General features: G+C 37.4%; 72 protein-coding genes, 3 tRNA genes, 2 pseudogenes and 1 riboswitch. Of the genes and pseudogenes, 25 read left to right on the forward strand and 52 right to left on the reverse strand.

The genetic code is table 11. From position 1 onward, the window contains the following. Positions 1 to 152: 152 nt before the first annotated feature. Together hslO and dusB are read left to right on the forward strand one after the other, a co-directional pair. Positions 153 to 1025 carry an Hsp33 family molecular chaperone HslO gene (gene hslO / locus HT721_RS03455; RefSeq protein ID WP_173228932.1) on the forward strand — a complete coding sequence of 291 codons (873 nt, stop codon included), beginning with the start codon at positions 153 to 155 and terminating at the stop codon, positions 1023 to 1025. Beyond that, positions 1012 to 1992, forward strand: a complete 981-nt coding sequence (gene dusB, locus HT721_RS03460; RefSeq protein ID WP_173228934.1) for a tRNA dihydrouridine synthase DusB — start codon at positions 1012 to 1014, stop codon at positions 1990 to 1992. The genes hslO and dusB overlap by 14 nt, the downstream gene beginning before the upstream one ends. A gap of 73 nt (positions 1993 to 2065) precedes the next feature. Here dusB and HT721_RS03465 read toward each other — a convergent pair whose 3' ends face one another. From HT721_RS03465 to HT721_RS03600, 28 genes are all read right to left on the reverse strand, one after another. Beyond that, a complete protein-coding gene (locus HT721_RS03465) occupies positions 2066 to 4477 on the reverse strand; it encodes an RICH domain-containing protein (protein ID WP_173228970.1) in 2412 nt (803 codons plus the stop codon). A 76-nt stretch (positions 4478 to 4553) separates the two neighbouring features. After that, positions 4554 to 5081 (reverse strand): isoprenylcysteine carboxyl methyltransferase family protein, encoded by a 528-nt coding sequence (locus HT721_RS03470; RefSeq protein WP_173228936.1) that lies wholly within the window; start codon positions 5079 to 5081, stop codon positions 4554 to 4556. 167 nt (positions 5082 to 5248) lie between these two features. After that, positions 5249 to 6592, reverse strand: a complete 1344-nt coding sequence (locus HT721_RS03475) for a HAMP domain-containing sensor histidine kinase (RefSeq protein WP_173212911.1) — start codon at positions 6590 to 6592, stop codon at positions 5249 to 5251. Continuing rightward, a complete protein-coding gene (rr06, locus tag HT721_RS03480; protein ID WP_173212913.1) occupies positions 6589 to 7242 on the reverse strand; it encodes a two-component system response regulator RR06 in 654 nt (217 codons plus the stop codon). The genes HT721_RS03475 and rr06 overlap by 4 nt, the downstream gene beginning before the upstream one ends. Positions 7243 to 7771: 529 nt before the next feature. Beyond that, positions 7772 to 10204: an ATP-dependent Clp protease ATP-binding subunit gene (locus HT721_RS03485; RefSeq protein ID WP_173228938.1), complete on the reverse strand. Its 2433-nt coding sequence runs from the start codon at positions 10202 to 10204 to the stop codon at positions 7772 to 7774. A gap of 1 nt (position 10205) precedes the next feature. Continuing rightward, positions 10206 to 10664 (reverse strand): CtsR family transcriptional regulator, encoded by a 459-nt coding sequence (locus HT721_RS03490; RefSeq protein WP_173228940.1) that lies wholly within the window; start codon positions 10662 to 10664, stop codon positions 10206 to 10208. A gap of 122 nt (positions 10665 to 10786) precedes the next feature. Continuing rightward, positions 10787 to 11512, reverse strand: a complete 726-nt coding sequence (locus HT721_RS03495; protein WP_000136228.1) for an ABC transporter ATP-binding protein — start codon at positions 11510 to 11512, stop codon at positions 10787 to 10789. Continuing rightward, entirely contained in the window at positions 11512 to 12519 is a 1008-nt protein-coding gene (locus HT721_RS03500; RefSeq protein ID WP_173228942.1) for an ABC transporter substrate-binding protein, read from the reverse strand. The genes HT721_RS03495 and HT721_RS03500 overlap by 1 nt, the downstream gene beginning before the upstream one ends. Before the next feature lie 38 nt (positions 12520 to 12557). Next, the gene (locus HT721_RS03505) at positions 12558 to 13316 is read right to left on the reverse strand and encodes an ABC transporter permease (protein WP_001245124.1); all 759 of its coding nucleotides are present in this window, start codon (positions 13314 to 13316) and stop codon (positions 12558 to 12560) included. After that, positions 13279 to 13569, reverse strand: coding sequence for a thiamine-binding protein (locus tag HT721_RS03510; RefSeq protein WP_000647665.1), 291 nt, complete (start codon positions 13567 to 13569; stop codon positions 13279 to 13281). Before HT721_RS03510 ends, HT721_RS03505 begins: the two co-directional genes overlap by 38 nt. A 68-nt stretch (positions 13570 to 13637) precedes the next feature. Continuing rightward, a riboswitch (TPP riboswitch) is annotated at positions 13638 to 13740 on the reverse strand. Positions 13741 to 13822: 82 nt separating this feature from the next. Beyond that, the gene (cbpD, locus tag HT721_RS03515) at positions 13823 to 15184 is read right to left on the reverse strand and encodes a choline binding-anchored murein hydrolase CbpD (RefSeq protein WP_173228944.1); all 1362 of its coding nucleotides are present in this window, start codon (positions 15182 to 15184) and stop codon (positions 13823 to 13825) included. Between the two features lie 141 nt (positions 15185 to 15325). Next, complete coding sequence (locus HT721_RS03520; protein ID WP_000128619.1) at positions 15326 to 15592, reverse strand: Veg family protein; 267 nt, start codon at positions 15590 to 15592, stop codon at positions 15326 to 15328. Then, complete coding sequence (gene dnaB, locus HT721_RS03525; protein WP_173228946.1) at positions 15589 to 16947, reverse strand: replicative DNA helicase; 1359 nt, start codon at positions 16945 to 16947, stop codon at positions 15589 to 15591. Before dnaB ends, HT721_RS03520 begins: the two co-directional genes overlap by 4 nt. A gap of 43 nt (positions 16948 to 16990) precedes the next feature. Next, the gene (gene rplI / locus HT721_RS03530) at positions 16991 to 17443 is read right to left on the reverse strand and encodes a 50S ribosomal protein L9 (protein ID WP_000864214.1); all 453 of its coding nucleotides are present in this window, start codon (positions 17441 to 17443) and stop codon (positions 16991 to 16993) included. Beyond that, positions 17440 to 19413 (reverse strand): DHH family phosphoesterase, encoded by a 1974-nt coding sequence (locus HT721_RS03535; RefSeq protein ID WP_173228949.1) that lies wholly within the window; start codon positions 19411 to 19413, stop codon positions 17440 to 17442. Before HT721_RS03535 ends, rplI begins: the two co-directional genes overlap by 4 nt. Positions 19414 to 19616: 203 nt before the next feature. Next, a complete protein-coding gene (locus tag HT721_RS03540; protein WP_173228951.1) occupies positions 19617 to 20555 on the reverse strand; it encodes a DUF561 domain-containing protein in 939 nt (312 codons plus the stop codon). A 105-nt stretch (positions 20556 to 20660) separates the two neighbouring features. Beyond that, positions 20661 to 21578: an MBL fold metallo-hydrolase gene (locus HT721_RS03545; protein ID WP_173228953.1), complete on the reverse strand. Its 918-nt coding sequence runs from the start codon at positions 21576 to 21578 to the stop codon at positions 20661 to 20663. Positions 21579 to 21581: 3 nt separating this feature from the next. After that, entirely contained in the window at positions 21582 to 22694 is a 1113-nt protein-coding gene (locus HT721_RS03550) for an acyl-CoA dehydrogenase family protein (RefSeq protein ID WP_173228955.1), read from the reverse strand. A 15-nt stretch (positions 22695 to 22709) separates the two neighbouring features. After that, the gene (locus tag HT721_RS03555; RefSeq protein ID WP_173228957.1) at positions 22710 to 23618 is read right to left on the reverse strand and encodes a LysR family transcriptional regulator; all 909 of its coding nucleotides are present in this window, start codon (positions 23616 to 23618) and stop codon (positions 22710 to 22712) included. A gap of 297 nt (positions 23619 to 23915) precedes the next feature. Then, positions 23916 to 24569 (reverse strand): 3-oxoacid CoA-transferase subunit B, encoded by a 654-nt coding sequence (locus HT721_RS03560; protein WP_050242829.1) that lies wholly within the window; start codon positions 24567 to 24569, stop codon positions 23916 to 23918. 1 nt (position 24570) lies between these two features. After that, positions 24571 to 25293 carry a 3-oxoacid CoA-transferase subunit A gene (locus HT721_RS03565; RefSeq protein ID WP_050242830.1) on the reverse strand — a complete coding sequence of 241 codons (723 nt, stop codon included), beginning with the start codon at positions 25291 to 25293 and terminating at the stop codon, positions 24571 to 24573. Between the two features lie 16 nt (positions 25294 to 25309). Continuing rightward, on the reverse strand, positions 25310 to 26089 hold the full coding sequence (locus tag HT721_RS03570) for an enoyl-CoA hydratase-related protein (protein WP_050242831.1): 780 nt from the start codon (positions 26087 to 26089) through the stop codon (positions 25310 to 25312). Between the two features lie 605 nt (positions 26090 to 26694). Further along, the gene (locus HT721_RS03575; protein WP_050242832.1) at positions 26695 to 27873 is read right to left on the reverse strand and encodes an acetyl-CoA C-acetyltransferase; all 1179 of its coding nucleotides are present in this window, start codon (positions 27871 to 27873) and stop codon (positions 26695 to 26697) included. A gap of 17 nt (positions 27874 to 27890) precedes the next feature. Then, on the reverse strand, positions 27891 to 28736 hold the full coding sequence (locus HT721_RS03580; protein ID WP_050242833.1) for a 3-hydroxybutyryl-CoA dehydrogenase: 846 nt from the start codon (positions 28734 to 28736) through the stop codon (positions 27891 to 27893). An 81-nt stretch (positions 28737 to 28817) separates the two neighbouring features. After that, positions 28818 to 30026, reverse strand: a complete 1209-nt coding sequence (locus tag HT721_RS03585) for an acyl-CoA dehydrogenase family protein (RefSeq protein WP_173228959.1) — start codon at positions 30024 to 30026, stop codon at positions 28818 to 28820. A 523-nt stretch (positions 30027 to 30549) separates the two neighbouring features. Beyond that, the gene (raiA, locus tag HT721_RS03590; RefSeq protein ID WP_050073478.1) at positions 30550 to 31098 is read right to left on the reverse strand and encodes a ribosome-associated translation inhibitor RaiA; all 549 of its coding nucleotides are present in this window, start codon (positions 31096 to 31098) and stop codon (positions 30550 to 30552) included. 79 nt (positions 31099 to 31177) lie between these two features. Continuing rightward, on the reverse strand, positions 31178 to 31840 hold the full coding sequence (locus tag HT721_RS03595; RefSeq protein WP_173228961.1) for a ComF family protein: 663 nt from the start codon (positions 31838 to 31840) through the stop codon (positions 31178 to 31180). Continuing rightward, complete coding sequence (locus HT721_RS03600; protein ID WP_173228963.1) at positions 31837 to 33135, reverse strand: DEAD/DEAH box helicase; 1299 nt, start codon at positions 33133 to 33135, stop codon at positions 31837 to 31839. Before HT721_RS03600 ends, HT721_RS03595 begins: the two co-directional genes overlap by 4 nt. Before the next feature lie 56 nt (positions 33136 to 33191). On the opposite strand from HT721_RS03600, the gene HT721_RS03605 reads away from it, so the two are divergent. Both HT721_RS03605 and cysK read left to right on the forward strand, forming a co-directional pair. Beyond that, positions 33192 to 33827: a YigZ family protein gene (locus HT721_RS03605; RefSeq protein ID WP_173228965.1), complete on the forward strand. Its 636-nt coding sequence runs from the start codon at positions 33192 to 33194 to the stop codon at positions 33825 to 33827. Between the two features lie 284 nt (positions 33828 to 34111). Beyond that, complete coding sequence (cysK, locus tag HT721_RS03610) at positions 34112 to 35038, forward strand: cysteine synthase A (RefSeq protein ID WP_050223248.1); 927 nt, start codon at positions 34112 to 34114, stop codon at positions 35036 to 35038. A 121-nt stretch (positions 35039 to 35159) separates the two neighbouring features. Here the strand turns inward: cysK and tsf are convergent, their stop codons facing one another. From tsf to HT721_RS03670, 12 genes are all read right to left on the reverse strand, one after another. Beyond that, on the reverse strand, positions 35160 to 36200 hold the full coding sequence (tsf, locus tag HT721_RS03615) for a translation elongation factor Ts (RefSeq protein WP_173228968.1): 1041 nt from the start codon (positions 36198 to 36200) through the stop codon (positions 35160 to 35162). A 79-nt stretch (positions 36201 to 36279) separates the two neighbouring features. After that, positions 36280 to 37059, reverse strand: a complete 780-nt coding sequence (gene rpsB, locus HT721_RS03620; RefSeq protein WP_000268466.1) for a 30S ribosomal protein S2 — start codon at positions 37057 to 37059, stop codon at positions 36280 to 36282. A 224-nt stretch (positions 37060 to 37283) separates the two neighbouring features. Then, the gene (locus tag HT721_RS03625; RefSeq protein ID WP_173212950.1) at positions 37284 to 38462 is read right to left on the reverse strand and encodes a CHAP domain-containing protein; all 1179 of its coding nucleotides are present in this window, start codon (positions 38460 to 38462) and stop codon (positions 37284 to 37286) included. Between the two features lie 93 nt (positions 38463 to 38555). Beyond that, a complete protein-coding gene (mreD, locus tag HT721_RS03630; RefSeq protein WP_061654453.1) occupies positions 38556 to 39050 on the reverse strand; it encodes a rod shape-determining protein MreD in 495 nt (164 codons plus the stop codon). Further along, positions 39050 to 39868, reverse strand: a complete 819-nt coding sequence (gene mreC, locus HT721_RS03635; RefSeq protein ID WP_173212952.1) for a rod shape-determining protein MreC — start codon at positions 39866 to 39868, stop codon at positions 39050 to 39052. Before mreC ends, mreD begins: the two co-directional genes overlap by 1 nt. A 59-nt stretch (positions 39869 to 39927) precedes the next feature. Next, complete coding sequence (locus HT721_RS03640) at positions 39928 to 40722, reverse strand: energy-coupling factor transporter transmembrane protein EcfT (RefSeq protein ID WP_023940631.1); 795 nt, start codon at positions 40720 to 40722, stop codon at positions 39928 to 39930. Beyond that, complete coding sequence (locus HT721_RS03645; protein WP_173212954.1) at positions 40715 to 41554, reverse strand: energy-coupling factor transporter ATPase; 840 nt, start codon at positions 41552 to 41554, stop codon at positions 40715 to 40717. Before HT721_RS03645 ends, HT721_RS03640 begins: the two co-directional genes overlap by 8 nt. Next, entirely contained in the window at positions 41539 to 42366 is an 828-nt protein-coding gene (locus HT721_RS03650; RefSeq protein WP_173212956.1) for an energy-coupling factor ABC transporter ATP-binding protein, read from the reverse strand. Before HT721_RS03650 ends, HT721_RS03645 begins: the two co-directional genes overlap by 16 nt. After that, positions 42363 to 42908 (reverse strand): CDP-diacylglycerol--glycerol-3-phosphate 3-phosphatidyltransferase, encoded by a 546-nt coding sequence (gene pgsA / locus HT721_RS03655; protein WP_000712138.1) that lies wholly within the window; start codon positions 42906 to 42908, stop codon positions 42363 to 42365. Before pgsA ends, HT721_RS03650 begins: the two co-directional genes overlap by 4 nt. 10 nt (positions 42909 to 42918) lie before the next feature. Next, a complete protein-coding gene (gene rodZ / locus HT721_RS03660) occupies positions 42919 to 43761 on the reverse strand; it encodes a cytoskeleton protein RodZ (RefSeq protein WP_001227963.1) in 843 nt (280 codons plus the stop codon). Between the two features lie 41 nt (positions 43762 to 43802). Beyond that, complete coding sequence (locus HT721_RS03665) at positions 43803 to 45086, reverse strand: pitrilysin family protein (protein WP_173212960.1); 1284 nt, start codon at positions 45084 to 45086, stop codon at positions 43803 to 43805. After that, positions 45083 to 46333 carry a pitrilysin family protein gene (locus tag HT721_RS03670; protein WP_173212962.1) on the reverse strand — a complete coding sequence of 417 codons (1251 nt, stop codon included), beginning with the start codon at positions 46331 to 46333 and terminating at the stop codon, positions 45083 to 45085. The genes HT721_RS03665 and HT721_RS03670 overlap by 4 nt, the downstream gene beginning before the upstream one ends. Before the next feature lie 158 nt (positions 46334 to 46491). On the opposite strand from HT721_RS03670, the gene yaaA reads away from it, so the two are divergent. Further along, on the forward strand, positions 46492 to 46860 hold the full coding sequence (gene yaaA / locus HT721_RS03675) for a S4 domain-containing protein YaaA (RefSeq protein ID WP_000455897.1): 369 nt from the start codon (positions 46492 to 46494) through the stop codon (positions 46858 to 46860). Between the two features lie 2 nt (positions 46861 to 46862). Next, positions 46863 to 47960: a DNA replication/repair protein RecF gene (gene recF / locus HT721_RS03680; protein WP_173212964.1), complete on the forward strand. Its 1098-nt coding sequence runs from the start codon at positions 46863 to 46865 to the stop codon at positions 47958 to 47960. A gap of 49 nt (positions 47961 to 48009) precedes the next feature. Here the strand turns inward: recF and guaB are convergent, their stop codons facing one another. Together guaB and trpS are read right to left on the reverse strand one after the other, a co-directional pair. Continuing rightward, positions 48010 to 49488, reverse strand: a complete 1479-nt coding sequence (guaB, locus tag HT721_RS03685; RefSeq protein ID WP_000073402.1) for an IMP dehydrogenase — start codon at positions 49486 to 49488, stop codon at positions 48010 to 48012. 151 nt (positions 49489 to 49639) lie between these two features. Further along, entirely contained in the window at positions 49640 to 50665 is a 1026-nt protein-coding gene (gene trpS, locus HT721_RS03690) for a tryptophan--tRNA ligase (protein WP_000165450.1), read from the reverse strand. A 221-nt stretch (positions 50666 to 50886) separates the two neighbouring features. On the opposite strand from trpS, the gene HT721_RS03695 reads away from it, so the two are divergent. After that, entirely contained in the window at positions 50887 to 52509 is a 1623-nt protein-coding gene (locus HT721_RS03695; RefSeq protein ID WP_000958774.1) for an ATP-binding cassette domain-containing protein, read from the forward strand. A 61-nt stretch (positions 52510 to 52570) separates the two neighbouring features. Continuing rightward, on the forward strand, positions 52571 to 55114 hold the full coding sequence (locus tag HT721_RS03700; protein WP_173212967.1) for a YfhO family protein: 2544 nt from the start codon (positions 52571 to 52573) through the stop codon (positions 55112 to 55114). A gap of 26 nt (positions 55115 to 55140) precedes the next feature. Here HT721_RS03700 and HT721_RS03705 read toward each other — a convergent pair whose 3' ends face one another. Continuing rightward, on the reverse strand, positions 55141 to 57783 hold the full coding sequence (locus HT721_RS03705) for a YhgE/Pip domain-containing protein (protein WP_100910940.1): 2643 nt from the start codon (positions 57781 to 57783) through the stop codon (positions 55141 to 55143). 127 nt (positions 57784 to 57910) lie between these two features. On the opposite strand from HT721_RS03705, the gene HT721_RS03710 reads away from it, so the two are divergent. Next, positions 57911 to 58453, forward strand: coding sequence for a TetR-like C-terminal domain-containing protein (locus tag HT721_RS03710; RefSeq protein ID WP_049511269.1), 543 nt, complete (start codon positions 57911 to 57913; stop codon positions 58451 to 58453). 40 nt (positions 58454 to 58493) lie between these two features. Here HT721_RS03710 and HT721_RS03715 read toward each other — a convergent pair. The 7 genes from HT721_RS03715 to rlmH form a co-directional block, all read right to left on the reverse strand. Continuing rightward, positions 58494 to 58567: transfer RNA gene (locus tag HT721_RS03715), tRNA-Asn, on the reverse strand. Positions 58568 to 58572: 5 nt separating this feature from the next. Next, a tRNA-Glu gene (locus HT721_RS03720) sits at positions 58573 to 58644 on the reverse strand. 51 nt (positions 58645 to 58695) lie between these two features. Continuing rightward, positions 58696 to 59448 (reverse strand): competence system response regulator transcription factor ComE, encoded by a 753-nt coding sequence (gene comE / locus HT721_RS03725; RefSeq protein WP_000866069.1) that lies wholly within the window; start codon positions 59446 to 59448, stop codon positions 58696 to 58698. Next, positions 59445 to 60770 carry a competence system sensor histidine kinase ComD gene (gene comD / locus HT721_RS03730; protein WP_173212969.1) on the reverse strand — a complete coding sequence of 442 codons (1326 nt, stop codon included), beginning with the start codon at positions 60768 to 60770 and terminating at the stop codon, positions 59445 to 59447. The genes comE and comD overlap by 4 nt, the downstream gene beginning before the upstream one ends. A gap of 20 nt (positions 60771 to 60790) precedes the next feature. Beyond that, positions 60791 to 60916 carry a competence-stimulating peptide ComC gene (gene comC / locus HT721_RS03735; RefSeq protein WP_173212972.1) on the reverse strand — a complete coding sequence of 42 codons (126 nt, stop codon included), beginning with the start codon at positions 60914 to 60916 and terminating at the stop codon, positions 60791 to 60793. Between the two features lie 165 nt (positions 60917 to 61081). Next, positions 61082 to 61155: transfer RNA gene (locus HT721_RS03740), tRNA-Arg, on the reverse strand. A gap of 43 nt (positions 61156 to 61198) precedes the next feature. After that, positions 61199 to 61678: a 23S rRNA (pseudouridine(1915)-N(3))-methyltransferase RlmH gene (gene rlmH / locus HT721_RS03745; protein ID WP_173212975.1), complete on the reverse strand. Its 480-nt coding sequence runs from the start codon at positions 61676 to 61678 to the stop codon at positions 61199 to 61201. A gap of 183 nt (positions 61679 to 61861) precedes the next feature. Here rlmH and HT721_RS03750 point away from each other — a divergent pair, with 183 nt between their 5' ends. The 16 genes from HT721_RS03750 (at position 61862) to HT721_RS03820 (ending at position 78808) form a co-directional block, all read left to right on the forward strand. Then, positions 61862 to 63043 carry a S1C family serine protease gene (locus HT721_RS03750; protein ID WP_050242853.1) on the forward strand — a complete coding sequence of 394 codons (1182 nt, stop codon included), beginning with the start codon at positions 61862 to 61864 and terminating at the stop codon, positions 63041 to 63043. A 57-nt stretch (positions 63044 to 63100) separates the two neighbouring features. Then, positions 63101 to 63859 carry a ParB/RepB/Spo0J family partition protein gene (locus HT721_RS03755; protein ID WP_173212977.1) on the forward strand — a complete coding sequence of 253 codons (759 nt, stop codon included), beginning with the start codon at positions 63101 to 63103 and terminating at the stop codon, positions 63857 to 63859. Positions 63860 to 64071: 212 nt separating this feature from the next. Further along, positions 64072 to 65433 (forward strand): chromosomal replication initiator protein DnaA, encoded by a 1362-nt coding sequence (gene dnaA / locus HT721_RS03760; RefSeq protein ID WP_023944973.1) that lies wholly within the window; start codon positions 64072 to 64074, stop codon positions 65431 to 65433. Positions 65434 to 65591: 158 nt separating this feature from the next. Beyond that, a complete protein-coding gene (gene dnaN / locus HT721_RS03765; protein WP_050209154.1) occupies positions 65592 to 66728 on the forward strand; it encodes a DNA polymerase III subunit beta in 1137 nt (378 codons plus the stop codon). A 64-nt stretch (positions 66729 to 66792) separates the two neighbouring features. Then, complete coding sequence (locus HT721_RS03770) at positions 66793 to 66987, forward strand: DUF951 family protein (RefSeq protein ID WP_000285191.1); 195 nt, start codon at positions 66793 to 66795, stop codon at positions 66985 to 66987. A gap of 84 nt (positions 66988 to 67071) precedes the next feature. Beyond that, positions 67072 to 68187: a redox-regulated ATPase YchF gene (gene ychF / locus HT721_RS03775; protein ID WP_001218712.1), complete on the forward strand. Its 1116-nt coding sequence runs from the start codon at positions 67072 to 67074 to the stop codon at positions 68185 to 68187. Between the two features lie 72 nt (positions 68188 to 68259). Next, positions 68260 to 68829, forward strand: a complete 570-nt coding sequence (pth, locus tag HT721_RS03780; protein ID WP_000163938.1) for an aminoacyl-tRNA hydrolase — start codon at positions 68260 to 68262, stop codon at positions 68827 to 68829. Next, a complete protein-coding gene (gene mfd / locus HT721_RS03785; RefSeq protein WP_173212979.1) occupies positions 68830 to 72339 on the forward strand; it encodes a transcription-repair coupling factor in 3510 nt (1169 codons plus the stop codon). A 57-nt stretch (positions 72340 to 72396) separates the two neighbouring features. Continuing rightward, on the forward strand, positions 72397 to 72663 hold the full coding sequence (locus HT721_RS03790) for an RNA-binding S4 domain-containing protein (protein WP_001234978.1): 267 nt from the start codon (positions 72397 to 72399) through the stop codon (positions 72661 to 72663). Continuing rightward, a complete protein-coding gene (locus tag HT721_RS03795; protein ID WP_000041912.1) occupies positions 72656 to 73024 on the forward strand; it encodes a septum formation initiator family protein in 369 nt (122 codons plus the stop codon). Before HT721_RS03790 ends, HT721_RS03795 begins: the two co-directional genes overlap by 8 nt. Before the next feature lie 4 nt (positions 73025 to 73028). Further along, on the forward strand, positions 73029 to 73151 hold the full coding sequence (locus tag HT721_RS11255) for an SP_0009 family protein (protein ID WP_000429334.1): 123 nt from the start codon (positions 73029 to 73031) through the stop codon (positions 73149 to 73151). After that, a complete protein-coding gene (locus HT721_RS03800; protein WP_173212982.1) occupies positions 73144 to 74412 on the forward strand; it encodes a serine hydrolase in 1269 nt (422 codons plus the stop codon). The genes HT721_RS11255 and HT721_RS03800 overlap by 8 nt, the downstream gene beginning before the upstream one ends. Continuing rightward, the gene (gene tilS, locus HT721_RS03805; protein WP_173212984.1) at positions 74409 to 75686 is read left to right on the forward strand and encodes a tRNA lysidine(34) synthetase TilS; all 1278 of its coding nucleotides are present in this window, start codon (positions 74409 to 74411) and stop codon (positions 75684 to 75686) included. Before HT721_RS03800 ends, tilS begins: the two co-directional genes overlap by 4 nt. A 4-nt stretch (positions 75687 to 75690) precedes the next feature. Continuing rightward, positions 75691 to 76233, forward strand: a complete 543-nt coding sequence (hpt, locus tag HT721_RS03810; protein WP_000892175.1) for a hypoxanthine phosphoribosyltransferase — start codon at positions 75691 to 75693, stop codon at positions 76231 to 76233. A 15-nt stretch (positions 76234 to 76248) separates the two neighbouring features. Then, positions 76249 to 78207 carry an ATP-dependent zinc metalloprotease FtsH gene (gene ftsH, locus HT721_RS03815; protein ID WP_173212986.1) on the forward strand — a complete coding sequence of 653 codons (1959 nt, stop codon included), beginning with the start codon at positions 76249 to 76251 and terminating at the stop codon, positions 78205 to 78207. A 121-nt stretch (positions 78208 to 78328) separates the two neighbouring features. Then, on the forward strand, positions 78329 to 78808 hold the full coding sequence (locus HT721_RS03820) for a sigma-70 family RNA polymerase sigma factor (RefSeq protein ID WP_173212989.1): 480 nt from the start codon (positions 78329 to 78331) through the stop codon (positions 78806 to 78808). A gap of 97 nt (positions 78809 to 78905) precedes the next feature. On the opposite strand, the pseudogene HT721_RS03825 reads toward HT721_RS03820, so the two are convergent. Continuing rightward, a pseudogene (locus tag HT721_RS03825) lies at positions 78906 to 79984 on the reverse strand (helix-turn-helix domain-containing protein). 377 nt (positions 79985 to 80361) lie between these two features. Further along, positions 80362 to 81447 (reverse strand): annotated as a pseudogene (locus tag HT721_RS03830) (IS30 family transposase). Positions 81448 to 81666: the final 219 nt, after the last annotated feature.

An 81666-nucleotide genomic window follows, 5' to 3' on the forward strand; every position in this document is an offset into this window, starting at 1 on the left:
TCATTTTCTACCTTAAGCATAGCATAAATCTTACAAATGCTGAAATAATCTGTTTCTCTTTTTATTTTCATGCTGATTTCCTGGTCCATTATCCTAAAAATCAGCAAACACACGGCTCCCCCTTTGAGCATTTTTATGCTAAAATAGTAGCTATGGATAAAATTATTAAAACTATATCAGAAAGCGGAGCCTTTCGTGCTTTTGTTCTTGATAGCACAGAAACCGTCCGTACTGCTCAAGAAAAACACCAAACCCAAGCTAGCTCAACTGTAGCGCTTGGTCGAACTCTTATCGCTAGCCAGATTCTCGCAGCCAATGAAAAAGGAAATACCAAACTAACAGTGAAGGTACTGGGTTCTAGCTCTCTAGGTGCTATCATCACCGTTGCTGATACCAAGGGGAACGTTAAAGGCTATGTTCAAAATCCTGGTGTTGACATCAAAAAGACTGCAACTGGTGAAGTTCTAGTTGGACCTTTTGTTGGAAATGGTCAATTCCTCGTTATCACAGACTACGGTACTGGAAATCCTTACAACTCCATGACTCCTCTCATCTCTGGAGAAATCGGTGAAGACCTTGCCTTTTACCTGACTGAAAGCCAACAAACGCCTTCAGCAGTCGGCCTCAATGTCCTTTTGGACGAGGAAGACAAGGTCAAGGTTGCAGGTGGTTTCCTAGTCCAAATCTTGCCGGGAGCCAAGGAAGAAGAGATTGCTCGCTTTGAAAAACGCATCCAAGAAATGCCAGCTATCTCGACCCTTCTCGAAAGTGAAGACCATATCGAAGCCCTCCTCAAGGCTATCTACGGTGACGAGGCCTACAAGCGTCTTTCTGAAGAAGAAATTCGTTTCCAATGTGACTGTAGCCATGAACGCTTTATGAACGCTCTTGCTAGCCTTCCAAGCTCAGACTTACAGGAAATGAAAGAGGAAGACCACGGAGCAGAAATCACTTGTCAATTCTGCCAAACTACTTACAACTTTGATGAAAACGACCTGGAGGAACTCATTCGTGACAAATCTTAATACACCTTTTATGATTGGCAATGTTGAGATTCCCAATCGTACTGTTTTAGCACCCATGGCTGGCGTGACTAACTCAGCCTTTCGTACCATCGCAAAAGAGCTCGGAGCTGGACTCGTTGTAATGGAAATGGTCTCTGACAAGGGAATCCAATACAACAACGAAAAAACCCTGCACATGCTTCATATCGATGAAGGCGAAAACCCTGTCTCTATCCAACTTTTTGGTAGCGATGAAGACAGCCTAGCACGCGCAGCAGAATTCATCCAAGAAAACACCAAAACCGATATCGTGGATATCAACATGGGCTGCCCAGTTAATAAAATCGTGAAGAACGAAGCTGGCGCTATGTGGCTCAAGGATCCAGATAAGATTTACTCTATCATCAACAAGGTCCAATCTGTCCTTGATATTCCACTTACTGTCAAAATGCGTACAGGCTGGGCTGACCCGTCTCTTGCAGTAGAAAACGCCCTCGCTGCTGAAGCTGCAGGTGTTTCTGCCCTCGCCATGCATGGCCGTACCCGTGAGCAAATGTATACAGGTCACGCAGACCTTGAAACTCTCCATAAAGTTGCTCAAGCTTTGACCAAGATTCCCTTCATCGCCAACGGTGACATCCGTACGGTCCAAGAAGCCAAACAACGTATCGAAGAAGTCGGTGCTGACGCAGTCATGATTGGCCGCGCTGCCATGGGAAATCCTTACCTCTTCAATCAAATCAACCATTACTTTGAAACAGGAGAAATCCTACCTGATTTGACTTTTGAGGACAAGATGAAAATTGCCTATGAACACTTAACACGCTTGATTGCACTTAAAGGAGAAAACGTTGCAGTCCGTGAATTCCGTGGACTAGCCCCTCACTACCTCCGTGGAACATCTGGCGCTGCCAAACTCCGTGGAGCCATTTCACAAGCCAACACCCTAGCAGAGATTGAAGCCCTCTTGCAGTTGGATAAGGCTTAATAGTTTAAAACCCGTAACTCTCTTAAATGTTACGGGTTTTTGATTTATATAGGCAAGCAATATCTATATGAAATTAGTCATTCTCCGTCTCTTTTCCTTTTAATAGATAAACACCTACTAGAGATATCAGACCTAAGAATTCCATAAGCAACGTTGACATTGTTCCAGTTGATGGGAGTGCTTGCTTATCTTTTTTATCTGAATTTGAACGATTTTCACTCATTTGATTTGCTTTATCAGCAAGAAGAACCATTTCCTTATCATCAGATTGAGTTTTTCCTTCCCTATTTGCCTCTGGCTCGGCAACCATTTGTTTTTTAGGAAGTGTTTTAATCGCAAATAAGCTGAAATGACTCGTTTTGAAAACGACTTGTCCATTTTCAACTGTTGATGGGAGCAACTCCAACTCTCCGTTTTCTTTCACATGGTAAACTTGAATCTCAGAATCAATATTACCAATTGCAAGACGAACTACTCTCTCTCCCTTCACATGGGTTTCTTTCCCATCTTTTGAAAGGGAAATATCAAATACGCGCACTGTTCCTTGCCCTGTTTGACGGGTAATATTATCAATCATTTCTTTTGTTGTTACCTCTTTAAGATTGACAGAATCTGCTTCTGTAGCAGTTTCAAACATAACAGTAATCTTGGTATTTCCATTTTGAGTTGTAAATACCTTTTGAACAGTAGATGTCGGTTGAGATGAGAGAGTAGGAGAAATACTGTTAGATCTGGTAGGAGATGAAGAATTTGTCTCGTTTCCTGATGGTTTACTTGGAGTAGGTTCCTCTGGTTTTTCTGGAGATTTTGGTTTAGTGGAAGCACTAGAACTTCCTGAAGAGCTGGTGGAACCGGAGTGACTTCCTGCAGTGGATCCTGATGGGTTCTGCTCTTTTTCCGCAGGTTTGCTTGGAGCAGGTCGCTCTGGTTTTTCTGGAGATTTTGGTTTAGTGGAAGCACTAGAACTTCCTGAAGAGCTGGTGGAACCGGAGTGACTTCCTGTGGTTGAACCTGATGGGTTCTGCTCCTTTTCCGCAGGCTTGCTTGGAGCAGGTCGCTCTGGTTTTTCTGGAGATTTTGGTTTAGTGGAAGCACTAGAACTTCCTGAAGAGCTGGTGGAACCGGAGTGACTTCCTGCAGTGGATCCTGATGGGTTCTGCTCTTTTTCCGCAGGTTTGCTTGGAGTAGGTTGCTCTGGTTTTTCTGGAGTTTCTGGTTTAGTGGAAGATCCTGAATTTGACGAAGAAGATAAGCCCTTTTTAAAGTTAGACAAAGCTTCATCTAGTTTTGATTGACTTTCTGTAACCAGATTCTGTAGTTGGGCTTTTTGGGTTGATTCATCTAATTTATGCAAATACGTTTTTTCAATATCTTTTAGCTTTTTAATTAGCTCTACAGTATTGATATGTTGCTCTTTTTCTAAATTTTTCTTGATGTCATCCAATAAACCTGTTAGATGTTTAGTGACCTCTTCCTTTGCCTTATTTCGCTCTAAGCCGATTTCTCGTCCCTTATGTTTAACGACTAGAGCTTCTATCTCCTGTTCAGCTTCTTTCACCAAGGTCTCCACTCTTTCTTTACTCGAAGCCTCATCAAACATCTTTTTATACTTCTCTACAGATTCTTTGGATTCTTTTAAAAGTTCTCCAAACCAAAAAGCTCCTCCATTTTCCCGTTTTAAACGAGTAAGCATATAATTATCCAAAGTTGTTTTAGCTGTTTCTTTAGCTTCTTTAAGATTTGTCTCCGTAGTTTTTTCAGTAGAAACTATATTTCCTCCTTGATTTTCTACTTTTGGTGGAGTTGGATTATTATGTTCTTTTCCAGAAGGTGAATCAGAATCTAATCCTTGATTCGCAGGCTTAGTCGTATCACCTCTACCATTAGAAGAATTAGAATTTCCTGATGGTTTACTTTGTTGATTTGATAAACTATTCTTAAAGTCCCCTACCAATTTATCTAGCTTCGTTTGCCCCTCTTGTTGCAGTTGCTCTATTTCTTTTCTATTGTGATCTTCACCAAATTTACGTTGATACTCTTTTACAATTTCCATAGCTTGCTTGAGAACCCCTTCAAATCCAGAAGCAGAACTATCTAATTCATTTAGAAGGTTAGTCATATACATAGACAAACTAGTGCTAGCTTGGTCAACAGCTTGATCATGATCTATCCGACTTTCATTATGAAAATTATTCCCTAGTTCCGTCAACTTTGAAGCATCTGTCTCTGTTTCAATTTGTTTTTGGTAATAAGTTTTTCGACTACTAGATAAATCCGTCTCTTCCAACTCTTTTATCAACTGCTGTCTATATTCCTTCAACCTATCTTCCCCACTAGATGTAACCATGGGGTTATTTCCACCTCCAACCCCTTGTGCATGGACTACTCCTCCTAAGAACAGACTAGCAACCACTACACTAGCTACTCCAACACTAAATTTACGAATTGAATAACGTACTTTTCTCTCACTTTTTGATGCAAACATAATTATTTCCTCCAATATTTTTCTTAACACTACTATATCATTTCAATATGAACTGTATATGAATTGAATCTTGTATTTATCTCTTTATGCTTCCATTTGGAATTATAACTTCATGTAATAACTTTTCCTCTTCAGCTATTCGTCGATACAAAATAACTGCATAAACTGGAAAAACTAAAACAAAAGTCATATAGGCATGACTCAGCAAGGTCAAGCCAATCAACTCAGGAAGGATATTTAAAAAGTAATTGGGATGTTTTACTGTCCTAAATAAGACATGATCCACAAACTTATGATTCGGTGCTAACATCAACTTGACTGTCCAAATATCCCCAAGCAGATGAATAACAAGTAGCAACATCAACATAGAAAATATCAGGAGCACCAAACCCACAATACTCATCATATTGAAAGACGGTCGATAGACTAGGGCTTCCATAAAACAAGCCAGATAAAAAACAATATGAACCAAGGTAAGACGTTTGGTATTTTTAATGCCAAATTCTCGCCCACCATCCCTACGAAGCCGTTTTTCATTTTCAATTGATTTCTTTAGGAACAACAAGCGAATTAAAAATACACAGATAATGATTATTGCTATCATCACGATCCCCTTTCTTTACCACTACTGTAACATCTCTATGTTAACCCAATATGAATTGAAAAAGAAAAAGAACGAAAACTGATTCCGTTCTTTGATTTACTCTATCACTACCATTCAAACTATGCTTCCTTAAATTATCCTCAAGTAAGAAAAGAGTCTTACTAAAGCTAACTATCTGGTAACAAGCAGATTTTAAATTCCATCCCTTGTTCATAAGGCAAGAAACTATAGGACATACGATGACTCTCTAAGATATTCTTAACAATATAAAGACCCAATCCTGATCCTGTTTCTCTATCTGTTACAATTTGTGAATGGTAAAAAATATCAAATAAATGTTCTAACTCTTCCTGATTCAACGGAGCACATGTATTCCTAATAGAAAGATAACCATCTTGCTCAGAAATAGTCACAATGCCAGATTGATCTGAGTACTTGATAGCATTACTGATAAGATTTGTCAAGACTTTATCCAAAGCCTTCAAGCTCATCCTTACTTTTGTATCAGTAGTCAACTGATTATCAATCACAAGATTTTTAGAAAATGCCAATTCCTGATATCGAGACAAAACATCTGTCAAAACGGTATTTACCATTAAAATCTCACTGCACTCTGTCCATTCTTGAAATTTAGAAGATTCCAACACTTCCTCTAGCAAGAAACTCATCTGATCGATTTTATCAATACTCTTTTCAAGATACTTAGGATGATCTTTATAATCCCCCACATTGTATTGCATATTTTCTAAGATAATCCTGAGAGTAGCTAGAGGTGTCTTTAATTCATGTGATGCTCCACGGACAAAGGAAACCTTTTGATTTTGCAATTTTACAATTTGCTCATTACGATTTTCCAACTCATGAATAACCTTCAACAAGTGCTCATACACACCATTAATCTGTTTTCCAACTTCACCAACTTCATCTTTTCTGCTTTCATCAAAACGAATATTATCATCCAAATCTTGCATCTTACTAGTCACTTCTGAAATGTAAAAAAGAGGATTGAGCAAGCGTTTCGTATAAAAATAAGAAAACACAAAGGAAAAAGCAATTGTAACCAAAAATGTATAGGGGAGATACAAAAGCAAAATATTCTTTGCTTCTTTGTAGATATCCACTCCCTGCACAAACTGCACCGTTACCTGTTTACCATCTGCTGTACTAACAGGCATATCTAACATCACGATATAATTTGATAGCTCTCCATCTTTAATATCTAAGTCATGCACAAGAGGGAGCCGCTTATCCAAGATATCTCTTTTAAGGTGAGCAGATATAGTCAAGGACTTTGAATAAGACTGGAGTAAGCTTGGAATTTCATCAGCTGTCTTAGTCTTTAAATACTCCGTAAACACTCTTGCACTCTCATTAAACTTTTCCCCCTCCAATTGAATATAATAAAAAGGAAAGGTCAAATAAATAGCTATATGAATGACTAGACCAACACCACCTAGAATTGCAAAACTTCTTAAAAAAGACTTGGTTAATAATTTAGGATTTTTTATCATAAGCTAATCTTATACCCAACATTTTTCACAGTCACAATGCAATCTAAAGCCAATTTTTTGCGAAGAGTACGAATATAGACATCAACGACCCTATCACAAGGTAAATCAGCTACATCTTTTGAAATTTCTTCCAATATCTGCTCTCTACTTAAAACTTGATTTTTATGCTGAATCAAACACTTTAGTACCAATAATTCCTTTGGCTTGAGATCAATTTCTTCATTTTTATAATGTGCTTTGTAAGAGGTAAAATCCACTGTTGCATCCTGATATTGCCAAAGATCCTCTATGACGTAGTAACGTCTGATAAGAGCTTTAATACGCTTGGCAAGCAGTACCAAAGAAAAAGGCTTTGTCACATGATCATCAGCATAGAGATCAAATACCTGTGACTGAGTAGTTTCATCTCCCAGAGCACTCAAGACGATGACAGGAATATCGTGCTCTTGATTGATTTCTTTTAACACTTCAAAACCACTCTTCCTAGGCATCATTAAATCCAGTACCATGAGATGGATAGGGAGATCTTGAAATTTTTCCAAGGCCTCTTGTCCATCCTTAGCCATAATGACATGATAACCCTCTTCTGTCAAAAATGCTGCAATTCCTTCTCTAATCATTTCCTCGTCATCTACAACTAAAATGTTCATCTCTCTCCCTTTCTACTACCAGAACTCTACACATCTATTTCCTGTATGCTATTTGAAAATTTCCTACCAGCCTATCATCTATGATAATGGAATGGATTTCATTTATCCGCTACTTTTTTTGTCAACAACAACGTCAATACAAGAAAATCATTCATCTTGCAGCTTAGTTTGATTTTTCAAATACCAGCTAGAACGGATTTAATAGGCAAAAAAGAAACAGGTCTCTTTTGAAAAGATAAAAATTTCAGATAATACTGCTCTTTTTCTACTACACACGCTCTAAGACAAATGCGATGGAGGGTAATAAACATATGAATTTTGGGTTGAATAGTGAAAACCACGGATCCTTTAGAAGCTATAGGTTTTAGTTTCATACTCTTCGAAAATCTCTTCAAACCACGTCATCTCTATCTGCAACCTCAAAACAGTGTTTTGAGCAACCTGCGGCTAGCTTCCTAGTTTGCTCTTTGATTTTCATTGAGTATCACTCCACTGTGACTTATGGTCAGATGCTGATACTTTTATTCTTTTATACAATATCAAATTTTAACTGGCCTGCTTTGACACCAATCTTAAGTGTGCTGCCTGCCACCAAATCTCCCTTAAGAAGAAGTTCTGCCAACTTGTCTTCCACTTCTGTTTGTAGGGTTCTGCGAAGTGGACGAGCTCCCATCTCTGGGTCATATCCTTGATTGGCCAACAATTTCAGTGCGGAAGCTTGTAATTTCAAGTCAATGCCTTTTTCAGCCAAACTTGCCACTAAAGGTTTGACCATAATCTTCACCACTTCCTGCATATGTTCGCTAGACAGGCTATGGAAGACCACCTTTTCATCAATACGGTTGATAAACTCAGGTCTATAAGCCTTTTTCAGCTCTTCGAACATGCGTTTTTCCATATTTCCCTGATCAAAACGAATATCCTTAGACCCAAATCCGACAGTCTTGTCATCACGAAGGGCTGTCGCACCAAGATTTGACGTCATGATGATAATGGTATTTGAAAAATCAACCTTGCGTCCCTTGCTATCGGTCAAAACACCATCGTCCAAAACCTGCAAGAGAACATTAAAGATATCTGGGTGGGCCTTCTCTACCTCGTCAAAGAGGAGAACGGAATAGGGTTTGTTGCGAACCTTCTCGGTCAACTCTCCACCTTCTTCGTAGCCCACATAGCCCGGAGGAGCGCCATTGAGACGGCTGGCTGCGAATTTCTCCATATACTCACTCATATCAAAACGGATAAGAGCTGATTCGTCATCAAAGAGGACTTCTGCCAGAGCCTTGGCCAATTCGGTCTTACCGACACCTGTCGGTCCTAGGAACATAAAGGAACCAATCGGACGCTTGTGACTGCGAATCCCTGACTGGTTGCGGCGAATCGCACGGCTAATGCTTGAAACAGCTTGATCTTGACCGATAACACGTTTGTGCAGTTCAGCTTCCAGATTCAAGTATTTTTTAGCGTCCGTTTGGGTCAGTTTTTGGACTGGAATACCTGATAAACGACTCAAGGTGGTCAAAATATCAGACTCTGTCACCAAGTCTTTATAGACAGGTACTTCCTCTTCTTTTGCGATTAGCTGGGCTGCCTGTTTCCACTTGCCATCCATCAAGGCCTTGTCAGCTGGACTCAAGTCAGAATCGTCTGCTTTTACATGCTTTGATTTATTTTGCACTGTTGCTGCTGCCTCATCCAAGAGATCGATAGCAGAGTCTGGCAAATGGCGACTGGTTAAGTAACGATGAGCCATCTTAACCGCTATTTCAACCGCTTCATCTGTGATTTGCACACGGTGATGTTTCTCATAAGTCGCCTTCAAACCTTGCAAAATGGTCATGCTGTCTGCAACACTTGGTTCTTCAATCGTTACTTTAGCGAATCGACGAGAAAGGGCCGCATCTTTTTCGATGTGTTTTTGGTATTCTTCCTGAGTGGTCGCACCAACCGTTCTCAAAGTTCCACGCGCCAAGGCTGGTTTCAAGATATTGGCCGCATCCAAAGTTGAATCAATACCGCTACCAGAACCCATGATGGTGTGGAGTTCATCGATAAAGAGGATGACTTGGCCATCTTCTTCAATATCCTTGATGATATTGTTCATGCGTTCTTCAAAGTCACCACGGAAACGTGTCCCTGCAACGACATTCATCAAATCAAGCTCTAACACGCGCATCTTAGCCATTTCCGTAGGCACATCCCCACTAGCAATACGCTGGGCAAGACCAAGCGCCAGAGCAGTTTTCCCGACACCAGCATCCCCAACCAAGACAGGATTATTCTTAGTCTTACGGCTTAAGATTTGAATCATACGGGATATTTCTTTGTCTCGACCGATGACTGGTTCTAACTTGCCAGAACGCGCTTGCTCTGTCAAATCATGCGTATAATCCTCGAGACCACCACTCGGAGTCTGTGGCATGCCCATCATATTAGCCATAGAATTTTGCTTATCAGCTACTGTACGATGGCGTTGGCGTAAAGCCTTGAGGTCTTCACGAGTCCAACCTGCACGTTCTTCTAGATTTCGACGTAGGGCAGCAATCTTGACCTGATCTTTCTTGTCTTCATAAGAAAAACCAGCCCTCTCCAAGATACGAGTCGCCAAGGCATTTCCATCATGCAAAATCGCATAAAGGACGTGCTCCGTCCCTAGCACCTTAGCATGGACCACTGACGCTACATACTCTGCTTCATCAAAAAGAACCTGCAAACGATGGGAGAACGGCAACTCCGTAAAAGTTTCATCCTGGCTATAGTCCGTTTCAGTCAGTTCCAAAGCGACTTCTTCTAAACGGTCCATCTCATATGGATAATCATTTAAAGTCGCCCCTGCCACACTATAACTGTGATTGGACATGGCAATCAACAAGTGCCAAGACTCTAGGTAACGAGCTCCAAAATGGCCAGCAACCATGTAGGCACTGTCGATACATTCATTCAATGCTTTTGAATAGTTCATCTTACTTCCCTTTTCTATCTATCTCTTGTATGACCTGTCGTAGCATATTAGCTCGACGGACTGGAGCTTCTTCTCCTAGAACGCGATCCAAAGCTACTGCCATCAGCAAATTCATCTCCTGCTTGGTCATCAATTCCTGCTCAACCAAAAGCTGCAGAATATCCTCATAAATTTCTTGACTAACTCGCTCACCAATTGAGTAAAGCAGCTCCCTGAGCATTTCATGATGACTCGAAAACTCAATCCGTCCTATCCGAATATAGCCTCCACCACCACGCTTACTTTCAACCAAGTAGCCTCTACTTTCCGTAAAGCGTGTCTTGATCACATAATTAATCTGACTAGGAACAACCTGAAAAGTATCCGCCAACTGACTCCGTTGCAACTCCACAATTCCAGATTGATCTAAAATCGCCTTGATGTAGGCCTCAATATGATCCGATGTATTTTTAAATCTCATTACAAACCCACCTCTCTCTTTAAACCTTGACTATCTTTGACTATTATACCGAAATTTTCTCATTTTTAAAAGAAAAAGGGCGCTAGTAAAGGATAATCTTCACCAACTCCCTATTTTTCTACTTATTCTAAGCCTAATTCTGCTAAGATTTGACGTTTGTAGGTAATCTTTTGGACTTCCTTGTCCTCATCTTCAGACCAATCTAGTTTAATTTCTGAAACAATCTGCCCAGGGCGATTTTTCAAGATATAGATGCGGTCGCTGAGATTAAGGGCCTCCTCTATACTATGAGTAATAATCAATGTTGTCAGCTGCAACTGTTTGTGAATCTCAAGGTACCAAGCGTGGAGTTCCATCTTGGTCATCTCATCCAAGGCGCTAAAGGCCTCATCTAAGAGAAAGAGCTTGTGCCCGAAAAGGTAAGTTCGAAGCAAGGCCACACGCTGACGCATCCCTCCGCTAAGTTCATGGGGATACTTGTCTCGTACAGCTGTCAACTGGAAGGTCGCAAGAATGTCATCCGCTCGGGCAATAGATTCCGCCTTATCCACTTTTTGAATCAAGAGGGGCAAAATGATATTACCAAGCACCGTCTTGTGCTCCAAGAGCAAGTCCTTTTGCAACATATAACTCACGCGCCCCTTGGGATTTTCTTCACCATCAAGGACAATTCTCCCTGACTGAACTTCTAAAATCCCCGCAATTAAGTTGAAAAGCGTAGTCTTACCAACACCACTTGGGCCTAAGATAGAAACCACTTCTCCTGAAGTCACCTGCAGGTTAATGTCCTCTAAAATCCTCTCTTGACCATAGGCATAACTGACGTGTTCTAGTCTAATCTCTGTCATTATTTCACAAATTCGTTGGTGAAGCCTTTGTCTGTCAAGTCTTCTTTAAGGATACCATTTTCTTTATCCCATTTGTAGAAGGCATTCCAGCGAGCTGCATCAAATTGACCCCATTTTTCCTTGTCGCTTGCGTATTCTTTTGACAAGTATTTTTGAGATTCGATGACAAAGTCACGTTTTTCCTTGAGTTCAGGTGCATTTTTGATGAGGATATCAGCTGCTTCTTCTGGATGCTCCATAGCATATTGGTAACCTTTTTTGATAGCTTGGATGACTTTACGAGCTTCTTCTTTATTGTCTTTCAGATAGTCGTTGTTTGCGATGATAACTGGTGAATAGTAGTCAAATTCTTTAACGTAGTCTTTCAAGTACATGAAATTAGCATCTACACCTTGAGATTTAGCAAGAATTCCGTCCCATCCATAGTAGATCCAAGCAGCATCAAAGACGCCATTGGCAATCGGTGTGATTGAGTTTGAGTCGTTGTTTGGTACTTTTTCAACTTTTTCAAAGTCTCCACCTTGAGATTCTACTAAGGTTTTCAACATAGCAAGTTCAGTTGGGTCATTCCAAGTTCCGTATTTCTTCCCAACCAAGTCTTTTGGACTGGTAACATTGTCAGATTTACGTGAGATGATTCCTGATGTATTGTGTTCAACAATAGCTGCAACGGCAGTAATTCCTGCCCCTTTTTCTAACTTCTTAGCCATGTAGTCTTGGAAATACACTGCAAATGGTGCCTTACCATTGATAACCAAGTCAGAAGAACTTTCTTCTGGTGGCAATTTCAAATCAACATCCACTCCAGCTTCTTTGAAATAACCTTTTTCCTTGGCAACATAAAGCCCTGTGTGGTTGGTATTTGGTGTCCAGTCTAGGATAAAGTCGATTTTCTTGAGTTCTGCCTCTTTGTTGTCCTTAGAAGCAGTTCCTTGACCACAGGCCACAAGCACAACAGCTACAAGAACTGTCACAAGCGTTAAAAACACTTTCCATGTTTTCTTCATTCTAATTTCCTCTTTTCTTTTTTTGAAACATTCTAATTCTACGAACGTTTCCATTTAATAACATATTTTTCACTAATATCGACCAGCTTCATACCCAAAAGGCTGATAATCGATACCAGAATAATAATAGCGAACATGGTATCATACTGAAACAGTTTTTTGGACTGAATCATATAAACACCAAGACCCTCAAAGCCTCCTAACCACTCAGATACCACTGTTGTGATAAAGGCGTAGGAGACACTGACCCTCAGACCTGCATAAAAGTAAGGCAGACTGACTGGAATTTTAAAATGCCACAGGATTTGCCAAGGTTTGGCCCGCATCAGACTAAACAAGGTCAGCATATCCTTGTCGCAATGCCTAAAACCGTCCAAAATACTGACGATGATAGGAAAGGTTGTCGTCAAAATAATCAAGACAATCTTGGGCAGAATCCCATAACCTAGCCACAAGACCAAGATAGGAGCTATGGCAATGGTCGGAATGGTCTGAACAACCACCATCATAGGGTAAATCAGGTCATTGAGCCAAGTTAAACTATCCATAAGTACAGCCATGAGACAGGCAATCAAGACTCCCAAAATCAGTCCCAATAAAGCCACTCTCAAGGTCGCCCAGCTATGGTGCCAGAGAAATTCTCTGTCACGAACAAAGGACTGGAGAATTTCAAAAGGTGTCGGCAGGATAAACTTGGGGAGAAGTTTAAGAAAACCTGCTAACTGCCAGATTGACAAGACTCCCAGAAAGCCCAATAGACTAATGTGTCGTCTCAGTATACTTTTCAAGTTTCTCATCAATACTTAAAATCTCTCCTACATTTATTTTGACATTGGCAAAGACATTATCTGCCTCCTGCCCTGCCACTTCCAGCGCTTCTTTGAGAATACGCATGAGCTCATCAAACTCCCCTTCCAAGACCGTTTCAAATGGTGTCACCACCATCGTCACTTCTTGAACTTGCAGATAAGCAATGACCTGATCGATAACAGCTATCCGATCAATCCCCTGCGCTAGGGGTAAAACTTGCAAGGCAATGCTTGCTTTCATAAAAACCTCCTCTTCTCGTTTTCCTTTGACAAAAAGAAAAACCTTTGCCATATATGGAAAAGGTCAAGAATAGACTAAGTATCGTTCCCTACGCTGGCATTACCCAGATCAGGTGCGGTCGAAGTTTAACACTTCCTCTCAGACTGTACACAGACTCCCATATATTATATAGATATATGATAGCGCAAAATACAAAAAATGTCAAGGAAACTGCTTACAGAAAAGAGCAGGAAAAATTTCCTACTCCAATTTTCTATACTCGTTCTCCATCACTGTTTACTCTGTAGCCATCCACCGTCGTATTAACAGCTAAGACACCTGAAGAGTAAGAATAATACCACTTACCAGAAACTTGATACCAGCCTGTTTTCATTGCCCCTGAACTATCCAGATAATACCACGAGCCATTTTCCTTTAACCAGCCTGTCTGCATTTCACCAGATGATTTCAAATAATACCAACTAGAACCATCCTTCAACCAGCCTGTTGATTTAGAGCCATTTGATTTGAAATGATACCAACTACCATTTATTTTCTTCCAACCAACAGTTGAACTACTATTGGATCCATAGCTAGAGATGTTTCCTGATTGGTTCTGATAATTTTGTGAAGAAGTCACTCCCTCTAGCTGTATATAGCGACGACTTCCGTTATAAGCTGTATAACTCAACCACTTGTATCCATCTTTTTCGAGAATTTGATCATAATGAACCTTCTCCCCAGGATAATAGTAATCAATCGCAGTTGCGCTAGCTAGTGGCTGATTTTTGATAGCAGACTTAAACTTGAAATAATGTGTTCCTCCTGTTGAAGAAAGAACAGAATTACCTAGAGGATTTTTATTCACAGCCTCCAATTGAACATAACGATAGCTTCCGTTATAAGATATATAACTCAACCACTTGTACCCATCTTTTTCAAGTACCTGATCATAATGAACACTCTCACCTGAAGAATAATATGCAATTGAAGTTGCACTAACTAAAGGTTGATTTTTTATGGCTGCCTTATTCTTAAAATAATGAGTTCCTCCTGTAGAAGAAGGTTGACTATTGAATACTTTGCCACTACTTACTATATTACCCCCAGCCAAATCTTTAAAATGAATAAATCCTGTCATCGTATTTGCTTTTATACTTCGTTTATTATAGGCTTCTGTATAACCATAGTTATATTCCTCGATCTCAATCTGATCTCCCATTACATTTGACACCCAGGCAACATGCCCATAAGTTCCTGCAGTAGACCAAGCAATGGAGCCAATCGTCGGTGTATTATCTACACGATAGCCTTCACGACGAGCACGATAGCCCCATTCATTCGCATTTCCATAAGCCCTTGGAATCTCAAAACCATTGACATTACTCAAACGAAAGGCTGCAAAAGAAGTACACTGACGAGAATACATGCGCCACTGATCAATCTCCTGGCTCCCATTTTTATAATAAACAGGATAATCATCCCCACGCGCAATCGATCCATTTCCGCCAGAATAGGCATAGACACTATCACCCGCTGCTAGCATCAATCCTACTACTAAAAAAGGAACAACCTTTTTAACCGACTTTCTAAAAGAAAATCCTGTCTCTATTACTTTAAATGATGAACTTTTCATTCTTCCTCCTTGAAATAGTATAGTACTCAATGAAAATCAAAGAGCAAACTAGGAAGCTANNATTTTCGAAGAGTATAAATCGAAGATTGCCTTCACTTAAACTATTCGGAGAAAAAAGAAAAAGTGAGAAAATTTCTCACTTTAGTCGAGATAATGAATTAGATTTTTTTCTGTAAGGATATCTGAGTAAGTAAAGGATTCAACGTAAACATTAGCTTGTTTATCTCCTTCCACATTCCCAAATTCCACAATAAATAGGGATGGATAAACTTCAATTAACTTACCCAATCTATTTTTTTGGCGCTTACGCCCATTTTCCAAGGTCATTTCGATTACATGACCCTCATGCGCCTTGATTTCCTCTTTAATTTTTTTCATCTTAGCTACATCTGTAAATGCGTCTGTCATCTTATTTCCTCCCTTTTTGAGATACTTGAAAATTTATTGTATTCTTTTTGGAAAATCAATTCCACCGTTCCACGAGCTCCACTACGGTTTTTCTCGATAATAACTTCCACCTTATTATTTGGGATACCGTCCTCTTCTTCACCACCACGCTCATAGTAATCGTCACGATAGAGAAAGGCTACGATATCAGCGTCCTGCTCAATAGACCCAGATTCACGAATATCAGACAAGACTGGTCTTTTATCCTGACGTTGTTCTACCCCACGAGAAAGCTGACTAAGAGCGATTACTGGAACCTTCAATTCCTTGGCTAGGATTTTCAACTGACGTGAAATTTCTGAAACTTCCTGTTGACGGTTTTCTCGCCCAGTTCCCGTGATCAATTGAAGGTAGTCTATCAAAATCAAACCAAGATTGCCCGTTTCTTGAGCCAGTTTACGAGAACGAGAACGAATCTCTGTAATCCGAATCCCTGGCGTATCATCGATATAGATACTTGCATTCGCTAGATTCCCTTGAGCAATGGTATACTTTTGCCATTCCTCATCGGTCAATTGCCCCGTACGGATAGAATGCGATTCAACCAACCCTTCTGCCGCAAGCATACGGTCCACTAGACTTTCCGCACCCATTTCCAGTGAGAAAATAGCTACCGTCTTGTCCAACTTAGTCCCAATATTCTGAGCAATATTCAAAGCAAAAGCTGTCTTACCAACCGCCGGACGAGCTGCTAAGATAATCAACTCCTCCTCATGAAGACCAGTCGTCATATGATCTAAATCACGATAGCCTGTCGCAATACCTGTAATATCGGTCGTTTGTTGCGAGCGAGCTTCCAGATTTCCAAAGTTGACATTCAACACATCTCGAATGTTCTTAAATCCGCTTCGATTAGCATTTTCACTGACATCAATCAGGCCTTTTTCTGCCTGAGCAATAATTTCATCAGCTGGTTGTGACGCTTCGTAAGCTTGGTTGACAGACTCTGTCAACTTGGCGATTAAACGACGTAGCATTGCTTTTTCTGCAACGATTTTAGCATAATACTCCGCATTAGCAGAAGTGGGCACAGAATTGACAATCTCAACTAGGTAAGACAGGCCACCAATATTCTGCAAATCACCTTGATTATCAAGGATAGTACGAACCGTTGTTGCATCTATAGCATCACCACGATCGGATAAATCAACCATAGCTTGGAAAATCAAACGATGGGCATACTTAAAAAAGTCCCGAGACTCAATATATTCTCGCACAAAAACAAGCTTACTCTCATCAATAAAGATAGCCCCTAAAACGGATTGCTCAGCTAAGATATCTTGAGGTTGTACTCGTAACTCTTCTACTTCTGCCATCAGACTTCCCTTCCTTTTACAATCTTGTCAAGAAGGTGTAAACTTATCCTTCTTTCACACGAAGATTGATTACACTTGTGATATCTTGATAGATTTTCACTGGCACATCAATCAAACCAACCGCTCGAATCGGAGCTTGTACTTGAATATGACGTTTATCAATCTTAATTCCAAATTGCTTTTGCAATTCTTCTGCAATCTTCTTATTGGTAATAGAACCAAAGGTACGACCATCTGGACCAACTTTTTCAACAAATTCTACAACAGTTTCTTCTGCTTCAAGTTGGGCTTTAATTGCTTTTGCTTCTGCAATCATCTCAGCGTGAGCTTTTTCTTCAGATTTTTGTTTACCACGAAGTTCACCTACAGCTTGAGCAGTCGCTTCTTTTGCTAGGTTCTTTTTGATAAGAAAGTTTTGCGCATACCCTGTTGGTACTTCCTTAATTTCGCCTTTTTTACCTTTTCCTTTAACATCTGCTAAAAAGATTACTTTCATTCTTCTTTCTCCTTTTCCTTTATTTCATTTAATACAATTTCTGTCAGTTTTTCACCTGCTTCTGACAAGGTTAAATCTTTAATTTGAGCTGCAGCTAAATTAAAGTGGCCTCCACCGCCTAACTCTTCCATAATCCGTTGTACATTCAGCTTACTACGACTGCGAGCTGAGATAGAGATAAATCCTTGTGTATTCTTCGCAAGAACAAAACTCGCTTCAATACCTGACATAGCTAACATGGCATCTGCTGCCTTACTAATAACAACTGTATCATAGCATTTCGAGTCCTTAGCCTCTGCTATCAATACATCGGAACCTAATTTACGCCCCTGTAAAATCAGTTCATTGACCTCACGATATTCTTCAAAATCTGTCGCAGCGATTTCTTGGATAGCAATACTATCACTTCCGCGCGTTCTGAGATAGCTAGCAACATCAAATGTCCGACTCGTTACTCGCGAGGTGAAATTTTTAGTATCCAACATCATACCAGCCATCAAGACGCTTGCTTGCATACGACTCAAACGATTTTTCTTAGAATTCTGGAACTGAATCAATTCCGTTACCAACTCACTGGCACTGCTTGCACCACTTTCGATATAAGTGATAACTGCATTGTCTGGGAAATCCTGATCCCTTCTATGGTGGTCAATAACGATGGTCTGTGTAAACAAATCATAAAATTCTTTTGATAATGTTAAGGCTGTCTTTGAATGGTCTACAAGAATCAACAAAGAACGATTGGTCACCATCCCCATTGCATCCTTAACAGACAACAACTTCGTAACTCCTTCTTTTTCTAAGAATGAAACAGCTCGTTCAATATCTGGAGACATTTGTTCTTCATCATAAAGAGCATAGCTATTTTCAATCACATTGCTGGCAAACAACTGCATACCTACAGCAGAGCCCAAGGCATCCATATCTAAATTTCTATGTCCAACTACAAACACTTGATCCACACTACGAATCTTATCAGATATGGCTGTCATCATTGATCGAGTACGGGTACGAGTGCGCTTGATGGACGCAGCCGACCCACCGCCAAAGTAGACTGGATTTTTCGTTTCATCATTCTCCTTGACAACCACCTGGTCGCCACCACGTACTTCAGCCAAGTTCAAGTTGAGCAAAGCAACTTTCCCTATTTCATCATGATTTCCATCGCCATAAGAAAATCCCATACTTAAGGTCAAGGGCAACTGTCTCTGTTTCGACTCTTCTCTGAAAGCATCAATAACAGAAAATTTATCATTCATCAAGCCCTCAAGCACCGTATAGTCAGTAAATAGATAAAATCGATCCATACTTACCCGACGAGAAAACATCATGTATTTTTCTGAAAACTCTGATATAAAATTAGCTACAAAACTATTGATTTGACTAATATCTGACTCAGAAGTTGCATCCTCCAAATCATCATAATTATCCACAGACACAATTCCAATCACTGGTCGACTCGTTACCAATTCATCTGTTATGGCTTGTTCCCTGGATACGTCTACAAAATACAAAACACCGGAAGAAGCATCCATATGAACAGCATAACGCTTCTCACCCAGCTTGGCATAAGTAGACGGATTTCCTACTGAAGCCTTGATAATCGTTTGAACAGCTTCTAAATCAAAATCGCCATCTTCCTTGGTCAAAATCAATTCAGCATAAGGATTAAACCACTCAACCTCTCCAGAAGATAAATTCAATTTCATAACACCTACAGGCATCTGTTCCAATAGAGATGTCAAACTTTCTTCCGCTTGGTGATTTACATACTGTATCTGTTCTACATCACTCCTTGTATAATGCACTCTCAGTTTCTTAAATAAAAAAACATAGCCTCCTACAAAAAGAAACAAAATTAAAAGCGTCAACAGATTATTATTAACAAAAATAATGAAAGTGGATAAGACTCCAAACGCAATCAATCCTACTAGAATAGGAAAGAATGGACTTACATAAAATTTTTTCATTCCAAACCTCTTGGCACCCATTATACCATAATCCCCCTCAAAAAGCGACTTTTAAAGAAGTTTATGGCTATTAGCATTAACAGTTTAGCTGTGAGTTTATACATTCAATCTCTATTTCTTCTTGATTTGAACATAAAAAATAGAGGAAGAAGTAGTCATCCTCTATTTTCTTCATTAACGATAGTTTCTTTAACTAAAAGAGACTATTCTCCAACTTCTATCTGAAGACCTTTCAATCTTTCTTGTGCTTGGCTTACAATAGACTCTATAATAAACTTACAAGGTTTGATTTCTTTGACTAACCCCGCAATCTGACCACTCATCATTGAACCATTTTCTGTATCTCCTTCATAAACCGCTTTAGAAAGAGATCCGATAGTAATTTCCTCTAATTCCTCACGGTTAGTTCCTTTTTGCTCTAATTCAATATAATGATCAGTCATGGCATTTCTGATGCAACGAACTGGTGCCCCAGCAATCCGTCCAGTAACAGCAGTTGCCGTGTCATTTGCCTCCAAAACTGCTTCTTTGTACTCTGTAGCAATCGGACACTCATCTGAAGCTAGAAAAACAGTTCCCATCTGCACACCTGCTGCTCCTAAAGCAATGGCTGCAGCTAGTCCTCTACCATCCGCAATTCCTCCTGCTGCGATAACAGGAATCGTAACAGCATCTACAATTTGCGGGATAAGAGCCATAGTATTACTTTCTCCGATGTGACCACCTGCTTCTGAACCTTCTGCAATAACAGCATCAACTCCGAGTTCTTGCATTTTTTGAGCATGTTTCACACTAGCAATAACTGGAATAACCTTAATTCCAGCTTCCTTCAAATAAGGCATGACATGTTTTGGTGTTCCCGCTCCAGTTGTAACAACAGGCACTTTTTCTTCGATAATAACTGTAACAATATCTTTGATATTCTTCATCATCAACATAATATTGACACCAAAAGCCTTATCTGTCAACTTTCTTAACTCACGAATTTCTTCACGTAACTGTTCTCCAGTCATCCCACCAGAGGCAATAATTCCCAATCCCCCAGCTTCTGATACAGCTGCAGCTAATTGATAATGAGAAATTTGAGCCATAGCTCCTTGAAAAATTGGATATTTAATTTGTAAAAGTTTTGTAATAGACATGTGAATACTCCTTTATTTTCTGTTGCTTCTTGTTGGCGTATGGGTAGTCATCCCACCTGATCCAAGTCAACAAGAAAATGAAATCATTTGTCTCCTTATATACGACTATCCTAAAAAAATTGGTTTGCGATCTTGCCTATCTGTAAAAGGAATTATTGGAGGTCGAGAGCGTGGCACATAATCTACAAATTCTTTACCTTCTTTATCAAACTGGGCGACTGCTAAAAATTGATCATGATAAAAGAAAAATTTATAGTCATTTTCAAAAGCTTGACGGAGCCACTTCTCTTTTGCCAAGATTGATTTCATAGGGTAATCATCCACTGCAGGAACCCACAGAGAATTCCGATGAACATGTGTCAACATCAAATCTCCCATATGAATCATCGTATCCCTTCCTTGTTTCAATAGAATAATACTATGACCATTACTATGACCACTCGTACGAATCATTTGAATTTCTGGAATCACATTAATGTATTCTGAAAAAGTTGTTACTTGCTTTTCAATTGGTTCCCAGTTTTCTCTAAGATAAGTGCCTTTTGTCCGATTATTAGGATTTCGCATTTCATACCATTCGACATCGTTTACAATGATTTTTGCTTTGGGATACTTGGATACCAAGTCTCCAGAGACATCCCTATAGGTCAAACCACCTGAATGATCATGATGCATATGAGTCATGAGAACAACATCAATCTGACTAGTAGTCAATCCTAAGAGTTCCAAACTCTCCTCAACCCTGCTCTCTGATAAAATACCTAAATTTCGTCTTTGTTTTTCTGATAATTTAGCTGTATCAAAACTAGTATCAATAAGGTAATTTTTCTCCTTATATTGAATCAAAATTGGATCTGTTAGCTCAGCCATCATATTATCCTCATTGGTTGGATAATAGCGCGACCATACAACTTTAGGAACAGGGCCAAAAAGTGTTCCTGCATCAGTTAATTTATCTGCACCACGTAGCCAAGTCAACTTCATATCATGGAACTGGTATTCCTGTAGTGTGAGATTTGTCATTCTTTACTCCTTTAGCCACTGACAGGCAATTCGCTTGCGAATCGAATCTCCTGATTTACCATACATTTCAAGCGTTTTAGCATCTTTTAAATATCGGTCAATGGGAATATCTTCCACAGTATGCAGGGGGCTCATCAACCGAATAATATCCTCAGAAATCTCCAAGGCAACTTTTGTTGTATAAAGTTTAATCTGACATACAAACAAAAGTGCATCTCCCATGTTATCTTGATACGAATTAAAATACGCTTTTGCTGAACACAATTTTGTATACAAGTCTGCAAACTGATACTGATAAACAGTTGCATCTAGTAAACGCTTGCCAAACCCACGTTTAACTTTCACAAAAGACAATCCTTTTTCAAATGCACCTTCAGCAACTCCGAGGGAGACTGCACTAAGACCAAGCTGTAATTTTTGAAGAATATCATTCAACTGTTCATCACCTGATAAGCTCAAAACCAATAATCTGTCTTGCGTCAGAAGCACATTGTCAAAGGCAACAGAACTGATGGGTAACCCCTTTAGACCTGGTTTGCTAATGTCATCACCAATAACAACACCTGGGTCTCTTGTATCGACTATGAAAAAACCAAAAGAATCTTTTCCCCCATCTGCTTCTATCTTCGCAAGTATCAATAAAATATCAGCAAATCGACAATTAGACACAATTGATTTTTCACCTGATAAACGCCAACCAGTAGCTGTTTTCGCAGCAGTAGTTTCAATTACTGACAAACTTTCCATAGATTTTCCTTCAGAGAATCCCAAGCCTACTAATCTCTCACCTTTTACTAATGATTCAAGATAGTGAGACTGCTGGTCTATGGTTCCAAAACGCATAAAAGGGTAGATTCCATAGTAAGCTTGAGTCAATAAAATTGTAGAAAATGCTGGAAAATACTTTGCAATCAGACGAATAAGAGTTAGAAAAGGTACAATCGCCCCATCAAGCTGACTATCTACACAAGAGGAAAAAATATTATATTTATCAATAAATTTAGAGAGCAACTCTTTCGGAAATTGATTTTCATCCTCCCTGTTCCTCAAATAGGGTAAAAGTAAATTCCGTAACTCTGCATCCAGTTCATGCTCCAAGGCATTATTATCAATCATCATCTTCACCTCAATTTAATTATCAGCAACAGGTTGGTAATAATCCCTCAATAGCTCTTCGTAAACATATGATTCAACCTCACTATAGGAAGGTTTATATGGTCTACAAAACCAAATATTAAATGGAATCGAATCTTTAAAAGTCACTGCTTTAAAGCGACTACTATCTACTAGATGGCTAATCGGTTTAGGTAAAATCGCGATTAAGTCCGTTTGGTAAGTTGACTCAACCAAAAAGTCCCATGTAGAGGAAAGATAAGCAAATTTAGGAGAAATTCCCTGTGAAGCGAATTTTTCAGTAACCAAATCATAAGTAGTAAAGGACTTATTAAAGGTTGCTATCTCATAGTCAGATATATCTGACCATTCCAGCAATCCTTTATCTGAAAGTGGATGATTTTTATCCATATAAGCAACATACTCATCCAGTTGGATAACATGCTGATCAAACTTCTTTGTATCCAACAAGGTAGGCTCAATCAAAAATGCTAGGCTCAAATCTCCTTCCGTCATTTTTTGACGAATTTCTTTTCCCCCTCCTTCTGTCACTTGTATATGGATATGAGGGTTATTTTTGAAAAATTGTGGAAGCAAACTAGCAAAATACACACGTAAAATCAAGGATGGAATTCCAAGGTTTATTGTCCCTTTTTGTTTTTGCGCTTCACTATGAATCATGGAAAGCATTTCTTCATGACGATTCACAATCTCAGTAGCAAACCGATAAATCTTTCTTCCAGCTCCAGTGAGACTTTCTAATCTCCCATTTTTTCTATGAAATAACTGAACCCCTTCAGTCGCTTCAAAATTTGTTACAAACTGACTTAAGGCAGACTGACTGATGTGGATTTTTTTCGCAGCAATGGAAAGATTACATCCACATTCTATAATATTGATAAAATAATTCATTTGAATAATATCCACTGGCCAATCACCTCTCTTTCCTTCGCTACTATAGATACTATCTTTTTCACCAAACTTATACGCAAACAGGAAACTCTAAACTAACACAAGCTCAGTTCTATCTCCGTTATTTATACAAGCTACCCAATAATTAAATCTTATAGCAAATCATATAATTTAGAAATCTTTCAACCTCTTTTCATTAGGTATAGTCTGTTAGATAACTATTGCACTCTCATTTATAAATCGCTTACAAAAGTTATCAATATATATCATACCACACTATGAAAAAAATAGCTTCCTAACGATTGCTCATTATCAAATAGGCATGATTTTCAAATCATCTGAAACAATAACATCTCCGTCTGTCTTTTCAAGGACTTCCTCTAAAGTCACACCAGGAGCTAATTCCTTCAATAAGAATTTACCATCTTGGATTCCAAAAACAGCTAAATCAGTAATAATCAAATCCAATACTCCTTTAGCTGACAAAGGAAGGGTACACTCTTTCAACAATTTTGATTGACCATCCCCTGTCGTATGTTGAATCGCACCAATAACACGTTTTGCTCCAACAAGTAAGTCCATAGCACCACCCATACCTGGGGCAAACTTACCTGGAATAATCCAGTTTGCGATACTACCGTCTTGGCTCACTTCAAGTGCACCTAATACTGTAGCATCCACATGACCTCCACGAATAATCGCAAAAGATGTTTGCAAATCAAACAAGGCGGCTCCTGGCAACAAGGTGATTGGGGCACCTCCCGAATTTGCCAAGTTTGCATTGTATCCATCTTTGGTAGGGGTTTCCCCAAAACGAAGAGCTCCATTTTCTGCTTGAAGAATGACATTAACTCCCTCAGGGATATAATCGGCAGATGCGTTTGGAATACCAAAGCCCAGATTCACAACATCCCCATCTTTAAACTCAAGCGCCACACGTCTTGCAATAATTTCTTTTGCCTTCATTTTAGTTTACCCCCGCAAGTTTCTTAGTCTCTGTCCACAAATCACCCATCATTTTATGATGCTCTTCTGGAGACAATCCCTGAACAACATAATCGACAAGGATACCTGGGATGTAAATATCATTAGGATCAATTTCTCCCACTTCTAACAACTCATTAGTTTCTACAATGACTGTATTAGCTGCCAAAGCTAGCTGAAGTGAAATATTTTTTGTCGTACCGTCCAAGTATAAGTTTCCATACTTGTCTGCCTTCGTAGCCTTAATCAAAGCTACATCAATCTTCAATGGATCATAAATTAAATATTCTTTTCCATTGCGAGTAACCTTCTCCTGATCTTTTTCCAAAATAGTACCTACACCTGTTGGTGTCAATACTGCTCCTAGACCAGCTCCAGCTGCATGTAATCGTTCAACAACAGTTCCCATTGGAGTAAATTCAACTTCCATATTTCCACTGAAATACTCGTGTTGAGCTGCTGCAGACGTTCCTACGTGAGCTGCAATGTATTTTTTAACTTGGTGATTTTCACAAAGACGCCCCACACCGACTTCCTTACCAGGTTGAGATGTTACGACTGATACCAATGTCAAATCTTGCTGGTTTTGAGAAACCAATTCTTCAATTAATTCAAGTGGTTCCCCTACTCCAAGAAAACCTGAAATTCCTACTTTATCTCCTGAGTGAATCAAGGAAATTGCATCCGATAATGTTACAACTTGCATCTTCTATCTCCTCTTTCTATTTACGCTGAAACTCAGCTTTGCGTTTCTCAACAAAAGCGCGCATTCCTTCTACCTTATCTTCTGTTGAGAAGAGGAGAGCTTCAGCTTCTGTTTCTAATCGAATCGCATTTTTCAGTGGGAGTTCTGATCCAACTTGAATAATATGCTTGGCTTTTTCAACTGCCAAAGGAGCGTTTTTCATAATAGAGACTGCCAATTCCTCAGCTGCTGTCAACAATTCCTCGGCTGCCACCAATTTATTCAAGATGCCTAATTCATAGGCTTCTTGACCTTTAACCATTCTAGCAGTAAAAATTAGTTCTTTTGTCTTGCTGGTACCAATTAAGCGAGACATTCTTTGCGTTCCAGCAAATCCTGGAATAATACCTAGGCCTACCTCTGGAAATCCTACAGTGGTCTTTTCATAACCAATACGAATATCTGTTGATAGAGCTAATTCCAAACCACCTCCTAAGGCATAACCGTTTAGAACTGCAATAGTTGGTTGCGTTAGTTCAGATAGACGGGTAAACGTATCATTAGCATAGGTCATATAATCATGTGCTTGGATAGGAGACATTTGATCCATCTCTTTGATATCCGCTCCTGCAACAAATGCTTTTTCACCTTGTCCAGTCACAATCACAACACGAATATCATCACTTGCTTCAATTTCGTCTAAAACATGATTTAAGTCAGTCAAAACTTCTGAACTTAAAGCATTCAAAGCTGCTGGACGATTTATTGTAAGGTAACCAATCCCATTCTTCTGCTCTAATAAAACTGTTTTACTCATTATTCTGCTCCTACTTAATTTTTTTTGAGTACAGAGTACAGTGTCAACAAATACCGATACCAAATGTAAGAGCTTACATTTTTATGATAACTCATTTAAATCAATCCGTCTACTTAATCTTAGTTTATAATCCTATAAGTACAACTTATAGTTTAATTTTGCTTCAAATAATCCCCATCAAATGAACGATAACAATCACATAAATACATATATGACCATTAAAAAAATAGTTCATTTCAACAATATCAACTACCTTAAGTCTAGGAAAATATATAGCGAAGTGAATCTGGACTAGTGCAATATCGTTTCTAAACTAATTGATTTGAATTCAAAAATTAAATTGTTAAATTCTTGTTTCACTTTAATATAGAAGTTACTTCTTAAACGCCTTTTCCTAACAGCTCTACTACAATTCTTATCCAGCAGACTTAGATCTTAATTTAATCTATGTTCCATGGCTGCTACTAACTTACACTATCAAAAATACCTTATCACGCAGCATCATGAAGAGCATGCGTGATAAGGTATAAGAATTATCAGTTTCCAAATAAAACTCTATTTAATAATGGTATATTAAAAGAAAGACACACGACATAAATAGTTCATTAGCGTTCAACGATAAGAGCTGTGCCCATACCGCCTCCAATACATAGAGTCGCTAATCCAGTTTTGGCATCGCGCTTCATCATCTCATGTACAAGAGTCACTAGGATACGACAACCTGAAGCCCCGATTGGATGACCAAGAGCAATAGCACCACCGTTAACATTGACAATATCTGTATTGAAACCAAGCGTTTTACCAACCGCACAAGCCTGGGCGGCAAAAGCTTCATTTGACTCAATCAAGTCAAGATCATCAACTGTCAAATTGCCTTTTTCAAGAGCCTTGCGTGTCGCATAAATCGGTCCACATCCCATAATCTTAGGATCCAAACCTGCGCTTGCATAAGAACGAATGCGAGCAATCACTGGAAGTCCTAATTCTTCAGCTTTGTCAGCACTCATGACCAAGACAGCTGCTGCTCCATCATTGATACCAGAAGCATTCCCCGCCGTAACAGAACCGTCTTTTTTGAAAACAGGACGTAACTTAGACAAGCTTTCCAAGCTGGCATCTTTTCTAGGAAATTCGTCTGTATCAAAGACAACCGGATCTCCTTTACGTTGCGGAATGACCACTGGAACAATTTCTTCTTTAAAGCGTCCAGATTCTATAGCTGCCACTGCTCTTTTTTGTGATTCTAAAGCAAGAGCATCTTGATCATCTCTGCTAATACCATATTCTTCAGCCACATTCTCAGCTGTAATCCCCATATGATATTCGTTGAAGGCATCAGACAACCCATCTTTAATCATGGTATCAACAACGTTAGAGTCTCCCATGCGTCCTCCCCAGCGGAAGTTTGGCAATACGTATGGAGCTTGACTCATATTTTCTGCCCCACCAGCTACGATAATATCAGCATCCCCACACTGAATAGCTTGAGCAGCCAATTGTACTGCCTTCAAACCTGAACCACAAACCTTATTGATAGTAAAAGCTGGTGTAAATTCAGGGAGTCCTGCATGAATACTCATTTGGCGAGCCACGTTTTGACCTAAACCTGCGCCTAGGACATTCCCCATGATCACTTCATCTACCTGCTCTGATTTAATATTCGCTTTTTCCAAAACACTCTTAATTACCAAAGAGCCCAATTCGACAGCTGAAATATTCTTCAAGCTTCCTCCAAAGGAACCCAAAGGAGTACGTACCGCCGATACAATAACTACATCTTTCATGACTACCTCCATTTTTTCTAGTAAGTAAAGAACCCTTCTTTTGACTTACGTCCCAATTTTCCAGCCTCTACCATTTTCTTCAAAAGAGGAGCAGGACGGTATTTTTGATCACCAAATCCTTGGTTCAAAACACCCATAATTGCAAGGCAAACATCCAAGCCAATCAAATCGGCCAAAGCTAAGGGACCAATAGGATGATTCGCACCTAGTTTCATTGCCTCATCTATTTCTTCAGCACTAGCAACTCCTTCTCCTAAGATATAAATAGCTTCATTGATCATAGGAATCAATACACGGTTTACTACAAATCCATAAGAATCTTTAACATCAACAGGAGTTTTTCCAATTTTCTTTGTAAGTTCACGGATTTCTGCCACTACTTCATCCGAAGTCTGCAAAGCTTTAATCACTTCAACTAATTTCATCACTGGAGCAGGATTAAAAAAGTGCATTCCAATCACACGTTCTTGGTTCTTAGTTGCGGCTGCAATATCTGTGATAGATAGAGAGGAAGTATTTGATGCTAGAATTGTTTTAGAATCTGTGATTTCGTCCAATTGTTTAAATATACTGAGTTTAATATCACGATTTTCAGTCGCAGCTTCAATAACCAATTGTACATTTTTCGCGTCTTCGTATGAAGTAGAAGGAATTAAATTGGCAACCACTTTGTCTTTCTCATCTGCAGATAGACGTCCTTTTTCAACCGAACGTTCCAACTGTTTTGTTATGTTGTTCAATCCTCGTTGAACAAATTCTTCTTTGATATCATTCAAATAAACCGTAAATCCAGCTTGAGCAAATACTTGAGCAATACCACTTCCCATCTGACCAGAGCCAATTATCATTACATTTGAGATCATTTTTTCTCCTTTTTATTCTAAGTAAATCACATTATGAAGCAAGAACGATTGAAAACAAACCCTTCAATCGTCCTAGTTCTATTAAACAAATGCACCCAATCCAGTAATTTCACGACCTACAATCAAAGCATTGACTTCGTGCGAACCTTCATAAGTATAGATTGATTCCGCATCTGCAAAGAATCGTGCCACATCTGTTTCCAAAGTAATACCATTACCACCACATGTTTCACACGCAAGAGCTACTGTTTCACGCATTACTAAGGAGTTATGCATTTTCGCTAGAGCAGAATTGAGCATCAACTCATTACCCTCTTCCTGCATTTCAGCAATACGAGTTGAATATGCAAGAGCTGCTACAGCATTGGCTTGCATTCTAGCTAATTTTTCTTGAACAATTTGGAATTTGGCAATCGGACGTTTAAACTGTTGACGGTCTTTTGCATATTTAAGAGCTGCCACATATGAACCACATGTTACTCCCATAGCAATGTGCGCTACATCGGCACGAGTAAATGTTAGAATACGTGCTACATCTCCAAATCCATTGATGTTAACCAAACGATCTGAGTCTGGAACTTCTACATTCTTCATTGTAATATGACCATTGCGGATACAACGCAGTGCAATCTTATGTGGAATAGGCTCTGCATGGTAGCCAGGGGCACCTTTACGGACAATAAAGCATTTCACCTTACCGTCTGCCACATCACGAGCAAATACAGGAACAACATCTGCTGTATCTGAACCACCAACCCAACGCTTTTCTCCGTTCAAAATCCACTTATCTCCAACACGCTCAGCAGTTGTTGATAGACCACCAGCAATATCAGATCCAGAAAGCGGTTCTGTTAAGGCAAAACATCCTTGCCAGTCAAATGAAGCTAACTTAGGAAGAAATTCTTTCTGTTGTCTTTCATCCCCACCCAATAAAATAGTGTTATAGCAAAGTCCTCCATGAACTGTATAGAACGTTGCGATTGAAGCATCGAAGCGAGCTAGTTCCAAATATAAAAATGTGATGTACAATTCAGATGGTTTATAGCTTCCTTCACGACCTTCAAACAATTTTGGATTGTTCATGATTTGAGCACCCTTAGCGACAGCATAAAATTCCTCAAATGGGAAATCAGGTTTTTCCCAGTATTCGTTGATAACTGGACGTAGATGTTTTTCAATCAAACGACGAGTTTCTTGTAGTACTTCAGCTTCCCCTAATGTTAAACCATCAGCGTAATGAAAGAGATCCTCAGGATATAGTTCACGTAAAATTTCTTGTTTTGTTGCCATAGTTATGACTCCTTCTTTTATTTTAAGAACGCTTACATTTTATTGCTCGCTATTTGTTGACAAGTCCATTCTATCGCTTCAACCAGTATTTTGTCTACTTAATAAAAATGAATAGAGCTATAAGTTGAATTTATAGATAGTTCTTCCACTTACTTTTTGAAAATTTATCCATAGAGACAAGCCATCTCTCTTATATGAGCAATAACTTTTTCTTCCAAACTTCCATTCTACAATCTACACACCCTCTAAAGTCTCAGTAATTATTTAGATATCTATTACTCCTCATAGCTACTTGTATTACAAAAGACAAAATAGATAAAAAATACTTAAACTAAACACAGTCGCTTTATATAGTGAAATAAAATCTAAACAAATTGACTAGGAAATTCAATCCAATTACTAGCAATATTTTAGCACCTAAGACGTTCAACTCTAATTTCAATTAGCTACACAAACTCCCTCTTCCTTGAAATATAAAAAGTGATTTACCCGAAAGTAAACCACTTTTTATATTTCATTTTTCTTAAGATTCTTTAACTTCTAACAAGCCAATCTCGCCATCCTCACGACGATAAATCACATTGGTTGTCTGATCTTCAACATCCACATAGATAAAGAAATCATGTCCCAACAAATCCATCTGTAGAATAGCTTCTTCCAAATCCATTGGTTTTAAATCAATTTGTTTTGAACGAACAACTTTAGACTGGACAACATTTGAATCTTCCACCAAAGCATCTGTAAATAATTGACTAGTTGCTACCTTATTTTTATTTTTACGCTCGATTTTTGTTTTGTTTTTACGAATCTGACGTTCAATTTTATCAGTTACAAGGTCAATTGAACCATACATATCTTGAGACACATCTTCTGCGCGGAGAGTAATAGATCCAAGCGGAATCGTTACTTCCACTTTAGCTGTTTTTTCACGATAAACTTTTAAGTTAATTCGGGCATCCAACTCTTGTTCTGGCTGGAAGTACTTTTCGATCTTTTCGAGTTTAGAAACTACATAATCACGAATTGCTTCTGTTACTTCTAGGTTTTCACCACGGATACTATATTTAATCATATGAGTACCTTCTTTCTAAACATTTTTGTTTTTATGATTTTATTATAACGCTTTCATTCTATTTTTGCAAATTTTTTCCTCATCTTACAAGGGAAAATGTTTTTACATCCTCAGCACCAGCTTCTTCCAGCAGTTTCTTCACACGATTTATAGTTGTTCCTGTAGTATAAATATCATCTATAAGTAGGATTTTCTTAGGAATGCGGACTCCATTTTTAATAAAGAAAGGAAGTTCTGTCCCCAAGCGCTCTGAACGATTTTTAGAAGAACTGGCTCTCTCTTCTCTTTTCCCTAGTAAATCCAGATACGAAAAACCTGCTGCCTCTACCAAGCCCTCAACCTGATTAAATCCTCTGTCAAGCAATCTTTCAGGACTTAGGGGAATTACGACAAATCTATACTCTTTGTACTTTTTTAACTCCGCACTTAAAAATGAAGCGAAAACTTTTCTTAACAGGAAATCCCCATCAAACTTATACCGACTGAAAAAATCCTTCATAGCTTGATTGTAAGTGAAAATCGCTCTATGACTGACCTCAACTCCTTCTTTACACCAAAATTGACAATCTTGACACTTTGTTGACAATCCTATTTTCATACAGTTTGGACAGTTCTCTTCTCCAATTCTCTCAAAAGTAGAATCACAGTCTGAACAAAGACAAGAATCATCATTCCTCAGAAGTAATAGACTACTAAAAGTTAAAACAGTCTTCATAATCTGCCCACATAACAAGCACTTCATAGACCAGCCTCCTTGTTCATCTGCTTAATTTCCTTAATCGCCTTCTTGATTGAATCATTTAACCCATCATGGAAGAAAAGCAAATCTCCTGTCGGTCTATCCATGCTTCGTCCAACTCGTCCACCAATCTGAATCAAACTAGACTTGGTAAACAGACGATGATTAGCCTCTACTACGAAAACGTCCACACAAGGGAAGGTAACCCCACGCTCCAAGATTGTCGTACTGATAAGTATTGTCAGTTCTCCATCTCGAAAAGCTTGTACCTGCTCTAATCGATCTTCTGTGATAGAAGAGACAAATCCAATTTTCTCATTTGGAAATTGCTCCTGTAAGATTTCTTTTAACTGCTCCCCTTTCTTAATTTCTGAAGCAAAAATGAGTAACGGATAAGCTGTCTTTCTCTGTTTCTCAATATAAGTCTTTAACTTTGGTGACAAACGATTCCTATCTAAACAGTGATTAAAATCCGATAACCAGACAGGTTTAGGAATAATCAACGGATTTCCATGAAACCGTCTTGGCAAACTCAATCGTTTTAGTTCTCCTATGCGAACCTTCCTATCTAACTCATCGGTCGAAGTCGCTGTTAAAAAGATTCTCAATCCATTCTCCTTTACACTATTCTTGACAGCGTGGTAAAGCGTGGGATTGTCAACATAAGGAAAAGCATCTACTTCATCCACTATCAGCAAATCAAAAGCTTGATAAAATTTCAATAACTGATGGGTCGTCGCAACAACTAATGGTGTTCGAAAATACGGCTCTGATTCTCCATGTAGGAGGGCTATCTCGCAAGAAAAATCCTTTTGCAGGCGCTTATACAGCTCCAAACAAACATCTATGCGAGGACTAGCCAAACATACTGCACCACCCGCATTGATCACTTTAGCTACTACTTGATAAATCATTTCGGTCTTTCCAGCCCCTGTCACCGCATGAACTAAGGTTGGCTCCTGCTTGTCTACTGCTTGAATCAGTCCCTCTGACACCTTCTCTTGAAAAGGAGTTAATTGACCACGCCATTTAAGAACATCTTGCTTCGGAAAATCCTCCTGTGGAAAATAGTATAAAGCTTGATCACTCCTGACTCGCTTCATCAGTAAACACTCCCTACAATAGTAAGCACCGATGGGCAAATACCATTCATCTAAAATAGCACTATCACAACGTTGACAGAAAAGTTTCCCTTTCTCCTTTCTCATTGCTGGAAGTTTCTCCGCCAACTGACGTTCCTCTTTAGTTAATTCATTCTCAGTAAACAAACGACCGAGATAATTAGGATTTACTTTCATACTTCTTTATTCGTAAAAACCTAGCGCTTTAGATGATTTTTTAGTACAATTAAATCATGGAATTTAGAACAATTAAAGAGGACGGACAAGTCCAAGAAGAAATCAAAAAATCCCGCTTTATCTGTCATGCCAAGCGTGTTTATAGCGAAGAAGAGGCTCGTGACTTCATTACTGCCATCAAAAAAGAACACTACAAAGCGACGCATAACTGCTCTGCATTTATTATTGGGGAACGTAGTGAAATTAAACGGACAAGTGATGATGGTGAGCCTAGTGGCACTGCTGGTGTTCCCATGCTTGGGGTACTAGAAAATCACAATCTCACCAATGTCTGTGTGGTCGTGACACGCTACTTTGGTGGTATTAAACTAGGCGCTGGAGGACTCATTCGTGCTTACGCCGGCAGTGTTGCCTTATCTGTCAAAGAAATTGGTATTATTGAAATAAAAGAACAGGCTGGCATTGCTATTCAAATGTCTTATGCTCAGTACCAAGAGTACAGTAACTTTCTTAAAGAACATAATCTCATGGAGCTGGATACAAACTTTACAGATCAAGTCGATACGATGATTTATGTTGATAAAGAAGAAAAAGAAACTATTAAATCTGCACTTGTGGAGTTTTTTAATGGAAAAGTCACTTTAACTGATCAAGGTTTACGAGAAGTTGAAGTTCCTGTAAACTTAGTGTAAACAATGGATAATACAGTGTTTCACTGATGTTTCCACCGCTACTTTAATTAGCAAAATAAAAAGATGCGTACCAAAATATACTAGAAAATGAAGCAATTCAAAAAGAAAATGGATAGCGTTCTCCTTTACACCTATTTACTAGAATTAGCCTAACACAATCTCTTAAAATTAACGGCTTAGACCTATGATATAAAAAAATCCTATCGCTCCGATAGGATTTCTATATTTTACAAATGGTATAGTTAGCGTTATACTAGAAATATCTTATACAAAGAGGTATTCATATGTCTATTTATAACAACATTACTGAACTAATCGGTCAAACTCCGATTGTTAAACTCAACAACATTGTGCCAGAAGGTGCTGCAGATGTCTATGTAAAACTTGAAGCATTTAACCCTGGTTCTTCTGTAAAAGACCGTATTGCTCTTAGCATGATTGAAAAAGCTGAACAAGACGGTATTCTAAAACCTGGTTCTACTATTGTTGAAGCAACAAGTGGAAACACTGGTATTGGACTTTCATGGGTAGGTGCTGCTAAAGGGTATAAAGTCGTCATCGTTATGCCTGAAACTATGAGTGTAGAACGACGTAAGATCATCCAAGCCTATGGTGCTGAACTCGTCCTTACGCCTGGTAGCGAAGGAATGAAGGGTGCTATTGCCAAAGCTCAAGAAATCGCTGCTGAACGTGATGGTTTCCTTCCTCTTCAATTTGACAACCCAGCAAATCCAGAGGTACACGAAAGAACAACAGGAGCTGAAATACTAGCTGCTTTCGGTAAAGATGGACTAGATGCCTTTGTTGCTGGAGTGGGTACCGGTGGAACAATTTCTGGTGTTTCTCATGCACTCAAATCAGCAAATTCAAGTATTCAAGTTTTTGCAGTAGAAGCAGATGAATCTGCTATTCTATCTGGTGAAAAACCTGGTCCTCACAAAATTCAAGGTATCTCAGCTGGATTTATTCCTGATACACTTGATACAAACGCCTATGATGGTATTGTTCGTGTAACATCAGATGATGCTCTTGCACTCGGACGTGAAATTGGTGGAAAAGAAGGCTTCCTTGTAGGGATTTCTTCAGCTGCAGCTATCTACGGAGCCATCGAGGTTGCCAAAAAATTAGGTACAGGTAAAAAGGTCCTTGCTCTAGCACCAGATAACGGTGAACGTTATCTCTCTACAGCACTCTATGAATTTGAAGTTTAGTCTCCTAAATACAATTGGCCCTTATTATAGGGCTTTTTATTTTTACCTTGAAAATAGGAAGTTCTCCCTATAAGGATCGACTGCATAGAAAAAAGGAAGCAAATTTACTTCCTTTCTATAATTAGTTATTCAAGGCTGCTGCCATTGTAGCTGCAACTTCAGCTTCAAAGTCGTTTGCAGCTTTCTCAATACCTTCACCAACTTCAAAGCGAGCGAACTCAACTACTGAAGCGTTAACTGATTCAAGATATGCTTCAACTGTCTTGCTGTCATCCATGATGTAAACTTGTGCAAGAAGTGTGTAAGCTTGGTCAACTTTAGTATTGTCAAGCATGAAGCGATCCATTTTACCTGGGATGATTTTGTCCCAGATTTTTTCTGGTTTGCCTTCTGCAGCCAATTCAGCTTTGATGTCAGCTTCAGCTTGAGCAATAACATCATCAGTCAATTGTGCTTTTGATCCATATTTCAAGTGTGGAAGAGCTGGTTTGTTAACCATTGCACGGCTTTCGTTATCTTGGTCGATAACGTGGTTCAATTGTGCCAACTCATCTTTAACGAATTGTTCATCTAATTCTTTGTAAGAAAGAACTGTTGGTTTCATCGCTGCGATGTGCATTGACAATTGTTTAGCAAGTGCTTCGTCTCCACCTTCGATTACAGAGATAACACCGATACGTCCACCGTTGTGTTGGTAGGCTCCGAAGTGTTGTGCATCTGTTTTTTCAATCAAAGCAAAGCGACGGAATGAGATTTTTTCTCCGATAGTCGCTGTTGCAGATACGTATGCAGCTTCAAGAGTTTCACCTGAAGGCATTGTCAAAGCAAGAGCTTCTTCGTTATTAGCTGGTTTTCCTTCAACGATTACTTTAGCTGTTGCGTTTACCAACTCAACAAATTGAGCGTTTTTCGCAACGAAGTCAGTTTCAGCATTTACTTCAACAACTGCTGCAATGTTACCGTCAACATAAACACCAGTCAAACCTTCTGCAGCAACACGGTCAGCTTTCTTAGCTGCTTTTGCCATACCTTTTTCGCGAAGCAATTCAATCGCTTTTTCGATATCGCCTTCCACTTCAACCAATGCTTTTTTAGCGTCCATAACACCAGCACCAGATTTTTCACGCAACTCTTTAACAAGTTTAGCTGTAATTTCTGCCATTTTGATTCTCCTATATTTTTTAAAAATAGGAGAGCCGGGCTAAGCCCCGCCCTCCTAGGTAATTACTATTTATTATGAATTAAGCGTTGTCGCCTTCTACAACTTCAACGATTTCTTCAATTGAATCTGCTTGAGTTTCTGAAGCTGCAAATTCTGCTTCAACTGCTACTGCATCCTCACCTTGACGTCCTTCGATGATAGCGTCAGCCAATTTAGCTGTGATCAATTTAACAGCTCGGATAGCATCATCGTTAGCTGGGATGATTACATCGATATCATCTGGATCAGTGTTTGTGTCAACCATCGCTACAACTGGGATTCCCAATTTTTTAGCTTCTTTAACAGCGATTTGCTCTTTATGTGGGTCAACTACGTACATCACATCTGGGATACGAGGCATATCTTCGATACCACCCAAGAATTTTTCAAGACGTGCACGTTGTTTGTTAAGAAGTGCAACTTCTTTCTTAGGAAGAACTTCGAAAGTTCCATCTTCTTCCATACGTTTGATTTCTTTCAAACGAGCGATACGTTTTTGGATTGTTCCCCAGTTTGTAAGAGTTCCACCCAACCAACGGTGGTTGATGAAGTATTGACCTGAACGTACTGCTTCTTCAGCAACTGCATCAGCTGCTTGTTTCTTAGTACCAACGAACAATACAACTGCATCGTTAGCTGCCGCATCACGCATGAAGTCGTATGCTTGGTCAGCGTATTTTACAGTTTGTTGCAAGTCGATAACGTGGATTCCGTTACGCTCTGTAAAGATGTATTTAGCCATCTTAGGGTTCCAGCGACGAGTTTGGTGACCAAAGTGTACACCAGCCTCAAGAAGTTGTTTCATTGAAATTACTGCCATGAGTATTTCTCCTTTTTGTTTTTTTCCTCTTCTTGACTTCAACTCGCAAAACGACCCAAGAGCAACTGCTTCACAATTCATCAAGAATGAGTATTATCGTTCACACGACAATTTTCATTTTACCATACTTTTCCAATATTTTCAAGCTATTTTGATATAATTTTTAATAGTTATTGTCTCTGGTAAAAACTGAAAAAGAGGGCTCTATTCGAGTCCCTCTGTAATTAGTCTGCATAAATATATGTCACAAAACCTTCAGAAGTCGTTGTTGGATTAAACCATCCACGGTGGTTTCCAAGTGTGCGATTACCTGCATAGTTTGATTCTGATACTTGAATACGTGTTGTTGATTCAACAGCTGTAACAACCGCTACGTGTCCATATCCACCATCGTTCCAACATGCAATTGCTCCAACTTGAGGGGTTGAACCTGTACGGAAACCTGCTGCTGCTGCACTTGTGGCCCACTGTGCTCCATTACCCCAATAGTCTCCAGCCCAAGGTGCTAATGTTTTAACTCCCCAGGTACATTCTCCAATTGGATAAGTTGAGGCATCCGTGTTATATGTTGGACGTACTTTAGCCTGAACAGGTGCTACTGCAGATTCAGATACTGCTTGTACCTGTGCTGTTAGGTTTGTATTACCTGAAGCAAGTACTGATTGTTGTTGGCTAGCTTGTTTTTCTTTATAAGCTGCTTCTGCTGCCGCAGCTGCACGTGCCTCTGCCTCAGCTGCTGCTTTTTGTTCCAATAGACTTGCTTTTTCCCCTTCAGCTGTCGCTTTCTCAGCAGCAAGACTCAATTCAGCAGCTTTTAGTTCTGCCTGTTTAGTAGTCAATGCTTGAGCATCATCTGCCAATTTTTGTTGATTAGCAATTACAGTATTGATTGCTTCATTGTTTGCTACTTGTTTTTCAGAAATAGCTTTTTTATCTGCCTTTTGTTGTTCTAACATTTTGTTATTCGCAGATACGATTTCACTCATTGCAGCAACACGTGAAATAGCTTCTGTAATTGATTTTGAGTTTACGATTGTATTGATGTAGCTAGTTGCGGCTCCATTTGTTTGAGCACTACGAGCTTGTTTTTCCAAAGATTGGTTACGAGAAACAATGTTTTTAGAAAGTTCTGTAATCTCACCCTCGAGTTTCTTAGATTCTGCTTGTAATCTATCATTTTCAGATTGCAAGTTAGATTGCTCTGCTTGAATAGCAGATACTTGCTCCTGAATTTGATCAACTTGTTTTTGTGCTTCTTCTTGTTGTGCTGTTAAGTTACTAATTTTATTATCTTGAGCAGCAATTTTGTCATCAGTCGTTTCTGCATGGGCAGTCGTCAATACTGCTGCCTGGGAAACCATTACTGTACTTAATAAAAGCGAGGCTAAGATTTTTTTCTTCATGGTTAATAAATACTCCTTCTGTTTAAGACAATACTAGTATACCAAAAAAAACTCCAATAAATATTACGCCTTTGTTACATTTATATGTCGTTCTTATAGATAATATTTTTCAAAAATAAATTGAAAAACAGTAATCCATAAAAAATTTAAAATCATCGTCGGTACCAAGCTATAGACTATAAAAATCGACATGTTATCCACTGTCAGCCCTACCATAAAAGCCAAAAGATAACTACCCATTTCAAACAGGAAGGTCAGGACAATCATAGAGAGCATTCGTGTCCAACGATTCAACAAAATAACACTATTCAATTTATGAAGAAAGGCTCCCAATAAGATAAATAAGAGAGTTGCAATCCCTATTAGATGGAAAAAGTAAACATCGTAAACCAAGCCTATCACAAAACAATAGACTAGGTAGAGATACTCTGATACTTCTATCGTCTCAAACAAGAGAAATAGAAACAGAAAATGACTAGCTAAATGTACATGGGGGAAAAATGAGCCCAGAAGCTGGCTAATATGGGCGTCAATTAGAACAAAGAAAGGGAGCAATAAAAACACTCCAACCCGCTTCAACTGTCTCATTATGAATTCCCCACTAATTCTATCACATCCACATTATGAGTATCTGCACTCAATTTAACAGTTACTTCTCGTGTCAAATAGTCTGTACTATGCGTTGTGGCAACCACTTCACCAACAGGAATATCCGTAACGTTAAAGTTTCCTAATCCACCCGTTGTCACCTTATCGCCTGTACTAATATCGCTATTACTATTTAATTGACTAATTTTAAGAACTTCATTTTCCTTGTCGTAGCCAACAATAATTCCATAAATTGTAGTAGTGCCGTGTTGAATTTTAACAGAAATCTTATCAGTATTTTCCGTATTTGTCAGAAGGTTGACCATAGTAGAGTTGTCCTCCACTTTTGAAACACTCCCAATCAAGCCACCATTTGCAATAGCTAACATGTTCTCAGAAGCACCTTTTGATCTACCTGCATCTAAGGTCAACTCCTGCTTCCAAGATACCGGAGAACGCATAATAACATCTGCTGCTAAAGTCTTTGTGGCTTGCAATTTAGACCTCATATCAAGCAATTGGCGCAATTGTTCATTTTCTGTCTTTAAACTTTCCGCCTCATTTGATTTGACTTCTAACTGGTAAATCTGTTTCTTCAAACTTTCATTTTCATTATATGTTCGTGTCAAATGAGCCAAATCTGATTTGACAGAATCAAACCACCGAAAAGGTTTTTGTACAACCCTATCAACCAATGAAATTCCATCTCCTAATTTTGTCACAATTGTACTTGAATAAGTCGTCGCCAAGAGAGCTGATACAAGCAGAACAGTGACAAAAACAATAATGACATATTTTGATTTTTTAAAACGGTTCATATCCCTACCTTTATATCAAAAACTGTTACAGTAACTTTTAATCAATTCTTTAAATGCTACTAAGATTTTAAGAAAAATAAGCAACAACCAAGTACGAGAATAACAAGAATAGTCAGCGTATCCTTTCGAGTCCATTCCAATTGTCGGTATTGACTTCTGCCTTTTCCACCCTGATAACCACGCGCTTCCATAGCGATAGCTAAAGAATCTGCACGTTTTAAACTTGTTGCAAAAAGAGGAATCAAAATTGGAATCATAGCCTTCACCTTTTGAACAATGCTTCCTTCACCAAAATCCACTCCACGCGCTTTCTGTGCATTCATAATCCGCGTCGTATCATCCATCAAGGTTGGGACAAAACGTAGACTCATGGACAGCATCAATCCAATTTCATGAACTGGAACTTTCACACGCTTTAAAGGCGCTAACAAAGCTTCGACAGCTGAGGCCAAACTTAAGGGCATGGTCGTTAAGGTTAACAAAGTTGAAAAGAAAATAATCAATACAAAGCGACAAAAAATAATTCCAGCTTGTTGCAAAGCATAATCCGTGATTCTCACAAACGAAAACTCAAATAAAACATTCCCATTAGAAATGAAAAATAGTTGAAAAATAGTTGTGAAGGCAATCAAGAAAAACATAGACTTCAAGCCCTGAATAAAAAATGAAAGAGATACTCCTGACAAGGCAATAAATATCCCTGTCGCTATAAAAAGAATTAAATTCGTCAAGGGAGTATTAGCCCAGAAAACGATTAAAATCAGTAACATCATAGCAAGCAATTTGCTACGTGGATCCAATCGGTGAACAATCGAATCCCCTGGGATATAACGTCCCAAAATCATACTATCCATTTAGCGACTCCTTGAACTCCTCTATCTTAATCGGTAATCGTTTAAATGACACGCCTCTATCAGCCAATCGTTTACAAAAGGCCGTAATTTTAGGTACTCCCAACTGCACTTCTTCCATAAAGACAACATCTTGAAAGACATCACTTGGTTTTCCCCCCTTCACTAAACGTCCCTTTTCCATTACATAGACTTGATTCGCATATTCAGCAACATCATCCATCAAATGCGTTACCAAGACAATGGTCATCCCTGACTGGTGGAGTTTTTTGAACAAATTCATCAGCTCTTTTCTTCCCAGGGGATCTAGGCCTGCTGTGGGCTCATCTAAGACTAATATGGCTGGTTCCATGGCAAGTATGCCTGCAATGGCGACACGTCTCATTTGTCCACCTGATAGCTCAAACGGACTACGATCAAAAAGTGATTCATCAATTCCAACCAGAGCCAGTTTCTCACGCGCAATCTGCTCCGCATCTTCTTCAGAAACTCCAAAATTTTGCGGTCCAAAAGCAACGTCTTTCAAAACCGTTTCTTCAAAAATCTGATTTTCAGCAAACTGAAATACCAAGCCAACCTGTTTTCTAATTTGACGAATATCTTTATTTTTAGAAGTCGAGGTGATTAAGGTATCAAAAACCCTCACACTCCCTTGACTTGGCACCAATAAACCATTTAAGAGTTGTAAAATAGTTGATTTGCCACTACCTGTGTGCCCAATTAAAGCTGTATAAGAACCATCTTCAATCGTCAAAGAAACATCCGACAAAGCTGCTGAAGCTAAGGGAGTACCTTCTTGATATGTAAAACTCACATTTTCTAGAGCAATTCCCATAGCTTATCCTCTAGCTCACTTTCTGTCAAATAATTTTCAGGTAAATCATAGCCATTCTGGCTCAAAGAATATTTTAATTGATTAGCAAAAGGATTGTCTAATCCAATTTGATCTAAATCATTTCGAGAGAAAAGTTCTCTTGGGCTACTGGTTGATTCAATTTCCCCTTTTTTCATGACCAACACACGATCACTCATGGCAACTTCTTCCAAATCATGGGTAATGGAAATGACCGTCATATCATAGTCTTTCCGAATTCCTTTTACTGTCTCAATCAGTTCTCTACGTCCCTCAGGATCCAACATACTTGTTGCTTCATCTAAGATTAAAATAGCTGGTCTTAGGGCTACAACACCTGCAATGGCCACACGTTGCTTTTGGCCACCTGATAGACGCGCTGGCTCTCTCTTTTTAAAGTCCAACATGCCAACCAAATCCAGAGCTTCTTCCACTCTCTTTTTCATTTCTTGACGAGAAAGTCCCTGATTTTCCAAACCAAAGGCTACATCATCTTCAACAGTCGCTCCAACAAATTGATTATCTGGATTTTGAAAAACCATACCGATTTGACGACGTATATTCCAAACATTTTCCTCAGTCAGCCGTTTGCCATCAATTACAATCTCTCCGGATTCTGCTTCCAGTAAACCATCAATTAAGCGAACCGTCGTTGATTTACCACTACCATTATGTCCTACAATCGAAAGCCATTCTCCACGTTTCACGTGAAACGTAATATCCTTCACATCATAGTATTCCTGATTTTCCTTATAACGAAAAGAAAGATTTTTTACATCAATTATTGATTTCATTTCGAACCAAATGTCCCTTTAAATACATAGGCACTACCCTTAAAATAATCATAGCCAGAGTAGATAGTGAAAAATAAGGCTACATAAAGTAGAACTTGACCAAGCAAAGTCCAATGTAATAGCAAGAAAATAATCGCAAACATCTGACTAAAAGTTTTAATTTTTCCAGGCATTGCTGCTGCTAAAACTGTTCCTCCAGTTTCAACCAGTAACAGCCTTAAACCTGTCACAGCTAACTCTCGACAGATAATCACTGCAACAATCCAAGCCGGAGCCATACCTAGCTCAATCAACATAATAAAAGCCGACATAACTAGTAGTTTATCCGCCATAGGATCTGCAAATTTACCGAAATTACTGACCACATTCCATTTACGAGCTAAATATCCGTCTAAATAATCTGTAATACTGGCAATAGCAAAGATAATAGCCGCCACTATATGACTCTCTATCGAATTTCCTACTGTTAAAATAAAGATAAAAATAGGTATAAAGAGAATTCGACCTATTGTTAAGAGATTGGGAATTTGTTCTTTTTTCATTCGTTTTTCCTTAATTTTTAGTAAAGGTTACAGTGATTTGCCCAGTCTGCGCTGTTAACTTCGACAAATCAACAGTCTGATTATCTACTGTCAAAGTAACACCTTTTACAACACCTAACGTAATGGTTACAGGACTTTTAGTTGCAACTGTTGCTTCTGCACTTTTATTATCCGGTGATAAGGTTACACCGCCCTCAAGTTCGCTTTCTGAAACGCTGACCCAACTTGTAACATCTGAAACTGCCAATTGCAGTTTAACTGTTTCCTTACTTGTCTTATAAGCGATTTCTACATGATTTCCTTCACCTGATACACTTATAGCTGATTCTATACTAGAAGAACTACTAGATGAACTACTACTTGAGGAGTGGGGAACAGAGCTAGTTGAACTTATCGAACTTGTTGATTGAACCACACTGTAATTAGAAAGAGAAGGCCCCTCTGGTTGGGTTTGAATATAGTTCCAAACATAATAGGTCACAAAAATTAAAATAGATAAGGCAAAAAGGATAAAATAAAATAAAGGTAAAAAGGATGTTTTTTTCTTCTTTTTCTTACTTGAACGTCTACGACCTGTCAACTCGTCTTCATCAACATCTACTTCCTCATAAGTAATCATACTCCCAGAATCATAAGCATCCAAGACAATTTGGTCATCTAACTCAACAGCCCATGCATATTTTCTCAAGAAAGAACGCGTGTAAAAAGGACTTGGAAGTTGATCGAAATCGTCTGCTTCCATTGCTTCCAACATATCTAACTGGATTTCTGTCTTTTTCTGCAATTCATCTAAACTCAATCCCTGATTGATTCTAGCTAATCGTAAAACCTCACCAATTGTTTTTTTCCTCATACTTGTCATCCCTTCTTTCTAGTATCTATTATGATAGGTTACTACGATGGGAATATTGTAAAATCAACTATATCCCCTTCATCTATTAAGTGATGTCCTGCTTCAAGGACATCCTCTAAAGTAATTTCCTGTAAAATCTTTGGTAAGTCAAAAATTGTCTCACCATGTTCAAAAGCATCATATTGCGTTGCAATAAATTCAAGAGAGTTCATGCTACTGAAAAATTCGCCAAACATCTCTCTTTTGATAATATCTAAATGTTCCTCTGTAATATCTAAATCCTTTGTAAAATTACGAATAGCCTTCCTGAATTGATGAGACAAAGCAACTGGCTCTTTCGTATCCATTGTCAACATGACAAAATGAAAGCGACTTGTTACTTCAATTTCAAGAGATAGGGAAGCATCTAATTTACCTGATTCATAACATTTTTGAAAACGATCCGAAGTCCAACCAAACATCATTGCAAACAATAATTTTAATAAAATATGATGTCGATAGCAATCCGCCTCAGCAACTTCTCGCTTACCTCTAACTCCAATCGCTAGTTTGGGAGAAGATACTTCCATTCTCATACTATCTGTTGGTTTTACATCTTGTAAAAGCAACTTTTCTCTTGCTACTTCCTGAACATCTAAATCTTTCAATTCTTTTCTTTCAAAATAGTCCTGTACTTGATCCACATCAAAATTGCCAACTAAAAACAGAGACATGTTTACAGGTTTGTAAAACTTTGTAAAATTTTCTTGCAAATTCGTTAGATGGATTTGGGAAATGGACTCCTCACTTCCAACTATATCCGTTGCTAAAGGTGTGCCAGGATATAAATTCGCTAAGGTTGAAAAGAATAAACACGAATCTGGATCATCTTGATACATTTCTCGTTCTTGCTGGATAATATCCTGCTCTCTCAAAATGGAATCTTCAGTAAAGTGTGCTGATGTTACCAATTCATCAAGTAAGTCTAAATTCTCTAAGAGATAATCCGTTGCTGAAAAAAGATAGTTTGTTTTTGTAAAGCTTGTAAAGGCATTACTATCTGCACCTAGACTCGTAAAAGCAGACATCAAATCGCTAGCATCTTCTCTTTCAAATAATTTATGTTCAAGAAAATGAGCAATTCCCGCAGGATATTGTTTTACATCTCCGTCAACTTCTGTGACAAGCGTATCTACCGAACCAAACTGGACAGTTACACTCCCGTAAACCTCTTTAAATTCCTTTTTAGGCAAAAGAGCAACTGTCAATCCATTCGACAAACGAGTTCGATAAACCATTTCTTTTACAGCTGGATAGTATTTTTCTTCAAAAACAACCTTTGTCATTCTATTCCTTCCATAAAGTAAATCGCTTGTAGTTTCACATTATTAGCTGCTCTACAAATATCATCTTTGTCAACTTGCTCGAGTTTTGCAATCCAACCTTTAAAGTCTGCTGAAGATTTTCCAAGTAAGGCATTTTGATAAGCACGTTCAATCAATGAACCTTGATTATCTTGAGAAAGCAACAAAGACCGACGAATCATTTCCTTGGTCTGCTCTAGCTCAAGCTCTGTAAAATAACCTTTTTTAAAATCAAGTAATTGATTATTCATCATTTTTCGAGCCTGATTCCTATTTTCTCGATTGATACCAGCATACATCCTCAAAAATCCACTAAATAAATCAAGCTGACTTGAAATAGTATAAGCCAATCCAGCATTTTCACGGACATTTGTAAATAGTTTAGAGTGAGCAAATCCACCAAGTAAACCATTCATTACAATCATGGGTAAATGTTGCTCATCACCATATTCAGAAGGGCAATGATATCCCAACTCTAAAATAGACTGTCCCACATTTTTCCTAACCATGCCTTCTTGCAAGATATTGGAATAAGGTTGGCAATATTGAATCTTCACATCTACTTCTCGACCTTTAAAGCCAAATGATTCTAATACATTTTGAATTTCAACCTCATTAAAGTCACCTAGGAAAAAGAAATCTATTCGATCATTGGCCAAAAATTCTTGGAAACAAGAATAAGAACTTTGTGGAGTTTCAGCTAAAATACGATTTCGTAAATCACTATACTCCAATTGGAGACGTTCGTCATGAAAAAATAATTTGTCTAATTCTTTATGTGAAAAATAAAAAGAATCATCCATATCTGCTGCTAAACTTGCTAGCAATTGTTTTTTCTCAATTTCAAATAAGGCTGGATCAAACCCATTATCAACTACTACGGGTGAAAAAAGAGTTTCTTTTACAAGTTCCAAAACCTGAGAAGTTAGCACATTTTTCCTACTTAAAAACTCATCACGAACATAGGTAAATGTCAATTCTACAATATGACTTTGCCCTCTTCTGAAACAATTGGTTGACATATCTGTACCGTATAGACTGGCCAAGTGTCTCCTCAAAGCTTGAGAAGTAGGGTACATCAGATTAGCAGTCTCTAGCATACTCGCACTCAACATGCGACCTGCAATCGTATCGAGGGATAATGGAGCTGTAAAACGCACGGTAATTTTGTTCGTTTTAAATTTCTTTGATTGGATAAAATGTGTTGAAATTCCATACACTAACTCCATGATTCACCTCCTTATATACAGACTTCTATTATATCACGAAAACCTGAAATTTTCTTGTTCTCTGTAACAGTTTTGAAATAAAAATCGCTTACATTTCTCCCTGTTTCTCTCACTATTTTTAGGAAAATATGGTATAATACCAAAGATTGAGGTGAATTATGGAATACAAATTATTTGAAGAATTTATTACCCTCCAAGCACTACTCAAAGAACTTGGAATTACACATAGCGGAGGAGCTATCAAATCCTTTCTCTCTGAACATTCTGTTTACTTTAATGGGGAATTAGAGAGTCGTCGCGGTAAAAAACTTCGTATTGGTGATAAAGTTGACATCCCTGACATGAATATTGACATCTTGTTGACACAACCTACTTCTGAGGAGCAAGATGAATATCAAGCTGATAAAGTTGAAAAAGAACGAATCGCTAAACTTGTTAAGGAGATGAATAAAGGAGTAAAAAAAGATAAATCAAAACCTACTTCATCACCCAAAAGCAAACAAGCTCCGCGATTCCCTGGTAGATAATCATGTGGCTACAACACCTATCTCTCAAAACTTTTCGTAACTACAAAGAGACGAAAATAGACTTTAATCCTAAATTAAATGTCTTTTTAGGACGTAATGCACAAGGTAAAACAAATATGTTAGAGGCTATCTATTTTTTAGCCTTAACACGTAGCCATCGAACTCGAACAGATAAAAATCTCATTCATTTTGATGAGGAACAACTTCATCTTTCAGGTCTTGTTCAGAAAAAAACGGGATCTATTCCTCTCGAAATTGAACTAACACAAAAAGGGCGTGTGACAAAAGTTAATCACTTAAAACAGGCACGACTTTCAGATTATGTAGGACACATGAATGTTGTCTTATTTGCTCCTGAAGATTTACAACTAATTAAGGGAGCACCTTCGGTTCGACGAAAATTTATTGATATGGAGCTTGGGCAAATTAAGCCAATCTATTTATCAGATTTAACCAATTATAATCACATCCTAAAACAAAGAAACACTTATCTAAAATCAGCTCAAACAATAGATGAAACCTTCCTTTCAGTGTTGGATGATCAGCTAGTTGATTATGGATGTCGTGTGATGAATCACCGCTTAGATTTCATAAAAAAACTAGAACATTTTGGCCATAAGAAACATTTTGAACTTTCTAATCAGATTGAAGAGTTGTCAATATCCTATCAATCTTCTGTAAAGATAACTGACAAGGAAGACTTATCTGAATCTTTCAAAATCGCTTTAGAAAAAAGTAAATCTAGAGATTTATTTAAAAGAAATACTGGTGTTGGTCCTCATCGAGATGATATTTCTTTTTATATAAATGGGATGGATGCTAGTTTTGGAAGTCAAGGTCAACATCGTAGTCTCGTCCTCTCGATAAAATTAGCAGAAATCGAATTAATGGAAAGCATCACTACAGAATCTCCAATATTACTGCTTGACGATGTTATGAGCGAACTTGACAACACTAGACAACTAAAATTATTAGAAACGATTTCTCAGTCAATCCAAACCTTTATCACGACAACAAGCTTAGATCATCTTCAAAATCTACCAGAAAATCTAAGTATTTTCACTATTCAAGATGGTAAAGTTATTGTAAATAAAACTTGACAACATTGTAAAAGAACTCCTGTTTTTGCAGGAGTTCTTTTCATTTCTTTTACATAGAATAATTTGGCGCCTCATTAGTAATTTGTACATCGTGAGGGTGGCTTTCTTTCAAACCAGCACCAGACATTTCAATAAATTGAGCATTATCGTGTAGTTCTTTAAGGTTAGCTGCACCACAGTAACCCATACCAGAGCGAATACCGCCAATCATTTGGAAGACAATATCAGCTGCCGCACCTTTATAAGCAACACGACCTTCAATTCCTTCTGGAACAAGTTTGTTTGCTTCATTAACAGAACCTTGGAAGTAACGATCGCTTGAGCCTTTTTTCATAGCAGCAATTGATCCCATACCACGGTAAGTCTTGAACTTACGTCCTTGGAAGATTTCAGTTTCACCTGGTGCTTCGTCTGTTCCAGCAAACATTGATCCAAGCATAACAGCATTTCCACCAGCCGCAAGTGCTTTTACAATATCTCCAGAATACTTGATTCCACCGTCAGCAATGATAGTCTTACCATATTCACGCGCAACAGCTGCAGCATCGTAGATAGCTGTTACTTGCGGAACACCAACACCAGCAATTACTCGAGTAGTACAGATAGAACCTGGTCCAATACCAACCTTGACAACATCTACACCTGCTTCATAAAGGGCACGTGCACCTTCAGCAGTTGCAATATTTCCAGCAATCAAAGTACGATCTGGGAAGTGAGCACGAATCTCAGCAATTTTACGCAAGACACCTGCAGAATGACCATGTGCAGTATCAATAACAATCGCATCCGCCCCTGCCTCAAAAAGCGCCTCTGCACGTTCAAAGGTATCTGAAGTAACACCTACTGCACCTGCAACTAGTAGACGACCAAACTCATCTTTAGCAGCATTTGGAAACTCAATAACCTTTTCAATATCTTTGATAGTAATCAAACCAGAAAGACGACCTTCTTCATCTACCAACGGAAGCTTTTCAATACGGTGTTCTTGAAGAATGCTCTCAGCTATTGCAAGATCTGTACCCACAGGAGCAGTCACAAGATTTTCACTAGTCATATGGTTTGAAATTGGTTGATTATAATCTGAAATAAAACGAAGATCTCGGTTTGTCAAAATACCAACCAATTTACGATTTTCAAGTGTTTCAACAACTGGAACACCACTGATGCGGTAACGACCCATAAGCTCATCTGCTTCAGCAATTGTATGTTCAGGCGTCAAGAAGAACGGATCAATAATAACCCCATTTTCAGAACGTTTTACCTTACGAACCTCGTCTGCTTGTTGAGCAATTGACATGTTTTTATGGATAACTCCGAGACCACCTGCACGAGCAATAGCAATGGCCATTTGACTCTCTGTAACTGTGTCCATGGCAGCGGTAATAATTGGGATATTTAAAGTCAGATTATCTGCCAATTTAGTTGTTAAATCTGCATCGTTAGGCAACACATGACTTTCAGCTGGAATAAGCAATACATCATCAAAGGTAAAACCTTTTTTCAAAAATTTAGTGTCCCAATTAGACATTCGAAGTTTCCTCTTTTCTTTCTTTTTGAGCTTGACTCTTTTTATATTGTATCTATCATACCATTCTATAAAAATTTGTCAAATGTTACAGGGGTAAATAAAAAACTATCTTTTCTTTGAGATAGAAATGATAGTTTCTTATAAAATAAACTTAGTTAAAGTAATGAAGTCCCATTGCCCCTTTAACCTCAGATAGGGTTTGACCCGCAACTTCACGCGCTCTTTCACTACCTTTTTGAAGCATATTATAAACTTCTCCCATATCCTTAGCAAATTCGATACGGCGCTCACGAATAGGACCCAGTTCACGTTCTAGTATTTCAAGTAGATAACGCTTGGTCTTCACATCACCAAGACCACCTCGTTGATAATGTTCTTTCATGTCAGCAATTTCTTGAGCATCTTCTGGGCGACCAAAAACATCTAGATAATGGAAAACCATATTTCCCTCAATCTTACCTGGATCTTCCACTCGAATATGATCTGGATCTGTATACATACTCATTACTTTTTTACGCAAAGTATCCGCATCATCAGCTAAATAAATACCATTATTAAGGGATTTAGACATTTTAGCATTTCCATCTAAACCAGGTAAACGACCCGCTCTCTCATTTTCTGGATAAATACCTTCCGGTTCTACCAAGACATCACAGTTATATGCATTGTTAAAAGAACGAACAATTTCACGAGTTTGCTCAATCATTGGCTTCTGATCTGTCCCAACAGGAACATAATCAGCTTTGAAAGCTGTGATGTCAGCTGCTTGAGCTATTGGATAGACCAAGAATCCTGTCGGAATGCTTTCTCCAAATCCTTTCTGAGCAATTTCTGTCTTGACAGTTGGATTACGCTCCAGACGTGCTAATGAAACCAGATTCATATAATACATAGACAACTCAGCCAACTCTGGAATCTGGCTTTGAATAAAAATAGTTGACTTACTTGGATCCAATCCAACTGCAAGGTAATCCAAAGCCACATTTCCGATAGACTCTACAATGGTTTGAGGATCTTTGGCATGATCTGTCAAGGCTTGTTGGTCAGCCAAGAACACAAACATATCATACTTATCCTCTTCCTGTAATAATACTCGATTTTTGAGACTTCCAACATAATGTCCAATATGCAATTTTCCTGTTGGACGGTCTCCTGTTAAAATAATGGGTTTAGTCATTTTGTTCTCCTTCGATATAGTCCCTTCAATTATAGCATTTTTTTAATGAAATAACCGCAATTTATCAAAATAAATCAACCTTACTATTCACGGATTTGTGTAAAGTATAATGTAAATATAATTTACACAAAATTGACAGATAAAAATTTGAATATTTCCGTATTTTCTAGTAGAATAAATATATTACACATAAAATATATTACACATATAGGAGAAAAACATTGCTTACAGTATCTGATGTTTCACTACGTTTTAGTGATCGCAAACTTTTTGATGATGTCAATATCAAATTTACAGAAGGAAATACTTATGGATTAATCGGTGCTAATGGTGCCGGAAAATCAACCTTTTTAAAAATTTTAGCTGGAGATATCGAACCTACTACTGGTCACATCTCTCTTGGTCCAGATGAGCGTCTCTCTGTTCTCCGTCAAAATCACTTTGACTATGAAGATGAACGTGCCATTGATGTCGTTATCATGGGAAATGAAAAACTTTATAGCATCATGAAAGAGAAAGATGCTATCTACATGAAGGAAGATTTCTCAGACGAGGACGGGGTTCGTGCTGCCGAACTCGAAGGAGAGTTTGCTGAGCTTGGAGGCTGGGAAGCAGAAAGCGAAGCCTCTCAACTCCTTCAAAACCTAAACATTCCAGAAGAATTACACTACCAAAACATGAGCGAATTGGCCAACGGTGAGAAAGTAAAGGTTCTCCTTGCCAAAGCACTTTTTGGTAAACCTGATGTTCTTCTTTTGGACGAGCCTACCAACGGTTTGGATATCCAATCGATTACTTGGTTAGAAGACTTCTTGATTGACTTTGATAACACAGTTATCGTAGTATCCCACGACCGTCACTTCTTAAACAAAGTATGTACTCACATGGCCGACCTTGACTTCGGAAAAATCAAACTCTATGTCGGAAACTATGACTTCTGGAAGGAATCTTCTGAACTCGCTGCTAAATTGCTAGCAGACCGTAATGCCAAAGCAGAAGAAAAAATTAAACAATTGCAAGAGTTCGTTGCTCGTTTCTCTGCTAATGCTTCTAAATCAAGACAAGCAACATCACGTAAGAAAATGCTTGATAAGATTGAACTTGAAGAAATTGTACCATCTAGTCGTAAATATCCATTTATCAACTTTAAAGCGGAGCGTGAGATTGGTAATGATCTCTTGACAGTAGAAAATCTAACTGTAAAGATTGATGGTGAGACTATTTTAGATAATATCAGCTTTATTTTGCGTCCAGGTGATAAAACAGCGCTTATTGGACAAAATGATATCCAAACGACTGCATTGATTCGTGCAATCATGGGAGACATTGACTATGAAGGAACTGTCAAGTGGGGAGTTACTACTAGCCGTTCTTACTTGCCAAAAGATAACTCGGCCGATTTTGCAGGGGGAGAGTCAATCCTTGACTGGTTGCGTCAATTCGCAAGTAAAGAAGAAGATGACAATACTTTCCTACGTGGCTTCCTTGGCCGTATGCTCTTCTCTGGAGATGAGGTTAACAAACCTGTCAACGTCTTGTCAGGGGGAGAAAAAGTTCGTGTCATGCTTTCAAAACTCATGCTCTTAAAATCAAATGTCCTTGTCCTCGATGATCCAACAAATCACTTGGACTTGGAATCTATCTCAAGCTTGAATGATGGATTGAAAAACTTTAAAGAATCAATCATCTTTGCCAGCCATGACCACGAGTTTATTCAAACTTTGGCTAACCATATCATTGTCTTGTCTAAAAATGGCGTCATCGACCGTATCGATGAAACCTACGATGAATTCCTAGAAAATGCAGAAGTACAAGCAAAAGTTAAAGAACTTTGGAAAGACTAAATAAAACTTCAAAACTCAGTTGGGTTAACCAGCTGAGTTTTCTAACATTTTATGAGGTAACATGAAATTATTTTTTAAAACATATTGGACCTATTTTGTTTCTTTCATCATTCCCATAATCATTATGATAGGAGTATACCTATCTCAAGGTATCTACTGGAATAGCGACAACTCTCCTCTATTAGGAGATGGTTTTCATCAATACGTTATTTTTGATGTAGCTTTACGAAATATCCTACATGGAAATGGTAGTCTGTTTTACACCTTTACAAGTGGCCTCGGATTAAATTTCTATGCCCTATCTAGTTATTACTTGGGAAGTTTCCTTTCACCTCTAGTTTACTTTTTTGATCTAATGAATATGCCAGATACTGTCTATCTGACAACTCTCTTAAAATTTGGATTGATTGGACTGTCAACTTACTTTAGTTTAAATAAATTATTTCAATCGATTCCTAAGCCTTTAAAACTAGCTTTATCTACTTCCTATGCTCTGATGAGTTTCACTGTCAGTCAATTAGAGATAAAAACCTGGCTAGATGTTTTTATCTTGATTCCTTTAATTATAACTGGTTTACATCTGCTGATAACTGAAAAGAAATTCCTATTGTACTTTACAAGTCTGTCAATTTTGTTTATTCAAAATTATTATTTTGGATATATGACAGTATTGTTTCTTATTTTCTGGTATCTCTGTCAAATTTCGTGGGACTTTAAGACTCGAAAATCATCTGTTCTTGATTTCATAGTTATCTCCTTTTTAGCTGGTATGGCTAGTTTGATTCTGACTCTTCCTACTCTGTTTGATTTACAGACACATGGGGAAAAATTGACTGAAGTTACAAAGTTTCAAACTGAAAGTAGCTGGTATCTTGATCTCTTTGCTAAGCAATTCATCGGTTCCTTTGATACAACAAAGTATGGGGCTATTCCAATGATTTTTGTAGGACTACTTCCCTTTATTTTGACCATTTTATTTTTTACGCTGAAATCCATTAAGTTTCACGTGAAACTTATCTATGCAATCTTCTTTGAATTTCTAATTGCTAGCTTTTATATAGAAGCTCTTGATTTATTTTGGCAAGGCATGCATACTCCAAACATGTTTTTACATCGCTATGCTTGGATTTTCTCTACCTTGTTAATTTACACAGCAGCGGAAGTCTTAAATCGTCTGAAAGAAATTAAAATCTGGAATTTTTTAGTTTCGCTTTTTCTTATAGTAACAGGATTTTTAGCTACCATATATCTAAAATCACATTATTCTTTTTTAACAGATTTGAATATTCTGCTTACTCTTGAATTTTTGGTTGTCTATTCGCTTTTACTCCTTGCAGTTATCAAAAAGTTTATCTCTGTAAATCTATTTGCCATTCTAATCTCTTTATTTATAATGGTTGAAATGAGTTTAAATGCTTCATCTCAAATAGACGGAATTGCTAAAGAATGGGGTTTTGCTTCTCGAAGTTCATATAATCGAGATATCCCAGCTATGGAATCTTTCTCAACATATATTGGAAATCAATTTACTCGTAGTGAGAAACTAGAAACTCAAACAGGAAATGACAGTATGAAATTCAACTACAATGGAATCTCTCAATTTTCATCTGTTCGAAATCGTTCAGCAAGCTCTACTTTGGATAAACTTGGGTTTAAATCCTCTGGGACTAATCTCAATCTACGCTATGCAAATAATAGTATTTTGGCTGATAGTTTATTTGGCATCCAGTACAATATCTCAGAAAACCCTATTGATAAGTATGGTTTCCAAGATGTATATCAAAAAGATAATCTTACCCTATATGAAAATCAATACTCCCTTCCGATTGCATTTGCTAGTCAATCTGTTTACAATGATGTCAAGTTCAATGAACACACTTTGGATAATCAGGCCTCGTTTTTAAATCAACTTGCTAACGTCGATTTTGATTATTTTTCTCCAATCCCCTATGAAAAAACTGAAAATACTAATGATTTGACTAGTGTCACAAGTTCTTCAAATGAGGATGCATCAATACAGTATCAAATTGAAGTGCCAGAAAACAGCCAAGTTTATCTTTCTTTCACAAACCTTCACTTTTCTAATGACAAACAAAAGAAGGTTGACATCCTTGTCAATGGAAAAAAGAAAACTTTTACAACTGATAATGTCTTCTCCTTCTTTAATCTAGGCTATACAAAAGATACAAAAACTTTTAATATTCATGTTAGTTTCCCTGGAAATTCACAAGTATCATTTGAATCTCCTACCTTCTACCGTTTAGATACCCAAACTTTAACTGAGGCAATTCAAAAAATTAAAGAACAACCTGTCACAGTATCAACTTCTAAAAACAATGTTTTTGCTACATATGATGTCCAACAAGATACATCTATTTTTTTCACTATTCCTTATGACAAAGGTTGGTCTGCCTACCAAGATGATAAGAAAATAGAAATGAAACAAGCTCAAACTGGCTTTATGAAAGTTGACGTTCCTAAGGGAAAAGGAACTATTACACTTTCCTTTATTCCCAATGGTTTTATTACTGGAGCAATCTGTTCCTTTACTTCTCTTTTACTATTTGGAATCTATAATCACAAACGAAAATCATCTAAGACATAAAAAAATCGACCAGTTGGTCGATTTTTTTAATCTTCTTCCATTTTCTTAGGTTGATAGGCTAGCATACCTAAACAAATAAATAGTACTAATATAACGGCAAGGAAAATAACTTGATGATGAATATTTCCTGTCATAGAGATTGTTTGTCGTAATCCCGAAACTGAATAACTCATTGGTAACCAGGGATTAATAGCTCTAAAGAAATCATTTGTCAAGGCAAGTGGATAAGTACCTGCACTTGATGCTAACTGTAATAAAAGCAAGATAAGAGAAAAGAAAGCTCCTATACGACTATTCCATGTTGTTAAAGCGGTCACCATGGACATGAATACTAAACTTGTTAGGATAATGAGAATAAATGTTCTCATCTCATGATTTGCAGTTAAACCAATAAGATGAACTCCTCCATATACCAAAATTCCTGCTAAAACAGCTATAATACCATTTATTTCTGCTCGAGATTTCAACCAAGCCCAACGGCTCTCTGGATGACGTCCTGAAGGCAACTTCGCAAAGATCATATTCGTTGATATTGCTGCAACAAAGAGAGCAACTGATATCATATAAGGAGCCATTGCAATTCCATTTACAGGAACTTGGTCATTGTCAGTTTTGGATAGACTGAGAGGATTTGACAAAATCTCTGCATTTTTAGATTCTGTTGATGCTGACTTGAGTTGATCACTAGCATTACTTAGTCCTTGTCCTAAAGAAGCAGCTCCTGTCTGTAAACCTTCCAATCCAGAAGTTAACTTTGTTCCACCTTCTGCTAGTTTCCCAGATCCATCTGCCAATTTATTAGCTCCATTCTCTAATTGAGAAGCACCTGAAAGTAACTGACTGGATTTGTCTGCTAATTTCCCAGATCCTGATTGTAATTTATCAATTCCTGCTATCAATTCTTGACTCTTTTGATTCAATTGGTTAGAGCCAGTTGATAATTTTTCAATACCAGATACTAATTCTGGAGTTTTTTCAACTAATTGACCAACTCCTGCTGTCAAGTTAGAAGATTTTTGTGTCAAGGTAGTTGAGCCTGAAACTAGTTGATCCAGACTACCTGTCAAGGTGGAATTCTTTTCACTTAGTTGACTTGCGCCTTGAGAAACTTTATCAACACCTGCAGTATATGCATTTACACCCGATGTAATCGACTGACTGGCAGGAACTAATTTGCTAGCAACAGCTCCTTGTATCTCTGTTAATCCACTTGTCAATCCTGTCAAAGAAGTAGAAGCAAGCGGTAATACTTGATTAGCTTGATTTTTTAAAGTCGAAAGATTAGAAGATTGATTTTGTAAGTTTTCTAAACTTCCTTGTAAACCTTGAACTAAAGCTACAATTGACTGTGCTGATTGAATACTATCAGTCGAATTTTGAGATACAGAAGCACTTATCTCAGCTTGTTGCTCACTTGTCAATGATTGATAAGCTGCTGTCGATTGAATATTGGCTAATGTAGTTGCTTTTTCAGACTGAGCACTTGCTAACATTTGATTAGAAAGAGATGCTATACTTGATAAAACAGAATCTAATTGTTTTGTATCTCCAACATCAATATTTTGAATAACTTGATTTAACTGATTCAGACCAGAAGATAATTGATTAATTTGATCTTTTTTCCCAGACGAAGCATCTAACTTGCTAGAAAGTTGTTGAATTCCTTCACTTAATTGCTCCATACCCATTCGAAGTGTAGCTGATTGATTGGATAACTGATTAGCACCTGTTGCAAGATTTCCCACTCCATTGGTGTAGGCACTAACACCAGATGAAAATTGATTAAGACCAGCATTAAGCTGAGAAACACCGCCAGTATAGGATTCTACACCAGTATATAACTGATTGATTCCTCTTACTAATTCAGGACTTTTAGAAGATAATTGACCTAATCCGCTATCTAATTGACTCACTGCACCAGTATATGTAACTAAACCACTATTAAAATTTCCTAAGCCAAGATGAAGTTGTTCAACACCAGAAACATAAGCAGATAATCCTTTAGTAAACTGCTCCGTTCCATTTGAAAAGGTTAAACTTGAAGCTGCTAAAGAGTGTAGGTTAGTAGTTAATGTTTGACTTCCTGTCACTAACTGATTCACTCCATCAGTTAATTTTTCACTACCAGAAGCTGCTTGACTCATACCATCCTTTAAATTGACCATTTTGTTGAATAAAGCTTTAGTATAGGTCTCGGTTACATTGGTAGAAACACTCTGCTTTAATTGTGTCATTGCAGAATCACTCATCTTGCTGGCAATAAAACTATGACCACTTGAAGTCTGATAATCGATTTGCATTTGCTCTGGATGATCCGTTAAAATAGAAGCTGCTTTTTCAGATAAATCACTTGGTAAAGTCACTACCATATAGTAATCGCCATCTTCCAATCCCTTCTTTCCTTCCTCTTCATCTACAAAATGAAAATCCAAGGTTTTATTTTCTTTTAAATTGGTCACCATGTCTTTTCCTATAGACATGCTATTACCATTATAGGAAGCATCTTTATCATGATTGACAACTGCCACAGGTAAGTCAGACAATTGACCATATGGATCCCACATTGAGGACAAAAATATGATATTGTACAGAGCTGGAATAAGAGAAATCCCTATCATGACAATAATAAAGGTTGGTTTTTTAAAAATTGCTTTCCATTCTTTAAACATAGTTTCTCCTTTTTTAAACATATTGTCTAAAATTTTGATATAATAGATTATACAATAAAAAATCTAAATTACAAGATAAAAAATCCATTTTTAGACATATAGTCTAATTTGTTTACAAGGAGGAAATATGAAAGAAAGTAACAAACGCTTAAAAACAAAGCGAACTATTGAAAATGCTATGGTACAATTACTGATGGAACAGCCATTTGATCAAATTTCTACTGTCAAGTTAGCAGAAAAAGCCGGAATTAGTCGTTCCAGCTTCTATACGCACTATAAGGATAAGTATGATATGATCGAGCACTATCAAAGTAAGCTATTTCATACATTTGAATATATTTTTCAAAAACATGCTCATCACAAAAGAGATGCTATTTTAGAAGTATTTGAATATCTAGAATCAGAACCACTTCTGGCTGCCCTTCTTTCTGAAAATGGGACTAAAGAAATCCAAAATTTCTTACGAAATAAACTTCATATCATGCTTAGTACGGATTTACAAAAACGCTTTATGCAACTAAATCTAAATACCACTGAATTAGAATATAGTAGCATCTATCTAACTCATGCACTTTTTGGTGTTTGTCAAACTTGGATTGCACACGGAAAAAAAGAAAGTCCTCAAGAAATAACAGACTTCCTTATGATGATGCTTGGTGATACAAATTGATACAAAAAGAGGAACACAGTTGTGTTCCCTTTTATCTATACTCCGCCAGTAGGACTCGAACCTACGACATCATGATTAACAGTCATGCGCTACTACCAACTGAGCTATGGCGGATAAAATAGTCCGTACGGGATTCGAACCCGTGTTACCGCCGTGAAAAGGCGGTGTCTTAACCCCTTGACCAACGGACCTTCTATCTGTAGCAGATATAACCATTATATCAATTTCTTACTAATTGTCAATCACTTTTGAGATTTTTTCTCTAAAATATCTTTTAACTTTCTAATTTTTAACCTCGAAATAGGACAGCGATGGTCTTCATAGAAAACAACTTCTAGATTCTTTCGATCAATTTCTCTGATATTGCCTATATTTACCAAAAATGACTTATGAGGAGAATAAAATCGCTGAGTATGTTTGTCCTTTTCCTGAATATCTGTCATGGTACCGTAAAACTCTTTGGCAAAATTCTTACCAATAATGCGCAATTTATGAGAGACTCCTGTTGTCTCAATATACAAAATATCATGGTAAGGGATTTTTAAATCATTTCCCTTATAATTGTAGTCAAAATAATCTACAACATCTTCATTTTCAAGTAACATACTCTTCGTGTAGAAGATATTTTGCTCAATTCTCTTCTTAAACATCTCATCATTGATATCCTTATCAACAAAATCTAGGGCTGATACTTGATATTTATAGGTCAAAGTCGCAAACTCTGATCTACTGGTGATAAAGACGATAATAGCGTAAGGATTGTAATGACGAATGAGCTGAGCCACTTCAAATCCCTTTTTCTCAATTCCATGAATATCGATATCTAGGAAATAAAGCTGATTTACTTCATCATTTTCAATGTATTCTTCAAATTCACGGACTTTTCCTGTTGTCTTGTATGATATTGGAATATTCGATTCTTTCGAAATTTCATCCAATATTCTTTCTAGTCTCACTTGATGTTCAATAACATCCTCTAAAATTAAAACTTTCATTCAAATTCCCTCTTAAATCTAATAATTTGTCTAAATGTACTGCCTTCCATCTCTGTTTCTAAAATAATATTGTTGTACTTATCTAGTAGTTCTTTCACATTATTTAGGCCGACTCCGCGATTTCTTCCCTTAGTGGAGAATCCTAAGGCAAATAGATCTCCTGAAGGAGTCATCGTCATTTTACATGAATTCTGAATCACAATCACTGTTTCAGTTTCCATCTTAATAACTGCCACTTCCATCTGCTTTTTATAACTATCAGCCGATCCTTCGACAGCATTATTCAATAAAACGCTCATAATACGAACCAAATCCAATAGTTCAATTGGGAGCTTGGTAATCGTATCTTTTACTTCCAGTGTAAACTCTACACCATTATTTCGAGCATAGACAATGGACTGAGCAACCAAACTTCGTAAAGCTGAATCTTCTATGTTGTTCAAATCAAAGTAAGTGTACTTATCTGAACGCAGTTTATGATTAGCTTTAACCAAAACTTCGTTGTAAACTCTGTCAATTTCCTGTAAATTACCACTGTCAATTGCCATATGCATACTGACAAGCATCCCAGCATAATCATGTCGAAAACCACGAATTTCATTATACAGACCGACAATTTCATCTGTATAATTCTGTAAATGTTTCTGTTCAAATTTCTTCTGCTTCAACGCAATCTCTTTTTCTATTTGTTCTTTATGCGAATTCATTGCAAAGAAGGTCAAAAGGAGAGAGATAAAGACAATAGATGACAAAATACTTCCAAAACTATTCAAATGTTTAATCGTACTTACCATATCTGAAACGAAAGATGCAGTATGGAGCAGTAGTAAAGCAAAAAATACTTTTTTCAAGAAGGGATAAAGGTAGTCCTTATCAAAATAGTTTAGTTCTAGATGGAAATAATGAATGATTGTTACGATAACGACATAGGTCAATACCGTTACAACGAAAAAGAATGGGTAATAATATTGTAAAACAAAATTGTCTCCTGTTATAGAGGAGAAAGTTACGGACAGAAAGTTATGAGTGCTCTCATATAAAAGAGATAGTAGTAAACTTAGAAATAGTCCTCTATCCCTCTCATACTGTTTCATCCATCGAAAATAGGAATATAAGCCCAAAGGAAGTAAAAATGTTGCAGTCCCTAACCCATCCAAATTTAGAAGATAAAAGGAAAGTTCAAGTACTACTTCTACTAGTAATGTATAAGCACCAAAAACGTATAGCTCTTTTCTATTTATTTGACCTTTACAAATTAAACGGTAACTTTGACTAATAATTAAAAAATGACCAATAACTGTCCCAAATCCAAGTAAATTCATTACTCTTTCTCCTTATTTCATTACTTTTTTCGTTGGAAAAGAAAATCAAGGAGGATGTCTGAAATCCTACTTTCTCCACCTTTAATATTTTGCAAGTCTTTTTCCTTCAAGGCTACAAACTGTTCCAATTTAACTGTGTTTTTCATAATAAAATCTCCTAAAATGTTTTTTTCTTGTAAGCTAACTTACAAAAACCATTATACAAAATGGAATTTCATTTTAGATAAAATTCTCTCAACTGTCATTTTTTTCTCCCCAAGTGTACTTTTTTAAGAAAAAAGCCGGGAAAATTCCCAGCTTTGCTACTATATTGATCCCAGCAGGATTCGAACCTGCGACCGTTCGCTTAGAAGGCGAATGCTCTATCCAGCTGAGCTATGAGACCTAACACAATTATTCTACCAAAAATTCAATTAAAAGTCAATTCTCTATTTATGATAGGGTGATCCCTGCTGAATCGTAAAAGCGCGATAGATTTGTTCAACAAGAACTAGTCTCATTAACTGATGGGGCAAGGTTAAACGGCCAAAGCTGACAGAAAGATTGGCTCTCTTTTTTACAGCTGATGATAATCCTAAACTCCCTCCAATGATAAAGGTAAGAGTAGAAAATCCTTTTATAGAAGCTTCTTCTAAATTCTTACTAAATTCTTCCGAGGAGAAAGTTTTCCCTTCAATGGCTAACACAATAACAAAATCACGGTCACCAACTTTTGATAAAATTCTCTGACCTTCTATTTCTAAAATCTTTTGATTTTCTGACTCACTGGCCTTATCTGGTGTTTTTTCATCTGCTAGCTCAATCATTTCAAGTTTAGCAAATCGAGAAATTCGTTTTGAATACTCCGCGATACCATCTTTTAAATACTTTTCTTTCAGTTTCCCAACTGTTACAACTTTAATTTTCATGACTCTATTCTAACATATTCTCTATTTTTTCACATCTTATTCACAAAATAAAAAATAGATTTCAATTGAGAAAATCACAGTTTTAAAAGAGTTATCCACAGTTTGTGTAAAACTTTTTGTGTTTAAGTTATAATTAAGCTAGTCAGTTTATACTTTCAGTAATTCAAAAATATGGAGGCAAATATGAAACATTTAAAAACATTTTACAAAAAAGGGTTTCAATTATTAGTCGTTATCGTCATTAGCTTTTTTAGTGGAGCCTTGGGTAGTTTTTCAATAGCTCAACTAACTCAAAAAAGTAGTGTAAGCAACTCTAACAACAATAGCACTATCACACAGACTGCCTATAAGAACGAAAATTCAACAACACAGGCTGTTAACAAAGTAAAAGATGCTGTTGTTTCTGTTATTACTTATTCAGCAAATAGACAAAATAGCGTATTTGGCAATGATGATACTGACACAGATTCTCAGCAAATCTCTAGTGAAGGATCTGGAGTTATTTATAAAAAGAATGATAAAGAAGCTTACATCGTCACCAACAATCACGTTATAAATGGCGCCAGCAAAGTAGATATTCGATTGTCAGATGGAACTAAAGTACCTGGAGAAATCGTCGGAGCTGACACTTTCTCTGATATTGCTGTCGTCAAAATCTCTTCAGAAAAAGTTACAACAGTAGCTGAGTTTGGTGATTCTAGCAAGTTAACCGTAGGAGAAACTGCTATTGCCATTGGTAGCCCGTTAGGTTCTGAATATGCAAATACTGTCACTCAAGGTATCGTATCTAGTCTCAATCGAAATGTATCCTTAAAATCTGAAGATGGACAAGCCATTTCTACAAAAGCCATCCAAACTGATACTGCTATTAACCCAGGTAACTCTGGTGGCCCACTGATCAATATTCAAGGACAGGTTATCGGAATTACCTCAAGTAAAATTGCCACAAATGGAGGAACATCTGTAGAAGGACTTGGTTTCGCAATTCCTGCAAATGACGCTATCAATATTATTGAACAGTTAGAAAAAAACGGAAAAGTGACGCGTCCAGCTTTGGGAATTCAGATGGTTAATTTATCTAATATAAGTACAAGCGACATCAGAAGACTCAATATTCCAAGTAATGTTACATCTGGCGTAGTTGTTCGTTCTGTACAAAGTAATATGCCTGCCAATGGTCACCTCGAAAAATACGATGTGATTACAAAAGTGGATGATAAAGATATTGCTTCATCAACAGACTTACAAAGTGCTCTTTACAATCATTCTATCGGAGACACCATTAAGATCACTTACTATCGTAACGGTAAAGAAGAAACTACATCTATTAAGCTTGACAAGAGTTCAGGTGATTTAGAATCTTAATTGACATCTATGTAAAGAAAACTTTACATAATAGAAAAGATGTGTTAGTGTAGAATCATGGAAAAATTTGAAATGATTTCTATCACAGATATACAAAAAAATCCCTATCAACCCCGAAAAGAATTTGATAGAGAAAAACTAGATGAACTAGCACAGTCTATCAAAGAAAATGGAGTCATTCAACCGATTATTGTTCGTCAATCTCCTGTTATTGGTTATGAAATCCTTGCAGGAGAGAGACGCTATCGGGCTTCACTTTTAGCTGGTCTAAGGTCTATCCCCGCTGTTGTTAAACAGCTTTCAGACCAAGAGATGATGGTCCAGTCCATCATTGAAAATTTACAGAGAGAAAATTTGAATCCAATAGAAGAAGCACGTGCCTATGAATCTCTTGTAGAGAAAGGATTTACCCATGCTGAAATTGCAGATAAAATGGGAAAGTCTCGTCCATATATCAGCAACTCCATTCGTTTGCTTTCCTTACCAGATGCTATCCTTTCAGAAGTAGAAAATGGCAAACTATCACAAGCACATGCTCGTTCGCTAGTTGGATTGAATAAGGAACAACAAGACTATTTCTTTCAACGGGTTATAGAAGAAGATATTTCTGTAAGGAAATTAGAAGCTCTTCTGACAGAGAAAAAACAAAAGAAACAGCAAAAAAATGATCATTTCATACAAAATGAAGAAGAACAGTTAAAAAAACTACTCGGATTAGATGTAGAAATTAAACTATCTAAAAAAGATAGTGGAAAAATCATTATTTCTTTTTCAAATCAAGAAGAATATAGTAGAATTATCAACAGCCTGAAATAAGGCTGTTCTTTTATTTTTTTATCTCACAAGGTTATCCACTATTTTTTTCGATAAAAAGCTTAATAAATCAATAGTTTCTGACTTTATCCCCAACCTGTGGATAAAACTTGATAACATTGTGGATTATTTTTCACAGCTTGTGGAAAATTCTTACTATCTATGGTAAAATAGGTCTAGTATTAAACTTTTAAATAGTAAAGGAGGAGAAAGGATTGAAAGAAAAACAATTTTGGAATCGTATATTAGAATTTGCTCAAGAAAGACTGACTCGATCCATGTATGATTTCTATGCTATTCAAGCTGAACTCATCAAGGTAGAGGAAAATGTTGCCACTATATTTTTACCACGATCTGAAATGGAAATGGTCTGGGAAAAACAACTAAAAGATATTATTGTAGTTGCTGGATTTGAAATTTATGATGCTGAGATTACTCCTCACTATATTTTCACTAAACCTCAAGATACGGCTATCTCACAAGTTGAAGAAGCTACAAATTCAACTCTTTATGACTATAGTCCAAAGTTAGCATCTATTCCTTATTCGGATACGGGATTAAAAGAAAAGTATACCTTTGATAATTTTATTCAAGGGGATGGAAATGTTTGGGCAGTATCAGCCGCTTTGGCTGTCTCTGAAGATTTGGCCTTGACCTATAATCCTCTTTTTATCTATGGAGGACCTGGGCTTGGTAAGACTCACCTGTTAAACGCTATTGGAAATGAAATTCTAAAAAATATTCCGAATGCGCGTGTTAAATACATACCCGCTGAAAGCTTTATTAATGACTTTCTTGATCACCTAAGACTTGGTGAAATGGAAAAGTTTAAAAAAACCTATCGTAGTCTTGATCTTTTGTTAATCGATGATATCCAGTCACTCAGTGGAAAAAAAGTCGCAACTCAGGAAGAATTTTTCAATACCTTTAACGCCCTTCATGACAAGCAAAAACAGATTGTCCTAACCAGTGATCGTAGTCCAAAACATTTAGAAGGGCTCGAAGAAAGGCTTGTCACGCGCTTTAGTTGGGGATTGACACAAACTATCACACCCCCTGACTTTGAAACACGTATTGCCATTTTACAAAGTAAAACGGAACATTTAGGCTACAATTTCCAAAGTGATACTCTAGAATACCTAGCTGGGCAATTTGATTCAAATGTTCGAGATCTTGAGGGAGCTATCAACGACATCACTTTAATTGCCCGAGTAAAAAAAATCAAGGATATCACTATTGATATTGCTGCAGAAGCTATTAGAGCTCGCAAACAAGATGTTAGCCAAATGCTCGTCATCCCAATTGACAAAATCCAAAATGAAGTTGGTAACTTTTATGGTGTCAGCGTCAAAGAAATGAAAGGAAGTAGACGCCTTCAAAATATTGTGTTAGCCCGTCAAGTAGCCATGTATTTATCTAGAGAACTAACAGATAATAGTCTTCCAAAAATTGGGAAGGAATTTGGTGGTAAAGATCACACAACAGTTATTCATGCCCATGCTAAAATTAAATCTTTGATTGATGAAGACGATAATTTACGCTTAGAAATTGAATCAATCAAAAAGAAAATCAAATAACTTGTGGATAACTTTCGCTTTTTTATCTTTTTTATCCACATTTTTTAAACAAGCTAAAAAACTTGGTATGCCTTACTTTTAGTCTGTTTTCCACAGATTTCACAGACTCTATTATTACTATTATCCTTCTAATACTAAAAATAAATAAAGGAGAATCCATGATTCATTTTTCAATTAATAAAAATTTATTTCTACAAGCCTTAAATATTACTAAGAGAGCTATTAGCTCTAAAAATGCCATTCCTATTTTATCAACAGTCAAAATTGACGTGACCAATGAAGGTGTTACTTTAATTGGTTCAAATGGTCAGATTTCAATTGAAAATTTTATTTCTCAAAAAAATGAAGATGCTGGTTTGTTAATTACTTCTTTAGGTTCGATTCTTCTTGAAGCTTCTTTCTTCATCAATGTGATATCTAGTCTACCTGATGTAACTCTTGATTTTAAAGAAATTGAACAAAATCAAATTGTTTTAACCAGTGGCAAATCAGAAATTACCCTAAAAGGAAAAGATAGCGAACAGTACCCACGAATCCAAGAAATTTCAGCAAGCACTCCTTTGGTTCTTGAAACAAAATTACTCAAGAAAATTATCAATGAAACAGCTTTTGCTGCAAGTACACAAGAGAGTCGTCCAATTTTGACAGGTGTTCATTTTGTATTGAGTCAACACAAAGAGTTAAAAACAGTGGCAACAGACTCTCATCGTCTAAGCCAGAAAAAATTGACTCTTGAAAAAAATAGTGATGATTTTGATGTTGTCATTCCGAGCCGTTCTCTACGCGAATTTTCAGCGGTATTTACAGATGATATTGAAACTGTAGAGATTTTCTTTGCCAATAACCAAATCCTCTTTAGAAGCGAAAATATTAGCTTCTATACTCGTCTCCTAGAAGGAAACTATCCTGATACAGATCGCTTGATTCCAACAGACTTTAACACTACTATTACTTTTGATGTGGTAAACTTACGCCAGTCAATGGAGCGTGCTCGTCTTTTATCAAGTGCGACTCAAAATGGTACTGTGAAACTTGAAATTAAAGATGGGATTGTTAGCGCCCATGTTCACTCTCCAGAGGTTGGTAAAGTAAACGAAGAAATCGATACTGATCAGGTTACAGGTGAAGATTTGACCATTAGTTTCAACCCAACTTACTTGATTGATTCTCTTAAAGCTTTAAATAGCGAAAAGGTGACCATTAGCTTTATCTCAGCTGTTCGTCCATTTACTCTTGTGCCAGCAGATACTGACGAGGACTTCATGCAACTTATCACACCAGTTCGTACAAATTAAGTGAAAGAGGTTGAGCCTGGCTCGCCTCTTTTATGATATAATCGAAAAAGAAAAGGAGAGTAGTATGTATCAAGTTGGAAATTTTGTTGAGATGAAAAAACCACATGCTTGTACTATCAAGTCAACAGGAAAAAAAGCTAATCGTTGGGAAATTACACGTGTAGGAGCAGATATCAAAATAAAATGCAGTAATTGTGAGCATGTTGTCATGATGGGGCGCTATGATTTTGAGCGAAAAATGAATAAAATTATTGACTGAGAACCCTTAGTTAGAGGGTTAGCAAGTTTTCCCTTTTTGTGTTATAATATTAGGGATTGAAATGAAAACGGAGAACGAGAAAATATGGCTTTAACAGCAGGTATCGTTGGTTTGCCAAACGTTGGTAAATCAACACTATTTAATGCAATTACAAAAGCAGGAGCAGAGGCAGCAAACTACCCATTTGCGACTATTGATCCAAATGTTGGAATGGTGGAAGTTCCAGATGAACGTCTACAAAAATTGACTGAAATGATTACTCCTAAAAAGACAGTGCCAACAACATTTGAATTTACAGATATTGCAGGGATTGTAAAAGGAGCTTCAAAAGGAGAAGGGCTAGGGAATAAATTCTTAGCCAATATTCGTGAAGTAGATGCGATTGTTCACGTAGTTCGTGCTTTTGATGATGAAAATGTGATGCGCGAGCAAGGACGTGAAGACGCCTTTGTAGATCCACTTGCAGATATTGATACAATTAATCTGGAATTGATTCTTGCTGACTTAGAATCAGTGAACAAACGATATGCGCGTGTAGAAAAGATGGCACGTACGCAAAAAGATAAAGAATCAGTAGCAGAATTCAATGTTCTTCAAAAGATTAAACCAGTCCTTGAAGATGGAAAATCAGCTCGAACTATTGAATTTACAGATGAGGAACAAAAGGTTGTCAAAGGTCTCTTCCTGTTAACGACTAAACCAGTGCTCTATGTTGCTAATGTAGACGAGGATGTGGTTTCAGAACCTGACTCTATCGACTATGTTAAACAAATTCGTGAATTTGCAGCGACAGAAAATGCTGAAGTAGTCGTTATTTCTGCGCGTGCTGAGGAAGAAATTTCTGAGTTAGACGATGAAGACAAGCAAGAGTTTCTTGAAGCACTTGGTTTGACAGAATCAGGCGTTGATAAGTTGACTCGTGCAGCTTACCATTTGCTTGGACTGGGAACTTACTTCACAGCTGGTGAAAAAGAGGTTCGCGCTTGGACCTTCAAACGTGGTATGAAGGCTCCTCAAGCAGCTGGTATTATCCACTCAGACTTTGAAAAAGGTTTTATTCGTGCAGTAACCATGTCATACGATGATTTGGTGAAATATGGATCTGAAAAGGCCGTAAAAGAAGCTGGACGTTTGCGTGAAGAAGGAAAAGAATATATCGTCCAAGACGGCGATATCATGGAATTCCGCTTTAATGTCTAAAAAATTTAATGAATAGTATCAATTAGGTTGGAAAAAAATTCCAACCCTTTTGGCTTTTGAAAGGAAAAATAAATGACCAAATTACTTGTAGGCTTGGGAAATCCAGGAGATAAATATTTTGAAACAAAACACAATGTTGGATTTATGTTGATTGACCAACTAGCGAAGAAACAGAATGTCACTTTTACACATGATAAGATATTTCAAGCTGACCTAGCATCCTTTTTCCTAAATGGAGAAAAAATTTATCTTGTCAAACCAACGACATTTATGAATGAAAGTGGAAAAGCGGTTCATGCTTTATTGACTTATTATGGTTTGGATATTGAAGATTTACTCATCATTTACGATGATCTTGACATGGAAGTTGGAAAGATTCGTTTAAGAGCAAAAGGTTCAGCAGGTGGTCATAATGGTATCAAGTCTATTATTCAACATATTGGAACCCAAACCTTTAATCGTGTTAAGATTGGAATCGGAAGACCTAAAAATGGCATGTCAGTTGTTAACCATGTTTTGAGTACCTTTGACAAGGATGATTATATCGGTATTTTACAGTCTATTGACAAAGTTGACGACTCTGTAAACTACTATTTACAAGAGAAAAACTTTGAAAAAACGATGCAGAGGTATAACGGATAAATGGTGACCTTATTAGATTTATTCTCAGAAAATGATCAGATAAAAAAATGGCATCAAAATCTGACAGATAAGAAAAGACAATTAATGTTAGGTTTGTCAACTTCTACAAAAGCTTTAGCAATAGCTAGTAGTTTGAGACAGGAAGATAAGATTGTGTTATTGACGTCAACTTATGGAGAAGCAGAAGGACTTGTTAGTGATCTTCTATCTATCTTGGGTGAGGAATTTGTCTATCCATTTTTGGTAGATGACTCCCCTATGGTAGAATTTTTGATGTCTTCACAAGAAAAAATCATTTCACGGGTTGAAGCCTTGCGTTTTTTGACTGATTCATCTAAGAAAGGGATTTTAGTTTGTAATATCGCAGCAAGTCGATTGATTTTACCGTCTCCAAATGTATTCAAAGATAGTATTGTAAAAATCTCAATCGGTGAAGAATATGATCAACACGCGATTATCCATCAGTTGAAGGAAATTGGCTATCGAAAAGTTACACAAGTACAAACTCAAGGCGAATTTAGTCTTCGAGGAGATATTTTAGATATTTTTGAAATATCCCAGTTAGAACCTTGCCGAATTGAGTTTTTTGGTGATGAAATTGATGGTATCAGGTCATTTGAGGTCGAAACACAATTATCGAAAGAAAATCAGACAGAACTTACTATCTTTCCAGCTAGTGATATTCTTTTGAGAGAAAAGGATTATAAACGAGGTCAGTCAGCTTTAGAAAAACAAATTTCAAAAACGTTATCACCTATTTTAAAATCATACTTAGAAGAAATTTTTTCAAGTTTTTACCAAAAACAAGTTCATTTAGATTCTCGGAAATTTTTATCTTTGTGTTATGACAAGAGGTGGACTGTTTTTGACTATATTGAAAAAGATACCCCAATATTCTTTGATGATTATCAAAAATTAATGAATCAGTATGAAGTATTTGAAAGAGAATTAGCACAATACTTTACAGAAGAATTACAGAATAGTAAAGCATTTTCTGAGATGCAGTATTTTGCTGATACAGAGCATATCTATAAAAAACAGAGTCCGGTTACCTTTTTCTCTAATATGCAAAAGGGTTTAGGAAATCTCAAGTTTGATCAAATTTATCAATTTAATCAATATCCTATGCAGGAGTTTTTCAATCAATTTTCTTTTCTAAAAGAAGAAATTGAGCGATACAAAAAAATGGATTATACTATTATTCTGCAGTCTAGCAATTCAATGGGAAGTAAAACATTGGAGGATGTGTTAGAGGAATATCAGATTAAATTGGATTCTAGAGATAAGTCAAGAATCTGTCAAGAATCTGTAAACTTAATCGAGGGCAATCTCAGACATGGTTTTCATTTTGTAGATGAAAAAATTCTGGTGATTACTGAACATGAGATTTTTCAAAAGAAATTAAAACGTCGTTTTCGAAGACAACATGTTTCAAATGCAGAGCGCTTAAAAGATTATAATGAACTTGAAAAAGGGGACTACGTTGTTCACCACATTCATGGAATTGGTCAATACCTAGGAATTGAAACCATTGAAATCAAAGGGATTCACCGCGATTATGTTAGCGTCCAATACCAAAACGGGGATCAAATCTCTATCCCAGTGGAACAGATTCATCTACTGTCCAAATACGTTTCAAGTGACGGGAAAGCTCCTAAACTCAATAAATTAAATGACGGTCATTTCAAAAAAGCCAAGCAAAAAGTTAAGAACCAGGTAGAGGATATAGCTGACGATTTAATCAAACTTTATTCTGAGCGCAGCCAGTTGAAGGGTTTTGCTTTCTCAGCTGATGATGAGGATCAACATGCTTTTGATGATGCCTTCCCTTATGTTGAAACGGATGATCAACTTCGTAGTGTTGAGGAAATCAAGAGCGATATGCAGGCTTCTCAGCCAATGGATCGACTTTTAGTTGGGGATGTTGGTTTTGGAAAGACTGAAGTTGCTATGCGTGCAGCCTTTAAGGCAGTCAATGATCACAAACAGGTTGTCGTTCTAGTTCCGACAACGGTTTTAGCGCAACAGCACTATACAAATTTTAAGGAACGATTCCAAAATTTTGCAGTTAATATTGATGTGTTGAGTCGCTTTAGAAGTAAAAAAGAGCAGACTGAAACACTTGAAAAATTGAAAAAGGGTCAAGTTGATATTTTGATTGGAACCCATCGTGTTTTGTCAAAAGATGTTGTGTTTGCTGATTTGGGCTTGATGATTATTGATGAAGAACAGAGATTTGGTGTCAAGCATAAGGAAACCTTGAAAGAATTGAAAAAACAAGTGGATGTCCTAACCTTGACCGCTACGCCAATTCCTCGTACCCTTCATATGTCTATGCTGGGAATCAGAGATTTGTCTGTTATTGAAACTCCGCCGACTAATCGTTATCCAGTGCAAACCTATGTTTTGGAAAAGAATGAGAGTGTCATTCGTGATGCTGTTTTGCGTGAAATGGAGCGTGGAGGTCAAGTTTACTATCTTTACAACAAAGTTGACACGATTGACCAGAAGGTTTCAGAATTACAGGAGTTGATTCCAGAGGCTTCGATTGGTTATGTTCATGGGCAAATGAGTGAGATTCAGTTAGAAAATACTCTACTGGATTTCATTGAAGGTCAGTATGATATTTTAGTGACGACTACCATTATTGAGACAGGGGTGGATATTCCAAATGCCAATACTTTATTTATTGAAAATGCGGACCATATGGGCTTGTCAACCTTGTATCAGTTAAGAGGAAGAGTCGGTCGTAGTAATCGTATTGCTTATGCCTATCTCATGTATCGTCCAGAAAAATCAATCAGTGAAGTCTCTGAGAAGAGATTAGAAGCCATCAAAGGATTTACAGAATTGGGATCTGGATTTAAGATTGCTATGCGAGATCTTTCGATTCGCGGAGCAGGAAATCTCCTAGGAAAATCCCAGTCTGGTTTCATTGATTCTGTTGGTTTTGAATTGTATTCGCAGTTATTAGAGGAAGCTATTGCTAAACGAAACGGTAATGCTAATGCTAACACAAGAACCAAAGGTAATGCCGAATTGATTTTACAAATTGATGCCTATCTTCCTGATACTTATATTTCTGATCAACGACATAAGATTGAAATTTACAAGAAAATTCGTCAAATTGACAATCGTGTCAATTATGAAGAGTTACAAGAGGAGTTGATAGACCGTTTTGGAGAATACCCGGATGTAGTAGCCTATCTTTTAGAGATTGGTTTAGTCAAGTCATATTTGGACAAGATCTTTGTTCAACGTGTGGAAAGAAAAGATAATAAAATTACAGTTCAATTTGAAAAAGTCACTCAACGACTGTTTTTAGCTCAAGATTATTTTAAAGCTTTATCCGCAACGAACTTAAAAACAGGCATCGCTGAGAATAAGGGATTAATGGAGCTTGTATTTGATGTCCAAAATAAGCAAGATTATGAAATTTTAGAAGGTCTGCTGATTTTTGGAGAAAGTTTATTAGAGATAAAAGAGTCTAAGAAAGAAAATTCCATTTGATATTTTTCTTCTATAAAATAGATAAAAATGGTACAATAATAAGTTGAGGTAATAAGGATGAGATTAGACAAATATTTAAAAGTATCGCGAATTATCAAGCGTCGTACAGTCGCAAAAGAAGTAGCAGATAAAGGCAGAATTAAGGTGAATGGAATCTTGGCCAAAAGTTCAACGGATTTGAAAGTTAATGACCAAGTTGAAATTCGTTTTGGAAATAAGTTGCTACTTGTCAAAGTACTGGAGATGAAAGATAGTACAAAAAAAGAAGATGCAGCAGGCATGTATGAAATTATCAGTGAAACACGGGTAGAAGAAAATGTCTAAAAATATTGTACAATTGAATAATTCTTTTATTCAAAATGAATATCAACGTCGTCGCTACCTGATGAAAGAACGACAAAAACGGAATCGTTTTATGGGGTGGGTATTGATTTTGATTATGCTATTATTTATCTTGCCAACTTTTAATTTAGCGCAGAGCTATCAACAATTACTCCAAAGACGTCAGCAATTAGCAGACTTGCAAACTCAGTATCAAACCTTGAGTGATGAAAAGGATAAGGAGACAGCATTTGCTACCAAGTTGAAAGATGAGGATTATGCTGCTAAATATACACGAGCGAAGTACTATTATTCTAAGTCGAGGGAAATAGTTTATACGATTCCTGACTTGCTTCAAAGGTGATAAAATGGAAAATTTACTAGACGTAATAGAGCAATTTTTGAGTTTGTCAGATGAAAAATTGGAAGAATTGGCTGATAAAAATCAATTATTGCGTTTACAAGAAGAAAAGGAAAGGAAGAATGCGTAAATTCTTAATTATTTTGTTGCTACCGAGTTTATTGACCATTTCAAAAGTCGTTAGCACAGAAAAAGAAGTCGTCTATACTTCGAAAGAAATTTATTACCTTTCACAATCTGACTTTGGTATTTATTTTAGAGAAAAATTAAGTTCTCCCGTGGTTTATGGAGAGGTTCCTGTTTATGCAAATGAAGATTTAGTGGTAGAAACTGGAAAATTGACTCCCAAAACAAGTTTTCAAATAACTGAGTGGCACTTAAATAAACAAGGAATTCCGGTATTTAAGCTATCAAATCATCAATTTATAGCTGCGGACAAACGATTTTTATATGATCAGTCAGAGGTGACTCCAACAATCAAAAAAGTATGGTTAGAATCTGACTTTAAACTGTATAATAGTCCTTATGATTTAAAAGAAGTGAAATCATCCTTATCAGCTTATTCGCAAGTATCAATCGACAAGACCATGTTTGTAGAAGGAAGAGAATTTCTACATATTGATCAGGTTGGATGGGTAGCTAAAGAATCAACTTCTGAAGAAGATAATCGGATGAGTAAAGTTCAAGAAATGTTATCTGAAAAATATCAGAAGGATTCATTCTCTATTTATGTTAAGCAACTGACTACTGGAAAAGAAGCTGGTATCAATCAAGATGAAAAGATGTATGCAGCTAGTGTTTTGAAACTCCCTTATCTCTATTATGCGCAAGAAAAAATAAATGAGGGTCTTTATCAGTTAGATACGACTGTAAAATACGTATCAGCAGTTAATGATTTTCCAGGTTCTTATAAACCAGAGGGAAGTGGTAGTCTTCCTAAAAAAGAGGATAATAAGGAGTATTCTCTCAAGGACTTAATCACAAAAGTATCAAAAGAATCTGATAATGTAGCTCATAACATATTGGGATATTACATTTCAAACCAATCTGATGCCACATTCAAATCCAAGATGTCTGCCATTATGGGAGATGATTGGGATCCAAAAGAAAAATTGATTTCTTCCAAGATGGCTGGGAAGGTCATGGAAGCTATTTATAATCAAAATGGATTTGTGCTAGAGTCTTTGACTAAAACAGATTTTGATAATCAGCGAATTGCCAAAGGTGTTTCTGTGAAGGTAGCTCATAAAATTGGGGATGCGGACGAATTTGAGCATGATACGGGTGTTGTCTATGCAGATTCTCCATTTATTCTTTCTATTTTCACTAAGAATTCTGATTATGATACAATTTCTCAGATAGCTAAGGATGTTTATGAGGTTCTAAAATGAGGGAACAAGATTTTTTAAATCATTTTCTCAAGAAGGGATATTTCAAAAAGCATACTAAGGTGGTGCTAGCTCTTTCTGGTGGGTTAGATTCTATGTTTCTATTTAAGGTATTATCTACTTATCAAAAAGAGTTAGAAATTGAACTGATTTTAGCTCATGTGAATCATAAGCAGAGAGTAGAATCAGATTGGGAAGAACAGGAATTAAGGAAGTTGGCTGTTGAAGCTGGACTTCCTATTTATGTCAGCAATTTTTTAGGAGAATTTTCAGAAGCGCGTGCTCGACATTTTCGTTATGATTTTTTTCAAGAGGTCATGAAAAAGACAGGTGCGACAGCCTTAGTCACTGCTCACCATGCGGATGATCAGGTGGAAACGATTTTAATGCGTTTGATTCGAGGTACTCGTTTGCGCTATCTATCAGGAATTAAGGAGAAGCAAGTAGTCGGAGAGATAGAAATTATTCGGCCCTTCTTGCATTTCCATAAAAAAGACTTTTCACCAATTTTTCACTTTGAAGATACATCAAATCAGGAAAATCATTATTTTCGCAATCGTATTCGAAACTCTTACTTACCAGAATTAGAAAAAGAAAATCCTCGATTTAGGGATGCAATCTTAAGTATCGGTAATGAAATTTTAGATTATGACCTAGCTATAGCTGAATTATCTAATAATATTGATGTAGAAAATTTACAGCAGCTATTGTTTTACTCTGAGTCTACACAAAGAGTTTTACTTCAAACTTATCTGAATCGTTTTCCAGATTTGAATCTTACAAAAGCTCAGTTTGAAGAAGTTCGGCAAATTTTAAAAACTAAAAGCCAGTATCGTCATCCGCTTAAAAATGGCTATGAATTGATAAAAGAGTATCAACAGTTTCAGATTTGTAAAATCAGTCCGCAGGCTGATGAAAAGGAAGATGAATTTGTGTTACACTATCAAAATCAGGTATCTTATCAAGGATACACATTTTCCTTTGGAATTCCTTTAGAAGGTGAATCAATTCAACAAATACCTGTTTCACGCGAAACATCCATACACATTCGTCATCGAAAACCAGGAGATGTTTTGATTCAAAATGGGCATAGAAAAAAACTCAGACGTCTATTTATTGATTTGAAAATCCCTATGGAAAAGCGAAAATCTGCTCTGATTATTGAGCAATTTGGTGAAATTGTCTCAATTTTGGGAATTGCGACCAGTAATTTGAGTAAAAACACGAAAAATGATATAATGAACACTGTACTTTATATAGAAAAAATAGATAGGTAAAAAAATGTTAGAAAACGATATTAAAAAAATCCTCGTTTCACACGATGAAATTACAGAAGCTGCTAAAAAATTAGGTGCTCAATTAACTAAGGACTATGCAGGAAAAAATCCAATTTTAGTTGGGATTTTAAAAGGATCTATTCCTTTTATGGCTGAATTGGTCAAACATATTGATACACATATTGAAATGGACTTCATGATGGTTTCTAGCTACCATGGTGGAACAGCAAGTAGTGGTGTTATCAATATTAAACAAGATGTGACTCAAGATATCAAAGGAAGACATGTTCTATTTGTAGAAGATATCATTGATACAGGTCAAACTTTGAAGAATTTGCGAGATATGTTTATTGCAAGAGAAGCAGCTTCTGTTAAGATTGCAACCTTATTGGATAAACCAGAGGGACGTGTTGTAGAAATTGAGGCAGACTATACCTGCTTTACTATCCCAAATGAGTTTGTAGTAGGTTATGGTTTAGACTACAAAGAAAATTATCGTAATCTTCCTTATGTTGGAGTATTGAAAGAAGAAGTGTATTCAAATTAGAAAGAACAATTTTTAATGAAAAAACAAAATAATGGTTTAATTAAAAATCCATTTCTATGGTTATTACTTATTTTTTTCCTAGTTACAGCTTACCAGTATTTTAGTACAGGTAGTGTTGCAGGGAAAAGTGAGCAAATTAATTATACAGAATTGGTAAAAGAAATTACCGATGACAATGTAAAAGAATTAACCTACCAACCAAATGGCAGTGTTATCGAAGTTTCGGGTGTCTATAAAAATCCTAAAACAAGTAAAGAAGAAACAGGCATTCAGTTCTTTTCTCCATCTGTTACAACAGTAGAGAAATTTTCAAGTATTATTCTTCCCTCTGATACCACAGTATCAGAATTGCAAAAGCTTGCTTCTGATCATAAAGCGGAAGTAACTGTTAAGCATGAAAGTTCAAGTGGTATGTGGATTAATCTACTCGTATCCATTGTGCCATTTGGAATTCTATTCTTCTTCCTATTCTCTATGATGGGAAATATGGGGGGAGGCAATGGTCGTAACCCAATGAGTTTTGGACGTAGTAAGGCTAAAGCTGCAAATAAAGAAGATATTAAAGTAAGATTTTCAGATGTTGCTGGAGCTGAGGAAGAAAAACAAGAACTAGTTGAAGTTGTTGAATTCTTAAAAGATCCAAAACGATTTACAAAACTTGGAGCCCGTATTCCAGCAGGTGTTCTTTTGGAGGGACCTCCGGGAACAGGTAAGACTTTGCTTGCTAAGGCAGTTGCTGGAGAAGCAGGCGTTCCATTCTTTAGTATCTCAGGTTCTGACTTTGTAGAAATGTTTGTCGGAGTTGGAGCGAGTCGTGTTCGTTCTCTTTTTGAAGATGCCAAAAAAGCAGCACCAGCTATCATCTTTATCGATGAAATTGATGCTGTTGGTCGCCAACGTGGTGTCGGCCTCGGTGGAGGAAATGATGAACGTGAGCAAACCTTGAACCAACTCTTGATTGAGATGGATGGTTTTGAGGGAAATGAAGGGATTATCGTCATTGCTGCTACAAACCGTTCAGATGTACTAGACCCTGCCCTTTTACGTCCAGGACGTTTTGATAGAAAAGTATTGGTTGGTCGCCCTGATGTTAAGGGGCGCGAAGCAATCTTGAAAGTTCATGCTAAGAACAAGCCTTTAGCAGAAGATGTTGATTTGAAATTAGTTGCTCAACAAACTCCAGGCTTTGTTGGTGCTGATTTAGAGAATGTCTTGAATGAAGCAGCCTTGGTTGCCGCTCGTCGCAATAAATCGATAATTGATGCTTCAGATATTGATGAAGCAGAAGATAGAGTTATTGCTGGACCTTCTAAGAAAGATAAGACAGTTTCACAAAAAGAACGTGAATTGGTTGCCTACCATGAGGCAGGACATACCATTGTTGGTCTAGTCTTGTCGAATGCCCGTGTTGTTCATAAGGTTACAATTGTACCAAGAGGTCGTGCAGGTGGTTACATGATTGCACTTCCTAAGGAAGATCAAATGCTTCTATCTAAAGAAGATATGAAAGAGCAATTGGCTGGCTTAATGGGTGGACGTGTAGCTGAAGAAATTATCTTTAATGTCCAAACTACAGGAGCTTCAAACGACTTTGAACAAGCGACACAAATGGCGCGTGCAATGGTTACAGAGTACGGTATGAGTGAAAAACTTGGCCCAGTACAATATGAAGGAAATCATGCTATGTTTGGGGCACAGAGTCCTCAAAAATCAATTTCAGAACAAACAGCTTATGAAATTGACGAAGAAATTCGTTCATTATTAAATGAAGCACGAAATAAAGCTGCTGAAATCATCCAATCAAATCGTGAAACTCACAAGTTGATTGCAGAAGCATTATTGAAATACGAAACATTGGATAGTACACAAATTAAATCTCTCTATGAAACAGGAAAGATGCCTGAAACAGTAGAAGAGGAATCTCATGCACTATCCTATGATGAAGTAAAGTCAAAAATGAATGACGAAAAATAACCCTGAGAGAGGCTTGTCCTCTCTTTTTTTGTGCAGTTTAGACGGTGTAGGGAACAGAATGGGGAGAAATAACCAAATTAGCTTTTTGATTTGTTAAACTGTATTTAGAAAGGGGAAAAGAATGATTAAAGAATTGTATGAAGAAGTCCAGGGGAGTGTATATAAGTGTAGAAATGAATATTACCTTCATTTATGGGAGTTATCGGACTGGGATCAAGAGGGAATGATATGTCTACATGAATTGATTAGTAGAGAAGAAGAGCTGGCAGAAGATATTCCTCGTTTACGTAAATATTTCAAAACAAAATTCCGGAATCGAATTTTAGATTATCTCCGTAAGCAAGAAAGTCACAAACGGAGATATGATAAAGAGCTTTATGAAGAAGTGGGTGAGATAAGTCATCGTATAAGTGAGGGCGGTCTCTGGCTAGATGATTATTATCTCTTTCATGAAACACTAAGAGATTATAGAAACAAACAAACTAAAGATCAACAAGAAGAACTAGAACGCATCTTAAGCAATGAACGATTCCGAGGTCGTCAAAGCGTGCTAAGAGACTTACGTATTGTGTTTAAAGAGTTTGACATCCGTACCCATTAGGAATTCATGAAAAAACGGTAAATTCCCAAACTAAGTTCCACTGCTAATCCAAGTGGAAGTTAGTGTGAGACGTTTGAATGGGGTTAAAGATTAGTTTTTAGAACTTATGTTGGAGTAATGTAGACGACTGACAGACGTCTTCTGCAGGTATTTTAGAAATGCCGAGAAGCTTAGGAATTTCTTCTCCATAGGTAAATGCAAAGAGTTCATAGGCTGACTTTCCATTTAAAGCAGCACGTTTGACGCTGTTGACATGCGAACAAACGAGATTGATGTCCTCTTGAGTTAAGTTGTCAAAGGAAATTCCCTTTGTTAGGATGTCGCGAATCAAGGTGTGATTTTTCTCGATTCTCCCTTTCTGGTCAGAGCGATTAGGGTCACAAAAGAAGAGTTTACTCTCTCCTCGCACATCCATTTCGATGTCATCAACCCTGGCAAACTCTCCACCATTATCTGTCAGGATGACAGGGAAGAGTTGGAAGAAATCTTTGTCAGCTTGGTGAAGAGTGTTCTTGATGTCATAGAGGTGTTTGGTAACCTCAAGGGCAGTTTTATTATCCAGCAGTCTAGCGAAGATAAAGTTACAGAAAGATAGATTGAAGGTGAGTAGGACTTTACCTCCCATTCTGCCCATAACGGTATCCATTTCTAGCCAAGAGTCTAGTTGATTAAGGGTTAAATAATTTAGGAAATCCTCATAGGAACGATAGATAGGTACCCTTTTCGGATGTGTCGATAGACAGTTGAGGAGCTAACATCAAGGTTATGAGTTTTCAGAATATGATAGATGTGCTGTCCTTTTTTAATCCCATCAGAAATGATTTTATCTATGTCCCAGAAAGTCTTGGAATTGAGGGGAGTTCCTTCACGAGATTCAACAAGAGTTTGTTCGTATTGTTTTTGAGCTTGTTTAGCAAGGTAGAAGATTTTCTGATAGCCACAATTCTGTCTTCTTTTAGGGCAGCCATTACAGACAAAGGGAGCTTTACTGAGTAGAGGGCAAGGAAGATTATTGCATGTAGACTCTCGGACTTGTCTGTTTCGTTTGACTTCTTTAGAAACAGTAGTTGGGTCTTTTAGAATGGACTGTCCAATAGCTTTGAAGGTTTCACCGCGCTCTAAGCCTAATTGGATATCATTACGGTCTGAAAGGGCAAGGTGTTTATGTTTTGTCATAGTAGACCTCATTTCTAACTCAAACGTCTCACACTTAATTCCACCATAAAAATCCGTTTTAGACTAATTTCCACTTCGGTTAGGTAAGTGGAAGTTACTTTGAGAAGTTAGAGATTTGAAAAAAGGGTAAATTCCCAAACTAACTTCCACCGCTAATCCAAGTGGAAGTTAGTGTGATAAAAATCGTAAAAACCAGTGAGAATCCGTGTCAGGGTAAGTTCCACTGGTTTTACTCATGCTTGATTTCATCGCTTTTGTAACCAAAATGAATCGAAAAAAAGAGCGCACAAAATCCCCTCATCTGAAAGCGTTTCAGATTAAGTTCCGCTATGGTGGAAGTTAGTGTAAGACGTTTGAATGGGGTTAAAGATTAGTTTTTAGAACTTATGTTGGAGTAATTTAGACGACTGACAGACGTCTTCTGCAGGTATTTTAGAAATACCTAGAAGTTTAGGAATCTCTTCTCCATAGGTAAAGGCAAAGAGTTCATAAGCTGACTTTCCATTTAAAGCAGCGCGTTTGACGCTGTTGACATGAGAACAAACGAGATTGATGTCCTCTTGAGTTAAGTTGTCAAAAGAAGTTCCTTTAGGTAGAATGTCGCGAATCAGCGTGTGATTTTTCTCAATTCTGCCTTTCTGGTCAGAGCGATTAGGGTCACAAAAGAAGAGTTTACTCTCTCCTCGCACATCCATTTCGATATCATCGACCCTGGCAAACTATCCACCATTATCTGTCAGGATGACAGGGAAGAGTTGGAAGAAATCTTTGTCAGCTTGGTGAAGAGTGTTCTTGATGTCATAGAGGTGTTTGGTAACCTCAAGAGCAGTTTTATTATCCAGCAGTCTAGCGAAGATAAAGTTACAGAAAGATAGATTGAAGGTGAGTAGGACTTTACCTCCCATCCTGCCCATAACTGTATCCATTTCCAGCCAAGAGTTCAGTTGCTTAAGAGCCAAATAATTTAGGAAATCCTCATAGGAACGCCCTTTTTTGTCTTCTTTAGGGATGGAAGGTAGATTATTTTTCCGTCTTTCTTTGAATTTAACGGCTCTGACTAGGTCAATAGGAGCGATAGATAGGTATCCTTTTCGGATGTGCCGATAGACGGTTGAGGAGCTGACATCAAGATTGTGAGTTTTCAGAATATGATAGATGTGTTGTCCCTTTTTAACCCCATCAGAAATGACTTTGTCCATGTCCCAGAAGGTCTTGGAATTGAGGGGAGTTCCTTCACGAGCTTCGACAAGAGTTTGTTCGTATTGTTTTTGAGCTTGCTTAGCGAGGTATAAAATCTTCTTATAGCCACAATTTTGTCTTCTTTTAGGGCAGCCATTACAGACAAAGGGAGCTTTACTGAGTAGAGGGCAAGGAAGATTATTGCATGTAGACTCTCGGACTTGTCTGTTTCGTTTGACTTCTTTAGAAACAGTAGTTGGGTCTTTTAGAATGGATTGTCCGATAGCTTTGAAGGTTTCACCGCGCTATAAGCCTAGTTGGATATCGTTACGGTCTGAAAGGGTAAGGTGTTTATGTTTTGTCATAGTGTACCTCATTTCTAACTCAAACGTCTCACACTTAATTCCACCATAAAAATCCGTTTTAGACTAATTTCCACTTTGGTCAGGTAAGTGGAAGTTATTTTGAGAAGTTAGCGATTTGAAAAAAGTAAAAAAATTTTA

It is taken from the genome of Streptococcus sp. 4094, assembly GCF_013277125.1.
Taxonomy (GTDB): Bacteria; Bacillota; Bacilli; order Lactobacillales; family Streptococcaceae; genus Streptococcus.

Bases quoted from the DNA above. Each gene is read 5' to 3' on its own strand.
- hslO (WP_173228932.1), top strand. From the start codon at position 153: ATGGATAAAATTATTAAAACTATATCAGAAAGCGGAGCCTTTCGTGCT.
- HT721_RS03465 (WP_173228970.1), bottom strand. From the start codon at position 4,477: ATGTTTGCATCAAAAAGTGAGAGAAAAGTACGTTATTCAATTCGTAAA.
- HT721_RS03470 (WP_173228936.1), bottom strand. From the start codon at position 5,081: ATGATAGCAATAATCATTATCTGTGTATTTTTAATTCGCTTGTTGTTC.
- HT721_RS03475 (WP_173212911.1), bottom strand. From the start codon at position 6,592: ATGATAAAAAATCCTAAATTATTAACCAAGTCTTTTTTAAGAAGTTTT.
- rr06 (WP_173212913.1), bottom strand. From the start codon at position 7,242: ATGAACATTTTAGTTGTAGATGACGAGGAAATGATTAGAGAAGGAATT.
- HT721_RS03485 (WP_173228938.1), bottom strand. From the start codon at position 10,204: ATGAACTATTCAAAAGCATTGAATGAATGTATCGACAGTGCCTACATG.
- HT721_RS03490 (WP_173228940.1), bottom strand. From the start codon at position 10,664: ATGAGATTTAAAAATACATCGGATCATATTGAGGCCTACATCAAGGCG.
- HT721_RS03495 (WP_000136228.1), bottom strand. From the start codon at position 11,512: ATGACAGAGATTAGACTAGAACACGTCAGTTATGCCTATGGTCAAGAG.
- HT721_RS03500 (WP_173228942.1), bottom strand. From the start codon at position 12,519: ATGAAGAAAACATGGAAAGTGTTTTTAACGCTTGTGACAGTTCTTGTA.
- HT721_RS03505 (WP_001245124.1), bottom strand. From the start codon at position 13,316: ATGAGAAACTTGAAAAGTATACTGAGACGACACATTAGTCTATTGGGC.
- HT721_RS03510 (WP_000647665.1), bottom strand. From the start codon at position 13,569: ATGAAAGCAAGCATTGCCTTGCAAGTTTTACCCCTAGCGCAGGGGATT.
- cbpD (WP_173228944.1), bottom strand. From the start codon at position 15,184: ATGAAAAGTTCATCATTTAAAGTAATAGAGACAGGATTTTCTTTTAGA.
- HT721_RS03520 (WP_000128619.1), bottom strand. From the start codon at position 15,592: ATGACAGACGCATTTACAGATGTAGCTAAGATGAAAAAAATTAAAGAG.
- dnaB (WP_173228946.1), bottom strand. From the start codon at position 16,947: ATGGCAGAAGTAGAAGAGTTACGAGTACAACCTCAAGATATCTTAGCT.
- rplI (WP_000864214.1), bottom strand. From the start codon at position 17,443: ATGAAAGTAATCTTTTTAGCAGATGTTAAAGGAAAAGGTAAAAAAGGC.
- HT721_RS03535 (WP_173228949.1), bottom strand. From the start codon at position 19,413: ATGAAAAAATTTTATGTAAGTCCATTCTTTCCTATTCTAGTAGGATTG.
- HT721_RS03540 (WP_173228951.1), bottom strand. From the start codon at position 20,555: ATGTCTATTACAAAACTTTTACAAATTAAATATCCAATTTTTCAAGGA.
- HT721_RS03545 (WP_173228953.1), bottom strand. From the start codon at position 21,578: ATGACAAATCTCACACTACAGGAATACCAGTTCCATGATATGAAGTTG.
- HT721_RS03550 (WP_173228955.1), bottom strand. From the start codon at position 22,694: ATGATTGATAATAATGCCTTGGAGCATGAACTGGATGCAGAGTTACGG.
- HT721_RS03560 (WP_050242829.1), bottom strand. From the start codon at position 24,569: ATGAAGGCAAAAGAAATTATTGCAAGACGTGTGGCGCTTGAGTTTAAA.
- HT721_RS03565 (WP_050242830.1), bottom strand. From the start codon at position 25,293: ATGCAAGTTGTAACATTATCGGATGCAATTTCCTTGATTCACTCAGGA.
- HT721_RS03570 (WP_050242831.1), bottom strand. From the start codon at position 26,089: ATGAGTAAAACAGTTTTATTAGAGCAGAAGAATGGGATTGGTTACCTT.
- HT721_RS03575 (WP_050242832.1), bottom strand. From the start codon at position 27,873: ATGAAAGATGTAGTTATTGTATCGGCGGTACGTACTCCTTTGGGTTCC.
- HT721_RS03580 (WP_050242833.1), bottom strand. From the start codon at position 28,736: ATGATCTCAAATGTAATGATAATTGGCTCTGGTCAGATGGGAAGTGGT.
- HT721_RS03585 (WP_173228959.1), bottom strand. From the start codon at position 30,026: ATGGCAACAAAACAAGAAATTTTACGTGAACTATATCCTGAGGATCTC.
- raiA (WP_050073478.1), bottom strand. From the start codon at position 31,098: ATGATTAAATATAGTATCCGTGGTGAAAACCTAGAAGTAACAGAAGCA.
- HT721_RS03595 (WP_173228961.1), bottom strand. From the start codon at position 31,840: ATGAAGTGCTTGTTATGTGGGCAGATTATGAAGACTGTTTTAACTTTT.
- HT721_RS03600 (WP_173228963.1), bottom strand. From the start codon at position 33,135: ATGAAAGTAAATCCTAATTATCTCGGTCGTTTGTTTACTGAGAATGAA.
- HT721_RS03605 (WP_173228965.1), top strand. From the start codon at position 33,192: ATGGAATTTAGAACAATTAAAGAGGACGGACAAGTCCAAGAAGAAATC.
- cysK (WP_050223248.1), top strand. From the start codon at position 34,112: ATGTCTATTTATAACAACATTACTGAACTAATCGGTCAAACTCCGATT.
- tsf (WP_173228968.1), bottom strand. From the start codon at position 36,200: ATGGCAGAAATTACAGCTAAACTTGTTAAAGAGTTGCGTGAAAAATCT.
- rpsB (WP_000268466.1), bottom strand. From the start codon at position 37,059: ATGGCAGTAATTTCAATGAAACAACTTCTTGAGGCTGGTGTACACTTT.
- HT721_RS03625 (WP_173212950.1), bottom strand. From the start codon at position 38,462: ATGAAGAAAAAAATCTTAGCCTCGCTTTTATTAAGTACAGTAATGGTT.
- mreD (WP_061654453.1), bottom strand. From the start codon at position 39,050: ATGAGACAGTTGAAGCGGGTTGGAGTGTTTTTATTGCTCCCTTTCTTT.
- mreC (WP_173212952.1), bottom strand. From the start codon at position 39,868: ATGAACCGTTTTAAAAAATCAAAATATGTCATTATTGTTTTTGTCACT.
- HT721_RS03640 (WP_023940631.1), bottom strand. From the start codon at position 40,722: ATGGATAGTATGATTTTGGGACGTTATATCCCAGGGGATTCGATTGTT.
- HT721_RS03645 (WP_173212954.1), bottom strand. From the start codon at position 41,554: ATGGGAATTGCTCTAGAAAATGTGAGTTTTACATATCAAGAAGGTACT.
- HT721_RS03650 (WP_173212956.1), bottom strand. From the start codon at position 42,366: ATGAAATCAATAATTGATGTAAAAAATCTTTCTTTTCGTTATAAGGAA.
- pgsA (WP_000712138.1), bottom strand. From the start codon at position 42,908: ATGAAAAAAGAACAAATTCCCAATCTCTTAACAATAGGTCGAATTCTC.
- rodZ (WP_001227963.1), bottom strand. From the start codon at position 43,761: ATGAGGAAAAAAACAATTGGTGAGGTTTTACGATTAGCTAGAATCAAT.
- HT721_RS03665 (WP_173212960.1), bottom strand. From the start codon at position 45,086: ATGACAAAGGTTGTTTTTGAAGAAAAATACTATCCAGCTGTAAAAGAA.
- HT721_RS03670 (WP_173212962.1), bottom strand. From the start codon at position 46,333: ATGGAGTTAGTGTATGGAATTTCAACACATTTTATCCAATCAAAGAAA.
- yaaA (WP_000455897.1), top strand. From the start codon at position 46,492: ATGGAATACAAATTATTTGAAGAATTTATTACCCTCCAAGCACTACTC.
- recF (WP_173212964.1), top strand. From the start codon at position 46,863: ATGTGGCTACAACACCTATCTCTCAAAACTTTTCGTAACTACAAAGAG.
- guaB (WP_000073402.1), bottom strand. From the start codon at position 49,488: ATGTCTAATTGGGACACTAAATTTTTGAAAAAAGGTTTTACCTTTGAT.
- trpS (WP_000165450.1), bottom strand. From the start codon at position 50,665: ATGACTAAACCCATTATTTTAACAGGAGACCGTCCAACAGGAAAATTG.
- HT721_RS03700 (WP_173212967.1), top strand. From the start codon at position 52,571: ATGAAATTATTTTTTAAAACATATTGGACCTATTTTGTTTCTTTCATC.
- HT721_RS03705 (WP_100910940.1), bottom strand. From the start codon at position 57,783: ATGTTTAAAGAATGGAAAGCAATTTTTAAAAAACCAACCTTTATTATT.
- HT721_RS03710 (WP_049511269.1), top strand. From the start codon at position 57,911: ATGAAAGAAAGTAACAAACGCTTAAAAACAAAGCGAACTATTGAAAAT.
- comE (WP_000866069.1), bottom strand. From the start codon at position 59,448: ATGAAAGTTTTAATTTTAGAGGATGTTATTGAACATCAAGTGAGACTA.
- comD (WP_173212969.1), bottom strand. From the start codon at position 60,770: ATGAATTTACTTGGATTTGGGACAGTTATTGGTCATTTTTTAATTATT.
- comC (WP_173212972.1), bottom strand. From the start codon at position 60,916: ATGAAAAACACAGTTAAATTGGAACAGTTTGTAGCCTTGAAGGAAAAA.
- rlmH (WP_173212975.1), bottom strand. From the start codon at position 61,678: ATGAAAATTAAAGTTGTAACAGTTGGGAAACTGAAAGAAAAGTATTTA.
- HT721_RS03750 (WP_050242853.1), top strand. From the start codon at position 61,862: ATGAAACATTTAAAAACATTTTACAAAAAAGGGTTTCAATTATTAGTC.
- HT721_RS03755 (WP_173212977.1), top strand. From the start codon at position 63,101: ATGGAAAAATTTGAAATGATTTCTATCACAGATATACAAAAAAATCCC.
- dnaN (WP_050209154.1), top strand. From the start codon at position 65,592: ATGATTCATTTTTCAATTAATAAAAATTTATTTCTACAAGCCTTAAAT.
- HT721_RS03770 (WP_000285191.1), top strand. From the start codon at position 66,793: ATGTATCAAGTTGGAAATTTTGTTGAGATGAAAAAACCACATGCTTGT.
- ychF (WP_001218712.1), top strand. From the start codon at position 67,072: ATGGCTTTAACAGCAGGTATCGTTGGTTTGCCAAACGTTGGTAAATCA.
- pth (WP_000163938.1), top strand. From the start codon at position 68,260: ATGACCAAATTACTTGTAGGCTTGGGAAATCCAGGAGATAAATATTTT.
- mfd (WP_173212979.1), top strand. From the start codon at position 68,830: ATGGTGACCTTATTAGATTTATTCTCAGAAAATGATCAGATAAAAAAA.
- HT721_RS03790 (WP_001234978.1), top strand. From the start codon at position 72,397: ATGAGATTAGACAAATATTTAAAAGTATCGCGAATTATCAAGCGTCGT.
- HT721_RS03795 (WP_000041912.1), top strand. From the start codon at position 72,656: ATGTCTAAAAATATTGTACAATTGAATAATTCTTTTATTCAAAATGAA.
- HT721_RS11255 (WP_000429334.1), top strand. From the start codon at position 73,029: ATGGAAAATTTACTAGACGTAATAGAGCAATTTTTGAGTTTGTCAGAT.
- HT721_RS03800 (WP_173212982.1), top strand. From the start codon at position 73,144: ATGCGTAAATTCTTAATTATTTTGTTGCTACCGAGTTTATTGACCATT.
- tilS (WP_173212984.1), top strand. From the start codon at position 74,409: ATGAGGGAACAAGATTTTTTAAATCATTTTCTCAAGAAGGGATATTTC.
- hpt (WP_000892175.1), top strand. From the start codon at position 75,691: ATGTTAGAAAACGATATTAAAAAAATCCTCGTTTCACACGATGAAATT.
- ftsH (WP_173212986.1), top strand. From the start codon at position 76,249: ATGAAAAAACAAAATAATGGTTTAATTAAAAATCCATTTCTATGGTTA.
- HT721_RS03820 (WP_173212989.1), top strand. From the start codon at position 78,329: ATGATTAAAGAATTGTATGAAGAAGTCCAGGGGAGTGTATATAAGTGT.